The sequence below is a fragment of the Nocardia sp. bgisy134 genome, assembly GCF_057708325.1.
In genome coordinates, this window is the sequence record NZ_JBYIRW010000018.1 from 57,672 (window position 1) to 173,014 (window position 115,343).

The 115,343-nt window shown below is 67.5% G+C and carries 101 protein-coding genes, 1 tRNA gene and 1 other RNA gene (2 of these 103 cut by a window edge); 48 read left to right on the top strand and 55 right to left on the bottom strand.

What is annotated here, in order from left to right:
* The 8 genes in view from AC3ERS_RS27665 to AC3ERS_RS27700 are tightly spaced (at most 53 nt apart) and all read right to left on the bottom strand, a layout consistent with a single transcriptional unit that may run on beyond the window.
* A protein-coding gene (locus AC3ERS_RS27665) for a PLP-dependent aminotransferase family protein (protein WP_431971027.1) crosses the window boundary here: on the bottom strand, window positions 1-146 show its beginning. Its footprint begins 1,147 nt before the window's first position; 146 of the gene's 1,293 nt are visible here — the first part of the coding sequence; the start codon lies at window positions 144-146; the stop codon falls past the left edge of the window.
* Complete coding sequence (locus AC3ERS_RS27670; protein ID WP_431971028.1) at window positions 143-4,717, bottom strand: AMP-binding protein; 4,575 nt, start codon at window positions 4,715-4,717, stop codon at window positions 143-145. The genes AC3ERS_RS27665 and AC3ERS_RS27670 overlap by 4 nt, the downstream gene beginning before the upstream one ends.
* A gap of 53 nt (window positions 4,718-4,770) precedes the next feature.
* The gene (locus tag AC3ERS_RS27675) at window positions 4,771-5,334 is read right to left on the bottom strand and encodes a hypothetical protein (protein WP_431971029.1); all 564 of its coding nucleotides are present in this window, start codon (window positions 5,332-5,334) and stop codon (window positions 4,771-4,773) included.
* Window positions 5,335-5,378: 44 nt separating this feature from the next.
* Complete coding sequence (locus tag AC3ERS_RS27680; RefSeq protein ID WP_431971030.1) at window positions 5,379-6,662, bottom strand: thymidine phosphorylase; 1,284 nt, start codon at window positions 6,660-6,662, stop codon at window positions 5,379-5,381.
* Window positions 6,663-6,669: 7 nt separating this feature from the next.
* Window positions 6,670-7,968 (bottom strand): aminotransferase class III-fold pyridoxal phosphate-dependent enzyme, encoded by a 1,299-nt coding sequence (locus AC3ERS_RS27685; protein ID WP_431971031.1) that lies wholly within the window; start codon window positions 7,966-7,968, stop codon window positions 6,670-6,672.
* Window positions 7,969-9,267, bottom strand: coding sequence for a hypothetical protein (locus tag AC3ERS_RS27690; RefSeq protein WP_431971032.1), 1,299 nt, complete (start codon window positions 9,265-9,267; stop codon window positions 7,969-7,971). It abuts the gene before it with no gap.
* Window positions 9,264-9,962: a hypothetical protein gene (locus AC3ERS_RS27695; RefSeq protein ID WP_431971033.1), complete on the bottom strand. Its 699-nt coding sequence runs from the start codon at window positions 9,960-9,962 to the stop codon at window positions 9,264-9,266. Before AC3ERS_RS27695 ends, AC3ERS_RS27690 begins: the two co-directional genes overlap by 4 nt.
* Window positions 9,963-9,989: 27 nt before the next feature.
* Window positions 9,990-10,784, bottom strand: a complete 795-nt coding sequence (locus AC3ERS_RS27700) for a TauD/TfdA family dioxygenase (RefSeq protein WP_431971034.1) — start codon at window positions 10,782-10,784, stop codon at window positions 9,990-9,992.
* Between the two features lie 890 nt (window positions 10,785-11,674).
* On the opposite strand from AC3ERS_RS27700, the gene AC3ERS_RS27705 reads away from it, so the two are divergent.
* The 11 genes from AC3ERS_RS27705 (at window position 11,675) to AC3ERS_RS27755 (ending at window position 26,238) form a co-directional block, all read left to right on the top strand.
* Window positions 11,675-12,634 (top strand): siderophore-interacting protein, encoded by a 960-nt coding sequence (locus AC3ERS_RS27705; protein WP_431971035.1) that lies wholly within the window; start codon window positions 11,675-11,677, stop codon window positions 12,632-12,634.
* Between the two features lie 136 nt (window positions 12,635-12,770).
* The gene (locus tag AC3ERS_RS27710; RefSeq protein WP_431971036.1) at window positions 12,771-13,592 is read left to right on the top strand and encodes an SDR family oxidoreductase; all 822 of its coding nucleotides are present in this window, start codon (window positions 12,771-12,773) and stop codon (window positions 13,590-13,592) included.
* 159 nt (window positions 13,593-13,751) lie between these two features.
* Window positions 13,752-14,744: an isochorismate synthase gene (locus tag AC3ERS_RS27715; protein ID WP_431971037.1), complete on the top strand. Its 993-nt coding sequence runs from the start codon at window positions 13,752-13,754 to the stop codon at window positions 14,742-14,744.
* A 57-nt stretch (window positions 14,745-14,801) separates the two neighbouring features.
* The gene (locus AC3ERS_RS27720) at window positions 14,802-15,485 is read left to right on the top strand and encodes an isochorismatase family protein (RefSeq protein ID WP_431971038.1); all 684 of its coding nucleotides are present in this window, start codon (window positions 14,802-14,804) and stop codon (window positions 15,483-15,485) included.
* 115 nt (window positions 15,486-15,600) lie between these two features.
* Window positions 15,601-17,121, top strand: coding sequence for an ABC transporter transmembrane domain-containing protein (locus AC3ERS_RS27725; protein WP_431971136.1), 1,521 nt, complete (start codon window positions 15,601-15,603; stop codon window positions 17,119-17,121).
* Window positions 17,118-19,004, top strand: a complete 1,887-nt coding sequence (locus tag AC3ERS_RS27730) for an ABC transporter ATP-binding protein (RefSeq protein ID WP_431971039.1) — start codon at window positions 17,118-17,120, stop codon at window positions 19,002-19,004. The genes AC3ERS_RS27725 and AC3ERS_RS27730 overlap by 4 nt, the downstream gene beginning before the upstream one ends.
* Window positions 19,001-21,073 (top strand): PhoX family protein, encoded by a 2,073-nt coding sequence (locus AC3ERS_RS27735; RefSeq protein ID WP_431971040.1) that lies wholly within the window; start codon window positions 19,001-19,003, stop codon window positions 21,071-21,073. The genes AC3ERS_RS27730 and AC3ERS_RS27735 overlap by 4 nt, the downstream gene beginning before the upstream one ends.
* 178 nt (window positions 21,074-21,251) lie before the next feature.
* Window positions 21,252-22,877 (top strand): (2,3-dihydroxybenzoyl)adenylate synthase, encoded by a 1,626-nt coding sequence (locus AC3ERS_RS27740; RefSeq protein ID WP_431971041.1) that lies wholly within the window; start codon window positions 21,252-21,254, stop codon window positions 22,875-22,877.
* A 79-nt stretch (window positions 22,878-22,956) separates the two neighbouring features.
* Window positions 22,957-23,175, top strand: coding sequence for a phosphopantetheine-binding protein (locus AC3ERS_RS27745; protein ID WP_431971042.1), 219 nt, complete (start codon window positions 22,957-22,959; stop codon window positions 23,173-23,175).
* Window positions 23,176-23,199: 24 nt separating this feature from the next.
* The gene (locus AC3ERS_RS27750) at window positions 23,200-24,708 is read left to right on the top strand and encodes a tryptophan 7-halogenase (RefSeq protein WP_431971043.1); all 1,509 of its coding nucleotides are present in this window, start codon (window positions 23,200-23,202) and stop codon (window positions 24,706-24,708) included.
* Window positions 24,709-24,909: 201 nt separating this feature from the next.
* Window positions 24,910-26,238, top strand: coding sequence for a cation:proton antiporter (locus AC3ERS_RS27755; RefSeq protein ID WP_431971044.1), 1,329 nt, complete (start codon window positions 24,910-24,912; stop codon window positions 26,236-26,238).
* 1,231 nt (window positions 26,239-27,469) lie between these two features.
* Here AC3ERS_RS27755 and AC3ERS_RS27760 read toward each other — a convergent pair.
* Window positions 27,470-27,542: transfer RNA gene (locus AC3ERS_RS27760), tRNA-Ala, on the bottom strand.
* Between the two features lie 122 nt (window positions 27,543-27,664).
* On the opposite strand from AC3ERS_RS27760, the gene AC3ERS_RS27765 reads away from it, so the two are divergent.
* Window positions 27,665-29,137 (top strand): DUF222 domain-containing protein, encoded by a 1,473-nt coding sequence (locus tag AC3ERS_RS27765; RefSeq protein WP_431971045.1) that lies wholly within the window; start codon window positions 27,665-27,667, stop codon window positions 29,135-29,137.
* A 36-nt stretch (window positions 29,138-29,173) separates the two neighbouring features.
* Here the strand turns inward: AC3ERS_RS27765 and AC3ERS_RS27770 are convergent, their stop codons facing one another.
* The 6 genes from AC3ERS_RS27770 to crcB (AC3ERS_RS27795) all read right to left on the bottom strand — a co-directional run bounded on the left by AC3ERS_RS27770 (window position 29,174) and on the right by crcB (AC3ERS_RS27795) (window position 34,302).
* Window positions 29,174-29,911, bottom strand: a complete 738-nt coding sequence (locus AC3ERS_RS27770; RefSeq protein WP_431971046.1) for a DsbA family protein — start codon at window positions 29,909-29,911, stop codon at window positions 29,174-29,176.
* A gap of 107 nt (window positions 29,912-30,018) precedes the next feature.
* A complete protein-coding gene (locus tag AC3ERS_RS27775) occupies window positions 30,019-31,362 on the bottom strand; it encodes an MFS transporter (RefSeq protein ID WP_431971047.1) in 1,344 nt (447 codons plus the stop codon).
* On the bottom strand, window positions 31,352-32,995 hold the full coding sequence (pgm, locus tag AC3ERS_RS27780) for a phosphoglucomutase (alpha-D-glucose-1,6-bisphosphate-dependent) (RefSeq protein ID WP_431971137.1): 1,644 nt from the start codon (window positions 32,993-32,995) through the stop codon (window positions 31,352-31,354). The genes AC3ERS_RS27775 and pgm overlap by 11 nt, the downstream gene beginning before the upstream one ends.
* A 47-nt stretch (window positions 32,996-33,042) precedes the next feature.
* The gene (crcB, locus tag AC3ERS_RS27785; RefSeq protein ID WP_431971048.1) at window positions 33,043-33,405 is read right to left on the bottom strand and encodes a fluoride efflux transporter CrcB; all 363 of its coding nucleotides are present in this window, start codon (window positions 33,403-33,405) and stop codon (window positions 33,043-33,045) included.
* Complete coding sequence (locus AC3ERS_RS27790; protein WP_431971049.1) at window positions 33,402-33,764, bottom strand: DUF190 domain-containing protein; 363 nt, start codon at window positions 33,762-33,764, stop codon at window positions 33,402-33,404. Before AC3ERS_RS27790 ends, crcB (AC3ERS_RS27785) begins: the two co-directional genes overlap by 4 nt.
* 64 nt (window positions 33,765-33,828) lie before the next feature.
* Window positions 33,829-34,302, bottom strand: a complete 474-nt coding sequence (crcB, locus tag AC3ERS_RS27795) for a fluoride efflux transporter CrcB (protein ID WP_431971050.1) — start codon at window positions 34,300-34,302, stop codon at window positions 33,829-33,831.
* Window positions 34,303-34,560: 258 nt separating this feature from the next.
* Here crcB (AC3ERS_RS27795) and AC3ERS_RS27800 point away from each other — a divergent pair, with 258 nt between their 5' ends.
* Window positions 34,561-35,736, top strand: coding sequence for a lipase family protein (locus AC3ERS_RS27800; protein ID WP_431971051.1), 1,176 nt, complete (start codon window positions 34,561-34,563; stop codon window positions 35,734-35,736).
* 96 nt (window positions 35,737-35,832) lie between these two features.
* Here AC3ERS_RS27800 and AC3ERS_RS27805 read toward each other — a convergent pair whose 3' ends face one another.
* On the bottom strand, window positions 35,833-37,326 hold the full coding sequence (locus AC3ERS_RS27805) for an MFS transporter (protein WP_431971052.1): 1,494 nt from the start codon (window positions 37,324-37,326) through the stop codon (window positions 35,833-35,835).
* A 118-nt stretch (window positions 37,327-37,444) separates the two neighbouring features.
* Between AC3ERS_RS27805 and AC3ERS_RS27810 the strand changes: the two genes are divergently transcribed.
* Together AC3ERS_RS27810 and AC3ERS_RS27815 are read left to right on the top strand one after the other, a co-directional pair.
* Window positions 37,445-38,119 carry a TetR/AcrR family transcriptional regulator gene (locus AC3ERS_RS27810; protein ID WP_431971053.1) on the top strand — a complete coding sequence of 225 codons (675 nt, stop codon included), beginning with the start codon at window positions 37,445-37,447 and terminating at the stop codon, window positions 38,117-38,119.
* 53 nt (window positions 38,120-38,172) lie between these two features.
* Entirely contained in the window at window positions 38,173-39,471 is a 1,299-nt protein-coding gene (locus AC3ERS_RS27815) for a D-arabinono-1,4-lactone oxidase (protein WP_431971054.1), read from the top strand.
* A 71-nt stretch (window positions 39,472-39,542) separates the two neighbouring features.
* On the opposite strand, the gene AC3ERS_RS27820 is transcribed toward AC3ERS_RS27815, so the two are convergent.
* Window positions 39,543-40,289 (bottom strand): SIR2 family NAD-dependent protein deacylase, encoded by a 747-nt coding sequence (locus AC3ERS_RS27820; RefSeq protein ID WP_431971055.1) that lies wholly within the window; start codon window positions 40,287-40,289, stop codon window positions 39,543-39,545.
* A 154-nt stretch (window positions 40,290-40,443) separates the two neighbouring features.
* On the opposite strand from AC3ERS_RS27820, the gene AC3ERS_RS27825 reads away from it, so the two are divergent.
* The 3 genes from AC3ERS_RS27825 to AC3ERS_RS27835 all read left to right on the top strand — a co-directional run bounded on the left by AC3ERS_RS27825 (window position 40,444) and on the right by AC3ERS_RS27835 (window position 42,622).
* Window positions 40,444-41,352: an oxygenase MpaB family protein gene (locus tag AC3ERS_RS27825; protein WP_431971056.1), complete on the top strand. Its 909-nt coding sequence runs from the start codon at window positions 40,444-40,446 to the stop codon at window positions 41,350-41,352.
* Window positions 41,353-41,762: 410 nt separating this feature from the next.
* On the top strand, window positions 41,763-42,176 hold the full coding sequence (locus AC3ERS_RS27830) for an arsenate reductase ArsC (RefSeq protein ID WP_431971057.1): 414 nt from the start codon (window positions 41,763-41,765) through the stop codon (window positions 42,174-42,176).
* Window positions 42,177-42,229: 53 nt separating this feature from the next.
* Window positions 42,230-42,622, top strand: a complete 393-nt coding sequence (locus tag AC3ERS_RS27835) for a VOC family protein (RefSeq protein WP_431971058.1) — start codon at window positions 42,230-42,232, stop codon at window positions 42,620-42,622.
* Window positions 42,623-42,644: 22 nt separating this feature from the next.
* On the opposite strand, the gene AC3ERS_RS27840 is transcribed toward AC3ERS_RS27835, so the two are convergent.
* On the bottom strand, window positions 42,645-43,379 hold the full coding sequence (locus AC3ERS_RS27840; protein ID WP_431971059.1) for a DUF6597 domain-containing transcriptional factor: 735 nt from the start codon (window positions 43,377-43,379) through the stop codon (window positions 42,645-42,647).
* A gap of 225 nt (window positions 43,380-43,604) precedes the next feature.
* On the opposite strand from AC3ERS_RS27840, the gene AC3ERS_RS27845 reads away from it, so the two are divergent.
* Window positions 43,605-44,078: a YiiD C-terminal domain-containing protein gene (locus AC3ERS_RS27845; RefSeq protein ID WP_431971060.1), complete on the top strand. Its 474-nt coding sequence runs from the start codon at window positions 43,605-43,607 to the stop codon at window positions 44,076-44,078.
* A gap of 39 nt (window positions 44,079-44,117) precedes the next feature.
* Here AC3ERS_RS27845 and AC3ERS_RS27850 read toward each other — a convergent pair whose 3' ends face one another.
* Window positions 44,118-44,606 carry a hypothetical protein gene (locus tag AC3ERS_RS27850; protein ID WP_431971061.1) on the bottom strand — a complete coding sequence of 163 codons (489 nt, stop codon included), beginning with the start codon at window positions 44,604-44,606 and terminating at the stop codon, window positions 44,118-44,120.
* A gap of 249 nt (window positions 44,607-44,855) precedes the next feature.
* On the opposite strand from AC3ERS_RS27850, the gene AC3ERS_RS27855 reads away from it, so the two are divergent.
* On the top strand, window positions 44,856-45,800 hold the full coding sequence (locus AC3ERS_RS27855; protein ID WP_431971062.1) for a threonine/serine dehydratase: 945 nt from the start codon (window positions 44,856-44,858) through the stop codon (window positions 45,798-45,800).
* Between the two features lie 114 nt (window positions 45,801-45,914).
* Complete coding sequence (locus tag AC3ERS_RS27860; protein ID WP_431971063.1) at window positions 45,915-46,460, top strand: thioredoxin family protein; 546 nt, start codon at window positions 45,915-45,917, stop codon at window positions 46,458-46,460.
* Window positions 46,461-46,478: 18 nt separating this feature from the next.
* On the opposite strand, the gene AC3ERS_RS27865 is transcribed toward AC3ERS_RS27860, so the two are convergent.
* Entirely contained in the window at window positions 46,479-46,766 is a 288-nt protein-coding gene (locus tag AC3ERS_RS27865; RefSeq protein WP_157108003.1) for a hypothetical protein, read from the bottom strand.
* Window positions 46,767-46,947: 181 nt separating this feature from the next.
* Between AC3ERS_RS27865 and AC3ERS_RS27870 the strand changes: the two genes are divergently transcribed.
* Entirely contained in the window at window positions 46,948-47,631 is a 684-nt protein-coding gene (locus AC3ERS_RS27870; RefSeq protein ID WP_431971064.1) for an SGNH/GDSL hydrolase family protein, read from the top strand.
* A gap of 210 nt (window positions 47,632-47,841) precedes the next feature.
* On the opposite strand, the gene AC3ERS_RS27875 is transcribed toward AC3ERS_RS27870, so the two are convergent.
* Complete coding sequence (locus AC3ERS_RS27875) at window positions 47,842-49,008, bottom strand: hypothetical protein (RefSeq protein WP_431971065.1); 1,167 nt, start codon at window positions 49,006-49,008, stop codon at window positions 47,842-47,844.
* A 121-nt stretch (window positions 49,009-49,129) separates the two neighbouring features.
* Between AC3ERS_RS27875 and AC3ERS_RS27880 the strand changes: the two genes are divergently transcribed.
* Window positions 49,130-50,566, top strand: coding sequence for an amidase (locus AC3ERS_RS27880; protein ID WP_431971066.1), 1,437 nt, complete (start codon window positions 49,130-49,132; stop codon window positions 50,564-50,566).
* 273 nt (window positions 50,567-50,839) lie between these two features.
* Here the strand turns inward: AC3ERS_RS27880 and AC3ERS_RS27885 are convergent, their stop codons facing one another.
* Both AC3ERS_RS27885 and AC3ERS_RS27890 read right to left on the bottom strand, forming a co-directional pair.
* Window positions 50,840-52,120: a glycosyltransferase 87 family protein gene (locus tag AC3ERS_RS27885; protein WP_431971067.1), complete on the bottom strand. Its 1,281-nt coding sequence runs from the start codon at window positions 52,118-52,120 to the stop codon at window positions 50,840-50,842.
* 76 nt (window positions 52,121-52,196) lie between these two features.
* Entirely contained in the window at window positions 52,197-53,099 is a 903-nt protein-coding gene (locus AC3ERS_RS27890) for an ADP-ribosylglycohydrolase family protein (RefSeq protein ID WP_431971068.1), read from the bottom strand.
* Between the two features lie 178 nt (window positions 53,100-53,277).
* Here AC3ERS_RS27890 and AC3ERS_RS27895 point away from each other — a divergent pair, with 178 nt between their 5' ends.
* Window positions 53,278-54,093 (top strand): cyclase family protein, encoded by an 816-nt coding sequence (locus AC3ERS_RS27895; RefSeq protein WP_431971069.1) that lies wholly within the window; start codon window positions 53,278-53,280, stop codon window positions 54,091-54,093.
* Window positions 54,094-54,289: 196 nt separating this feature from the next.
* Here AC3ERS_RS27895 and AC3ERS_RS27900 read toward each other — a convergent pair whose 3' ends face one another.
* Entirely contained in the window at window positions 54,290-55,858 is a 1,569-nt protein-coding gene (locus AC3ERS_RS27900) for an FAD-binding oxidoreductase (RefSeq protein ID WP_431971070.1), read from the bottom strand.
* Between the two features lie 154 nt (window positions 55,859-56,012).
* Window positions 56,013-56,180, bottom strand: a complete 168-nt coding sequence (locus AC3ERS_RS27905; RefSeq protein WP_431971071.1) for an SDR family oxidoreductase — start codon at window positions 56,178-56,180, stop codon at window positions 56,013-56,015.
* Window positions 56,181-56,338: 158 nt separating this feature from the next.
* Here AC3ERS_RS27905 and AC3ERS_RS27910 point away from each other — a divergent pair, with 158 nt between their 5' ends.
* The 3 genes from AC3ERS_RS27910 to AC3ERS_RS27920 are packed head-to-tail and all read left to right on the top strand — an operon-like array spanning window position 56,339 to window position 58,851.
* Complete coding sequence (locus tag AC3ERS_RS27910) at window positions 56,339-56,956, top strand: malonic semialdehyde reductase (RefSeq protein WP_431971072.1); 618 nt, start codon at window positions 56,339-56,341, stop codon at window positions 56,954-56,956.
* A gap of 43 nt (window positions 56,957-56,999) precedes the next feature.
* Window positions 57,000-57,944, top strand: coding sequence for an alpha/beta fold hydrolase (locus tag AC3ERS_RS27915; protein ID WP_431971073.1), 945 nt, complete (start codon window positions 57,000-57,002; stop codon window positions 57,942-57,944).
* 40 nt (window positions 57,945-57,984) lie between these two features.
* Window positions 57,985-58,851 (top strand): fumarylacetoacetate hydrolase family protein, encoded by an 867-nt coding sequence (locus AC3ERS_RS27920; RefSeq protein WP_431971074.1) that lies wholly within the window; start codon window positions 57,985-57,987, stop codon window positions 58,849-58,851.
* 53 nt (window positions 58,852-58,904) lie between these two features.
* On the opposite strand, the gene AC3ERS_RS27925 is transcribed toward AC3ERS_RS27920, so the two are convergent.
* The 5 genes from AC3ERS_RS27925 to AC3ERS_RS27945 all read right to left on the bottom strand — a co-directional run bounded on the left by AC3ERS_RS27925 (window position 58,905) and on the right by AC3ERS_RS27945 (window position 65,692).
* Complete coding sequence (locus tag AC3ERS_RS27925; protein WP_431971075.1) at window positions 58,905-59,126, bottom strand: hypothetical protein; 222 nt, start codon at window positions 59,124-59,126, stop codon at window positions 58,905-58,907.
* A gap of 82 nt (window positions 59,127-59,208) precedes the next feature.
* Window positions 59,209-62,724 (bottom strand): indolepyruvate ferredoxin oxidoreductase family protein, encoded by a 3,516-nt coding sequence (locus AC3ERS_RS27930; RefSeq protein WP_431971138.1) that lies wholly within the window; start codon window positions 62,722-62,724, stop codon window positions 59,209-59,211.
* Between the two features lie 28 nt (window positions 62,725-62,752).
* The gene (locus tag AC3ERS_RS27935; protein WP_431971076.1) at window positions 62,753-64,411 is read right to left on the bottom strand and encodes an FAD-dependent monooxygenase; all 1,659 of its coding nucleotides are present in this window, start codon (window positions 64,409-64,411) and stop codon (window positions 62,753-62,755) included.
* Window positions 64,408-64,923: a VOC family protein gene (locus AC3ERS_RS27940; protein WP_431971077.1), complete on the bottom strand. Its 516-nt coding sequence runs from the start codon at window positions 64,921-64,923 to the stop codon at window positions 64,408-64,410. The genes AC3ERS_RS27935 and AC3ERS_RS27940 overlap by 4 nt, the downstream gene beginning before the upstream one ends.
* Before the next feature lie 256 nt (window positions 64,924-65,179).
* The gene (locus AC3ERS_RS27945) at window positions 65,180-65,692 is read right to left on the bottom strand and encodes a TetR/AcrR family transcriptional regulator (RefSeq protein WP_431971139.1); all 513 of its coding nucleotides are present in this window, start codon (window positions 65,690-65,692) and stop codon (window positions 65,180-65,182) included.
* Between the two features lie 171 nt (window positions 65,693-65,863).
* Here AC3ERS_RS27945 and AC3ERS_RS27950 point away from each other — a divergent pair, with 171 nt between their 5' ends.
* Genes AC3ERS_RS27950 through AC3ERS_RS27960 form a run of 3 tightly spaced genes read left to right on the top strand, consistent with a single transcriptional unit; the run spans window position 65,864 to window position 69,371 of the window.
* Complete coding sequence (locus AC3ERS_RS27950; protein ID WP_431971078.1) at window positions 65,864-66,730, top strand: fumarylacetoacetate hydrolase family protein; 867 nt, start codon at window positions 65,864-65,866, stop codon at window positions 66,728-66,730.
* Window positions 66,727-68,592, top strand: coding sequence for an acyl-CoA synthetase (locus AC3ERS_RS27955; RefSeq protein WP_431971079.1), 1,866 nt, complete (start codon window positions 66,727-66,729; stop codon window positions 68,590-68,592). Before AC3ERS_RS27950 ends, AC3ERS_RS27955 begins: the two co-directional genes overlap by 4 nt.
* A complete protein-coding gene (locus tag AC3ERS_RS27960; protein ID WP_431971080.1) occupies window positions 68,589-69,371 on the top strand; it encodes an IclR family transcriptional regulator in 783 nt (260 codons plus the stop codon). The genes AC3ERS_RS27955 and AC3ERS_RS27960 overlap by 4 nt, the downstream gene beginning before the upstream one ends.
* Before the next feature lie 176 nt (window positions 69,372-69,547).
* Here the strand turns inward: AC3ERS_RS27960 and AC3ERS_RS27965 are convergent, their stop codons facing one another.
* Entirely contained in the window at window positions 69,548-69,949 is a 402-nt protein-coding gene (locus tag AC3ERS_RS27965; protein WP_431971081.1) for a hypothetical protein, read from the bottom strand.
* Between the two features lie 417 nt (window positions 69,950-70,366).
* Between AC3ERS_RS27965 and AC3ERS_RS27970 the strand changes: the two genes are divergently transcribed.
* Complete coding sequence (locus tag AC3ERS_RS27970) at window positions 70,367-71,314, top strand: 3-carboxyethylcatechol 2,3-dioxygenase (protein WP_431971082.1); 948 nt, start codon at window positions 70,367-70,369, stop codon at window positions 71,312-71,314.
* A 308-nt stretch (window positions 71,315-71,622) separates the two neighbouring features.
* Here AC3ERS_RS27970 and AC3ERS_RS27975 read toward each other — a convergent pair whose 3' ends face one another.
* From AC3ERS_RS27975 to ssrA, 3 genes are all read right to left on the bottom strand, one after another.
* Window positions 71,623-72,207, bottom strand: coding sequence for an RloB family protein (locus AC3ERS_RS27975; RefSeq protein WP_431971083.1), 585 nt, complete (start codon window positions 72,205-72,207; stop codon window positions 71,623-71,625).
* Window positions 72,191-73,543 (bottom strand): AAA family ATPase, encoded by a 1,353-nt coding sequence (locus AC3ERS_RS27980; protein ID WP_431971084.1) that lies wholly within the window; start codon window positions 73,541-73,543, stop codon window positions 72,191-72,193. The genes AC3ERS_RS27975 and AC3ERS_RS27980 overlap by 17 nt, the downstream gene beginning before the upstream one ends.
* Before the next feature lie 414 nt (window positions 73,544-73,957).
* Window positions 73,958-74,326, bottom strand: a transfer-messenger RNA (tmRNA) gene (ssrA, locus tag AC3ERS_RS27985).
* Between the two features lie 461 nt (window positions 74,327-74,787).
* On the opposite strand from ssrA, the gene AC3ERS_RS27990 reads away from it, so the two are divergent.
* Both AC3ERS_RS27990 and AC3ERS_RS27995 read left to right on the top strand, forming a co-directional pair.
* On the top strand, window positions 74,788-76,092 hold the full coding sequence (locus AC3ERS_RS27990) for an ABC transporter substrate-binding protein (RefSeq protein WP_431971085.1): 1,305 nt from the start codon (window positions 74,788-74,790) through the stop codon (window positions 76,090-76,092).
* A gap of 52 nt (window positions 76,093-76,144) precedes the next feature.
* Window positions 76,145-77,443, top strand: coding sequence for an ABC transporter substrate-binding protein (locus AC3ERS_RS27995; protein ID WP_431971086.1), 1,299 nt, complete (start codon window positions 76,145-76,147; stop codon window positions 77,441-77,443).
* Between the two features lie 74 nt (window positions 77,444-77,517).
* Here AC3ERS_RS27995 and smpB read toward each other — a convergent pair whose 3' ends face one another.
* From smpB to AC3ERS_RS28045, 10 genes are all read right to left on the bottom strand, one after another.
* The gene (gene smpB, locus AC3ERS_RS28000; protein WP_379051876.1) at window positions 77,518-77,991 is read right to left on the bottom strand and encodes an SsrA-binding protein SmpB; all 474 of its coding nucleotides are present in this window, start codon (window positions 77,989-77,991) and stop codon (window positions 77,518-77,520) included.
* A gap of 68 nt (window positions 77,992-78,059) precedes the next feature.
* On the bottom strand, window positions 78,060-78,296 hold the full coding sequence (locus AC3ERS_RS28005) for a WLR motif membrane protein (protein WP_431971087.1): 237 nt from the start codon (window positions 78,294-78,296) through the stop codon (window positions 78,060-78,062).
* 92 nt (window positions 78,297-78,388) lie between these two features.
* Window positions 78,389-79,471 (bottom strand): metallophosphoesterase, encoded by a 1,083-nt coding sequence (locus AC3ERS_RS28010; protein WP_431971088.1) that lies wholly within the window; start codon window positions 79,469-79,471, stop codon window positions 78,389-78,391.
* 110 nt (window positions 79,472-79,581) lie between these two features.
* Window positions 79,582-81,459 (bottom strand): DNA helicase RecQ, encoded by a 1,878-nt coding sequence (gene recQ, locus AC3ERS_RS28015; RefSeq protein ID WP_431971089.1) that lies wholly within the window; start codon window positions 81,457-81,459, stop codon window positions 79,582-79,584.
* A gap of 118 nt (window positions 81,460-81,577) precedes the next feature.
* Window positions 81,578-82,480, bottom strand: coding sequence for a permease-like cell division protein FtsX (gene ftsX / locus AC3ERS_RS28020; protein WP_431971090.1), 903 nt, complete (start codon window positions 82,478-82,480; stop codon window positions 81,578-81,580).
* A complete protein-coding gene (gene ftsE, locus AC3ERS_RS28025) occupies window positions 82,480-83,169 on the bottom strand; it encodes a cell division ATP-binding protein FtsE (RefSeq protein ID WP_431971091.1) in 690 nt (229 codons plus the stop codon). Before ftsE ends, ftsX begins: the two co-directional genes overlap by 1 nt.
* Window positions 83,170-83,219: 50 nt before the next feature.
* Window positions 83,220-83,426 carry an Rv3103c transmembrane domain-containing protein gene (locus tag AC3ERS_RS28030; protein WP_488186296.1) on the bottom strand — a complete coding sequence of 69 codons (207 nt, stop codon included), beginning with the start codon at window positions 83,424-83,426 and terminating at the stop codon, window positions 83,220-83,222.
* Window positions 83,365-84,222 carry a mechanosensitive ion channel family protein gene (locus tag AC3ERS_RS28035; RefSeq protein ID WP_431971092.1) on the bottom strand — a complete coding sequence of 286 codons (858 nt, stop codon included), beginning with the start codon at window positions 84,220-84,222 and terminating at the stop codon, window positions 83,365-83,367. Before AC3ERS_RS28035 ends, AC3ERS_RS28030 begins: the two co-directional genes overlap by 62 nt.
* A 220-nt stretch (window positions 84,223-84,442) precedes the next feature.
* A complete protein-coding gene (gene prfB, locus AC3ERS_RS28040) occupies window positions 84,443-85,561 on the bottom strand; it encodes a peptide chain release factor 2 (protein ID WP_431971093.1) in 1,119 nt (372 codons plus the stop codon).
* Window positions 85,562-85,626: 65 nt separating this feature from the next.
* Window positions 85,627-86,484, bottom strand: coding sequence for a helix-turn-helix transcriptional regulator (locus tag AC3ERS_RS28045; protein WP_431971094.1), 858 nt, complete (start codon window positions 86,482-86,484; stop codon window positions 85,627-85,629).
* A gap of 143 nt (window positions 86,485-86,627) precedes the next feature.
* On the opposite strand from AC3ERS_RS28045, the gene AC3ERS_RS28050 reads away from it, so the two are divergent.
* Both AC3ERS_RS28050 and hisN read left to right on the top strand, forming a co-directional pair.
* Window positions 86,628-87,218, top strand: a complete 591-nt coding sequence (locus AC3ERS_RS28050) for an NADPH-dependent FMN reductase (RefSeq protein ID WP_431971095.1) — start codon at window positions 86,628-86,630, stop codon at window positions 87,216-87,218.
* 298 nt (window positions 87,219-87,516) lie between these two features.
* On the top strand, window positions 87,517-88,302 hold the full coding sequence (hisN, locus tag AC3ERS_RS28055; protein ID WP_431971096.1) for a histidinol-phosphatase: 786 nt from the start codon (window positions 87,517-87,519) through the stop codon (window positions 88,300-88,302).
* Between the two features lie 9 nt (window positions 88,303-88,311).
* Here hisN and AC3ERS_RS28060 read toward each other — a convergent pair whose 3' ends face one another.
* Genes AC3ERS_RS28060 through AC3ERS_RS28070 form a run of 3 tightly spaced genes read right to left on the bottom strand, consistent with a single transcriptional unit; the run spans window position 88,312 to window position 90,269 of the window.
* The gene (locus tag AC3ERS_RS28060; RefSeq protein WP_431971097.1) at window positions 88,312-88,839 is read right to left on the bottom strand and encodes a GNAT family N-acetyltransferase; all 528 of its coding nucleotides are present in this window, start codon (window positions 88,837-88,839) and stop codon (window positions 88,312-88,314) included.
* Between the two features lie 38 nt (window positions 88,840-88,877).
* On the bottom strand, window positions 88,878-89,843 hold the full coding sequence (locus AC3ERS_RS28065; RefSeq protein ID WP_431971098.1) for a Vgb family protein: 966 nt from the start codon (window positions 89,841-89,843) through the stop codon (window positions 88,878-88,880).
* A gap of 60 nt (window positions 89,844-89,903) precedes the next feature.
* Window positions 89,904-90,269 carry a MerR family transcriptional regulator gene (locus AC3ERS_RS28070; RefSeq protein WP_431971099.1) on the bottom strand — a complete coding sequence of 122 codons (366 nt, stop codon included), beginning with the start codon at window positions 90,267-90,269 and terminating at the stop codon, window positions 89,904-89,906.
* A 59-nt stretch (window positions 90,270-90,328) separates the two neighbouring features.
* On the opposite strand from AC3ERS_RS28070, the gene AC3ERS_RS28075 reads away from it, so the two are divergent.
* Window positions 90,329-91,090 (top strand): alpha/beta fold hydrolase, encoded by a 762-nt coding sequence (locus tag AC3ERS_RS28075; protein ID WP_431971100.1) that lies wholly within the window; start codon window positions 90,329-90,331, stop codon window positions 91,088-91,090.
* A 2-nt stretch (window positions 91,091-91,092) separates the two neighbouring features.
* Here the strand turns inward: AC3ERS_RS28075 and AC3ERS_RS28080 are convergent, their stop codons facing one another.
* Both AC3ERS_RS28080 and AC3ERS_RS28085 read right to left on the bottom strand, forming a co-directional pair.
* The gene (locus AC3ERS_RS28080) at window positions 91,093-92,667 is read right to left on the bottom strand and encodes a glycosyltransferase family protein (protein ID WP_431971101.1); all 1,575 of its coding nucleotides are present in this window, start codon (window positions 92,665-92,667) and stop codon (window positions 91,093-91,095) included.
* A 256-nt stretch (window positions 92,668-92,923) separates the two neighbouring features.
* Window positions 92,924-93,214 carry a hypothetical protein gene (locus AC3ERS_RS28085; RefSeq protein WP_431971102.1) on the bottom strand — a complete coding sequence of 97 codons (291 nt, stop codon included), beginning with the start codon at window positions 93,212-93,214 and terminating at the stop codon, window positions 92,924-92,926.
* 289 nt (window positions 93,215-93,503) lie between these two features.
* Here AC3ERS_RS28085 and AC3ERS_RS28090 point away from each other — a divergent pair, with 289 nt between their 5' ends.
* The 3 genes from AC3ERS_RS28090 (at window position 93,504) to AC3ERS_RS28100 (ending at window position 96,978) form a co-directional block, all read left to right on the top strand.
* Window positions 93,504-94,898: an acyl-CoA dehydrogenase family protein gene (locus tag AC3ERS_RS28090; RefSeq protein WP_431971103.1), complete on the top strand. Its 1,395-nt coding sequence runs from the start codon at window positions 93,504-93,506 to the stop codon at window positions 94,896-94,898.
* 34 nt (window positions 94,899-94,932) lie between these two features.
* On the top strand, window positions 94,933-96,156 hold the full coding sequence (locus tag AC3ERS_RS28095) for an acyl-CoA dehydrogenase family protein (RefSeq protein ID WP_431971104.1): 1,224 nt from the start codon (window positions 94,933-94,935) through the stop codon (window positions 96,154-96,156).
* Window positions 96,157-96,336: 180 nt separating this feature from the next.
* A complete protein-coding gene (locus AC3ERS_RS28100) occupies window positions 96,337-96,978 on the top strand; it encodes a hypothetical protein (RefSeq protein WP_431971105.1) in 642 nt (213 codons plus the stop codon).
* A 93-nt stretch (window positions 96,979-97,071) separates the two neighbouring features.
* Here AC3ERS_RS28100 and AC3ERS_RS28105 read toward each other — a convergent pair whose 3' ends face one another.
* A complete protein-coding gene (locus tag AC3ERS_RS28105; RefSeq protein WP_431971106.1) occupies window positions 97,072-98,049 on the bottom strand; it encodes an acyl-ACP desaturase in 978 nt (325 codons plus the stop codon).
* Between the two features lie 239 nt (window positions 98,050-98,288).
* Here AC3ERS_RS28105 and AC3ERS_RS28110 point away from each other — a divergent pair, with 239 nt between their 5' ends.
* From AC3ERS_RS28110 to AC3ERS_RS28135, 6 genes are all read left to right on the top strand, one after another.
* Window positions 98,289-99,914 (top strand): acyl-CoA synthetase, encoded by a 1,626-nt coding sequence (locus AC3ERS_RS28110; RefSeq protein ID WP_431971107.1) that lies wholly within the window; start codon window positions 98,289-98,291, stop codon window positions 99,912-99,914.
* 206 nt (window positions 99,915-100,120) lie between these two features.
* Window positions 100,121-101,776 (top strand): acyl-CoA synthetase, encoded by a 1,656-nt coding sequence (locus AC3ERS_RS28115; protein WP_431971108.1) that lies wholly within the window; start codon window positions 100,121-100,123, stop codon window positions 101,774-101,776.
* A gap of 134 nt (window positions 101,777-101,910) precedes the next feature.
* Window positions 101,911-103,635 (top strand): TerD family protein, encoded by a 1,725-nt coding sequence (locus tag AC3ERS_RS28120; RefSeq protein WP_431971109.1) that lies wholly within the window; start codon window positions 101,911-101,913, stop codon window positions 103,633-103,635.
* Between the two features lie 101 nt (window positions 103,636-103,736).
* Complete coding sequence (locus AC3ERS_RS28125; protein ID WP_431971110.1) at window positions 103,737-104,300, top strand: hypothetical protein; 564 nt, start codon at window positions 103,737-103,739, stop codon at window positions 104,298-104,300.
* Between the two features lie 219 nt (window positions 104,301-104,519).
* Window positions 104,520-105,989 (top strand): PepSY-associated TM helix domain-containing protein, encoded by a 1,470-nt coding sequence (locus AC3ERS_RS28130; RefSeq protein WP_431971111.1) that lies wholly within the window; start codon window positions 104,520-104,522, stop codon window positions 105,987-105,989.
* Between the two features lie 132 nt (window positions 105,990-106,121).
* The gene (locus tag AC3ERS_RS28135; RefSeq protein ID WP_431971112.1) at window positions 106,122-106,832 is read left to right on the top strand and encodes a DUF8020 domain-containing protein; all 711 of its coding nucleotides are present in this window, start codon (window positions 106,122-106,124) and stop codon (window positions 106,830-106,832) included.
* A gap of 116 nt (window positions 106,833-106,948) precedes the next feature.
* Here AC3ERS_RS28135 and AC3ERS_RS28140 read toward each other — a convergent pair whose 3' ends face one another.
* From AC3ERS_RS28140 to galK, 3 genes are all read right to left on the bottom strand, one after another.
* On the bottom strand, window positions 106,949-107,194 hold the full coding sequence (locus tag AC3ERS_RS28140) for a hypothetical protein (RefSeq protein WP_431971113.1): 246 nt from the start codon (window positions 107,192-107,194) through the stop codon (window positions 106,949-106,951).
* 12 nt (window positions 107,195-107,206) lie between these two features.
* Window positions 107,207-108,904 (bottom strand): sodium:solute symporter family protein, encoded by a 1,698-nt coding sequence (locus AC3ERS_RS28145; RefSeq protein WP_431971140.1) that lies wholly within the window; start codon window positions 108,902-108,904, stop codon window positions 107,207-107,209.
* A gap of 259 nt (window positions 108,905-109,163) precedes the next feature.
* The gene (gene galK, locus AC3ERS_RS28150; protein ID WP_431971114.1) at window positions 109,164-110,276 is read right to left on the bottom strand and encodes a galactokinase; all 1,113 of its coding nucleotides are present in this window, start codon (window positions 110,274-110,276) and stop codon (window positions 109,164-109,166) included.
* Window positions 110,277-110,589: 313 nt separating this feature from the next.
* Between galK and AC3ERS_RS28155 the strand changes: the two genes are divergently transcribed.
* Together AC3ERS_RS28155 and AC3ERS_RS28160 are read left to right on the top strand one after the other, a co-directional pair.
* Window positions 110,590-111,039, top strand: a complete 450-nt coding sequence (locus tag AC3ERS_RS28155; RefSeq protein WP_488186868.1) for a pyruvoyl-dependent arginine decarboxylase — start codon at window positions 110,590-110,592, stop codon at window positions 111,037-111,039.
* On the top strand, window positions 111,039-112,586 hold the full coding sequence (locus tag AC3ERS_RS28160; protein ID WP_431971115.1) for a diguanylate cyclase domain-containing protein: 1,548 nt from the start codon (window positions 111,039-111,041) through the stop codon (window positions 112,584-112,586). Before AC3ERS_RS28155 ends, AC3ERS_RS28160 begins: the two co-directional genes overlap by 1 nt.
* Before the next feature lie 131 nt (window positions 112,587-112,717).
* On the opposite strand, the gene AC3ERS_RS28165 is transcribed toward AC3ERS_RS28160, so the two are convergent.
* Window positions 112,718-113,467 (bottom strand): DUF6319 family protein, encoded by a 750-nt coding sequence (locus AC3ERS_RS28165; RefSeq protein ID WP_431971116.1) that lies wholly within the window; start codon window positions 113,465-113,467, stop codon window positions 112,718-112,720.
* Window positions 113,468-113,608: 141 nt separating this feature from the next.
* Window positions 113,609-114,247, bottom strand: a complete 639-nt coding sequence (locus tag AC3ERS_RS28170) for a TetR/AcrR family transcriptional regulator (RefSeq protein ID WP_431971142.1) — start codon at window positions 114,245-114,247, stop codon at window positions 113,609-113,611.
* 181 nt (window positions 114,248-114,428) lie between these two features.
* Between AC3ERS_RS28170 and AC3ERS_RS28175 the strand changes: the two genes are divergently transcribed.
* Window positions 114,429-115,343 carry the 5' portion of a flavin-containing monooxygenase gene (locus AC3ERS_RS28175; RefSeq protein WP_431971117.1) on the top strand. The gene runs 453 nt beyond the window's last position, so the window shows 915 of its 1,368 coding nt (coding positions 1-915); its start codon is at window positions 114,429-114,431; its stop codon lies beyond the right edge, outside the window.

Genomic DNA, 115,343 nt, shown 5'->3' on the forward strand with positions numbered 1-115,343 from the left:
TCACCCAGGCATTGCCCGAGTATCAGAAGTGAGTCATCACTGGGATCAACCAGGCATCGCCCCTGTCCGATTTGGCCGGAGTCGGAATCGACACCGGCTCTCACTTTCTTGTATACGTCAACACATTCGGCATTTACGGTGCTCATAGAGCACACTCGCGATCAAATTGTGAGACCATTTCCGAGAGTTCTGCCAGAGTCTTCTCGATTGCTCCGAGAAGCCAATCGGGGTCGGTTCCGGCGTGGCATTCACACGCGGTGACGTCGACCCGGAACGAGGAACGCTGACCGGCTCTCTCGAACCAACAGTTCAAGGTGATGCATTCGTTTGTCACGCTGTCCTCACCGAGCACGCGGGGCAGCGCCGGTGCGGCCTGGTCGTCCGAGCCTTGCACTCCGAGGAAGTTCAGCAGAACGCGCGGTCTGTGCGGTTCGCCCGTCGTCGTGCCGAGGCGATAGCCCCACTCCACGCTCTTCTCGATGGGTGTGGACGCCCGACGGATCTTGATGGCAGATATCGAGGAATGCCACACGTTCAGGTCCCAGGGCGTGGGAGCCGCTGACATGATCCCGTCGACTGCGACCGGCCACTCGACTGCGTACCAGCCGATTCCGGTCTCGTCGGGAAGCCCCAGACGGGGAATCCCTGTCCGGCCGTGACCTTCGAGCAGGATCTCGCCGGTGGGCAGAAAGTGCTCGGCGCCGGCTGCTCGGCTCTCCAGCGCGCGAACCACAGCAACCACGACGATGTCGAGCAGGTCACCGCCGAGCAGGTCGGCGTACCAACTGTTCGCGACGAACACGAGGCCGTTCTCGAAGTCCAATCGATGGCTGGTGTGCACGAAGCGCCCGTGCCGCTCGCGTTCTGCGCGTGTAGTTGCCCCGCCCCGCCTGCCTCGACCGAACTCCTGGTCCAGCGTCTTCGAACGTGCGTACCAGTCGATCTCGCGCACAGGCGCGCCCGTGCTGGTGGTCGGCCCTTCACCTGCCACAACCGCGCTCTCGACGATTCGCCAGGACACCGGATCCATGACCAGATGCGATACGACGAGGACGACATCTGCTCCGCCGTCCGGGCGCGGCACGACACCCGCGGCGAACACTTCGCGCTCGGAGTTCTCCCGTGCCCAGACTTGCTCGAGGACGTAATCGGTGGCGGTCCCAGCCGGAAACTCCAGTACGCGCAGGGCGGACTCCTCTGCGCGCGAGTCCTCTGCCGTGACCGTGAACGTCAGCGCGGGGGCGGCGTCGCTGTCCGACTCGTCCGGGGACACCACCTTGGCGGCCAAGAGCGGATGTGCATGACGCAGCGCAGCGAGCCGGCGCCTCACCTCGCCGGGGCTGGCCTGAATCGAGTAGACCTGCGAGTAGCAGAACCGAAGGAGCTTCTCGAGGTCTCGCCCGGCCGCTTCCCACGCCGCGATCGCGATCGGTGGAAGCTCGACGGACAGGTCTGCGCCGCCCGCTATCCACTCGGCTTCGCTGACCCGTAGCCCGTGGTCGTGGCGAGCGTTCGGATCTCCTCCGAGATGCGTCACGGTGACGTCGATCAGGCGTGCACTGCCGCGCAGGTCTGCTGCTGCCACCCGCCAGCCCCGGACATGCATCCGGGCGACGACGTCGATGGTCGACAGGCTGTCGCCGCCGAGCTCAAGAAAGCTCGCCGCCAGGAGGGACCCAGTGAAGTGGTCGGCCACAACCTCTCGCACGGTCTCGGCCAGCACCTCGTGGCCGGGGCCGCCGACGAGGTCATCGGACAGTGAATCGTCAAAGGCATCGAGCTGTGCTGCGTGGATCGCCACCTGCGACCAGACCGCATCCCAGTCGACCTTGCCGTTGACGTTATATTCGAGCGAATCCACCGTCGTCAGCCGGGCGGGCACGTGGCTCGCCGGGACGCGTTCGCCGAGTTGCCTCCGTATTTCTGAGACATCAGTGGAGTCATCGACGACCAGGACCACGACGGCTTCGAGCCTGCCGTCGGTGGAGACGCGGGCCGAGCAATGGTGGATACACGAAAGCGCCAACAGTGATTTCTCTACCTCAGCGAGGTCGACTCTGTTCCCGCGGATCTGGACCTGCCGGTCGTTGCGGCTTGCGAACACCAGCCCGTGGGCGTCATCGATCCAGACCAGATCGCCGGTGGCATAGACCGCGAGGGCGCCGACTTCGTTGACGACCTGCCGCAGCGTCGGGTCGATGGTGCGGCCGCCCGAGAGGTAACCCGTCATCAATTGGTCGCCGTAAACAACCAGTTCACCGACGTCGCCCGGCCGAACCGGAATACCGAGCTCATTGACGACCAGTCCGGCGACCCCTGGCAGAAGCCTCCCGATCGGTGCCGACAGCCCAGTGTCCTGGCCCGCTGGTGTCTTCCCGGCCGCGGCTGGGAATTCATAGAAGATTGCGGTGTCGACCGTGTTCTCGGTGGGACCGTAGGTGTTCGCGAGAACGTCGGTATGCCGCCGGAGTCGCTGCCACAGCGACAGGGGCACCGCTTCGCCACCGAGCAGTACTGTGGTTGGGCCAGGCTGGGTGTGTGTCCACAGTCCTGCAGTCAGCAGCGCCTGCGCATGAGACGGCGTCAGATCGATGACCTCGATTTGATCGGCAGCGAGACGGAATGCCAGTTCCTCGGGGTCTCGCCGCTGTGCCTCGGAATAGACGTGGGTGTCGTAGCCCACGAGCAGAAAGCACAGCTGCTCGTAGAAGGCGTCGAATCCGAATGACGCGGTGATGGCGGCGCGGCGCGGAACTGCAGTGCGCCTGGTGTCACAGAATCCGGGGTTGTGGAGCGTGGAAATCTGAGTGCTCAGGAACCGCTCGAGCGCGCTGCGGCCCACGGCTACGCCCTTGGGCACGCCGGTGCTTCCCGAGGTGAAGATGACGTACGCAATGTCAGCCCAGTCGATAGTGTGCTCACTCGGTACAGCCGGCCGCGGATCGGCGTCCTCCACAGTGAACACCTCGACGAAATCATCTGGCCCGTCACCGCCGACGCTGTCTGCGGGCACGGGGAGCTTCGCGTCCGAGTCTGTGCGGACGATGTACTTCGGTCTTGCCAGCTCGAGGATCTGTCGGATCCGGGCCGGCGGATGCTCTTGGTCGATCAGAGTGAACGGACGTCGCGCCTGGAGCATGGCCAGAATGGTGACCAGGGTTTCGAGCCCGCGGCCGGCGACAACGGCTGTCAGCTCGCAGTCTTTGATCGCCAACTCGAGGTACCCGCGCCTGGACTGGACGTGTGCAAACAAGTCGGCGGTCGGTAGCGATCGGACTGCTCTCGATTCCTCATGAAACGTCACTGTCGGTGCGTGCGGCATTCGCTCGATCAGGTAACCTCGCAGAACTCGGTCGAGCGCAACGCGCGCCGTCGTGCGGGGAGCCGCGATGGCCTCCCATTGCGCCGCGGCGTAGAGCGGAACCTCTCGCAAAGCAAGTTCTGGAGACGCCAGCCAGTTTCGGCAGAAGGACACGAAGTCATCCAGGGCCAGGATCGGCTCTCCGGGCTCGTGAGCTGTGGCGCGCGGCAGAGTCAAGGTCAGCTCGCCAGCGGGTCCGAGATCGATCTGCAGTCCTCCGGGCTCCCGAGGACCGGTCGCGATCGACACACGATGGGTGCTCGACGTCGAACCGAAGAAGGTCCTGATGTTGATCCCGATGCCCGCCAGCAGCCGGCCGTCGGCGCCATCGACTCGTGCAACGAGTTCCTCTCCGCGGAACCTCGAGTGCTTGCCGACCTCACGGAGCACTGTGGCGGTCCGGGTTGCGAGGCTATAGAGGGTGTCGGTCCCTTTGCCGGTGGCGATCTGGATCGGTAGAACATTCACCAGCATGCAGGGCACGGCTGCCAGTGTCGGAAACCTGACGCGGTTGCTGAACGGCATCGCGAAGGTGACTTTGTCGACGCCGAGTCGATAGCCGACGAACCCCGCGTAGAGTCCGGTCAGAACCTCGATCCGGTGGCATCCTACGGTCGTCGCTGTCAGTGTCAGCGAATCCATGAGTGACTGGTCGAGGACATGAGAATCCGAAAGTTCATCGAGCTGGACTTCCCGACCGCTCCCATATGGGTATTCGACCTCGACATCGAGCGCGTTCCGCCAGAACTCCCAGTCGTGGTCATAGTTTTCCGAGGACCGATACTTCTCCTCGGCAACGAGCTCGTCGGGAATACTTTGATTCGGATCGTACGGATCGTACGTGCGAACACTATCGGGCGCGCGCTCGCTCGCGAGCTCCCGTTCGATCCGCTCCTGAATCAGACTCGCACCGAAACCATCGATTACAATATGGTTGTACATCTGGACGCAAGCTGCTTTGTCCGCGCCGAGAGGAATCACCGCAATCGAGAACAGTGGAACGTCGATGGTTGCAGCCATAGACGGTGCATTCTGGTCCAGAATTGTTCTCGCTGCGTCGATCGCATCGGATGTCGAGCAAATGTCGACACCAGACACGACAACGACACGATCTGACGGATCGTGTTTTCGCGTCTGAACGATCCGGCCCGCGTGTTCGCCGGCGCCGTAATGGACTCGTGTATACAGGATCGGTACTTGCCCGACCACACGTCTCGCTGCATCGGCGACGTCCGAGGCGCTTGCCTCGTAGATTGACAGTTCGCAAACCACCCATACGCCAGGATCATCGGAAAGCTGTATCGCATTCCAAATTGCTTCCTGCGCCGCGGTCAGTCGAATTACCGGATTGCTCATGAGTCAAACTCCCCCCTTCAAGACACCTTGTCAGCAGATCGACAGTCGATACCTCAGGCTTGTATCAGCTTCGCCACCGAGTCCACCGTCAGGTCGATGCTCTCGATATTGTTGTCGACAATGTTGAAATGACGCGAGATCCAGTCGGCCTGCTGATAGTCGCTGTAGCGGTGCAACCGCCAGCGAAGTGCATCCGGTTCTTCCTGGTCCGCGCGCACCCGCCGGCTGTGCACATCCGGTTCGACGTGCAGGGAAATCGGAAGCAGCCGAACCCTCGGCGAGAGTCCGTTGCTGATTTCCTCCCAGTACTTCTCGACCAGAATGGTCTGAGGGACCACGATCAAGGAGCCGGGAACCTCGGTGGCGATCGAAGCGATGAGCTCCACTGATACGCGCCGCCATGCTTTCCAGTCCTGAAAGTCTCTTCGCGGGCAAGTTTTCTGCAGGGAGGAACGCAGAATGGATCCCACTTCTTCGGGATCAACCGTCACCGAGTCCGCGAACGTGTCGGCAAGCCTGTTGGAAACGGTGGTCTTCCCGGCACCAAACGCGCCGTTCAGCCACACCACGGTGGCGGATTCCGCGGTCGTGGCATCTGGACCAGTTATTTGGTTCATTACTTCCTTTCACTTGTTCGACCAGCCCGTCTCTCGGGCGGCATTCAATAAGCAGCTAGTACGATGGAGTTACTTGACAGCAACTCCAGGTGTTCACTGATGGGATTCCCGGACCACAGCGTAGCGATGACGTCGCCTGCCGACACCACGGACCCCACTTCGACCTTGAGCTCGATTCCAGCCACCGGGTCGATGCAATCGTCAATTGCTTTCTTGGCGGACCCCAGCGTCGCCGCGATCTCGGCTATTCCCACCGGATCGATGCGTGCGACCATTCCAGATTTCTTTGCGCGCACTGGCCGGCGCTCCGGCTGTAGCGATGAGAAGTAGAACTCCGGGTCGTCGACGAATTCTCTGTCCGCACCCTGTTCCGACAGCCACCTGTTGAAAGTTGCGACCGCGTCGCCATTTTCGATTGCCGTCGTGATCTTGCGATCCGCATCTACTGGATCGAGCGACGCCACCTCCAGCAAGGCCCGGCACACCGAATAGACCTCTTCGAGCAGAGTGGGATGCGTCGAGTAGCCGCTGAGAAATCGTCGCGCCTCGAGTACCTCGAGCAGGTTCCCGACACAGTATCCCGCGGGCGAATCTATGGCGGAGTAGACGATCTTCGAGTTGATCCCGTACGCCCGGGACAGAGCGTCGATCAACTCACCCAGTCCCCGCGCGGAGCCTTCGTCACTCACCAGCCCGGCCGCGCCCCATTTGATGTGGTAGACGACTCGGGTGGATCCCGCGGCGACCTTCTTCGACACGATGCTCGCCGCGATCAGAGCGGCAGATTTGACGGCGCCACACAGGTCCCGTACGCGGTAGGTGGCCGAGTCACCGGGACACAGATCCGCCGTCTGGCTGCCGATGACGAGGTTGGTTCGGGCGAGAACGTTCTCAAGCTCGGAATGCCCCAGTTGCACTCTGAATCCTGGAATACTGGCCAGTTTATCGGCGGTACCTCCTGCCAAGCCGAGTGCTCCCCCGCTGAGCTTCAGCACTGGGATGCCCATCGCCGCGATGATGGGCAGCGCTGTCAGCGACACTTTGTCTCCGACGCCGCCGCTGCTGTGCTTGTCGACGGGTACGGGTCCGTCTCCGGCACGACGTGCCGGTTCCACCTGCCGCCCGGACGCGATGTAGGCGTCCGTGAGTGACTTCACCTCATCGAAGTCCACGTCGCGGGCCGCGAAGGCACCCAGCCATGTCGCAATCGTGAGGTCCGACACGGTGCCGTCCATGAATCCGGCAACCGAGCTGCGCACCTCGTCAACGGACAGTCGTCGCTGGTCGAACATCTTCTCGATTGCTGCGACAGCAATTCGATCCTGCACGGCCGCCTCACCGTCTCTCGTCTGCGAAAACTGCACGGCTGCCTGCGATCTCGGCGGCACCGGCCGCGATGACCCCGATCGCCGCGAGCAGGTCGCTGTCGGCCGATGTCAGTGCCGGAATCAACATCACCGAGTTCGACTGCCTTCGAACGATCACGCCCTCGTCGGAACAGAAGCGCGACAGAGTGACGGCATCGGCGTCGGTGTTCAAATGCACCGAGACGCAGGAGCCGAAAGTGTGGTGCCGGACGCCCTGGTCGGTGAACGCCTGACTGGCATCCGCAACGACTTGAGCAGCCCGCCTGACACGGGACCACACACCGTTGTCGTCGAACTCTGCCAGAGAGGCGATTGCGGCCTCGGCGGCGAGTGCGTTGCCCGACATCGTGTGTCCGGCGAACACTCGAGGGAGGCGCGCCAGCTCGTCGGCGATCGGGTGACTCGTCAAGGTGGCGCTCAGCGGCACGGTGCCGTTGGTCAGCCCCTTGCTCAGGGTGATGAAGTCAGGATCGATCCCGTCGACCAACGCGGAGGACAGCGCTCCCCGACGTCCGAATCCGGTGAAGACCTCGTCGGCGATCAGGATCGCACCCTGGTCTCGGCAGCTCTCTTCGGCGGTACTGAGGGTGCCCAGCGGCAGTGTGTACCCACCCGCGACGTTGAGCCACGGCTCGATTATCACGATCCCTGCCGGTTCACCGCCGTGGGAACGGCCACTGATCGCGTCTGCCACTGACCGCCGGAAGGCACGGGCGTAGGTCATGTGGTCGTCAACGGTGTACATCCACGGCGCACAGTCGATGTAGCGGACCTCCACATCCAGCCCGAGTGCTTTGGGCGCGAACTGTCCGCCCATGGACAAGTAGCGAAGCAACGAGGTGCTGCCGTGGTAGCCGTGACTGAGCACCGCGATCGGCACGTGAGCGCGCCCGCGGGCCTCCTGGATCTGAGTCGCCATCCCGATCGCGGCCTCGTTCGCCTCGCTCCCGCTGTTCGCCAGGTAGGCGGCGCCGCCCCAGCTCCCGGTGCGCTCGATCAGCGAGCGCGCCAGACGCTCGGCATTCGGATTGCTGAAGGTGCTCGCATCGTAGGATGCGAGCACATTGAGCTGATCGGTAATGCTTGCGCTTACCCTCGCGTTGTGAGCGCCTAGGACGCTGCTCATTGCCCCCGAGTTGCCGTCAAATTTGGCATTTCCGTCTCCGTGTAACTCAACGGTGTTTCCGAGAGCGCGATGAACGATTGGAGCTGCTTCGCCAGCCTTCGACCATGGGCGGATGAACCGCGGAGCACCCGCGTTGCGCATCTATCCAATTCCTTCCACTGTGTCGTGCACGGCACCGGGAGCGTCTCGGTGTGCGAGCAGATACTCGATCGCGGCAACAAATGCGGTATTGCTATTTCGATAGTTGTACTTCTCCAGGCGCTCGGATTGAATCAACTGTCTACAGGTCCATGCCCGGGTGAGTCCCGCGGCGACAGATTCGGCGGATCGGCGATCGACCGGGATCGCCAAGCCATCGCGGTCAAGCTCGTCGCAGGTAGGGTTTCCGCCGTCGATGATCATCGGAAGCCCGAATGCGCGTGGTTCCCGGACACGAAGGCGGACACAGGTGTCGTTCTCGATACCGTCGCGGCCGATACAGACGTATCCGCGTGGGCGTACGTGCGTGTTGTCGTCGGTGCTGGTAAAGACCTGATCGTCCTTGCCGATCGTTTGATTGCCGGATTCGATGCGGAGGCGGTAGAGCACCACGTTCTGCTCTACACCGATCGTGCGCGCATATTCGAGCACTTCGTTCGACTGCAGGTCTCCGGAGCCCTCGTCATGGTCGGGTTGCACGGATCGAACATCCGGGAAAGCCACCAGGAGCTCCTCGCGTGTTCGAGAATCGACATGCGCTATTGCTTCGAGTACGACTTTCCAATTCATATACGGCCAGAGACCACCGTTCCAGACGATTGCTGGTTTCGTCACGGGTACCGCCGTGCCGTCCTCCGACCAGCGTCGATTCCGGCCTGTTTCGCCGCCGGTGTATCCGATCGGCACCATGCCGATCAGGTCCCGGAACCGTGCCGTGTCACCGTCGATCACGTCAACACGGCCGGCGGACACCAGCACACCCGCCAACACGGCCTTCTCTATATCGGATCGAGCAAGGAAGAAATCTGCTTCACGAACCAGCGTATTGAATATTTGCACGTATTTATGGTGCTGCGCGACACGTTCGCTCGATGTTTTGTCTGCGTCATAGAGAAGGTGCTCGATCGGGGGCGCGATCTCCGCGATAATCGGCGTGTCCAGATTGCGGACGATCTCGATGCTTCTCTGTTGAGCGAAGTCGTACATCACCACAAGATCCGCGGACCGAAGAACGTGCTCGTACAGGACTCTCGATTCAGCGTCCGCAGCATTTCTCAGGCGCGCGATCATTTCATTCCCGGCAGGACTGCAGCCGATCATTCTTCCCAGAGAGTCGATCACGATCGAAACATATTCTCCTGTTAGGGATCGCCCCATTTCCACCGCGCGCCTCGTGATCCCGGAGACGGAACCGAGGTCGTAGTCGCAGACGTCGAAGACTACTAATTTTTGTTCGGTCATCGTACCGCCTGCAGATCGTCAATAGTATTGATGTTCACATAACCCTGGACATGAAGCACCCTCGATGTCCGCCACGGATTGTCGTGTTGGTGGCGAAAACCGTCGACGAGTCGGTCGAGCTGGTTCGCGTTGGCCACGAGCGCCGCCCAGGCATGGTGAAATCGCTCATCGTCCGCAGGTGGTTTCTCCTTGTGCGTGACCACCTGCTCGTTGGCGGCATCGAGCTCAAGGCATCCCTCGGCATGGCGGGCGCTCGGCGGTATACCTGCGGCCAGAATTGCGATCCCGTCGTTCTGGACCTGTTTCACTGAGTCCACGAGGACGGAGCCGTCGGCAGTCAGTATCTGATCTGCGAGCAGATAGACGACCACTCCACGGTCGATCCACCGGCGCGCCGCTGCAAGCACGTTCACGTTCGGGTTCTGCGTGTCGGCCCCCTGGAGGCACAATCCGACCGGCACTATCGGATATCGGCCGGCAACGTGGACGAGAGTAGCAGCCCTGCTTTCATCTCCGATGATTATCACGCGTGCCGAGAATTCCTCCCCGGAAATTGCCTTCAGCCAGGGTTCCAAGACCCGGTCGATCACCGCATGCCCGGTCGGCAGCAGGTGAAGCTCCTTGGGGTACCTGGCACCGAACCGTGTTCCCTTCCCGGCCGCGGCGACGACTATGTTAACTACCGTAGGTGGCATTTTTAGAACGCTGCTGTCCGTCGGGGCTTAGTACTCTTCGGCATACATAGCTCGCACAAGGTGTCGGCCCGCATGGTGGTTGTCGCGGTATTCGGTGCGGCGATGCACGCACGACGAATTTCTCAACACCAGCGTCTGTCCGGCGCTCAGCCGGATCCTCGTGCTCAGCGACGGCATCTCGAGCTTGTCTTCGATAACTTTGAGACCGACCTGGAGCAGCTCGCTCTCCGCGAAATCACGAGGGCACCATACATCGGTTCCTGCCTGGCCATATCGCGTGATCACAGGCCGTTGAAAGCCAGGGCGGTACGCAAAAGCAGGCCCGATGCTCTCCGCGCTGATTCCCTCCAACGTCGCCCGTTTCGCCAGGATGTGATTCGCGGTGAGCAGTTTCGCGGCCTCGGGGTGCTCGTCGGCCAAAGAGAGAAAGATCGAGGAGATATCCGCGACGACTGTTTCGCCGCCTTCCTCGGCCGGGCTGATGCAGTGCAGGAGCGTGGTGTTCACTACGCCGATCGGCTCGAGGAGCGCGTCGACGTGCCACGGCTGGGCAAGAGGTCTGGAGAAGGCCGGGTGAGTGTTTTCTTTCGACTTCTCCGTTTTGATGTCGACGTACTGGTTGTTTCCCGGTGAATCAGGTGCATGGATGCGATACAACTCCGGAATATAGGGACTTCCCAGCTGCAACGCCGTTTCGACTGCATGCAAAGCCTCGGCAGCCGGACGATGATCAGGGTGTTGAAAAACTGTGTAGCAATCGGTCTGGCTGATGATTTCCAACCCACCGAAGTTCGTACTCGCCGGTCGATTAGTACGTGTCATTTCCCCTCCTGTTCGACTGTCGCGCTCTCGCCACATCCGACCCGGTCGCCAGGCGGCAGCCGTGCAGATACCGGCTAAGGGTCCGACTCGTCGGCTAATTCGAAAGATCTCCCCGATGCAAATTCAATACGGTGCTTACTCTCAGGCGCGCCGTACCGGCCTAATCACGACAATGCCGCACTGCGTACCCGAGTTGTTCACCAGAAGTTTCTGCCCACACTTGCGGACACCTCCCCACTCCTTTCCACGACACAACGCCGCGGGTTCGGTTGATGCAGTAAGACTCCCCAGGCCACTTGAATCGCAGCACGCACTTGAACGTTCAAAGTTCGAATGCCTCCGAACGAGAGTATGCCAGATATGCCGGTCACAACACCCTGTGTGATCGCGATCACTTGAGCTGTCGACTAGCCGTTCGGACAGGTTGACAGACAAGAGAGGCGACTCCTAGTATCGTGTCCGTTCGCCCTATCGACTGAACATATTGGGGGGAGGGAGAGAACGATCTCGGATTCTCTCAGCAGTATTAATGCTGATTGAGCCACTTCGCTGATCGACAGAGTGTCGCAGTCGATTTCCAAGATCTGGAAGCATCATTTGGAGCATTCAGTTGTTCCTTGTGTGCTGGGTACGTCAAATTCTGACACCGAACGGGGGATCGGTTCTCCGCCGACGGTGGCCGCTGTGTCTCGAACTGTGTATTTGCTGCTAGCGAACTGCGGGTTCGACCGAAGCCGGCCCGCAAGTTGGCGAAACCGTGCAGCTAGGCGTGTCACCTCGTTGAAGTGTTTGTGCGCCATGTACTGCGATGACCAGGAATCGAGTGGTCGCGGTGCCGTAGCCGGTTCCGACCCGATTTCGTTCGTCCCCGGCGACGGATCACCCGGATCGTGCCGGTCGAACCAGGTACACCACGCGCTGACCGGCGTTCTGTTCGCGCGGTTGCCGTCGGGCCGAGGGAGCAACGCGGCTTCCCGGTCTGGCACGCCGTAATCGAAAGAGGAGAATCCCTGATGGATCGTGCTGCCTATGCCGAGCGTATCGCCGAGGTGCTCTCGGGTACGCACGGTGCGAAGGTCGGCTATCCGATCGGATTGTGCACAGTGGAGGTGCTCCGCACCGCGCCCGTGGGCTCGGGCCTGATACGTATCACCTTCGGTGGCGAGGAACTCGACGGATTCCACAGCTACGTGCCCGATGAGCATGTGCGCCTGGTGTTTCCTGACGAGGAAGGCGTCCTGCACCTACCCCGCAAGGACGGCCTCGTCTTGCACTGGGGCACCCCACGACCGGTGACGCGCGACTACACGGTGCGCCGGTTCGACGCAGTCTCTCGCGAGATGGACATCGATGTCGCAGTTCATCCTGGAGGCCTGGCCTCGGAATGGGCGCTGCGAACCGAACCTGGCGCCCGCGTGCATATCGCCGGCCCCGTCGGCGGTCTCGTGGTGCCCAAGACATACGACAAGTACCTGCTCGCCGGCGATATCACCGCGTTGCCTGCCATCGCCCGCTGGCTGGAGTGGCTGCCGCGAGAGGCTTCTGGCTGGGCATTCATCGAAGTCGCGCATCGTAGTGAACAGGTCCCGCTGGAGGCACCCGACGATCTCGAAGTCCGCTGGGTGCACCGCGGCCACTCGGGGCCAGGGGCCGACGGCACCTTCGAGAAGCTGGTCCGCAGTGTCGAAATAGAGTCCGATCAGCGGGTCTATATCTGGATCGCCGGAGAATCCGGCGCGATCAGGCCCCTCCGTCGATGGGTGCGGATCGAGCTCGGCCTCGACCCGCAGGATTGCCTGATCACCGGCTACTGGCGTCATGGCGTGGCCGGAAACGACCAGGACGAGTGAACTCGATGGCACACCACCAGGCGATGACACCCCGGCCGGGAAAGCTCGGACCCTGCAGCACGCGGACGCGGTCCGTGACGATGTTTCCAGCGACCAACGCGGCAGCCGTGCCCGTCGTCACGTCAGGCAATGACCTATGACCAGCGTCGGCAAGCCGGTCGTTGTCATCACTGGCGCTGCCGCCGGGATCGGAGCGGCCATTGCGTCTGCACTTGCGCCTGACGCACGGGCGGTGGCACTGTGGGATCGATCCGCCGACGTGCATCGCGTAGCCCGCGAACTCGGCGGTACCACAACCACTTCCATCGTCTCGGGCGAGGTGGACGTCACCGATGGTGCGGCGGTCTCGGAGTCGTTCGACCGATTGAGCGTCGAATTCGGACTCGCAGACGTGGTTGTCCACGCCGCTGGAATCATGCTGCCTGGTGCGGCATTGGACACCTCCGCCGAGGACTGGACCCGCAGCCTCGCGGTCAACGCCACCGGCACTATGAACGTTGCCCAGCGCGCGGCCCGGGACATGGTCGCGGCAGGACACGGCTCGATCGTTGTCGTCTCCTCCAACGCCGCCACCACTCCCCGTGTCGGCATGGCTGCATATTCCGCATCGAAGGCCGCCGCGACAGCTTTCACCCGTGCCCTGGCGCTGCAGGTCGCCCCGTACGGCGTTCGCGTCAACCTCGTCTCGCCTGGCTCCACCGACACCGCGATGCTCCGCGGCCTCTACACCACACGCGGGACCGAGAGCTCACATGTCGGGGAACCGCGGCTCCCCGACAGTGCGCTCGCGGCCCTGATCGACGGCGATCCCGACTCCTATCGACTTGGAATTCCCCTGCGGCGCATAGCTGTTCCTGCTGATATCGCCGCGGCTGTCCGTTTCTTGGTCTCCGACGACGCCCGCCACATCACCATGCACGATCTGCGGGTCGACGGCGGGGCAACCCTCGATATGTGATGCGAGAGGATGATCGACATTTCCGACAATCGCGCTGGCCGTGTACGGCCTACCTTCGTCCTGGCTCGGCCGCACCGAACAGTGATCGCGCACGGCCGAGGACAGCGGTTCACCTCCGCAGCCGACGCCGCAGCGCACCTACGCAACGGACAGGTCGACATGATCGTCGGCGCACTGCCGTTCGCGCCCGACGAACCGGCCGCGCTGTGGGCGCCCGATCGAGTGTCTGTCACTGGCGAGAGATACCGACCAGCAACATCGACGACATTGCCACGCTTCGAGTTCGACGATGCCGTCCCGACCCCGGACGAACATCTCCGACGAGTCGCAACAGCTGTAGGGCTGCTGCGCGACGAGATTGATTCGCTGCGAAAGGTGGTGTTGGCCAGGGCAATCCGTGCCCGCGCAGAACAACCGGTCGAAGCCGTCGAGGTTCTGGATCAGTTGGTATCCACCGATCCGGCGGGCAATGGGTTCCTCGTTGACCTGTCTGCGGCGGGTGGCCTCTACCACGGCAAACACCTGGTCGGCGCCAGCCCCGAAATGCTGATCAATCGAGACGGTCCTGCGGTGGTCAGTCACCCTCTCGCCGGTTCAGCCAGCCGCGGAACCGATCCCGATGCTGACCGAGTCGCCGCGGAGGCTCTCCTCGGCTCCGCCAAAGACCTGCAGGAGCACCGGTACGTGGTCGACCAGGTCGGGGATCTGCTGCGAAAGGTCTGTGGCAACGTCGATGTTTCCGGCCCGAGCCTGACCGCCACACCGAATATGTGGCATCTCGGCACGGCGATCACGGCGATGGTCGCGGGCACCGGCCCTTCGGCGTTGGAGCTGGCTGCGGCGTTGCATCCTACCCCCGCTGTCTGTGGAACTCCGACGACACAGGCCGCCCGTCTCATCGCCGCGCTGGAGGGCAACCGCGGGTTCTACGCAGGTGCTGTGGGGTGGTGCGACAGCGACGGAAACGGTGAATGGATGGTCAGCATCCGCTGCACCGAACTGTCCTCCGACCGTCGAGAACTGGTGGCCTACGCCGGCGGCGGAATCGTCGCCGAATCCGATCCGCATGCCGAATTGGCAGAAACCACAGCCAAATTCGCGCGCGTGCTCAGGCCCCTCGGGATCGCCGATGCTCCCGTGGCTGTCACTTGATTGAGCCCTACGTGCCCGCCGACGCCATCGAACTCACCCTCATCCGGAAGGCACACCATGCCAATTCCCCCGATCGCCCCGTACACGCTGCCTACCGCCAAGGAGGTAGTCGCCAACCAAGTCCCCTGGAGGATCGACCCCGCCCGCTGTGCGCTGCTTATCCATGACATGCAGCGCTACTTCATCTCGGCCTACGACAGCACCGCGGATCCGATGCGGACCGTGCTGGTCAACCTCGCCGCACTCCTACAGCGCTGCCGAGAGCTGAGCATTCCCGTCATCTACACGATGCAACCCGGCAACCAGCACCCCTCTCGCCGTGGCATCCTCGCTGACTTCTGGGGCACTGGCATGACCCTCGGACTCGACACCGAAGTGGTCCCCGAACTGGCTCCCTCCACCAGAGACATTCAGGTGACCAAGTGGCGTTACTCCGCCTTCCAACGCACCGACCTCCGGGATCTGCTCGCCTTCTACAACCGCGACCAGCTCGTGGTCACCGGCGTCTACGCCCACATGGGCTGCATGCTCAGCACTGCTGAAGCGTTCATGAGCGACATTCGCCCGTTCATGGTCCTCGACGCCACAGCCGATTTCACGCGCGACGAACACCTGATGGCACTGAACTACACCGCGCGCCGCTGCGGTGCCGTCCTGTCCACGGCCGTGCTGCTCGACCAGCTGACCGCCGATTCGGACACAGCGACCCGTCGCGGCGATACCGGGGCCTACGTCGGCTGACATGAACGAACAGAACCGAAGCCGAGAGAACTCCGTCATCGACCTCCCCCGTGTCGATGCGTCGACCACTCCGCAGCAGCTGCTCTGGCGAACGATGGTCGCACACCCGCAGTACATGCTCCCCGCTGTTACCTTGTCCGCGACACATCAGGTCGGGGTGATGCTGGTACCGGTGGTGGTCGGTATCGCTATCGACCACGGTGTCACCACCGGCGACAGCGGTGCGTTGATGAAATGGATCGCCGTCCTCGCCGCCGTCTTCGCCGGCCTGTCGTTCAGTTTCCGCTACGCCTCCCGGCTCGGTTGGATCGCGATGAACTTCGTCGACCATGGCCTACGCATGCGGATCTGCGACCGCGCACTGGATCCGAACGGGCTGGGCGGCAAACGCCGACTCCCAGGGGAACTTCTCGCGATCTCCTCAGGCGACACACACGCAGTGGCCAGAACGAAAGGGGTGCTGATCTACCCCATCGGCAACCTGGTGGGGATCTTTTTCGCCGCCTCGGTGTTGCTCACGATCTCCCCGCCACTGGGCATGGGAACCCTGACCGGGGCATTCGCGGTGGTCATTCTTTCCGACCGGATCGGAGGTCCGCTCTCGGCGCGGGTCGGACGCCAGCAGCGCGCGGCCGCGCTCGCGGCCGGCACTGCAGCAGACCTGATGCACGGGGTACGTGTGATCAAGGGCCTGGGCGCCGAGGACACGGCCGTTGACCGATACCGGGCCCGCTCGGACCGGGCACTCGAGGCGACCCTGCACGCCAACAGCGCCACCGCGACACTGTCGGGTACGTTGACTGCTCTCGCGGGCGCCTTCGTCGCCGGGATCGCCGTCTTCGCAGGCCTGCAAGCGGTGCACGGCAGTATCGACATCGGCGAGTTGATCACCGTTGTCGGCCTCGCCCAGTTGATCACCGAGCCGATGAAGTCCATCGCCAAACTCGCGAGCGTCATGTGGGCTTCCGGCAAGGCATCAGCATCTCGTGTCCTCTCGGTGCTGCAGGCACCCACCCTCCTCGAAGGTCAAGGTGACCGCCCGTACGTTCCGGGCCCGCTGGTGCTGCGGCTTGGCGACGCCGATATCGAAGTGCGGCCGGGGACACTGACCGTGCTGGATCGGCCCTCGAGTCAAGCCGTTACCGCGACGTCGGCGCTGGCGTTGAGTGTTGCTTGTGCCCACGGGATCGCGAGGATCGGCGACACGGACGTGCGCGACCTGGCACCCGAGCAGCTGCGACAGTCCGTTCTCGTGGCCCCGCACGTCGGCGATCTGTTCGAAGGGACCGTCCTCGAGAACGTCGAATTGGGCGCCCGATCCGAGCGGGGAGTCAGCGCCGAGGCTGCGCTGCTCGCCGCAGGGCTCGATGACCTTGTTGCAGACGATGGGCTCAACACCCAGGTCGGTGACGCCGGAACTGCGCTGTCCGGCGGACAACGTCAGCGTGTCGCACTGGCTCGCGCCTTGTACGCAGATCCCGATGTCCTGGTCCTCGACAACCCCACCACAGCCGTGGACTCGGTCACCGAAGCTGTCGTCGTCGCCCGTGTGGCTAAGCTTCGCGCGGGCCGCACCACACTCGTGTTCACCGGTTCTCCTGCATGGCATGCTGCGGCCGAGAGGGTGGGCTCGTGAGTACGGTCGTCACCGAAACCATTCATGTATCGCAGGCGACCGCCACTACGGCCGAGACCTCGCAACTACAGCTGACTGTCGCTTCCGGGCGCGAGGTCCGCGCTAGCGTCCTCGACGCAGCCCGCCCATATCTGCCGCGGATCGTCCTCGCGGTGATTCTGTTGATCGGTGGTGCGACGGCTGCCCTGGCAACGCCGCGCCTCATGGGCGCGATCGTCGATCTGGTCAGCAACGGTGATCGGCTCATCGTATGGACCAGTACCACCGCGGTCTGGTGGGCGGGCGGACTCATGGTCGCGGCCACTGCCGCTTCTGCACTGCTCACGTCGTTCGGATTCATTCTGATGGCGGGTGCGGTGGACCGTGTCATCGCGCGGTTACGCGAACGTGTCATCGATAGCGGCATGCATCTGCCACTGGCCCGGCTGGAACGGGTCGGGGCCGGTGATCTCATCGCCAGGACCACCGATGACGTCACAATGCTGACCCAGACCGTGTCCGAGGTGCTTCCTGCGGTCACCGGCGCCGGATTCGCCGTGGCCGTCACCCTCGTCGGCATGGCCGCGCTGGATTGGCGATTCCTCCTGGTCGGGGTGGCACTACTGCCGGTCTACGCCTTCGCGCTACACAGATATCGTCGCTCGGCGCCTGCGCAGTATCTCGAGGAACGCCGTCGCCGGGGCCGGCGGGCAGCCGAGTTGCTGGCCTCGTTGCGCGGATTGTCGTCCGTACGTGCGTTCGCGCTACAGCCCGACCGGAGGGCTCGCATCGGCGACCACTCATGGGCTGTGGTCCGGCTGTCCATCACGATCAGGATCCTCAACAACCGGCTGTTCGGGCGGGTCAACTTCGCCGAGTGGCTCGGGATGACGTTACTGCTCGTGATCGGGTTTCACCTCGTGCGTGACGGTGCGGTGTCGGTCGGGACCGTTACTGCGGCGACACTGTATTTCCTTCGGTTATTCGGTCCGATCGGACAGCTCCTGCTGGTCGTGGACCCGATCTCGTCGGCGTCGGCGTCGCTGCGCCGGATGATCGGGGTGATCATCGAGACCACCCAGGTGCCGGTATCGGGCGCACCGGAGCACCATCGGCAATCCGAACCCGGCCCGGCACACGGCCGTCTTCGCGCCACGAATATCGGTTTCTCCTACGGGGATCGTGCGGTGCTCGCCGAGGTGAGCGTCGACGTCGCGGCCGGGCAGACACTGGCGGTCGTGGGCGTGTCCGGTGCCGGGAAGTCGACGCTTGCCGCTGTCCTTGCCGGTCTGCGTCCGCCCGCATCGGGCGATGTCCGCTTGGGCGGTACCGACATCGCAGATCTCGACCCTGCGGTACGAGCGCGGCTGATCTGCATGGTCACCCAGGACGTACATGTCTTCTCCGGCACCCTGCGCGAAGACCTGATGCTGGCCCGACCTGGAGCCACCGACGCAGAGCTCGACACGGCGCTGCGCACGGCCGGTGCCGCGGAGTGGGTCGCCGAACTCGAAGCGGGCCTGGACACCACGGTCGGGGCACAAGGCACCGCACTCACCCCGGTCCAGGCCCAGCAGGTGGCCTTGGCGCGTGTGGCACTGGTCGACCCCGCCGTCGTCGTACTCGACGAGGCGACCGCGGAAGCCGGCTCGTCCGGCGCTGCGGAGCTGGAGTCCGCCGCGTTGCGGATTACCCGTGGCCGCACCGCAATCGTGGTCGCCCATCGCCTCGACCAGGCCGCCCGCGCCGACGAGGTGATCCTCATGCGACACGGTCGGATCATCGAGCGAGGCACCCACGACCAGCTGATCGCCGCGCACGGTGAATACGCCCAGCTGTGGAGCGCGTGGTCGGCCGGACGTAGCCAGCCGGTCCGGGGCAAGGCCGAGGAGGGCGCCCAGTGAGCGCTCCCTTCGACTCGGCCACACACGGGCTCCCGCTGTTCGTGCGCCATCCCGGCCAGGGCTCGCGTCAGGCCTTGACATGCGAATACCGGTGCGGCAACGCGTGCTTCCATGCGCCGCCGAACACCACCACCAACGCCTACTCCGGTGACATGGTGCGCTCGCCGAACCGCCGCGGATTCCTCCGAGCCGGCGCGGCATTGCTCGCCGTCGGGGCAGGGATGACGGTCGCCGCGTGCGGCGACGGTGCGAGTGAGCCGGCGACGCGCCCGGTCGGCGACGGAACAGGCACCCGCTTCCCACCGGTGGCACCCAACTCCGAGGACGCGATCATCATCCCCGCAGGCTATGAGCTGGCGGTCGTCATTCGTTGGGGTGACGCTCTTTTCGACGACGCGCCAGCATTCGACTTCGAGAACCAGAGCGCAGCCGCGCAGGCCCGCCAGTTCGGCTACAACTGCGATTTCGCTGCCCTGTTGCCGATCGAGGGACAGCCGCATTCCTACCTGCTCGTGGTCAACCACGAGTACACCACCGGCCCGAACATGTTCCGCGGCTACGACACCCACGCCATCACCGATGAGCAGATTGCCATCACCAAGGCCGCACACGGACTGTCCATTGTCGAAGTGGCCGGCGAGGCCGACTCCGGACGATTTACTCCGGTGTTCGGCAAGTACAACCGCCGAATCACCGCCGATACCGAGTTCGCATTGATCGGGCCCGCTGCGGCCAGCGAGTACACCACAACCTCCGCCGACCCGACCGGCACCGCGATACTGGGAACCTTCGCCAACTGCCCGGTAGGATTAACCCTTTGGGGCACAGTGCTTTCCGGCGGAGAAAACGTCAACGGGTACTTCGCGAACAGCGACAAGCTCAGCGATCCCACCAGCAGAAGCCGCGCCAACCGCTACGGCTTCCCGCGCGGTGCCACCACCTCCTACGGCTGGGGACGCACAGCAGAACGATTCGACCTGGCACAGGAACCCAACGAGGCCAATCGATTTGGCTATGTCGTCGAGATCGACCCCTGGGATTCCACCTCGACGCCCGTCAAGCACTCGGCCATGGGTCGCATCAAACACGAGGGCGCCAATGTCTACGTCACAGCGGTATGTGATGTCGTTGCTTACACTGGCGACGACCAGATGTTCGACTACATCTACAAATTCGTCTCCGCACGCAGAATCGAAGCCGGGGGCACCGCAGCGAGTCGTCGCAAGAACATAACCATCCTCGATGAAGGCACCCTCTATGTCGCCGAGCTTTCCGGTGACAAGCACGGCACAGTGCACGGCACCGGCGTCGCACCGTCCGAGCGCGGCTTCACCGGTACGGGCCGGTGGATTCCCCTATTGGAATCTTTCCCCGACGGTACGGGCAGGTCGTTCGTCGAGGGCATGTCGGCAGCCGAAGTGGCGGTGTTCACTCGCGTGGCCGCGGACAAGGTCGGTGCCACCAAGATGGACCGCCCCGAGGACATCGAACCCCACCCGCACACCGGCAGGATCTATGTCGCGCTGACCAACAACCCCGCCCGCGGCGCCGACGGCAAACCCGGTGTGGACGCGGCCAATCCGCGCACGCGGAACAAGATCGGCCAGGTCCTCGAAATCGACGACCAGCACACCGGCACGCAGTTCACCTGGTCGTTGCTTTTGGTCTGCGGCGATCCAGCGGCCGCTGACACCTACTACGGCGGGTTTGACAAGTCCCGGGTCAGCCCGATCTCATGTCCGGACAACTTGGCGTTAGACCCGTACGGCAACCTGTGGATCGCCACCGACGGTAACGCTCTCGAGTCCAATGACGGCTTGTTCTCCGTGGTGTTGGAGGGACCGAATCGTGGGGAGACCAGACAGTTCTTGACGGTGCCTCCCGGCGCCGAGACCTGCGGGCCCATCGTGACCGAACAACGCGTCATCGTATGCGTGCAGCATCCGGGCGAGTTCGATGAGGCGACCGTGGAGGTTCCGCGGTCGCATTGGACTGACGGCGGAAACGCCCAGCCGCGCCCTTCGGTCGCCTCGATCTGGAAGACAGGAGGAGGCCGAATCGGGATCTGAGGCGCCGCCGTACCGACGCCCACGGCCCGGCATGTGCCGGGCAGCCCGTGAGCAGGATTCTAAATCTGTTGTCGCAGTAGATAATTTGTTCACCGATCAAAAACAATAATCAACGCTGCCCCAGTGTCGAGACGGTCTCGCCTCACACTTCGATCGGCGGTAATTCATGGGGGAAATCATGACCAACGAAGCGGCGACCGACCACGTCCCGTGGCCCGAGGAAACAGCCGAGCACTACCGTGCGACCGGCTGCTGGGCAGGCCTCACATTCGGGCGGATGTTGAGCATGCGCGCCGCCGAACACCCAGATCGACTCGCTGCGCGCGACCCGGTTCGTGACATCACCTACGGCGCACTCGACGCCGCCGCGTCCTCGCTGGCGGCTGGCCTGGACGCGCTCGGACTGCGGGCCGGCGACCGTGTCGTGTTCCAACTTCCCAACACGGTCGAGTTCGTCGAAGTCCTGTTCGCGCTCTTCCGGCTCGGCGTCGTACCGGTCATGGCGCTCCCGGCACACCGGCACACCGAACTCGCCGCGCTCTCCGACGCAAGTGGCGCGGTCGCCATCATCGTTGCCCACGACACCGCCGGGTATGCCTCGCAAGCCCTCGCCCACAGAATCCGTCGTGAGGTGCCGACGGTCCGACACGTGATCACTGTAGGCTCGGCCGGCGCCCACGCTGCAGCGCAGACCGACCTGTCCGACCTGCGCCGGGCACCGAGGCCCTGCCACCATGAACCGACTGCCGATGCCGTGGCCCTGCTCATGCTGTCCGGTGGCAGCACCGGAACTCCCAAACTGATCCCACGCACCCATGACGACTACCTCTACAGCGTCCGGCGCAGCGCCGAAGTCTGCCAGCTCGGGCCCTTGAGTGTCTATCTGGCCGTGCTGCCTGCAGCGCACAACTTCACATTGAGCTCGCCCGGCATCCTGGGGACCCTGTGGGCAGGCGGCACCGTCGCGCTGACGGCCGATCCATCGCCCAGTGGCGCGCTGTCGTTCGCGAGCCGCACCGCGGCGACCATGACGGCGCTGGTACCGCCACTGGCGCGGCTGTGGGCCGATACCGCCGAACAGACCGGGCAGGTGGAGGGTGCCCTCACCGTAGTCCAGGTCGGCGGCGCGCGATGCTCCACCGAGCTCGCCACCCGAATCCGCAGCGTGCTCGGAGTGCAAATTCAGCAGGTATTCGGGATGGCGGAGGGACTCGTCTGCTACACCGCGCTGGACGGACCGGACGACATCGTGCTCAACACCCAAGGCAGACCGATGTCTCCCCTCGATGAGGTGCGCGTCGTAGACGACCTGGACGTACCCGTCGATCCGGGGACCCCCGGCCACCTCATGACCAGAGGCCCGTACACGATCCGTGGCTACTTCCGAAATCCCGAAGCCAATCGTCGGTCCTTCACAACCGACGGCTGGTACCGCACCGGCGACATCGTTAGCGTCAGCCCGGCGGGGGACCTCACCGTCCACGGTCGCACGAGCGACGTCATCAACCGCGGGGGCGAGAAGGTCTCCCCTGCCGAACTCGAACGTCAACTGCTCCAGCACCCAGCTGTTGGCGATGCCATCGCCGTAGGCCTGCCAGACGACACACTCGGCGAGCGCACCTGCGTCTTTATCGTGCCAGCCGGGCCAGACGAACCCTCCCTTCGGGAGCTGCGAGCCTTCGCACGGCAGACCGGGTTGGCCGATTGGAAACTGCCTGATGAAGTGCGAATAGTCACCGACTTCCCCAAGACGAGCGTCGGTAAAGACAGCAGGGCCGCGCTTCGAAATGCGTTGCGCGGCTAAAGGAAACTCATCCACCACAAATGTCAACCATTACCAAGAACAGGGGGTCCTCATGCCTGCAGTTATTTCCCGTGAACAAGTGACCGCGGATGTCGCATCCGCGCTCGGTGTCCCGCCCGAAGAAATATCCGACGACACGAACCTCGTGGACGCCGGCCTTGATTCGATCCGCTTGATGCAGCTGGTCGAGAAATGGCGGGCGGAAGGATCCGAGAACGCGGACTTCGTGACGCTCGCGGGGACACCGACGCTCGGCGCGTGGATCGCCGCGATCGTCGGACCATGGACAACCGATTAGTTCCAGATGGAGGGGTACACGGCAATGGCAACACACGAAGAACAGGTCGACGTCGTCGTAGTGGGCGGGGGCCCCGGCGGCTCGACAGCGGCCACTCTGCTGGCACGTCGCGGGAGACGAGTAATCCTGCTGGAGAAAGAGAGATTCCCCCGCTATCAAATCGGCGAGTCCTTGCTACCGGCTACCGTGCACGGTGTATGCAAACTCCTCGGCGTGGAGCAGGAGATCGCCGAAGCCGGCTTCATGAACAAACGTGGAGGAAGCTTCCGATGGGGCACCAATCCGGTGCCATGGAATTTCCTGTTCTCCATTTCTCCGGAGTTCTCCGGCCCGACCTCGAACGCCTACCAGGTCGAGCGTGCGAAGTTCGATGAGATCCTACTCAAGAACGCCGCCCGGCACGGTGTGGACGTGCGCGAAGAATGCGAAACAACCGGCGTTCTCGACGACGGTGGCGTCGTGCGTGGCGTTACCTACCGCGACAAGGACGGCACGCAGCACGCGGTATCAGCCACGTATGTGGTCGATGCCTCCGGGAACCGCAGCCGCCTGTGGCAGACCACCGGAGGCGAACGGAAGTACTCCGAACATTTTCAGAACATCGCGCTCTTCGGATACTTCAATGGAGGCGACCGGCTACCCTCGCCCAACAGCGGAAACATCCTCTGCGAGGCGTTCGACGAGGGCTGGATGTGGTACATCCCGCTCACCGATGATCTCACCAGTGTCGGTGCGGTGATCAGCCGCGAGCACGCAGCCAAGCTTCAGGGCGACCAGGAGAAGGCCCTCCACGGCTTCATCGACAAGACCAGCTACGTACGCAACATGTTGACCTCGGCCAAACGCGTCGACGATGACAGCATCTACGGCGAGATCCGCACCCGCAAAGACTATTCGTACGCCAACACGCGCTTCCACGCGCCCGGCATCGTGCTGGTCGGCGACGCTGCATGTTTCATCGACCCGGTGTTCTCCACCGGCGTTCACCTGGCCACCTACTCGGCCGTGCTCGCGGCGCGTTCGATCAACAGCGTGTTCGACGGGACAGCGAGTGCGGAGAGAGCCTTCGCCGAGTTCGAGGGACGATATCGGCGGGAGTACGCCGTGTTCTACGAGTTCCTGTCGTCGTTCTACAACATGCAACAGGCAGAGGATTCGTATTTCTGGCAGGCCAGGAGGGTCAGCAACCTCTCCGAGTCCTCGTTCGAAGCCTTCGTCTCCCTCGTCGCCGGCGGATACTCTCGCGAAGGCGTGCTCGTCGACGGTGCACAAGCAGCGGAACGATTCGCCCGCTCGTCGAAAGACATCGCCGACGCGGCCGCGAAGACCGGCGATATGGATACCGACTCGGGGCAGAGAATGGCTCACCTGTTCGGAGCCCCGGTGGTGCGTGAAGTAATGGAAGAAATGAACGCGATCCAGGCGATCATGGCCGGGCGTGGCGAGGTTCTGGAACCGCCGCTCCTCTCCGACGGTCTCGTACCGACCGCAGACGGGCTCGGGTGGACCGAGCCGACCGCCGCTTCCAGCTGACATCCGCACGTTTCGAGGGAAGGCCGCGGCCGTTGCCGGTGGCGGCCTTCCACCGAACCGCACACCACCACGACAGAGTCCGGCTCCAGCAGCAGACATGGTCCACATCGACACCGGACTCGGTCAGCTAAGAGGGGTGCGGACGATGACATGCCGTCACGTGCTTCCGCACGTCCGTGAGCAGACGACGATTGGCCAACCGTGTTCGTTCCCGTTCCCACCCTTGCCTCACACCAACTGTTGGTCTTCCTGATTCAGGTGGGTTTGCTGCTGGTGACGGCCCTGTGCCTCGGTCGACTAGCGGCCCGGTTCGGCATGCCTGCCATCGTCGGCGAACTTCTGGTCGGTGTTGTCCTGGGTCCCTCCTTGCTCGGCCACCTTGCCCCCGACCTGCAATCGTGGCTGTTTCCTGTCGACAGGGAACAAGCGCACCTGCTCGACGCGGTGGCACAGATCGGCGTCCTGCTGCTCGTCGGCATCACCGGCGCCCACCTCGACCTCGCCATGGTCCGACGACGACGCCGTTCTGCGCTGTCGGTCAGCCTCGCCGGCCTGCTGATTCCCCTGACGATGGGCATAGCGCTGGGGTACTACCTTCCGGCTCCGACCCGCCCGGACTCCGCCGACCGGATCACCTTCGCGCTCTTCCTCGGCGTCGCGATGTGCGTCAGCGCCATCCCGGTGATCGCGAAAACGCTCAGCGACATGAAGCTGCTCCATCGCGATGTCAGCCAACTGACGTTGGCGGCCGGCATGATCGACGACGCAGTGGGCTGGTTACTGCTGTCGGTGGTGGCCGCCATGGCAGCCGATGGCCTGACCCTTCTCGGGGTCGGTCTGCCCGCCCTGAACCTGGTGCTGTTCCTCCTCGCCGCGACGACACTCGGCCGTCCACTCGTCCGTTTCGCGTTCCGTCTGGCCAATCGGTCCGAGGATGCCGGGCCTTCGATTGCACTGGCGACGGCGGTCGTGCTGGGCGGCGCGGCGCTGACCCACGCACTCCAACTTGAGGCGGTGCTCGGCGCGTTCGCCGCGGGCATCCTCGTTGCGCAGTCCGGTGCGGCGGAGCCGACCCGCTTGGCGCCCCTCCGCTCTGTCGTGATGTGGGTTCTGGCACCGCTGTTCCTGGCGACGGCGGGCCTCCGCATGGACTTGACACTGTTGGCACGACCTGAGGTAGCAGTTGGCGCGCTCGCAGTACTGGCGGTGGCGATCGTCGGCAAGTTCGCCGGTGCCTTTCTCGGCGCCAGGTTGTCGAGCCTCACCACCGCAGAAGGGCTGGCGTTGGGTGCGGGGATGAATGCCCGCGGCGTCGTCGAAGTCGTGGTCGCGATGGTGGGGTTCCGGCTCGGTGTCATCGGAACAGAGGCGTACACGATCATTGTGCTCGTCGCCATCGTCACCTCGCTGATGGCTCCGCCGCTGCTGCGTTCGGCGATGAGGCGCATCGAGCACAGCGACGAGGAACATGCCCGGGAGTCCGCCCACGACCAGTGGACGCCGCGGTCCGCGCCGCCCGCCGCGGCCTGATACCGGTCCGCCAGGCGCTGTCCTCGCCTACACCCAACCCTCACCGCTCTGGACCAGCATCAGGAAGCTATTGATTTGGGACCTACCGATGACGGCGGATACTTGCACGGCGAAGAATCCCTCGAATGGGCCCGCACCTTGACCGCAAGGAAAAGCACGGGTCGCGAGATTGTCGACATCGACACTCCAGTGCGAGACTGCAGCGCTCGATGCCGACGAGCGCCCAGAACCAGGACGAGCGGCGAGAGTGGATCGTACCCGTCTCCGGCCACGTTGACATACGACGCCAATATTCACTGGCACAACCAACGAGCCGTTCCACGCGCGCCAGGTACAGCTTTCTAAGATCATCAGGGTGCCTGGTCATTCGGGCGAGGTCTATTCCGGTGGTGTAGCTGCCAAGCCATCGGTGGGTGTCCGCCGCCCCGTAGCGCTGCGGGGTGCCTGCCGCGCTGTGCGCCCAGCGGCGGGGGCGCCGCTGCGTTGTCGCGGGTTCCTACCCATCCCGGTTCCCCGGGTCGTTCTGGGCGGCACCAGAGGCAGAAGGTGCTAGTGCAGCGAGTTTGTTCGATTAGCGATGCCACCCTCAGCGGCAGGTTCGAAGAGCTGCACCAGCTTTGGGCAGGCTCGTCGTTAAACGTAGCGTGCTTTGAAGTCTCCGAGGCGTCTTCTTGGGTGCCTCGCCCAACAGCGCGGACGGGGAAATCCTGTTCTACCGGCCCGCCTGGAGCGTGCGGTTCTACGATTTCTCTACGATTTGCAGACGGGAATCGATGGGAACTCGGGGCAACGAACGAATAGCTTCGGGACTACAGAATGGCCATCTACCTGCGGCAACAAGGAAATCATGGGAAGCGCTGGGCAACGTTGGCACCCTGCGGAAACACTGTGCCGACTTCATGACCAACAAAGCCTTGAACGAAGCGCTGGGCTTCATCCCAGTCACAGGCATACTGCCCGGCAAAGACAACGGCACTGCCTGCCTACAGCGGGTATTCAGCTTCGATCATCAACCGCCTACCCGAAAACCGCAGGTCATCCCCGTTCCCATGTTCGATGTGCCCTGCCGGAGGCACGAACCTGCGACGACGGTAACCACAGCAGGTACACGACCGCCCCCATCGCACCGGCCAAACAGAATCCAGGACCCAAAACGGGGGGTAAGCGCGGGGTCAGACACAAAAAAACAGGTCAGGTCCGGTCTGAGACCGGGCCTGACCTGCTATTTCTGTGGAGCTAAGGGGACTCGAACCCCTGACCCCCACACTGCCAGTGTGGTGCGCTACCAGCTGCGCCATAGCCCCTTGGTGGGTCGCACTCGGTTTCCCTCGTGCCTGATGAAAGTTACACCACCGGCACGTCAGCAACCAAATCGCCTGGGCAAAGGGGTGGCGGGTGGGTGAACTCAACCCGTAGAATCGAACACATGTTCGAACACAATCAGCTCTCTGCGGTGGAGTTCGGGACCATGAGTGACGAGGGGTTGATCGAGGCGCTCAGGGCGGCGCACGGGGCTGCGGCCGCGGCGCAGGCGGCGGAGGTGTTCGCGGTGCGCGAGCTGTATCGGCGACACCGGGCCGCGAGCGCGGAACCCGGGCCGGGCGGGGTGCGGGCCGGGGAGTTCGCGGCGGCCGAGGCGGCGGTGGCGCTGTACGTGGACGAGGGAACGGCGGGGGCGCTGATCGATATAGGGCTCGTGCTGGAGGAGTCGCTGCCGCGGACCAGGGTGGCGTTCGCGGCGGGGCGGATCGACCTGGCGAAGGTGCGGGTAATCGTCGACAGCACGCGGGCGCTGACGAAAGAGGTCGTCGACGCGCTGGAGCCGCGCCTGCTGGAGGCGGCGGCGCGCACGAATCCCGCGCGTTTGCGGCAGGCGGCGCGGCGGTGGGCGATTCGGCTGGATCCCGCCGGTGCGCAGCGGCGCCGTGAGCGGCGGCAGGACGACCGTGACGTGCGAATTCGCGCCGTACAAGACAGCATGGCGGTGTTCGACGGACTCCTGCCCGCACCCGGCGCACAGACGGTGGCGATGCGGTTGCGGGAGATGAGCTTGCAGGTGTGCGCCGCGGATCCGAGGACGATGCCGCAGCGGCGGGCCGATGCGCTGGTCGCGCTCGCGGACGGGTCGGGGCGGCTGCGCTGCCAATGCGGCCGTGGCGAACGGTGTCCGAAGCCCGGTGCGCCCGCGCAGCCGCCGCGACGACCGCTGATCCAGATCGGGATCGCCGCGGAGACGCTGCTGGACATGCGGGAGGCGCCCGCGTTCCTGGCAGGCTACGGGCCGATCGACGCGGCGCTTGCCCGGTTGCTGGCCGAGCACGCGCGGTTCCAGGCGGTTCCCGAACATTCGGACGCCGATGCGGGCGCGACGGAAGAAGCGGCGCGGCAACGCGTCGGTCGCGAGATACGGGCGATGGACGGGATGTGCCGGTTTCCCGGGTGCACGATCCCGGCCGCGGAAGCCGAGGTGGAGCGCAGTGGCAGTGGACTCGCCGTGCTCTGTTCGCGGCATCGCCGACTGAAATCGTTGGCGGACAAGAGGAAACAGGGATGGCGGGTGTGGCGCGCCGATCGCGATCGGATGCAGTGGACCGCGCCGAACGGTGACGTGCACACCACCCTCCGAGAGGGTGCGCGGTACCTGTTCCCGCATACCGATATCGCACTGCTGGCAATAGAAGCCGCTGGCGTCCAAGCCTTTTCGAGCGTGCCGGGAACGGCCACGGTAGCCGACCGCCCGGGAAGCGTCCCGGACGAGCCGAGCCCGTTCACCGCCGATCGCCCGACCGGCGAGGACCTGCTCTACCCGCTCGACGGGCACATACCGCTGCACCGCCAGCTCAGCCGCATCGCGCCAGAGGACGACATCCCGGACGACGTCACGGCACACCAGGTCTGAGCCACGCGCGCCCGGCTCGGAGGGGGAGCCGGGCGGTCAGCGGGTCAGCTCGACCACCCACTCCTCGTTGTTCACGTCGATCTTGTTCTGCCCCTCGAACACCGACGGCGTCGCGGCGCGGCCGTCCAACCGCGCGTTCAGGTCGTCCATGGCCGCCTTCGCGTGCGCCTTGGCGCTCTCGACCTTCGCCCCGGTCGCCACGCACTGCACGACCTGGTCGGGCGCCCCCGCTTCCCGCGCCAGCCCGGGCAGCTGCTCGTTGCTCAGGTCGTCGCCGCCTTCCTTCGGCTGCTTCGACACGAACAGCAGCTCGTGGAACTTCGAGTACACCGGACCGTTGCCCGCCTCGGCGACGCATTCGGTGGCGGCGACCGCGCGCGTCGAGTAGTCCTTGCTGCTCGACTTCGGGTCGAGGAAGTTCACGTAGTGGTACCGCACCGTGAGCTTGCCCTCGTCCAGCTGCTGGGCCAGTTCTTGGCCGTAGACGCGCTCGAGTGCGCCACAGGCCGGGCACAGCGGGTCCTCGTAGACGTCGATCGCCGTGGGCACACCCGGCTTGCCGAGGACGACGATGCCATCGGGTTGCAGCACCGCGTGCACTCCGGGGTCGCGCACGGGACCGTAGCCGTCGTTGCGCACGTCCGGTTCGTCCCGGCTCCAGCGGAACGCCAGGAACACGATCAGCACGATCAGAGCGAGCGCGACGCCGCCGAGGGCGTAACTGGTCGCGCTGGACATCGGGCGCGGGGTGTAGTTCGAACGCGATTGACTCACGTCAACACTCTGCCGCAACCCCCGCGACCGATGTGCGCCGGGCGGGGCGAGTCGCGCACATCGGCGCTGCTCGCGCCATAGCTCAGAACAACGACTGCGCGTCCCGGCTAGCGACGGGAACCGGTGGGCGAGGCGTGCCGTTCGTCGTGGGTCAGGTCGCGCGGTTCCTCGCACTCGTCGGCGACGCGATGGGCGAGTTGATACTCCGCGTCGTCGCACGGCACGGCGGTGACCTGCTCGGCGGTGTGCCGTTGCAGCGGCTCGGGGACGACCGCCCACGCGGCGGCCGCGATGGCCAGCAGCGTGCCGGTCACGGCGAGGGCCAGTCCGTAGGAGGTGTGCTGGGCGAGCGCGCCGACGGCGATCGGGCCGACGACGGTGCCGAGGTCGGCGGCCATCTGGAACCCCGCGAGCACCGGGCCGCCGCGCGCCTTGGGCCCGATGATGTCGGCGAGCGCGGCCTGCTGAGTCGGCGTCAGCATTCCCGAGCCGAGCCCGGCGACGACGGAGGTCGCCAGGAGCCAGCCGAGGTCGGGGGCGTAGCCGAGCCCCGCGGTGCCGAGCGCGCACACCAGCGAGCCGATGACGAGGAACGGCTTGCGCCCCCACCGGTCCGACAACCGGCCGGAGAGGAACAGCACAGCGACATTGCCCGCGGCGAACGCGGTGAGCGCGACGCCCGCCATGCCGGTGGGCTGCCGCAGCACCTCCACCACGAGCAGCGGCACGAGCGCCATGCGGACACCGAATATCGCGGCGCCGTTGGCGAAGTTGGACCACAGCACCGCGCGGTAGGCAGGGCGGGTCAGCGCCTGACGGAAGGTCATGACGCGCAATTCGCCGCTGACCTCGGGCGCGGCCAGATGCGAATCGCGCAGGCTCAGGTAGACCGCGACGCTCACCGCGAGCAGCGCCGCGGCGTAGATGAGGAACGGCGCGCGCAACCCGAGCCCGGCCAGGGCGCCGCCCACCAGCGGCCCGCTCACCGAGCCGATCAGGAAGCTCGTCGACCACAGGCCCGACACCCGCCCGCGCTGTTCGGGCGGCGAGATGCGGATCACCAGCGCCAGCGACGACACGGTGAACATCGTCGAGCCGATGCCGCCCACCGAGCGCAAAACCAGGAGTTGCCAATAACTCTGGGCCAGCGCGCTCGCTCCGGTGGACACCGCGACGATCACCAGGCCGGACAGGTACACCCAGCGCTCCCCCAGCCGCTGCACCAGCCGACCGCTGACCGGCGCGAACAACAGCCGCATCAACGCGAACGCGCTGACGATCGCGGACGCGGCCGCCACTCCGACGCCGAAGCTGCGCGCGAACTGCGGCAGCACCGGAGCCACCAACCCGAATCCGATGGCGATGACGAACGCGGCTCCGATCAGCACCCAGATCTCGCTGGGCAGGCCTCCGGCTCTCGTGCTCGCCAGCGCCCTGGCTCTACAGCTCACCCGTCAGCGCCTTGCCCACCATCTCCTCCGCGGCCGCCTGCACCTGGGCCAGGTGCTCACTGCCGTGGAACGACTCCGCGTAGATCTTGTACTTGTCCTCGGTGCCGGACGGACGCGCCGCGAACCAGGCGTTCTCCGTGGTGACTTTGAGCCCGCCCAGCGGTGCGCCGTTGCCCCTCGCGCGGGTGAGCACGGCGGTAATCGGCTCGCCCGCGATCTCCTTGGTGGTGATCACATCCGGTGTCAACCTCGCCAGCCGTGCTTTCTGTTCCGGGGTGGCCGCGGCGTCGATGCGGGCGTAGGCGGGGCTGCCGTAGCGGCGCTCGAGCTCGACGTAGCGCGCGGACGGCGTCTGGCCGGTGCACGCGGCGATCTCGGCGGCGAGCAGCGCGAGCAGGATGCCGTCCTTGTCGGTGGTCCACACCGTGCCGTCCATCCGCAGGAACGAGGCGCCCGCGCTCTCCTCGCCGCCGAAAGCGAGGCTGCCGCTGAACAATCCGGGCACGAACCACTTGAACCCGACCGGCACCTCGTGCACGTCGCGGCCGAGTACGCCGACCACCCGGTCGATCATGGACGAGGTGACCACCGTCTTGCCGATCTTGGTGAGCGCGTCCCAGCCGATACGGTTCGCCACCAGGTATTCGATCGCGACGGCGAGGAAGTGGTTGGGGTTCATCAGCCCGCCGTCGGGGGTGACGATGCCGTGCCGGTCGGCGTCGGCGTCGTTGCCGGTGGAGATGTCGTAGTCGTCCTTGATCGCCACCAGCGCCGCCATGGCGTAGCGCGAGGACGGGTCCATCCGGATCTTGCCGTCGCTGTCCAGCGTCATGAATCGCCAGGTCGGGTCGACGAACGGGTTGACGACCTCGAGTTCCAGGTCGTAGCGCTGGCCGATCTCCTCCCAGTAGTCGACGCTGGCGCCGCCCATCGGGTCGGCGCCGAGGCGGATGCCCGCGCCGCGAATCGCGTCCAGGTTCAACACGTTCGGCAGGTCGGCGATGTAGTGGTCGAGGTAGTCGTAGCGCTGGACGCTGGTGGCCAGCGCGTGCTGCAGGGTGGTGCGCTTGACCTCGGACAGCCCGGTACGCAACAGCTCGTTCGCCCGCGCGGCGATGGCGTCGGTAGCGACGGTGTCGGCCGGGCCGCCGTGCGGCGGGTTGTATTTGAAGCCGCCGTCGCGCGGGGGATTGTGCGAGGGCGTGACCACGATGCCGTCGGCCTGGTGCTTGGTGCCGTTGGTGTTGTGCCGCAACACCGCGTGGCTCAGCGCCGGGGTCGGGGTGTAGCGGTCGCGGGCGTCGATCACCGCGGTGACGTCGTTGGCGGCGAGCACCTCCAGTGCGGTGGTCCACGCGGGCTCGGACAGCGCGTGCGTGTCCCTGGCCAGATACACCGGACCCGTGATGCCCCTGGTGGCGCGGTATTCGACGATCGCCTGGGTGATCGCGAGGATGTGCGCCTCGTTGAACGCGCAGTCCAGGCTGGACCCGCGATGTCCCGAGGTGCCGAACTCCACCTGCTGGGCCGGATCCGACGGGTCGGGGATGTGGCTGTAGTAGGCGGTCACCAGGTGGGCGATGTCCTCCAGGTCGGTCGCCCGCGCGGGTCGCCCGGCTCGATCATGGGCCATGCTCGGGTCTCCCTTCCAGGTCGGCTGCGCCCGGCTCGTCATCAAGATCATGCCCACAACCACTGGGTCGCGGACGCGGCGGCGTACACCGCGGCCAGGCTGGCCGCCACGCTGATCACGACATTGCCCACCGCGTAGGTGTAGGCGCCGTCCGCGACCAGTCGGATGGTCTCGTATCCGAATGTGCTGAACGTCGTCAACGCGCCGCAGAAGCCGGTTCCCGCCAAAGAGAGGAGCCAGCTGTCCGCGCTCGCGCCGTACAAACCGCCCAGCACCGCCGAACCGACAATGTTAACCGTCAAAGTTCCCAAAGGCAGCAGGGATTCGAAACGGGCGGCAACGGCGCGGTCGATCAGATAGCGCAGCGGCGCGCCGACCATGCCGCCGATCACGACGAGGACCGTGGTCATCGGGCCACCCCGAGGGCGGACTGCCAGGTCTCCACCGGCGACAGCGAGACGGTCACGCCGCCGAGCAATTCGGCGTTCTGCTCGACGAACGACCGCAGGCGCTCCGGCTCGTCGACGATCATCACTTGCACGGGAAGGTGTTCGGCCAAGTCGAGGATGCGGCTGGTGTGGATGCGCGAGGACGCGCCGTAGCCCTCCACGCCGCGCCACACGCTGGCGCCCGCCAGGCCCGCGTCGCGCGCGCGGCGCACGATCTCGTGGAACAGGGGGCCGTGCCGCCACTTGTCGTCCTCGTCGAGCAGCACCGTCAACCGCGCGGCCTGCCGCCACTGCCCCGCGTTCGCAGGTGAACCACTCATCGCATGACCCCCTTCCGTAGTACGTACCAGTCGTCCACCGCACCGCCCGCTGGCGATGCGCCGTTCACCGTCGTCCGCCGCGCTGTCGCGGTCCTGCCGTGCCTGCCGCGAGCCGCGCCACCCCCATGCCGAGCCAGACCGCGCCGAGCGTCGCCGCCAGCGTCCCCCCGAGATAGCCGAGCGCCTCGGTCGTGGCGCCCGATTCGAGCAGTCTACGAATCTCGAGACTATAGGTCGAAAAGGTCGTGAAACCGCCCAGCAACCCGACGCCGACGAAGGGGCGCAGCAGTCTGTGGGCTACCCAGACCTCGGTGATCAGAACCATCAGAATTCCGATCGCGAAACAACCGATGACATTCACGGCGAAGGTAGCCCACGGCACCTGGCCCGGCTGCGGCGGCCACCATAGTCCGACCGCGTAGCGCAGTACGGCGCCCAGCCCGCCGCCCAACGAGATCACCAGGAGCACCGCCGGCTCGACGGCCGGGATGCGGGCTTGCGAGCCCATCTGCTGACCTCCTGCCGCGCCGAACGTCATCGGCGTCATGCTATCGGTAGGACCACCCGGTCGGTTCGCCCAGGGGACGCGCATGACGAACAGCCACGTTCGTTGACATGGATCGCGCCGCCGACTACGAATGCCCCGAAGGTTTCGCCACGGTTCCCCCTCACCCACCCCTTCGGCAATGGAGCGACGATGGCGGTACGACGGGCAGTACCCGACGCGCGTCCGACGGCGGCGGCAGCGCGCCGCACCGTGCGGCAGCAAACTTCGAGCGGCAGGCGTTCACGTCCGATGCGACGCGTCGCCCTCGCGGCGCTCGCGGTCGCGGCGACCTGCCTCGGGCATACCGCGCCCGCGGCGGCGCTGCCGATCTATCCGATCCCCGACGCCGACGGCTTCTACGCCGCGCCGTCCGATCTGGCCGCGTTCCAGCTCGGAGATGTGCTGCGCAGCAGGGTCGTTCCCGCGGCGATCTTTCCCGGTTCCACGGTGTGGCAGCTGCTGTTCCGCTCCATCGACTCCGCGAACGAACCGATCGCGGCGATGACCACGGTGCTGGTGCCGCCGGGCGGCGGGCTCGACCGTCCGCTGGTGTCGTACCAGCCGTTCGTCAACTCGCTCGGCATGCAGTGCGCGCCCTCGCACAGCCTCTTCGACGGCGGCATGCAGGAGGCTCCCGCGTTGAATCTGCTGCTCGCCAGGGGCTGGGCCGTGGCGGTGCCCGATCACCTCGGGCCGACCGGCGCGTACGGCGCGGCACAGCTGGGCGGCCACATCACCCTCGACGGCCTCCGCGCGGCAAAGCGTTTCGCCCCCGCGGGCCTCGCCGGCAGCCCGGTGGGCCTGGCCGGGTACTCGGGCGGCGGCACGGCCACCGGATTCGCGGCCGCGCTCGCTCCCGAGTACGCACCCGAACTGCCGATCGCCGGCGTGGCCATGGGCGGGGTTCCGGTGAACATCGGCACGCTGGCCCGCGATCTCGGCGCGAACCCCAACCCGCTGTTCGGGCTCGGCTTCGCGGCCGCGATGGGCCTCGAACGCGAATACCCGGGCCGGATGGACATGTCGCCCAGGCTCAATCCAGCCGGGCGGACGCTGCGCGATCAGATCGCCAACGCCTGCACCGACGAGATCATCAGCGCGGGCGCGAACCGTAGTTTCTCCGACGTGTTGAACGGACCGCTGGAGGCCGACTCGTCCACCGTCCAGGTCCTGGAGGAGAACAGCCTGGAGACCTTCCCCGGCGTCCCACGCGCCCCGGTGTACCAATGGCACGGCGAGGCCGACGACGTCGATCCCGGCCTCGTCCGCACGGTCACCGCTCGCTACTGCCGGGCGGGCACACCGGTGCAGCTCGACATCATCCCCGGCGCCGACCACAACGCGGCGGGCACGCAGGGCGCGCCGCGGGCCTTCGGCTACCTGTCCGATCGATTCGCCGGCGTCCCGGCTCCGAGCAATTGTTGAGAGGTCGCCGCACAGCACAGCGCCCGCGTCCGGTCGAAACCGGCGCGGGCGCTGTGTTTTTCGAATTGCCTTCGTGGTTTTCGAGTTGCCTTCGGGTCAGTGCGCGAGCACCGGCTCACCCTCCGCGGGCGCGGGCTGGGTGTTCGGCATCAGCACCGCCGAGAGCAGGGCGCCGAGGACGAAGATCGCGGTGGCCCACCAGAAGCTGGTGGTGTAGCTCTCGATCTGGGCCTGGGCGACGGCCAGCGGGCCGGGCTGCGCGGTGGACAGGTAGTCCGTGGCGGCCGAGGCGGCGATGGTGCTCAACAGCGCGGTGCCGATGGAGCCGCCGACCTGCTGGCTGGTGTTGATCATGGCCGAGGCCACGCCCGCGTCCTCGTGGTGCACGCCCGAGGTCGCGCCCTGGAAGGCGGTCGCCATGGCGCCACCGAGGCCGAGACCCATCAGGACCAGGGCGGGCAGGATGTGCGTGCCGTAGCCGGTGTCCAGGCCGATCCGGGTCAGCCAGGCCATGCCCGCGGCGGCGATCAGGAACCCGGCGGACACCACGATCTTCGGACCGAACTTCGGCAGCAGCACCGAGGGCGTGGTGGTCGAGGAGACGATCATTGCGGCCACCATCGGCAGGAACGCCACGCCGGTCTTGATCGGCGAGTAGCCCAGGCTCAGCTGCATGTAGTAGGTCAGGAACAGGAAGATCGCGAACATGCCGATGCCCATCACGAACACGGTCATGTAGGAGCCGGCGCGGGTGCGGTCCAACAGGATTCGCAGCGGCAGCAGCGGGTGCGCGACCCGGGACTCCAGCCAGACGAACACCGCGAGCAGCGCCGCGCCGCCGATCAGGAAGGCCAGGGTGGCGCCGTTGGTCCAGCCGTCGGTCTCCGCGTGCGCGAAGCCGTAGACGATGCCGAACAACGCCGCGGTCACCACGACGGTCCCGGGGATGTCGAGCTTGGGTCGCTCGGCGCTGACGTGCTTGGCGAGCAGCAGCACCGCGCCGACCAGCGCGACGGCCGCGAAGGCCAGATTGACGAACATCACCCAGCGCCAGTTGGCCCACTCGGTGAGCGCGCCGCCGAGCAGCAGGCCGATCGCGCCGCCGGTACCGGCGACCGCGCCGAAGATGCCGAAGGCCTTGGCCCGCTCGGACGGTTCGGTGAAAGTGACGGTCAGCAGCGACAGAGCGGCGGGCGCGAGCAGCGCGCCGAACACGCCCTGGCCGACGCGAGCCGCGACGAGCACCTCGAAGTTGGGCGCGGCGCCACCGATGGCCGAGGCGACGGCGAAGCCGACCAGGCCGATGATGAAGGTGTTGCGGCGGCCGAACAGGTCGCTCAGGCGTCCGCCGAGCAGCAGCAGGCTGCCGAACGCCAGCGCGTAGCCGGTGATCACCCACTGGCGGTCGGCGTCACTGAAGCCGAGGTCCTGCTGGGCGGCGGGAAGTGCGATGTTCACCACGGTGGCGTCGAGCACCACCATCAGCTGTGCCACGCCGAGCACGGCGAGCACCCACCAGCGCAGCGCGTGTGAGCCGCGGCGCTGGGATTTCTCGGGGGCAGGCGCCCCACGATCGATCACGGTAGTCATAGGTCCCCTCGAGACTCGGGTATCGATGCGGAGATATCACCTCCGCTTACCGGTAGAAGCTATCACGTTAACGGAGACAATGCCTCCGCTTAATCCCGATCGTTGCTAACATGGGGATGTGAATCACGCCACGGCCCCCGCCCCACCTCGGCGCCTGCGTGCCGACGCCGCGCGCAATCAGCAGCGCATCGTCGCCGCGGCGCGCGAGTTGTTCGCCGAGCACGGACTCGAGATCACCCTCGACGACGTCGCGGAGAAAGCGGGCGTCGGCGTAGGGACCGTGTACCGGCGGTTCGCCAACAAGAAGGAGCTCATCGCCGAGGTCTTCGAGCAGCATATCGGCGAGTTCGCCGTGGCAGCCGAGGAGGCCGCGCAGCACCCCGACCCATGGCTGGGGGTCGTCCAGTTCTTCGAGTACGCCTGCAGGCACCTGGCGAACAACCGCGGCTTCAGCGAGGTCATGCTCGAGCTCGAGGAGGACCCCGGACGGTTCGCCGCGCTGCGCGATCGCATCAAGCCGACCGTCGCGGCCGTCATCGACCGCGCCCGCGACGCGGGGACGCTGCAGCCCGATATCGAACCGAGTGATTTCTTCGCGCTGATCCACATGGTCGACGCGCTGGCCGAGTTCGCCAAGCCCGTCAATCCCGATGTCTGGCAGCGTTATGCGGCCATCATGCTGAACGGCGTGCGCGCCGACTCCATCCCGCGCATGCCGCTGCTGGTCGCGCCGCTGAACGACGATGAAGTCGAAACGGCCAAAGCGCACACCTGCCTGGGACGCCGCCGGTAATCGAAAACCGAGCGCGGGTAGCGCGCGTCACACGCATGCCTTAAATTGGACGCATGACCAACTCGTGGGTGAACTGGGCCGGGGATCAAGACTGCACACCGGCGACCCTCGCCTCCCCGCGCAACCACGAGGAACTCGCCGAACTGCTCGCCGGCGCGGCGGACCGCGGGCAGAACGTCCGGGTCGCGGGCGCCGGGCACTCCTTCACCGACACTGTTCTCACCGACGGCACGCTGCTCGACCTGTCGCGGATGAACCGCGTCCTCGAACTCGACGCCGCGACCGGGCGAGCACGGGTCGAGGCGGGCATCACCCTCAACGCGGCCAGCGCGGCGCTGCACGCCGCCGGGCTGGCCTTCCCCAACCTCGGCGACATCGACGTGCAGACCATCGCGGGCGCCACCGCGACCGGCACGCACGGCACGGGCGCGACGCTACAGAACATCTCCGCCGCGCTGCATTCGGTCGAGCTGACGCTCGCCGACGGCAGCCGGGTCGAACTCGACGCCGAGAACGACCCTGACGGCTGGCGGGCGGTGCGGGTCAGCGTGGGCGCGCTCGGCGTGGTCACGGCGGTCACCCTGCAACTGGTGCCCTCGTTCGTGCTCGAAGGCGTGGAACGGCCGGTGCCGGTGGACGAGGTGCTCGCCGACCTGGATTCCTACGTCGACGGCAACGAGCACTTCGAGTTCTACATGTTCGCGCACAGCCCGCTGGCGATGACCAAGCGCAACAACCGCGTCGACCTGCCGGAACAGCCGCGCGGCAAGATGCTGGACTGGCTCGCCGACATCCTCATGTCCAACTACACCTTCGACGCGCTGTGCCGCGTCGCCAAGCGTCAGCCCGCGGTCATCCCGTGGATCCACCGCGGCGCCGCCTACGCGGGCAGCTACCGCCGCCAGGTAGACCGGTCCTACCGGGTGTTCGCCTCCCCCAGACTGTTTCGCTTCACCGAGATGGAATACGCCATCCCGCGGGAACATTCGGTCGCGGCGATCAGGGAGATCAAAGAGGTGTCGGCGCGCTTCCAGACGCCCATGCCGATCGAGGTGCGCTGGGTCGCGCCCGACGACGCCTTCCTCTCCCCCGCGAGCGGCCGCGACACCTGCTACATCGCCGTGCACCAGTATCGCGGCATGGAGTGGGAGCCGTACTTCCGCGCCTGCGAAGAGGTCTTCGACCGCTACCAGGGCCGCCCGCACTGGGGCAAGCGCCACTTCCAGACCGCCGACACCCTGCGCGAGCGCTACCCGGACTGGGACCGCTTCACCGAAGTCCGCCGCCGCTTCGACCCCAAGGCCCGCTTCGCCAATCCGTACCTGGACCGCGTCCTCGGCCCGATCGGCTGATCGGACCGCAGGGGTCGGTCGGCTGACGGCCGCCGCCACCCCGGCCGCTCACTTCGGAACGCCGAAGGTGGTCAGGCGTCGAGGATTTCGGCGACGAGGCGGGGGACGGCGGCGCCGATGGGTTCGCGGATCACTTCGGTGGCGATGTCGTCGTAGGGGGTCGGTTCGGCGTTGACGATGACGAGGTCGGCGCCCGCGCGGACGGCGACGGCGCACATCGAAGCAGCCGGTTCGACCTGCAGCGAGGTACCGATGGCGAGGAAGATGTCGCTGGTCTCGGCGGTGATCGCGGCCTTGGCGAGAGTGCGCTGATCCATCTGCTGGCCGAACATGATCGTCGCGGCCTTGAGGATGCCGCCGCACGCGGGGCAGGGCGGATCGGGTTCGCCCGCGGCTACCCGCTCCAGGGTGGCGGCCATGCTGGTCTCGAAATCGCATTCCACGCAGACGACCTCGAACATGTTGCCGTGAATCTCGATGACCCGCTCCGGCGGCGAGCCTGCGCGCTGGTGCAGCCGGTCGATGTTCTGGGTGATGATCGTGACCGCGCGACCCGCCCGCGCCAGCTCGACGAGCGCCTCGTGCGCGGTGTTCGGCGTCGCCTGCCAGGCCGGGTTGTCGCGGCGCGCCAGCCACGCGCGTTCCCGCAGGCCAGGGTCGGCCAGGTAGTTGTCGTAGGTCGAGAGCAGTTCGGCGATGGGGTCTTTCGTCCACACCCCGCGCGGCCCGCGGAAATCGGGGATGCCCGAGTCGGTGGAGATGCCCGCACCGGTGAGCACGCCGATCCGGCCTGCGCGCTCGCGCCACTGCCCTGTCATACCCACTCCGTCCGCTCCGTCGCCATGGCAGCCAGCGTAGGTCGCGCGCCACAGAACGGGCCACCGGCGGATCTTGCACACGACAAGAGAATGAGAGATTGGTATGATAATCATCTCATCGTTCTAAGTTGGGTCGATCAAAGGAGATCGCACAATGACCGCGTCCGCCGCACTCGAGACCACCGCGCGGGAACTGCCCCCGCGCCGTCCCTTCGCGCCCGGCACCCGGATGTGGGACGAGACCGGCCTGATCACGTTCTCGCTGACCGCGGGCTCCGCCTTCCTCCTGCAGACCATGGAGCCGACCATCTCCGCCGTCGTCGACGAGCACTCCAGCTTCCGCACCGACCCCATGGGCCGCGCCGTGCGCAGCCTCTCCTCGGTGATGATGTGGGTCTACGGCGGCGAGGAGGCGCTCGCCGAGGCCGACCGGCTTCGCTCGATGCACGCCTCGCTGAACACCACCGACGCCGCGGGCATGCGACACAAGGCGCTCGCGTCCGGGCCGTGGGCCTGGGTGCTGCACACCGGAACCTTCGCCTTCACCGAGAGCGCCGAGTACTTCGCCCGCCGCCCGCTCACCTACGCCGAGAAGGAGGCGTACTACCAGGAGACGTTGCAGCTGATGCGCAACTTCTCGGTGGCGCCCAAGGAGATTCCGGAGAACTACGCCGCCTTCGAGAAGTTCTTCGACGACATGGTCGAGAACCACCTGCGCGAGACGAGCACCGCGCACGACTACCTGCGGGTGATCCGCTCGGTCGCGCCGCCGAAGCAGCTGCCGCGAGTCCTGACGCCGCTCTGGCGCGCGGCGGTCGCGCCGATCGGACGGATGCAGTACTTCGTCACCGTGGGCACCACGCCGGAGGCCGCGCGGCGCAAGCTCGGTCTCACCTGGACCGCCGCGGACGAGCGCAAGCTGCGAGCGCTGGGCTGGTTCATCGCGCGCGGCGTTCCGCTCCTTCCCGAACGGGTGCGCTACTTCCCCATCGCTTATGAGGCGCGGCGGCTCGAACGCGACCGGGCGCGGCTGCGCAAGGTGATCGACCTGCGCCCGATCTGACCCCGCACCACGACCCGCCGCCGCGACATCCTCGGATGTCGCAGCGGTTTCGCGTTCCCGCACCCCAACGGCGGGCCAGTCGTCAAGCGCGGCAAGAGTTCTCGTCCCCGCTGGCTGCCGCGCACGAATTTTGCGACCGACTGGTCTTTTCTGCCCGAGTGTAGACCTTCGTCACAGCAACGACTTTCGCGTCTCGATGCCTCTAGCAGCGCAAACGTCACGGCGCCGCGGATCGAGCGGGCGGGTACGGCCGCGAGAGGTCCCCCATCCTCGGCGCCCGACCGCCCGTATCCCTTACGCTACGACAGCGTTTCGGCCCAATCCTTCCGGACGGTACGCACCGGAACCACACCGCACCGTCGGACCGGTCCGGCCACCACCTAGCATCGCACCACCCGAAAGGCGGCCCGATGGCCCACAAGCCCAGTGTGCTGTTCGTCTGCGTGCACAACGCGGGCAGATCCCAGATGGCCGCCGGGTTTCTCACCGCTCTCGCCGGTGACCGCATCGAGGCACGGTCCGCGGGCAGCGCACCCGCGGCGACCCTGAATCCGGTAGCGGTGGCGGCCATGGCGGAGGTCGGCATCGATATCTCGGACAAGACGCCGCGCAAGCTGACCGACGAGGCCGTCGGCGTCTCCGATGTGGTGATCACCATGGGCTGCGGCGACGCCTGCCCGTTCTTCCCCGGCATCAGCTATCGCGACTGGGTGCTGCCCGACCCGACCGATCAGACCATCGAGGTGGTCCGCACCATCCGCGACCGGATCCGCATCCTGGTGGAGAACCTCATCGCCGAACTGGTGCCTGCGCCGACCCACTGACGACGTCCGATTCGTTCAAGACCGGACCGGCGCACCGTCCTTACGCTGCCGATATGACTCCGCAACTGGATTTCCTCGGCATCGTCACCTCGAACATGGCCGCCTCGCTGGCCTTCTACCGCCGTCTCGGCCTGGAATTCCCGGCCGACGCGGACGCCCAGCCGCACGTCGAAACCCAGCTCGCCGGCGGGATGCGGCTCGCACTCGACACCGAGGACGTCGTTCGCTCCTTCCACGACGAATGGGAGCCGCCGAGCAGCGCGGGCCGTATCGGTCTCGCCTTCCGCTGCGCCGACGCCGCCGAGGTCGATGCGATCTACGCCGATCTGACCTCGGCGGGCTACCGGGGCGAGCTGAAGCCGTGGGACGCGCCATGGGGCCAGCGCTACGCCGTGATCAACGATCCCGACGGCAACGGCATCGACCTCTACGCGCCGCTGAGCTGATGCCTCGACCGGGTGCGTCGGACTACGCGCCGCTCGGCCGGTCTCGCCCGCGGCGGGCCAACCATTCGCCGAGCGGCATTCCCGCCAGCTCCCGCATATCGCGCGCGAGATGCGCTTGATCCGCGTAACCCGTGGCGATCGCGGTGTCGGCGGGCGATGTGCCCGCATGGGCCGAGGCCAACGCCCGCTGTAGGCGCAGGATGCGGGCGAGCATTTTGGGTCCGTAACCGAAGGCGGCCAGCGATCGGCGATGCAGCAGCCGGGCGCCGAGTCCCGCGGCGTCGGCCGTCGCGGCCACCGACCGGCCCGCGTGCAGTGCCGCGACGATCTGGCGCAGCAGCGGGTCGGGCGGTCCGGCCTCGGCAGCCCGGCCCAGCGCGATGGCCTCCAGCGCGGCTGCCCGGTCGGGCGCGTCTTCGACTCGGCCCGCCAGCTCGCGCACGGTCGCCGCGGGCCACAGGTCCGCCAATTCGACTCGCCGGTCCCGCAATTCGTGTGCGGGCACGCCGAGCAGCGCGGGGGCGGTACCAGGAAAGAACCGCACGCCCGTGTATTGCGTCGCCGTCGGAGCGCCCGCGGGATGCGCGGTGGTGTCCGGGCCAGCGACCAGCAGCGTGCCGTCCCGCCACAGCAGGTCCATGCAGCCGTCCGGCAGGACCGGCAGCGGTTCTTCGACGCGCGTCATGGTCCGCGTCCACACCACGGCACCGCTCAATCGTGAGGGGCGCTCGCGATAGTCGATCAGGTCGTCACCCACGGTTCCGAGGCTACTCAGGCACACCGACAACGATTGCCGCAGAATCTCGCTCGCCATCGCCCCCGCCGATTGCGCAGCGCAGCTCCCGTTTCCTAATCTGAGGGCACCCGCCCTCGCCGAGGACGGGACCGGTGAATCAAGGACGACGAGGTCCGCGGGCACAGGGCGCGGACGCCGCGCGGACGATGGTGCGCCGGACCGCACGCGCGAAAGGACTCGGTCCCCATGACCGACAACAGCACCGACGACGCCCCTCCGTTCGTCGACATCATCAACGGCGCCCTGGAGTTCACCATCCCCGCGGCCGCCAAGATGGGCGTCCAGGCGGTCGAGGTGCGCCGCGGATTCGCCGCGACCACGGTGCCGCTGGAGGGCAACGGCAATCACTTCGGGGTGATCTACGCCGGCGTGCAGTTCACCGTCGCCGAGGTGCTCGGCGGCGCCATCGCCGTGGCGACCTTCGACAATTCCGCCTACTACCCGCTGGTCAAGGGCTTCGAGATCAAGTTCGTCGGCATGGCGAAATCCCAGCTGCGCGCGGAGGCCACGCTGCCGGAGGAGGAGATCGCGCGGATCGAGGCGGAGGCGGCCGAGCGCGGCAAGTCGGACTTCACGCTGGAGGCCGTCGTCACCGACGCCGAAGGCAACACCGTCGCGGTGACCAAGGGCCTCTACCAGCTGCGCGCCCACGGCAAGTAGCGCGAGCGCTGCCGCCGCGGCCCACGCCGCGGCGGTGGCTCAGCTCGGCTTCAGCCCGCGCGGGACGACGCGGATGTAGCGCAGCTGCGCGTCGGCGACCAGGTTGCCCACGTCCTGGCAGCCGACCGTGACCTCGGTGGCGGGCGGCGAGGAGAAGGACCACAGCGTGACCCACTTCCTGCCCGCGATGTGCTCTTGTTTCTTCGGCTCCGAGGAACGCAGATCCTCGTTCCTTCCGTTGCTGTCGGCTACCGTGCAGCGCACAGTGTTGACGGCCGCGCCCCATTCGGCGGGAACCGTGATTTCCATGATCGCGGCGGCGGGAATAGGAACTTTTCGCTCCTCGCCGAGCGGAATGCGAAAACCGCCCGCGGGATCGGCGTCCTTCGACGCGGCGGTCGTTGTCGCACCCGCCGAATTCGCCGGAGCGGCGGACGAGGTAGCAGCGGTATCGGCCGACGTGTCAGCGGAACAGCCCGAGACCGCGACAGCCGACAGCGCGAGCGCCGCCATCCAACTCGATTTCACAGATCGACCTCTCGTCATCCCGTGCGCGAGGCAGCGGGCCGGATCAGCGAACGAACAAGAGCATGACAGCTCCTCCTGCGCCTACCCGGTAATCCGCGCCGTATTTGCGCAACTGGTTGGCAAATCGAATGTCAGGCGGCCGGAATTCGAGTCGGACACCGCCGCGAGCGCGGCTGGCTATGATCGCGTTCGGCGGCGCGCGCACTCGACCGCCCCCGAAGGACGTGCGAGGGAGCCGAGCGGAGCCGGATGGACCTGAGTTACGCAGACATCAAGGCCGCCGCCGAGCGCATCTCGGGGCGCGTGCGACCCGTCACGATCGCCCCCGCCGACCCGCCCGACAAGGGCTCGGCCCGGCTCTGGCTGGCCCTCGAATTTCTCCAGCACACCGGGACCTTCAAAGCGCGGGGCGCGCAGAATTTCCTCCAGGCGCACCGCGAGGCGGGCAGTCTGCCCGACCGGGGCGTCACCATAGCCTCCGGCGGCAATGCGGGCATGGCCTGCGCCTGGGCGGCGCGTAATCAGAACGTGCCCGCCACGGTGTTCGTGCCCGCCACCGCGCCACCGGTGAAGATCGACAAGCTGCGCGGCTACGGCGCCGACGTCCGGCTGGTCGGCGAGCAGTACGCCGACGCGCTCGCGGCCTGCCACGCCTTCGCCGAGTCCAGCGGCGCGCTGCTCTCGCACGCCTACGACCACCCACTGATCGCCGCGGGCGCGGGCACCCTGTTGACCGAAATCCATCGGCAACTGCCCCGCCTCGACACCGTCGTCGTCGCGGTCGGCGGCGGCGGCTTGTTCGCCGGAATCGCAACCGCCGCAGCACATTACGGCGTCCGCGTGGTGGCCGCGGAACCGCGGAACTGTCGGGCGCTGCACGCCGCGCTCGCGGCGGGCGCACCCGTCGACGTCGCGGTCGACTCGGTGGCCGCCGACGCTCTGGGCGCGCGCCGCGTCAGCGAGCTGGCCCTCGCCGCGGCGCACGCGGCGGACTCGGTGTCGGTGCTCGTCCCGGACGAGGAGATCGTCGCCACCCGCCGTGCGCTCTGGGCGGAGCACCGGTTGGCGGTCGAACACGCCGCCGCGACCGCCATGGCCGCGCTGACCGGTGGCGGCTACCGTCCCGCGCCCGGCGAGCGGGTGTGCGTCGTGCTGTGCGGTGCGAACACCGATCCGGGCGATCTCACGAAGTAGGCGCACCTCCGGCTGTCGCTCCGGCCGCGCGGAACCTGTCCACGAACTCTCTCCGACAGGGTCCACAGGCCCTCGTCGCCCGTTACCCTCGAAGTGAACCGGACGGAGGCAGATATGGCTCTCGAATCCCTGATGGTCCCGCTTGGCACGCCCGCCCCGGAGTTCGCCCTGCCCGATCTGGACGGCCGGATCCACCGGCGGTCCGATTTCGCGAACGGTCCGGGACTGCTGGTCGTCTTCGCGTGCAATCACTGCCCGTATGTGCGGCACATCGAGGACCAGCTCGGCGCGGTGATCGACGCTTCGAACGTGCCCGCGGTGGCGATCTGCACCAACGACGCCGACGCGTACCCGGACGACAGGCCGGAAGGGCTTCGCGCACAAGCGAAACGGGCGCGATGGTCCTTCCCGTACCTCATCGACGAGTCGCAGTCGGTGGGGCGCGTGTTCGGCGCGGCCTGCACCCCGGACTTCTTTCTCTACGACGCCCGTCTCGCCTTGGCGTACCGCGGCGCGTTCGACGAATCCACTCCGGGCAACGGCAAACCCGTCACCGGCCGCGAACTGCGCGCCGCGCTCGCGGCGGTGCTCGCGGGCGAAACGGTACCGGAACCGCAGCGTCCGAGTATGGGCTGCTCCATCAAGTGGCGCGCCGTCTGAAGCACGCCGGGCGCGGACTCAGCCGACGACCGCGTTCATGATGGTGCCCGCGCTGGTGGCGACGGCGCCGCCGAGCATGGCTCCGGCCACCATCTTCGGCGACTGGAGGCCGCCGCCGGTCCACTTCTCCCAGGCGAACCGGCCGCCCGCGTAGGTGATGGCCGCGATTCCGGAGAGCAGCACGAACCAGGTGAGGTAGCGAACCATTTGGAGGATCTTGTCCGAGATGGGCGGGGCCTCCGGGGTCGGATTGCCGACCTGGGCCAGAACTGTGCCGTACATGTCATGTGCCGTAGCGAGAATCATGCTCACAGCCGTACCCCTCTTCGAATGTCAGCGACGGTTCGAGAACGCCGAAGAGGATCGTACCCCGTTCCGGCCGGAAACATTGCGGTGCAGTGTATTTCACGAATCGAAACGGTCTGGAATCGAGAATTCCGGCCAGCGCACCTTGATTCAAACATACGACCGGACGTATGTTTGAATCGTGAGTATCGCGCAGCATTTCACGTCCGAAGAGACAGACCCGCACTGCGTGCCCGCGCTGGAGGCCGCGGCACTGTTGTTCGACGCGCCGTGGCGGCGCTTCGGCGTGGTCGGCGACAGCCTTTCGGCGGGCACCGGCGACCCGCGCCCCGGCTACGCCAGCCAGCCATGGGCCGATCGCGTGGCCGATGCCCTGCGACGGGTGGCGCCCGACCTGACCTACCGCAACGTCGCGGTCGGCGGGGCGACGACCGAACACGCACTGGACCAGCTGGATCGCCTCACCGACTTCGCCCCCGACCTGTTGCACCTACCGAGCGGCGCCAACGACATCGTGCGCCGCGCCCCGGACTACGCGCGGATCGAGAAGGACCTGCGCGAGCTGTACCGCCGCGCGGCCGCGACGGGCGCCCAGCTGACGACCTTCACGCTGGGCCGCGCGTACCGAATTCCCGAGTTCGACGACTGGACCGAACGGGTTCGCACGGTCAACGCGATCACCCGCATGCTGGCTGCCGAGTATCGGGCCGTGCTCGTCGACATGTGGGACCACCCGGTCAACGACCGCGCCGATCTGCTCAGCGCCGACCGAATTCACTTCGCCGCCAACGGCCAAGCGGTACTCGCCGCCGAAATGGTCAAGCAGCTCGCCCATCGCCTCGGCCAGCGGGTCCGGTCGTCGTGAGCACCGAACGGCTCTGCCGAGTCGACGGCCGCGCCGGTGCCGACGCTCGCATTGTCCGGGGCGAGGCCACACTGTCGAACAGCCGCGCGCGCTCTGCCACGTGCGACGAATACGGCTCTGCGCCGGGGCATTTCGGACGATCCGGCAGCTACCGCCCGCTCGTTTCTCCATGACCGGCGGCGAGCCCGGACCTGGCGCGCGGCCGACGTCTCAGCGTGCGCAGCCGGTCGCCTCGAACTCCGCGGTCGTCATGAGGTCGGTGCGCGGGTAGTAGGGCCCCATCCCCGCAGCAGGGTCGTCTTCCGGCGCGCGCTGAATGGAGTGCGCGAAATCCTTGTCGGGCAACATGTTCCGCATCAGCAGCGTGGTGTCGAATCCGGCGGTCGGCAGCCAGGCGACGCCGCAGTCGCGGGTGGCGTTCGCGGGTCGGTCGGCCGGGTCGGAGACCACGACGGTGAACCAGCCCCGCTCGTCGACGGGCGTCTCGTCGTCGACTACGCAGGCCGAAACACGGGTGCTGGCAAGCTCGTTCGCGCACAGGGACCAGTAGCGCAGCTGCGCCGGAGCCATGGTCGCCTGGCCGCCGTAAGTCGCGGGGGTGCTCGGCAGCTGGGCGCCGACGACCGCGACCTGTCCAGCTCGCGGCGCGACGCGCGAGGCGAGATAGGTGTTGTCCGGATTCGCGAACACGCCGTTGCCACTCGTCTTGGACCAGGCGCGGTGATCGGGGCCTGGCACGCTCGCGGGCAGCCGGGGCCCGCCGGGCAGGTGCGCGGCGGACGGATCGGGCGCACCCTGATCCGCCGTGCAGGCAGGGAGCGCGTGCGGCCCGTCGGCTCGGTGCACGGTGAGCTCCGGCGGCGGTTCCCCGCCGAGCGGATCGAGACCCTCGTCGGTGCGGTAGACCCGGTAGATGATCAGTGCCAGACCGGAATCCGCGTAGAGGGTGTTCGGAGCCGGCTGTGCGGGACGGGGGCCGGGCAGCACCCGCACGGTGAAGGACCGTTCGGTCGCGGTTCGGTCCGCGCCGGGCCGAAACGGATTGGCGCTGCCCGGATCCGGTTCGATGCGCAGATCGTCCAGGCCGTCCATGGTCCGCGAACCCTGGTAGCTGGTGAACGAGATGTACCGGCCGTGCGGATAACGGCCGCGCAGCGTCAGGCCATCGGCGGGCAGCGCGGGCAGGGCGGCCATCCAGTAGTTGGCGAAAGTGTCGGGCAACGCGACGTTCAGCGTGTCGGCCCCGATCCGCCTGCTCCATCCGCAGTCCGTCAGCGGCCCGGCCTGCGCGGGCGGCGTCAGCGCCAGCGGCGCCGCGACGGAGCAGACGACAGCAGCCATCGCGAGCAGACGGCGCAGCACGGCGATCATGTTCACGCGGGCCAGTATCACCCGCGCCGTCCGGCACCGCCCTTGACACGTCCCACCGTGCGGCATGTAATTCGGACAACTGAACGCGCGTCCACGTGAACGCGTTCGCGCCACGAGAGGGAGTCCGATGAACGAGCAGCCCGGCGACCGACCCCGGTACACCGGCGTGCTCGGCCAGGCCGAAGCCGTCCGCACCGGCCTGATCTCGGCGGTCGAGCTCACCGAACAGACCCTCGCGCGCATCGATCGCCTGCAACCGCGGCTCAACGCCTTCACCTCGGTGCTCGCCGACGAGGCGCTGGCGCAGGCCCGAGCCCACGACGAGACGCGAGCGGCAGGGCGTCCGCTCGGCCCGCTGCACGGCGTGCCGATCGCGATCAAGGACGAGGTCGACGTCGCGGGCGTCCGCACCACTTACGGCGGCGCGGCGACGACCACTCCGGCAGAGGCCGATTCGGAGATCGTGCGGCGGCTGCGCGCGGCGGGCGCGATCATCGTGGGCAAGACCGCGATGCCGGAATTCGGCACCTGGCCGTTCACCGAGTCCGCGGCACACGGCTACACGCGCAATCCCTGGGACGTCACGCGCAGCACGGGCGGCTCCAGCGGCGGATCGGCGGCGGCGGTCGCGGCGGGCATCGTCGCGGCGGCCACCGGCGGCGACGGCGGCGGTTCGATCCGGATCCCGGCGGCCTGCTGCGGATTGTTCGGCCTGAAACCGCAGCGGGGCCGGGTCAGCACCGTGCCGCACGGCGATCTGTGGCGGGCGCTCGGCACTCTCGGCGTACTGACCCGTTCGGTCGCTGACAGCGCGCTGCTCTACGACGTCATCAGCGGCAGCTGCGCCGCGGACCGCTGGCACGCGCCCGCGCCGACGACCCCGTTCACGTCGCTCGAGCCGGTGCGGCCGCTGCGGATCGCGGTGTCGTCGCGCCCCGCCGTGCCGCTGACCCGATTGGCGCCCGAGTGCGCGGCGGCGCTGCGCTCGATGGCCGACACCCTGACCGAACTCGGCCACGAGGTCGAGGAGTTCGAGGTCGACCACCCCGAGGCCACCCCCGCGTTCTTCCCGCAGTTCCTCGGCGGCATCAGGGAGGAAGCCGAGCGCGTCGATCGCCCGGACCTGCTCGAGCAGCGCACCAGGACGCTCTCGGCCGCCGCGCGCCTGCTCGCGCCGGAACCGCTCCGGCGGTGGGCCGAGCGCTACGGCGAACGGATCGCGGCGCGGGTCAACCGCGTCTTCGAGCGCTACGACCTGGTGCTCACCCCGACCCTGCCGCACCTGCCGCCGCCGATCGGCAGGCTCGACGGCACGGGCGCGGTGCACGCGATCCTGCGCAGCATGCCGATGACCGCCTACACCGCGCTGTGGAACGTGTGCGGCAATCCGGCGGCCGCGATCCCCGCGGGCTGGTCGGACTCCGGACTGCCGCTCAGCGTCCAGCTGATCGGACGACCCGACGACGAACTCGGAATCCTGCGCGTCGCGGCCCAGCTCGAGCAGGCCAGGCCGTGGGCGCAGCACTGGCCGGAAGAAGCCGACGCCGTCGCGGGAATCCGCTGATAGCGGCATCGGCGCTGTCCTGGACGCACGATTGGCCGGCCGCACTGGCCTGAGCAGCCGATTCTCAGCGGAATCACAGAGAACCGGGTGCTCTGGGCTCAGGAACGCACCGTTGAATCAATCGCGGCTGCCCCGCCCGGTTCCTCTACACCGGGCGGTAGGCAGCGCCAAACTTCGTTCGCCCCACCACCGCACCGGTGATCGGCATCCTTCCGGTCCCGTCGAGCAGTGGGAGATCGGGCGGGCGCCTCGGGATCGAACGGTGCCGACCGCTCACGAAACCGGCTGCGGCGCTTCCGCACGGACGGGCTCCGGATCGGCGGCGGCCGCCGGACGCCGAGACGTCGCCAGGAACAAAAGCACCAGCAGCACGCTGAGCCAGACGTAGGTATTGCCGATCACGTGCTGCCACGGCGTCCACAACGACTCGCGCTGTTCACCGTTCGGTAGCCAGTTCTGCGGCCCGTAGACGAACACCGCGCCGGTGCCCGCGGCCACCGCGTACCAGCCGAGCGCCCGCCGCAACGGCAGCCGGATCGCGTAGCCGAACATGGCGAACAGCGCAGGCGCGATCCAGACCCAGTGGTGCGACCACGAAATCGGCGAGACGAGCAGGGTGAAGACCGCGTTGATGGACAGCGCGAGCGCGGGCGCGTCGGACGCCCGCCGCATCGCGAGCACGACCAGCGCAAGCAGGGCCGCGCCGACCAGCAGCCAGACGATCGTGAACGCGGGTTCGGGCACGCGCAGCCGGGCGAGCACCGCCTGGATCGACTGGTTGGTGTGGAAGGCCGAACCGCTCAAGCCGTCCACGTTGCCGAGCCCGCCGAACCAATACTTCACCGAGGTGCTCGGCAGCGCGAGGAAGCTGAGCGCGGTCGCGGCGGCGCCGGTGGCCGCGGCGGTGATCGCCGACTTGTAATCGCGGCGAACCAGGAAGAACAGGACGAACGCGGCGGGCGTCAGCTTGATCGCCGCGGCGATACCGATCAGCATGCCGCGCCGCCACTTCGGCTTCTCGGTCAGGCAGTCGGCCGCGACCAGCGCCATCAGCAGCAGGTTGACCTGCCCGAAATCCAGCGTCGATCTGGTCGGTTCCAGCAGCATGGCGAGCGGAGCCGCGCACGCGGTGGCGAACAGCGCGACCCGGCGCGCGTTCTCGCCCGGCCAGACCCGCCTGGCGACCAGGTACAGCGTCAGGGTCAGCGCAGCCACCGAGGTGACGAAGAAGGCGAACGCCGCGACGTCCCACGGCAGCAGTGCGAACGGCGCGAGCACCAGGGCGGCGAACGGCGGATAGATGAAGGGCAGTCCGATGCCGATGGTGGTCTGCGGAAGTTGCCCGTACATGTCGCCGCCGTGGCGCAGCGTCTCGACGCCGAGGCGATAGACCTGCAGATCGATGAAACCGCCGGTAATCTCCTTGAACGGCCAGAGCGGCTCCGTCAGACACAGTGTCGTGAACGCGACGAGCAGCGCAGGCACAAGCCAGACCACACGCCCGAACCGGCGGGTCGACGACATCGGCACATCACAGGCGGCGGAACTACTCATCCGCGGCGACTATACCGACCTACGCGCCGGTGTTCGACGGGTGGCGCGTGATCACCCCCGCCCGATGGATTGCCGGTCAGTAACTACTGTCCCGCCGCGGCACGGTCCCGCTCAGCGTGATATCCGCCCAGCCGGGCAGTTCTTCGCACCGCCGCAGCCATTCGTCCGGGATCGCGGCGTCGCGCGCACCGAGAATGCCGCCGACGATGGCGCACGTGGTGTCCACGTCGCCGCCCGCGCTCGCGGTGGCCCAGCACGCCTCGGCGAAGTCGTCGAACCGAGCGGCGATCCACAGGCAGAACGGCACGGTGTCGGGCGCCGAGACCTCGCGTCCGTTGCCGAGCGCTCGGGCCGCGGCGTCGGGATCGGCGTCGAGCAGGCCACGCGCCGCGGTGATTCCGTCGCGCACCGCGCCCGCCGGGGTGCGCGCGACGATCGCGTCGAGCAGTTCGGCGCCGCGCAACGTCGTGAGCGCCGCGCCGAGCGCCACCGCGATCGCGCCCGCGACACCCTCGGGATGGGCATGGGTGATCTCGGCGGACGCGGCGGACTCGTCGATCACCCGGTCCAGATCCTCCGCGAAGTAGGCGCCGAGCGGAGCCACCCGCATGGCCGCGCCGTTGCCCCAGGAACCCTTGCCGCCGAACGCCTCCGTCGCCAGCTCGCGCCAGTCCCCGCCCTCCTGCCGGATGAGCCGGAGCATCCGATTGGCGCTCGGACCGTAGCCGCGGTCGAAGTCGTGGTGCTCGGCGAAGGACGCGGCGAGCGCGTCCTGGTCGACGCGCCCGTGGCGGTGCAGGACGGCCACGACCGAGCACGCCATCTCGGTGTCGTCGGTCCACCACCACGGGTCGGGCGGCAGCGCACGCGCCCGCAGTGCGGGCAGGTTGTCGGGGACGAAGAAGCAGCCGCCGAACGCGTCGCCGACGGTGAGCCCGCGCAGCGACGCGACGGCGCGGGAACGGCGGTCGGCGATCACTCCCGCGATTCTGCCCAGCCACAGTGATATTCGCCAGGTGTCGAGATCGCGGCGACCGGCACCGGTTATCTTCGCTCGGGGTCGTCGGGCTCGCGGAGCACTGCCGCAGCGCGCCGCGCCCGGACTCGCCCGCGCCGACCATGAGGACCCACCGTGCCGCAGTACCGGAATCGCTGACATGTGCGCGCCCCGAATCGTCCGGCTCGCCCACGAGAACGCCGCCCGCCCCAGCCGCCGCGCGCTCTTCGCCGCCGCGGGCCTCGCCGCTCTCGCCTCCGCCGCGCCGCCTGCGCGCGCCGTCCCGGCGGCACGCGGCGTCATCGACCTCACGCACACCCTCAGCCCACTGCTGCCGACCTGGCCGGGCACCCCGCCGTTCACGACGGTCCCGGTCGCCTGGCACGCCCTCGGCGGATTCGGCCAGAACGCACTCGCCTTCTGGGAACACTCCGGCACGCACCTCGACGCGCCCGCGCATCGCGTGCCCGGCGGCGCCACCACCGACGCGCTCGCCGTCGCGGATCTCGTTGCGCCACTGGTGGTCATCGACATCAGCGCGCGAGCCGAACGCGACCCCGACGCGGCGCTCACCATCGACGACATCGAGAACTGGCAGACCGAACACGGCCGCATCCCCGAACGCGCCTTCGTCGCCGTGCATTCCGGATGGGAGCGCCACATCCACGACACCGCGGCCTTCCTCAATCTCGACTCCGAGGGCGTGCCGCACGCGCCGGGCATCTCTCCCGATGCCGCCTCGTATCTGGTGCAGCGGTGCGGAGTCGTCGGCGTCGGGGTGGACACGCTGAGCCTGGACCACGCGCTCAGCCTCGATCACGGCGCGCACACGGCGATCCTCGGCGCCGGTCGCTACGGGGTGGAGATGCTGGCGAATCTCGGTGCGGCGCCTGCTGCGGGGGCGACCGTGGTGATCGGTGCGCCCAAGCATCTCGGCGGGACCGGCGGGCCGTGCCGGGTACTCGCGCTCACCTGAAGCCTGCCGGGTTCGGGTGCCCGGCGATCCGCAGCGCGTGGTGCGCCATCGGGTGCTGATCGTCGCAATCGGCCACCGGCAGTCGAATTGCCAAGGGTCGCCGAGCGTGATGCCGGCGGCAGCGGCGGCGCCCTGGTCGGCTGCGCTGACGGCAGTCGAACGCTCGAGGGCGCCGAGCACGATGTGGGGCTGGGTGCTACCAGTCCGGCCGACCGATCGACAGGGCGTGCTGGAAGACGCCGCGCGGATCCCACTGCTGCTTGACGCGCAACAGTTTCGGGTAGTTGTCGCCGTAATACAGGCGGTGCCATGGCACGCCGGAGGTGTTCCAGCGCGCGTCCGCCGAATCGGGGTCGGGGTAGTTGACGTAGCTGCCGCCGTTGTCCGCGTTGGGAACCGGGACGCCGCCGGTCGCCGCGTACACCTCGCGGAACAGCTCGCGCGACCAGCGCAGGTGTTGCTCGTCGCCGTCGGGTAGTCGCCACGCGGCGTGAATGAGCATCTGGGCGAAGGAATTTCGTGCGGGAATAGCCGCGGCATCGGGGGCGACGGCATTGATGGCCCCACCGAAGGGCAGGAACTCGACCTCCGTCTCGCCGAGCACCGCGAGATCGGTCAGATACCGATAGAAGACCCGCAGCTGATCCTCGGAGTACGCGCGCCGCAGATAACCGGCCTTCACCTTGACCCGAGGCGTCAGCGGGCCTTTCGGGTAGTACACCTGCGCCACCGTGTCCGCATACGACAGCTGCGCGACCGGCTGCACCACCGGAACGGCGTCCACGCCGTCCAGCACCGTGCCGAGGAATTCGTCGAATTGCGCTCGGGCATCAGCGGAATCGGCATCCAGCAGGACGAGCAGCTGCGCGAACGCGGTGCCGACCGTCCGAAAACTCAACGGCGCGTATAGCCCTGCGAACCGGTTGTCGGGCGTGCTGTACCGCTCGAAGAACGCCAGATAGTTACTCAGCAGCCGCACGAACGCGGCTTCGCTCATCAGCGGGAGGATCACTCGCGAATTCAGCATCGCGCCAGGCGGTTTCGGCAGCGCCGTTGTCGGGTCCGCACCGTCCGACCGCGGCGAGCGCAGCAGAAACCGCGTCACCACACCGAAATTGCCGCCGCCACCGCCGGTGTGCGCCCACCACAGGTCCGCGTCGGGCCCGTCCTTGGTCGCGAGCACGACCTTGGCGGCACCATCGGCGTCGACCGTGACGACCTCGACCCCGTACAGGTAATCGGCGACCAACCCGAGCCGCCGCGACAGCGGTCCGTATCCGCCGCCGCTGACATGCCCGCCCATGCCGACCCCGAGGCAGATCCCCGCCGGAACCGTGACGCCCCAACGCTGGTGCAGCGCCTCGTACACCGCGCCCAGTTCCGCACCGGCGTCCACCGAGAACGCCCGGTGCTCCTCGTCCCAGCGCACCTGGTTCATCCGACCCAGATCGACGATCGTCCGGGTCTGCGCCGAGTCGACGAAATCCTCGAAACAGTGCCCGCCCGACCGCACCGCGAGCCGCGACCCCGCCGCAACCGCCCGCGTCACCGCGACCCGCACCTCCTCGGCCGACGTCGGCACATAGATCTGCTCCGGCCGCGCCGTGAACCGCCGGTTGTACCCGCGCATCACCAACGACAGATACTCCGGATCCCCAGCCCCCACCACCCGCACGTCCGCCGCCCCCGCCTCCGGCGCTCCCACCACGGCCGCGGCCCCACCGACCGCCGACGCCGCCAAGAACCGTCGCCGCGACAGTGCCATGAACTCTTCCCCCTAGCCGTGAACATCGAAACGCAATCCGATCTTGCACGGACTCTATTTCAGACTCACGGCCGATCGAAACTTGCCCGGGCTGTGGACGACACGAGCGAGTGAGGCCCACGCCCCGCGTGGACAAGGGCCTCTAGCTACGGGTTCAGTACAGCGTGTAGCCGCCGTCGACGGGCAGGGTCACGCCGGTGACGAAGGACGACGCGTCGGACAGCAGCCACATGGCGGCCTCGGCGTCGCCGATGCCACTTGCGCCGCCCGTCACGATGATCGAGCGTCCTTCGATTCCAGCCACGCCGCGCCCTTCTGTCATGCCGCGCCTTTCTGTCATGCCAGCGAAGCCAAGCCGTATCGACGGCGCCGAGTGTCCAGAAACTTGGACACTCGGCCTGCGTGGCTAGCTCTTGACCGACAGTCATGAGATGCTCTTAACTGTTGTTCAAGAATGGCTCGATGGAGAGGCGCCGACTCATGACCGAACTCGTCACCGAAGTGACCGCACCCGCACTCGACCCCGTCGCCCGCGCGGCGTTGTTCACCACGGCGCGGACCGCGAACACCTTCGCCGACACCCCCGTCACCGACGCCGAGCTGACGGAGATCTGGGAACTCGCCCGCTGGGCGCCGACCGCGGCGAACACCCAGCCGCTGCGCGTGCTCTTCGTCGGCAAGGGCGAGGGCCGCGCGCGACTGGTCGAGCACATGGACGAGGCCAACAAGGCCAAGACCGAGGCCGCCCCGGCCGTCGCCGTCCTCGCGGTGGACACCCGTTTCCACGAATACGTGCCGACGCTGCTGCCGTTCAAACCCGAACTGGCCGGGCTTTTCGAAGCCGACGCGGATCTGCGCTCCGGCACCGCCCAGTTCAACTCGGCGCTACAGGCGGGCTACTTCGTTCTGGCTGTGCGCAGCGTCGGTCTCGCCGCAGGCCCGATGGGCGGATTCGACCGCGCCGGAGTGGATTCGGCGTTCTTCTCCGACGGCCGCTGGCGATCGATCCTCGTCGTGAACATCGGACATCCCGGCGAGAACGCGTGGCGCGAGCGGCTGCCTCGTCTCACCCACGAGGACGTCGTCCGCTGGGCGTGAGGCCCGCTGTCGAGACTGCCGAATCCTTCACGAGGAGAACACAATGACCGACCTGCGCCATCACTATGTCGAGGTCAATCGCATCCGACTGCACTACGTCGAGGCCGGCGAAGGCCCGGCCGTCATCCTGTGTCACGGGTTTCCGGAACTCTGGTACAGCTGGCGCCATCAGCTTCCCGCGCTGGCGCAGGCAGGTTACCGGGCCATCGCCCTGGACATGCGCGGTCACGGCGAGTCCGACGCACCGGCGAACATCGAGGATTACGACGTATGCCGCACGGTCGGTGACGTCATCGGCCTGATGGACGAACTCGGCATCGGCAGAGCGGCTTTCGTCGGCCACGACGCGGGCACGTCGACGGCCTACACCGCCGCCCTGATGCGGCCCGATCGAGTACGCGGCGTGATGGGGCTTTCCGTTCCCTACATCCCCAGGGGGCCGCTCAGCATTCTCGAATCCTTCGACGGCGCAGTGCCGCCCGGCTTCTACATGGTCTACTTCCAGGAACCCGGCCGCGCCGAACAGGATCTCGAACGCGACGTCACCGAAAGCCTGCGGCGCATCGTCTACGCCAACTCCGGCGAGAATCCGCACACCCCCTTCCTCATGACCGTGCCGGAAGGCGGCACCCTGATCGACGGACTGCCCGCACCCGTGGGCGCGATCGGCTTCCTGTCCGACGCCGACCTCGACGTCTACGCGACCGCCTACTCCCGCAGCGGATTCCGCGGCGGCCTCAACGGCTACCGGGTGTTCCATCGCAACTGGGAGCTCACCGCCCCTTGGCACGCCGCCGCACTGCCCGTGCCCTGCGGCTATATCGGCGGCACCGCCGACACGGTGTTGCACTTCCCCGGCTTCCGTGCCGCGGCGGAGGCAATGGGGACGGCCACCTTCCTCGACGGGGCCGGTCATTGGATTCAGGCGGAGCGACCGGACGAGGTCAACACCGCACTGCTGTCGTTCCTCCAATCGCTCCCGAGCTGACCGACCCGCACTCACCGCAAAGCTTCGCCGAGGAGACATCATGCGTCTTTACACCACAGACCAGGGCATCGCCCGAGAGGACAGCACCGGTGTACTCACCGTGCTCGACCTCCCGTTCGCGGATGTGGGCGAACTTGTGCGCGGACCGGGGATCGAGCTCGCCGCGGCGGCACGGCCGAGACAGGTCGTGCCGCTGCACCGAGCGAACCTCCGCCCCGTTCTGCCGCGCCCAGGCAAGATTCTGGCGGTCGGCCTCAACTACCCCAGTCACGCCGAGGAAGCGCTGGAGAAGTTCGCCGAAGCCGGACGCCACGACGTGACGCTGCCGACCGAGCCCAATGTCCAAGTCACGGCCGGATCCGCGGCGGCCGCGCACGACGGGCCGATCGTTCTGCCCGCGGTGGCGCCCGGCCACGTCGACTACGAGGGCGAGGTCGGCGTGGTGATCGGCCACCGTGCCACCGATGTCGGCGCACACGAAGCATGGCGATACGTCGCCGGGCTGACCGTGGTCAACGACATCACCGCCCGCGACATCCAGCGCCGCGCGTACGCGGGCGACCCCATCGCCTCGATCGCGATCGCCAAGAGCTTCGATACGTTCAAGCCCATCGGCCCCTGCCTGGCAACGACCGACGAGTTCACCGAACCCCTCGACCTGCGTATCCGCACCTGGGTGAACAGTGAACTGCGCCAGGACGATCGGACGAGCAACTTCCTCCATCGGATCCCGGAGCTGGTCGCGTACCTGTCGCGCTATCAGACATTGGAAGCTGGAGACGTCATCGCCACCGGGAGCCCGCGCGGCGCGGGTCAGTTCACCGAGCGATTCCTCCGGAACGGAGATGTCGTGGACGTGGAAGTCGAAGGCGTCGGGATGCTCAGCAATCGCGTCCTGACAGCTTGACCGCGCCAACCAGACGGCCCGCCCGGCGTTTTGCCGTGGCGGGCCGCAGCCGATCAGGGCCCGAGAAACAACCGTTCACACGGCAGGCGCGGCAAGAGCCGACAGTCGTCGATAGCGTGCTGGATCAATTCGATCGTGCACCAACGCTTTTTCCGCCAATCACGGACCAAGTTGGGTATCGCCGCGACATCGGCCCAATAGTCGAATGCGATGTCGGCCAGCCAAATCCGCAGGTACACATCACTCTCGGATCGGAATCGCACTTCGGCGGTCATGCCTCACCGGCCATTCCGCCACTTCCACCGGCAACACCGGTGGAAGTGGCGCAACACCGCCAGGTCGACTCCGGACGAGGCACTACGCCACACCAACCACCGGTTGGGCGGCGCGGTAGGTGTCCAACAGTTCAGCCACTCGGGCGCGATAGCGATCGACATTCGCCAGCTTGATGGATTCGTATCCGCGAATCATGTCCGGCAGATCGGCGATTTCGACAGCCAGAGCATGGTTTTCGGGTCGCAGCTCCGCCAGCAGTTCCTCGACCAGCGCACGGTACTCGGCGATCAGCGCGCGTTCCTGCTTGCGCACTTCGGCCATTCCGAACGGATCGAACCTGGTGCCCCGGACCCGGCGCATGGCCGTCAGCAGCCGGTACACCGGCCGGAACCACGGACCGAGTTCGATCTTGTTCCGCAGGCCCATCGCCCGCAGGATCGGCGGGTGCAGGCGGTACGACATGCGGGCGCCGGGCCCGAACTCCGCTTCGATGGCCGCACGCAGGGCGGGGTCGACCGACAGCCGGGCGACCTCGTACTCGTCCTTGTAGGCCATGAGCTTGTAGAGGTACCTGGCAACCGACTCGGTGAGCGCGGTCGAACCGGGAATCCGCTCGTCTTCACGCCGCCGCACGTGCTCGATGAACCGACTGTATTCCCTTGCGTACGAAAGGCTCTGGTAACCGACGAGGTCGGGGATACGGACGGTGACCAATCGCGTCAACTCGGTCTCCCGACCGGACGTCACCTGGGCGATCACCTGCCGAACTCCGTGCGACAGTGCATGATTCGTGCGATCGACGGGTGACTTCTCCGCCACCGCGGCCTCGAAAGCCGCGGCATCCGCGACGGACAGACGGCCGTAACGGAACGCTTGAACGTTGGCCTCGACCTGCACGCCATTGAGGGTGATGGCGTGCTCGACATCCGAGGGTGACAGTGGCAACGAACCGGATTGCACTGCCGCGCCGACAAGCAGGAAGTTGGCGTACTGGTCCTCGCCGACCAAGGCGTGTGCCGCGTGACGGGCGTCGAGGAAGATCGCCTCGCGCGTCGTCGCACGCAAGGCGTCCCGGATGGGTCCGACGTCGGGGAAACCCACGGCGGTGTCGATGACCATCTGCCCGGTCGGCACCTCGCTGGTGGAGATCACCGCGGTGGTCCGTTCGGCGCTCGCCGCCGCCAGATGCCGTTCCTCGGCGGCGACCAGGATGTCGCATCCGAGATACAGATCGCACTCCTCGGCCGCCGCCTTCCCGGCCTGGTCGGTCGGGTCGGCGGAGATCTTGAGGTCCGAGACGACGGCTCCGCCCTTCTGCGCGAGGCCGGTCTGGTCCAAGGTGCGGACATGGCGACCGGCCAGCGACGCGGCGGTGCTGAGCACCTGCGCCAGCGTGACCACACCGGTCCCGCCCACGCCTGTGATGCGCGTGGTGTGGGTTCCGACGAGCGCGTATACCGGCTCCGGCAGGGCGTCGGCGTCGAGCAGCGGCGCCCCGGTCCGACCGGCGCGCTTCCCCGCGGGCGCCACGGTGATGAACGACGGGCAATCGCCCGACAAGCACGAGAGGTCCTTGTTGCACGAGGACTGGTCGATTCGCGTCTTGCGCCCGAACTCGGTGGCGACCGGTTGCACCGACAGGCAGTTCGACTTCTCGCCGCAGTCTCCGCAGCCCTCGCACACTCGTTCGTTGATCACGACTCGCTGCGCCGGCTCTGGCGCGAGCCCGCGCTTGCGTTTGCGCCGCAGTTCGGTCGCGCATTCCTGGTCGTGGACGAGCAAGGTGACACCGGGCGTGCCCGCGAGGACCTCTTGGGCTTCGATCAGCCGGTCACGATGCCAGACTTCCACTCTGCTTGGGAGTTTCGTTCTGCGATAGCTCTTGACATCGTCGGTGGTGACGATGATGCGGGCGACTCCTTCGGCGACCATGGCCTCGCAGATGGCCGGTACCGTCATCAGCCCGACGGCCTGCTGCCCACCGGTCATGGCCACGGCCGAGTTGTAGAGCAGCTTGTAGGTGATGTCGACTCCGGCCGCGATCGCGGCCCGGATCGCCAGGCTGCCGGAGTGGTGGAAGGTGCCGTCGCCGAGGTTCTGGATGAGGTGGTCGCGCTCCAGAAACGGCGCCATGCCGATCCATTGGGCGCCCTCGCCGCCCATCTGGGTCATCCCGGCCACCTCGCCCACCTGTTTGGCATCCATCAGCGTCACCATGGCGTGGCAGCCGATTCCCGCGCCGACGGTGGCCCCGGCGGGGACCTTCGTCGAGATATTGTGCGGGCAGCCCGAGCAGAAGTACGGTGTCCGGGTGACGAGCGGCAGCGCGATCGGACCACGACGGCGGCGCGACTTCCCCAGCCAGTCGTCGACCGTGGGAAAGCCACCGATTTCGGAGAGCCGCGCGGCCACATGGGTCGCGACGATGTCGGGATCGAATTCTCCGTCGGCCGGGAAAAGCGCTGCGCCACCGGGCATCTGCTTGCCCGAGATCGCGGGCGCGTCGGGCCTGCCGTAGAGCAGACTCTTCACCGCCGTCTCGATGAGTGCGCGCTTCTCCTCGACGACGATGATCTCGGACAGTCCGTCGGCGAACTCGTCGACGACGGTCGGCTCGAGCGGGTGGATCATGCCGAGCTGGAGCAGTCGCACGCCTCGCAGCGCCAGCTCGTCGTCGTCGAATCCCAAGGCGCGCAGGGCCTGCCGGACATCCAGGAAGGTCTTTCCGGCGGCGACGATGCCGACCCGGTCCGATGGACCGGACTGCGTGATGCGATTGAGCCCGTTCGCCGCGGCGTATCGGCGGGCGATCTCCAGGCGCGCGCCGTCCCGGCTCCGTTCCAGCACACCCAGCGCCGGTTGCAGGACCTGGCCGGTCACCTCGTGCCGGTACTCGGCGCCGTCCACGGTCAGGTCGGGAACGATCGGACGGACCCGGTCCGGGTCCACATCCACCGTTCCCGAACCGTCCGCGACGTTGGTCACCACCTTCATGGCCACCCACAACCCGCAGGCGCGTGACATGGCGATGCCGTGCAGGCCGAAGTCGAGCGCCTCCTGCGGATCGGCCGGATAGAGCACCGGCAGTCCGAGATCGGCCAGGAGCAGTTCGGAGGCTCCCGGCACGGACGACGACTTCGCCGCCGGATCGTCGCCGACCAGGGCAAGCACCCCGCCCTCGGGATGGGTGCCCATGAGGTTGCCGTGCCGAACGGCATCGGCCGCGCGGTCCAGCCCGGGGGATTTTCCGTACCAGATCGCGCTGACGCCGTCGACGCGCTTGTCGGATTGCATGGCGGCGAGCTGAGTTCCTTGCACGGCGGTCGCCGCGAGTTCCTCGTTCACGCCCGGTCGGAACACGATGTCGTGCCGGTCGAGCAACGCGGCATGGCGTTCGAGTTCGGTGTCGTATCCGGCGAGCGGTGAGCCCTCGTATCCGGAGATGAAACAGGCGGTGCGGCGCCCTGCTCGTTCGTCCGCACGGCGCAGATCCACGGGAATCCTTGCCAGCGCTTGGATTCCGGTGAGATGAACTCGCCCGTGTTGCACGGTATATCGGTCACGGGGTGACGCCACCGGCGCTGATTGATTCGTCACGACAGAGGAATTCCTAACGGAGAGACGGTCAAGAGACGGAGTGGGTCGCCCCGCACGCGGCGTCGAGCGCGACCACCAGGTCCCGGACGGGCGTGGCGGACATGCGATCCGCCCGCCAGGCGATGTGCCCGTCGGGGCGAACCAGGATCGCGCCGTCGTCGGGGATCCCACACAGGCCGGGTCCGGCGATCTCGAAGTCACGACGCGGAACGCATGCCTGGACAGGGACGTTCGTGTCGATTTCGCCGAGAGCGTCGCCCCAGGCAGCGCCGTCACGCCCGGTGATGAGCGTGAACCCCGGCACCAGGAGATCGTGCGTCGAGATCGTGACGCCGTCCTTGTTGATCCACGCGTGCGGGAGCCTGCCACCCTGAACCGCCACGGTGAGCGGGTCCGCCTGCGCCTCCGAGGGACAGCCGACGCCGTACACGTAGCCGATCTCGAGCTCGAGATAGTCGAAGTGGGGACGCTGCGCAGGGACGGACTCCGCCAATCGCTTTCGCTCGGCCGCGGCCACCGCCGGATCCCAGCTCTCGAGCCGGGCGGCGACGTCGATGGTGTTGGGCCCGATACCGGCATCGGCCATTTTCACCGCGTTGGCGATGCTGCTTTCCGCGTTGGCCACCGCGATGGGCCTGCGCTCGGATTCATAGGTGTCGAGCAAGGTTTCGGACGCCCAGCCGTTGAGCACCGCGGCCAGCTTCCACCCGAGGTTGTCCGCGTCGACCAGTCCCGTGTTCATGCCGAGACCGCCGGTCGGCGGAAATCGGTGCGCCGCATCGCCCGCGAGGAATATTCGCCCCTTGCGGTACTGCCGCGCCGTGCTCGCACCGAGGGTCCAGGTGCCGACCGAGCGGACCTCGACGTCGAGGTCGGGCGCGCCGATCCCGCCCCGGATCAGGTCGGCACAGCGCTCCGCGGTGTAGTCGGCCACCGACTCCCGAGCCGGGTCGTATCCGAGGTGGAACGTCCAGCGATCGCCGCCCATGCGGATGAACACGCCCGGGGAGGCGGTGTTCAGCACCCAGAACAGCAGGGCGGGATCTTTGTCCGTCCAGCGCGACAGATCGGCGTGAAAGTACACGTTGATCAGATGCCCGAACTCGGGAACGCCCTCGATCTCGATGCCGAGGCCGCGCCGGATCTTTCCGGACGCTCCTTCGGCGGCCACGACGTAGTCGACGCCGAATCGCTCTTCCCCCTCGCGGGTTTCGACGCGTACATCGACCGACTCGCCGAGATCGTGCACGGATGTGACGCGCGCGCCGTAGCGGACGTCGGCCATGCCCTGCCGGTGCACCGCTTCGAGCAGCCGCCGCTGCACCCGATCCTGCGCGCACGAGCCGACGGTGACCGGTGACGACCCGAGCCGTCTCGCGAGATGCTCCTCGGGTGCGTCCGCGAGGTCGATCCGCCCGAACTCCTCACCGGCGACGGTGTGCTTCCAGACGAAGCTGAGCCCGCAGTTCAGATCGACCGCGTCCTCGATGATCTCGTCGTAGATGCCCCAAAGGCGCAGCAGCTCCATCGATCTCGTGTTCACCACATGCGCGCGCGGGTGCGGATTGATGTCGTCGAACTGGTCGCAGACGATGCTGCGCACGCCGTGCCTGCCGAGCACGTACGCGGTCGCGAGCCCGACCGGGCCCGCGCCGACGATCAGGACCGGAATGTGTTCGTCGCTCACGGCCGGCTCACCAGCTCCGCGAACGGTTCGCCGGCCTCGAATCGGGCGATCAGCTCTTCCGGAACGAAGTCGACGCCGATCGGATTGGTGACGAAGGCGTCGGACTCGAAGAACGCCTGCGTCTCCTCGTCGGTGGCGAAACTGTCGATCTGCAACTCGATCTGGTTGCCGTCCGGGTCCTGGTAGTACATCGACATCGTCGGACCGTGGTTGACGGTCCAGAACGGCTGCACGCCATCGGCTTTCAGCCGCTTGTAGTTGTCGAGCAGGTCCCCGAGGGAGGCGTAGGTGAAGGCCATGTGGTGCATGCCGGTGTGCGCGTCGGTGGGCTGCTCCGACGCACCGGTCGCGATGAAGGCGACCCGATGGTGTTCGTCGTCGTAGGTCATGAACGCCAACATGTCGTTGGCGAAGGCCACGCGGCCTTCGAGCACGTGCAGGTACCAGTCGGTCATCTCCTGCAGCCGATTGGTTCGCAGCACGATGTGGGCGAGTTTGACGGGTGACGCCATCGTTGGCACCTCCGGACGGTGTGGCGAGAAGAGCTCTCTTGAATGTGACTCGAGACACGCTAGCGTGCTCATGAATGGCAGTCAAGAGCTGTCGCGGACCGATGCCCGCGCAGGACGGACACACCTAGGCGAACAGCCGGACGAACAAGTGCGGTCGACAAGATCGACGCCCCGGACAGCGGCGTCACACAGGCCCGGAACGCCTCGCGCCCGGGTGAATCACCGAACTAGATGGCCGCGACCAGCGGCGACAACATCAGCGAGCGGCTTTGGCGGTCGCGGAAGCGACCAGCGCGTCGGTCACCAGGTCGATCAGATCGCCGACCGGTCGATCCAGGCGGCGCGTGCTGACCAGGACCCCCTCGAACAACACGTGCCCCGCATCGGCGATCAGCGCCACGTCGGCGCCCTTGGGCAGCCGGTTCGTGATCGCGGCGAACAGGCGTTCCTCGAGCCATCGCTGGATCTGCTCGTAGGCGACCCGAACCGACTCCGAGTCCGCCATCCGCTCGTACGCCTCGCGATGCAGCGCCCGGTACGGCTGCACCGCGGCCAGCAGCCCGACGAGCTCGTTGCGCGGATCGCCGCCGAGCTCCGAATCGGCCTCCACGCTCTCCCTTGCGCTGGCGAAGATCGAGGTCAGCGCCGCGGCGAACAGGTCGTCCTTGGTCGGGAAGTACCAATGCACCGCCGCGGGCGCGATACCGGCGGCGCGGCCGACCGCGGCCACGCTCGTCCCCCGGTAACCGTTGGCGGCGAACAGTTCCACAGCGTGTTCGACGACCGCCGCTTCACGCTCGGCCTTCGGGATCTGCTGTCGATTCCTGGGCATGACGTGAGCTTACTGCCCCGCGAACACCTCTTGACTGCGCGTCATGACTGCTCTTAACTGTCAGACAAGAGCGGTGAGGTTGCCGCCATCGATCGCGGAGGTACCGAGATGCGTCTGTACACAACCAACGATGGAATCGCGCGCGAGGACCGGGCGGGCGTGCTCTCCCTGCTCGACCTGCCGCAACGCGATCTCGGCGAGTTGCTCGACGGCCCCGGCCTGGACGCCGCGCGAGCGGCCGGAACACTCCGCGACATCCCCTTGGACACCGCGACGCTCCATGCTCCGGTGCGCAGACCGGGCAAGGTCGTGATCGTCGGACTCAACTACCCCAGCCACGCCGAGGAAGCCTTGGCGGCGTTCGCCGCCATCGGCCGCACCGACATCGAGATGCCCACCGAACCCAACCTCCAGATCACCGCGGGGTCGGCCGTGACCGGACCGATGAACCCCATCGTCCTGCCCGGGGTCGCCGCCGCCGAAGTGGACTACGAGGGCGAGCTCGCCGTCGTCATCGGACGCGCGGCCACCGCTGTGCCGGTCGAGGACGCCTGGGATCACGTGGCGGGACTGACCGTCGCGAACGACGTCTCGGCGCGCGACATCCAGCGCCGCGCCATGACCGGCGACGCGGTCGCGTCGATCGGCGTCGCCAAGAGCTTCGACACCTTCAAACCGCTCGGCCCGTGCCTGGTCACCGCGGACGAGTTCACCGACCGGATCGACCTGCGTATCCAGACCCGAGTGAACGGCGAACTGCGCCAAGACGATCGAACGAGCAGTTTCATCCACTCGATTCCCGAGATCGTCTCGCATCTGTCGAAGTACCAGACGCTGCTGCCCGGCGACGTGATCTGCACCGGGACCCCGCGCGGCGCCGGACTGTTCTCCGGGAGTTTCCTGCGACATGGCGACATCGTCGAGGTCGAGGTCGAGCGGATCGGCGTCCTGACCAACTCGGTGGTCTCCGCGTGAACGCCGTAACCAACGACCTCGCGCAGGCCGGCCCCGGCATCGATCGACTCGGCGATGTGCCGCTCGCCGACCGCGATCTGCCCGCCACCACCTACGACTTGCTGGAACGATCCGCGCGACGGCACGGCGAGAAGCCCGCTCTCCATCTGCTACCCGGCGGAAACCGCTGGGACGAACCGGAGACCTGGAGCTACACCGAACTGCTTCGACGGACGACTCGGGCCGCGAATCTGTATGCCGCACTGGGACTCGAGCCCGGCGGCGTCGTCGGCCTCATGCTCCCGAACACCGGGACGACCTACGCGGCGCTGCTCGGGGCACAGGCCATCGGCATCGCCAACCCGGTGAATCCGATGCTCGCCACCGAACACATCATCGAGATCCTGCGTCTCACCGAGGCACACATACTCGTCGCGCCCGCGCCCGCGCTCGATCCCGTGAGCTGGGACAAGGCGTGCGCGGTGGCCGAGGCGCTGCCCTCGCTGCGAGCGCTGGTCTCCGTCGGCGGGCCGGTGCGCACCGCGCCGGGCAACTGGGTCGGCGATTTCGAACAACTGGCCGCCTCCCGGCCCGCGGACGCCCTCACCTTCGAGTACCGGCCGGGCGCATCCGACATCGCCGCCTACTTCCATACCGGCGGCACGACCGGAGTGCCCAAAGTGGCCCCGCACACCCACGCGAGCGAGGTCTACATCGCCTGGGCGCTCGGGCAGCACGGCGCATTCGGCGGTGACACCGTCGTGCTGACGGGTCTGCCGCTGTTCCACGTCAACGCCATCCTCATCTCCACCCTCGCACCCTTCCTGAAGGGCGGCACCGTGGTATCGCTCGGCAGCCTCGGGTTCCGGGATCGCGCGGCAGTGGCGGATTTCTGGCGAATCGTGGACCGCTACCGGGTCACGACCTTCTCGGCGGTTCCGACGGTGTACGCCTCCCTGCCCCCGGTCCCCAACGATGTCGACGTCTCCAGCTTGCGCGCCGGAATCGTCGGTGCGGCTCCGCTGCCGGGCCGGGTCCGGGCCGAATTCGAGTCCGCCACCGGTGTTTCGATGATCGAAGGCTACGGGCTCACCGAGGCGACCTGCGCGAACACCATCGGCCCGATGGTCGGCGGCAAACCGGGGTCCATCGGGCTTCCCCTGCCCTACCAGCAGGTCAAGGCCGTCCGAATCGGGACGGACGGACTTCCGTCCGGCGACTGCGGTCCCGGTGAGGTCGGCGTACTGGCGATCGAGGGCCCCAGCGTCTTTCCCGGATATCTCCGGCCGGGGCCGGACGGTCCCGCCCCGGATCCCACGGGTGTGATCGTCGACGGTTGGTTGATCACCGGCGATCTCGGCAGGGTCGACGCGGACGGCTTCGTCTATCTCACGGGGCGCGCCAAGGACATCATCATCCGCGGCGGCCACAACATCGACCCGCGCCTGGTCGAGGACGCGATGCTGGCTCATCCGGATGTCGTTGCGGCCGCAGTGGTTCCGTGTCCCGACGCGCATTCGGGCGAAGTCCCGGCCGCCTACCTCGTGCTTCGATCGGGCGCCGATCCGGATCACCGCGAGCTCAGCGACTGGGCCGCGCAGCACGCACCCGAACCGGCCGCCGTCCCGAAGTTCATCCACACCATCCCGGCCATACCGGTCACCGCGGTCGGCAAGGTGAACAAAGTCGCCCTTGCGCACGACTCGGTCAATCATGTTGTGCTGCGGGAACTCCGGGACGCGCGCCTGTCCGGCGAGGTGACGGTGACCGATCGCGGCGGCCGCGCACACGCACTGATCGACCTGAACGATGCCGTCCCGGACCGCCTCGGCGAACTCCGCGAACGCTTGAACGCCTACTCCTTCACGCACGAGATCGTATGACGACGAAGCCGCTCACCCACGCCGTCCGCGACGATCGAGCCGCGATCGACAAGGCGATCAGCCTGCTGGTCTCGTTTCGCGACCAGGCGAACACCGGGGTCGGCGTCAGCGAACTCGCTCGACGCGCCGACCTCAACAAGTCGACCGCGTTCCGGGTGCTGAGCATCCTCGAGCGCAACGGCGTGGTGGAGCGGGTCGGGACGAGCTACCGACTGGGGCCGCGGCTGCACGAACTCGGTCGCGGCGCCTACACGCCCGATCACGAAGCACTGCGAGATCGGTTGATCCCGTTCGTCACCGACGTCTACGAACGCACCCACGAAACCACGCATCTCGCGGTGCTCGTCGGCGCCGACGTGCTGTATCTGGCGAAACTGTACGGATACCGCCAGATACGGTCCCCCTCCCGGATCGGCGGCCGCGCGCCCGCCTACTGCACGGCGGTCGGCAAGGTCCTGCTGGCCTACGACAGCGACGCGGCAGCGACCGCGGCCGCCACGCTGCGTCCCTTCACCTCACACACCGTGACCGACGAGGCCGCGCTGTCATTGCAACTCGCACGCGTGCGTCGCGACGGAATCGCGTTCGACGACGAGGAAATTCAACGCGGGCTCAGCTGTGTGGCGGTGCCGATGTTCGGTTCCGCAGGCCGTCCAGTCGCCGCGCTGTCGATTGCGGGGGCTACCGGGCGCATCGATACCCGCCGGCATGTTCCGACCCTGCGCCGCGTCGCCGCCGCCGCGGGACAGATGTTCGCGAAGTCGAGCGGCGAGCTCTGAGTATCCTCCGTGACCGCCGCCGGAGCGCTCGCCCTGCCGGTAGCGCCACTGCGCCGAATCGGGGGCGGCGAGCAGCTCGCCGAGGCAGCCATGGAGCTTGCGCAGTAGGGCGCGCTCGGCGGCGGTGAGGGTCGGGTCAGGCAACCCCCGCGACGCCGCCACGGGCCGCTCGACGATCATGTGCCCGGAACGTGCTCGTTGTCGATATCGGCCGCGGTGACCCACGCCGGTTCCACCACGAGCAAGCCCAGCGACTGCCCTGGTACGTCGACGTCGACCACGTGCCGGTAACCGGCGAGCTCGGCGGCGGCCAGGCCGGCTTCGTCGCCCTTCGGAACCGCGAAAACCACACGCCGACAGTGCGGGTCGGCATCGAGGATCGCCGACGTCGCCGCGGCGAGCGCGTCGGTGAGAACCTGCGCGCTCGGCGCCCCGGTGATCCGAACCTCCACATCATGGGCGCCGACCGGGTACGCGACCCGCAGCCTGCCGTCGGCGCAACGCGCGACATCGACGGTCACCGGTGTGTTCGCCGGACCGGCCCACAATTCGTATGTCCCCCGTTGTTCCTGCGTCACCCTCGGCCCCTCCGGTCAGGGGTGGTCACCATCTGCGGATCCGGACGGGTCAACGAACCCCTGGGCGGACCGAGGGCGGTGCGCGGGGATTCGCCCGCTGCGCCGCAGGCATCGGAGGCGGCGGGTCGCATGGTGGTGGTCATGGTGTCAGACAACCGCCTGCGAGCGTGCTCATCCACAGCACGTTCCGCTGTAGGGAACGCGCGCTGTGGTCCGGCTGGGCTATCAGGGCAGGGTTGCGACCATGCTCGCTGCCACCGCAATTTCGCAGAGCGCCGACGACCCGCCGTCCGGTCTAGTGCTCGGCGAGATACCTGGAACGCCCGGATGGTTCGCGGTGATTCTTAAGGGTTTCATGATCGACGGCGCGAGGACCGGAAAATTCGTCGTCCATCCGGACCGGGAAGGAGCATGCTCATGACCGCCGCTCTCGTGGGACTCTCGCATTCACCCCTCATCGGGAAGAACGATCCGGCCCCGGACATTCTGCAACGTGTCTATGCGGAGATCTCCGCCACGCGCGCTTTCGTCGCCGAGTTCGCGCCGGATCTGGTCGTCCTGTACGCACCGGATCACTACAACGGCTTCTTCTACCGTCAGATGCCGCCGTTCTGCCTCGGGACCGAGGCGTATTCGATCGGCGACTTCGGTTCCCGAGTCGGCTCGCTCTCGGTCGACTCGGCCGCGGCGAAACAACTGGCCCGCGGTGCACTGGAGCGCGGCATCGATCTGCCCGTCTCCGCGCGTATGGCGGTGGACCACGGATTCGTCCAGCCGCTGGAGATACTGTTCGGCGGGATGGACCGCATTCCGGTCGTCCCGGTCTTCGTCAACGGAGTCGCCGCGCCGTTCGGTCCCCTTCATCGCATCCGCTCTCTCGGAACAGCTCTCGGTGCGGCCGCGCGGGAACTCGGCATGCGGGTCATGTTCGTGGCATCCGGTGGACTGTCCCACGACCCGCCGGTTCCCGTTCTCGAGAACGCACCGCGCCGCGTCGCGGACGCCCTCATCGATGGCCACCCGCCGACTCCCGAACAGCGGGCTCGCAGCGAGCATCGAATGTTGCAGGCCGGCCACTCCTACGCGGCGGGATCGACCACGATGATGCCGATCAACCCACGCTGGGACAACCTTGTCCTCGACACCTTCGAAGACGGCAGGCTCGCCGATATCGACGAGTGGACCCCCGAGTGGATGGGCGCCGAGGGCGGCGGCTCCGCGCACGAGGTGCGCACCTGGATCGCGGCATACGCCTCGCTGGCCGCGACCGGCCCTTACCGGATGACGTCACGCTTCTACGTGCCCATTCCCGAGTGGATCGCAGGCTTCGCCATCACCACCGCGATGACCCACGGATCGCGCTGAGAGCGACCTCCACCGTCGTCCGATCGGCAATCGGACATCCGAAAGACTCTGCACCACCACTCTCGCTTGGCCCGTGCGCGGTCTGGATATAGGCCGGACACCCACCCGGGCCCGTGGAACCCTGCAGCCAACCTGCTGACCGGCCACCCCAATTTGCCCGAAATCCGCTGATCAACGGCCAACAACCAATCCGAACCCGATCGCAGGGGCCGAAGGCCCGACGAAATATCGAGGCTGAATCCTTCCGCCCCGCCGTGAGACGAAGCCTCTCCCTCCGCGCCCGTCGAATCCGGCTCCGCCCGAGGTCGCTACCGCTCCGACGATTCAGGCAGCATAAGTTCCACCAGCTTCCACACACCCGTCGACGGATTGGCGCGATGCTCATCGCCGGCGTCCACGCTCCGCGACTTCGCGCGGCGCACGGCTTCCTCGACACCCTCGATGTAGTCCGCGAAACGGAGCGCAGACTTGTCATAGGCCGGGAGGTGCTTTTTGAGCCGCTTCTCGACGTCTCGAAAACCTGTCAGGGTGGCATCGCAATTCTCGAAATGAAGTAGCAGCCAGTACTCGAAACACGGATTCGACACCGCCAGATCAATTTTCGACGTCCGTGCCATTCGGATCGTTTCGGAGTAGTCGAACTCGTCGACGTCGAGAACGCACCAGATCTGGTCGTAGTCTGCGCGTTGCCTGGCCGCGAAGGCAACGACGCGCTTGGGATCCTCGGGGCGCACCGTCACCGCGGACTTGGTTGCCGGATTGCGCAGGTGTCGACGTAGACCGTGGAAGTACGCGGGCTCGGTGACTTCGCCGCCACACACGATCAGAATCAGCGTCACCGGATCGCGGAACGGCGCTCGTCGACGGCGCGAGTTCTCACGCCGGGTGGGCATGCCGCAAAGCCTCTGCGAGTCGATGGAAGTCGACCCGCGGGATCGCACCGAAACTTCCTCCGAGATAGCGACGTTCGAGATTGTGCTCGCTGCGCGGCTTGTAATCGGTCAACGGATACAGTGAGCTGGCCCCGTTCGCGTCCTTCTCGACGAACCACACCTGGTCGCGGCGCAGCAATCCATCGGGACGAACGACCGTACCGAGAAGGGAGGAGTCGTGCGTCGTCAGGATCAATTGCGCGCCATGAGGATTGGTCTCATCCGACTGGAACAGTTCGATCAGCGACGCGGTGAGCAGCGGATGAAGACTGGTGTCGATCTCATCGATGACCAGAACCCGCCCGTGATCGAGCGCGTCCAGAACTCCGGGCAGGATCTCGAGCCAGGCGATGGTGCCCGCGGACTCTTGCTCCAGCGGCAGCACGGCCCCTTCGCTGCCGTGATGAACGAATACCAGCGGAGGCAACGCGCGAGCAACTCTATCCCCGTACACGTCGTGCACCGCAGGAATCCTATCCGTCGAGTCATCGACTTGCGCTTCACTTCTCGAAGCGAACTCATCGAACATTTTCAGCCCTGTGATGTCGAGCCGTTGCCCGGGCGGGATGGAATCGAGCAGAGCCTCCGGAACAACAGGTGTATCGATGGCGGCAATTCCGAAGTCTGCTTCTTGAACCAGCTCCACCAGACGAGCCCCCTCCGCCGCCGTCCCACGAAGTAGAACGCCACGCAGGCGACGTGCGATCGCATCTGTCGAAGCACGTTGCCCGTCCGGAAGAATCAGCGTTTCACGGAACCAGCGGTGTACCGGCTGGAACATATCCGGCCTGGCCTGGGCAACAGCACTCAGGAACAGGGAATTCGGTCGGGTGAGCTCCTGCATGATTTTGAGCTGAGCCCGATGCTCGGCCATCACCGACCCCGAGCTGTACTCGTCCCCGGTCCGCTGGAACAGCACCCGCCTACGCTTCTCCGGATAGCTGAAAAGCCATTCCTCGAGCACCCGCTCGTTATCGACCGTGAACCCATACGTCCACGGAATTCCGTCGGCCACGATCTCGACGACGTAAGTCGACGCGACAGAGAATATGTGACTCGTCCGAAAGCTGTAAGGAGCGCGCGGAACACCTGCGAAGGGCTCCCACCGGGAGAACGACTGGGTCACCGCCCGCTGCATGAACCGGAGCCCATCCAACAGGTTGGACTTCCCAGAGGCGTTCGCCCCGTACACCGCGGCAACCGGAACCGCAGGCCGATCGTCAGCGGCAGGCATCAGCAGCAGCTCGTTCTCGTCCGCGAACGAACGATGGTTGCCGACCCTGAAGCTACGAAGCATCTGCCACCTCCCGACACCGAGTTGAAAGGCATTTTGGACAGTATACCTGCAAGATCTGCCCCGAAATGCCTCAGATATCATACTCAAGGCGATCCGATCGGCGGGGGAACGGCATCGACTAGGCAGCCCTGGAGTAGAGGCCCGCAGGGCGCGCAGCATTTGGATCGGCAGCCCTGGGGGTCATGGCGCGACATGCCAGTGGGTAGGCGGCCATGAGCTGGGGATCCGAGGCGGCATGGCACTGGGTAGGCAGCCCATCGGGTGGGGGCCCGGGGGTGGCGCGCCATTGGGTAGGCAGCCATGGGACGGGGGTCCGGGGGCGAAGCCCGCCGGGCGGGGTGTGGGGGTTGCACCCCCACAAACACTCAGCGGAACGAGCAAGGCCCATGCCCTCCATGGGCATGGGCCTTGCACTCGTGGAGCTGCCGGGAATCGAACCCGGGTCCTCCGCCGTGTCTTCAGGACTTCTCCGTGTGCAGTTCGCTGTGTCTCTGCTCGGATCTCTCGGTCACGCGAACAAGCCGAGATGACGATCCCAGTCGCTGTTAGATGTCCCGTCCGGCTCCGCGACCGAGTCGGACGGTGAGCCCTCTAGCTGATGCCGGCACCGGGACCGAGGGCATATCCCGGGCCGACAGAGACGCTATCGCTTAGGCAGCGAGAGCGTACTCGCGCTGATGAGAATCGGCGCTTAATTGGTTGCAACGACGCTTACGGTGGTCTCTTGCCTGCACCGACACGCTTCCCCTGAATCAACGTACGCAGTCGAAACCGTTCAGCCCCGTACGCGCCCGCACCTTGCGGGCTAGTAATGCTAACACTCACCAGACGTCGGATCATCCCGATTATTTGCGCGCCTAGCGGCTCATATCGATCAGGTGCGATCACGCTCGAGCCTGACCGGCCGGTTCGCGGCACGCTGTCGGGCAGGTGTCAACAAGTCCAACGGCCGCATCGACGGAACAGTTCCAAGAGATCGGCGCACCGCAGCGAGAGCCCCACCGCAGGAGGATGCACCGCTGGTGGACACCACCTCCGACCAGCCACGATTTGCCCCCCCACCTACCGAAACGGGCACCCGATCCACCCCGCCTCATACTGGTCAGTCGTCCGATTTGTTCACCCCGCGCCAGACGACGCCACGGCAACTGCGAAACCGCCTTCTTGCCGACCCCCTGACCGGTACTGTTCCTGTTCGGCCGTACCGGAATCGAGAGCGTCCGGTGGCTGCGACAGGAGCAATAATGGGCAACACCAGCAGGCGGCGTCGTCGTCTGTTCCACGCCGCGGCGGTTCCGATGATCGTCGGGCTCGTCTTGGCCGCGGCGTGTTCCACGCCGAGCGAAACCATTGGACCCGGCGTCACCAGCGCGCCGTGCCCGAACGCAATCGACAGAGACAAAGGCTGCATCTACCTCGGCGTGCTGTCCGATCTCGGCGGCGGGCCGTTCGCCGTGATCGGCAGGGCGATGCAGGACGGGCAGACCGCATTCTGGACCGAGGTCAACAAGGCAGGCGGCATCGGCGGCTACGAGGTCGACATCTCGACCTACGCCAGGGACACCGCCTACGATCCGCACCGACATCTGGAGGCGTTCCGCGAGATCCGGCCGAACGTGCTGGCGCTGGCCATGAGCCTCGGCACCGCGCAGACCCTCGCCCTACTGCAGGAGATGGACGCGGCCGACATCGTGACCTCGGCGGGCACACTGTGGTCGGGCTGGGAGTACCCCGAAGCCGACCTGAATCTGGTTCTGGACACCGGGTATTCGTACTGCACCGAGGCGATCATGGGTCTGGACTGGTTCGCCGAGCACCAGTACCGGCCGCACAATCTGGCCGTCATCGGGTTCCGGGGCAACTACGGCGGTGACTACTCGAACGGCGCGCTGCGCTGGGCGGCGCACAACAACGTGCTGGTCACGTCGCGGATCGACACCGGACCGAACGCCGAGGTCGGCAACCAGGACCGGCCGGTCGCCGAAATCCTCGCCAACCCACCGGACCTCGTGCTGCTGGCCACCGGGCCCGCCGAAAACGCCGAGATCGTAGGCAAACTCGTCGCGGCGGGATACAAGGGACGATTCCTCGGCTCGGCGCCGACCTGGAGCGGCGCGCTGCTGAAAACACCCGCCGGGCCGGCGCTCTCGGCGCTCTACAACTTCACTTCGCCGGTCGACGGCTGGGGCGGGGACAGCACGGGTGCGCGCAGGGCCCGCGCCGCCGCGCCACAGGAGCCGTCGAACTGGGGCTACAGCCTCGGTTGGGCGGTCTCCTACACGATGCGGGCGCTGCTCACGAAGGCGGCGGCGAACGGCCCGCTGAACCGGGTCGGCGTGCGCGCGGCGCAGACCGCGCTGACGGTCGATTTCGAGGGAATGGCGGCGCCGCACACCTACAACACAGGCGCACCGGATTACACCGCCCAGCGTGCCGTGATCGGCGCCCCCGATCCGTCCGCGCCGCTAGGCTCGCGCACGGTGGCCACCGACTACCGCGGACCGACCCTGCCGCAACTGCCGATGCACGGGCCGTGCGTCCGGCTGTGAACCGACCGACCACCGGGCAACGCATTTCCGTCTCCATCGAAGGAAGAGAACTTTGGGACCAATCCGCCGTCGCCGCAGGCTGTTCCGCGCCGCTGCGGCCGCGATCGCCTTCGGCTTCGCACTGGCGGCCTGTTCGACGGAGTCGACCGAGACGGGGCAAGGCGTCACCAGCGCGCCCTGCCCGCAGGCGGTCGACAAGAGCAAGGGCTGTATCTATCTCGGCGTGCTGTCCGACCTGGAGGCCGGACCGTTCGCCCCGCTCGGCAAGGCGCTCAACGACGGTCAGCTGGCCTTCTGGCGTGAGGTCAACAAATCGGGCGGCATCGGCAACTACGAGGTCGACATCACGACCTACGCCAGGGACACCGCCTACGATCCGCACCGGCACCGTGAGCAGTTCCGTCAGATCGAACCGCACGTTCTGGCATTGGCGATGAGTTTCGGTACGGCGCAGACGCTTTCGGTGCTGCCGGAGATGGACGCGGTGGACCTGCTGACCGGCGCGGGCACCCTCTGGTCGGGCTGGCAGTATCGCGAGACCGACCGGAATCTGGTGCTGGACACGGGATATTCGTACTGCACCGAGGCGATCATGGGCCTGGACTGGTTCGCCCAGTTCCAGTCCAGGCCGCGCACGCTCGCCGTCGTCGCCTTCCGCGGCAACTACGGCGGCGACTACGCCAACGGCGCACTGCGGTGGGCGTCGGAGAACAACGCGATCGTCACCGCCCGCGTGGACACCGGCCCGAATGCCGAGGTGGGCAACCAGGACGGGCCGGTCGCCGAGATCCTGGCCAACCCGCCGGATGTCGTGCTGCTGGCCACCGGTCCCGCCGAAACCGCCGAGATCATCGGCAAACTCGTCGCCGGCGGCTACGACGGCCGATTCCTCGGTTCCACCCCGACCTGGAACGGGGCCCTGCTGAAGACGCCCGTCGCGGCGGCGATCACCTCGCTGTACAACTACACCTCGCCCTACGACGGCTGGGACGGACGCAGCGTCGGCGCCCAGCATGCCCGCGCGGCGGCACTACAGCCGCCGACGAACTGGGGTTACAACCTCGGCTGGGCGATCTCCTACCCGATGAAGGCGGTGCTGAGCCGCGCCGAGGCGGAGGGCGATCTCACCCGCGCCGGTGTGCGCGGCGCGCTGGACGGGCTCTCGGTGGATTCGGAGGGCATGGCCGCCGTGCACAACTACGGCTCCGGCGAACCGGACCTCACCGCGCAGCGGGCGGTCATCGGCGTGCCCGACGCGAACGCGCCGATGGGGTCGCGGACTCTGTTGCCCGACTTCCGCGGGCCGACGCTGCAACGCGTGACGCTGCACGGACCGTGCGCGCGATTGTGAGACCGAACTGACGGAACCCCCGGCGCGATCCGCTCGATCGCACCCGGGGGTTCCCGTGTTCCAGGTCTACGATCTCAGCTCATGCCCTTGACGCGGCGGCCGAGCTCGCGAGTCACTTCGCGTTCGGCGGTCCGCCGAGCCAGATCCTGGCGCTTGTCGTAGTCCTGCTTACCCTTGGCCAGCGCGAGCTCGACTTTGACCTTGCCGTCGGAGAAGTACATCGACAGCGGCACCAGCGTCTGGTTGCCCTCGCGCGACTTGCCCACCAAGCGCTCGATCTCTCGCTTGTGCAGCAGCAGCTTGCGCACCCGGCGTGGTGCGTGGTTGGTCCAAGTGCCGTGGCTGAACTCCGGAATGTGCAGCCCGCGCAGCCACACCTCGCCGTTGTCGACCGTCGCGAAGGCGTCCACCAGCGAGGCCTTGCCCTCGCGCAGGCTCTTGACTTCGGTACCGACCAGCGCGATCCCGGCCTCGTAGACGTCCAGGATCGTGTAGTTGTGCCGCGCCCGGCGGTTGGTCGCGATGACCTTGCGCCCTTTTTCCTTCATAACGGTCAACTCTAAGTGACGCGGCAATCGTTTTATTCCAGCGCTGTGGCCGGTGCAACGCTGTGCGCTCAGCCGCCGGGCCGCAGCGCGATGTAGATCACGAGGACCGCGACGAAGGCGGCGAGCATGAGCAGGGTGGACACGCGCGGACGGCCGAGGTGCACGGGTGTGCGCCGACGACCCAGCCACACCGATTCCACCGCGGGATCCATCGGGCCGTGCGGCGCGGGGGCGGGAGTGTCGGGTGGCGGCGATCCACCGGACGTGTCGGAGCCGCCCTCGGGCGGGTCATCACCGGGTGCCATGCCTGCACGGTAACCGCCGGGGCGGAAATTTACCGGCGCAGCCCTCGGGGTGTTGTGATTCGGTGATGTGGGCTGTGCCGTCGGGCGGCGGTCTACGCCAGGCGACGGCCGAAGACCTCGGAGCCCACGCCCGTCGCCGGGTCCACAGCGACCACCCGCAGATCCACCGCGCTCGGGCTGAGGTCCATGACCATGAAGCCCAGTTGGTGGTAGTTCTCGTAGAGGGCGGGCGTCCCGGCGCCGCCTGGCGTCCGGCGCGGCTCGGCGCCAACGGTTTTCGCTGCCGCGCCGGACACCAGCTGGCGCGTGCCCTTGGCCGCCGCGGTGGGCTCGAGCACCTGGAGCGAGTGGTCGTGGCCGGAGAGGATGAAATGGCACTTGCCCACCACGTGGTCCTCGAAGAACCGCTTCACGTGCACGCCGTTGAGGGGTTCTATGGACAGGCCCTCGTAGTTGCCCGCGTCGCCGTGCGGGCCGTTGTTCAGGTACGGGTGGTGCGTGCAGGCGATCTTCCACGGTGCGGGTGATTCGGCGATCGCCCGGTCCAGCCAGGCGCGCTGCGCGTTCATGAATTCGCCGTCGACCGCCCAGTACGGCGCGAACAGCGGCGGCAGGTAGGCGGCCAGCGGGTTGAGGTCGAGCACGAAGAACTCGACCACCGGCCGTTCCTCCGGCACCCGGACGGAGTAGTAGCGGCTCGGCATCCACCAGCGTGGCGAGTTCGCGTGGTACTCGACCTCGTGATTTCCGCGCAGCAGCCAGCCGCCGTCGCCGCCGATGACCGAGCTGGTGTCGTGGTTGCCGAGCACCATCGCCCACGGGAAGTCCAGCCCGGTGTTCGGGTTCTCGAATTTCGTCGCGAACTGGACGTCGTCGCCGCTGTTCGGGCCGCTCTCGTAGATGTTGTCACCGAGGCCGAGCGCCAGCGAGAACGGTTCACGGGCGTGGAACGCCCGGGCGGCGTCCGCGACCGCCCACTGGGTGCGCGTGCCAGTGCCCGCGTCGCCGGTGACGAGCGCGCGCACGGCGCGATCGGCCGGGAGCCCGAACTTGGCGATCCCAGCGGCGACCGGAACCGCCTGGGCCGGCGTGAGACCGACCAGGGTGGCTCCCGCCGCGATCCCCGCGGCCCCCGCCAGCAATTCCCGACGACCGATCCCCTGCGCACCACTCATGCCGACCTCCGCGACTCCGATTTCCCGGACCATCCTGGCCCACGGCGGCGCGACAGTCGATCTGAGGGGTCAATATTTCACAGTCCGTGCACCCGGACGTGCGCATCAGGTCACTCGGCGGCGAGCACCTCGAGCACCTGCTCGCCGTACTTGGCGAGCTTGTTCTCACCGATGCCGCCGATCGCGCCCAGCTGCGCGAGGCTCGCCGGCTTGCGGGTGGCGATCTCGCGCAGCGTCGCGTCGTGGAACACGACGTAGGCGGGCACGCCCTGCTCCTTGGCCGTGGCGCCGCGCCACTCGCGCAACTTCTCGAACAGTGGCACATCGGCGGCGGCGAGGTCGGCCGCGGCGGCCGCCTTGCCCGGCTTGGCGGACCTCGACGGTTTGGTGACCCGCTCCGGCTCGCGACGCAACCGCACCTGGCGGCCGTCGAACAGCACCTCCTGGCTGGCCTCGGTCAGGGTCAGCACGCCGTAGTCACCGTGCACCGTGAGCAGCCCCTGCGCGAGCAGCTGCCGGACCACGCCGCGCCACTCGGTATCGCGCAGATCGGTGCCGATGCCGAAGACCTTCAGCTCGTGGTGGTCGTACTGAACGACCTTGGGGTTCGTCTTGCCGAGCAGAATGTCGACGACATGGCCCGCGCCGAAGCTCTGACCGCGCTCACGCTTGAGGCGCAAGACGGCCGACAGCAGCTTCTGCGCGGCGACGGTGCCGTCCCAGGATTCGGGCGGGGTGAGGCAGGTGTCGCAGTTGCCGCACGGCAGACCGGCCTGCCCGAAGTAGGCGAGCAGCTGGGTGCGACGGCAGGCCACGGTCTCGCACAGGGCCAGCATGGCGTCGAGGTGCAGTTGCAGCTGCCGACGGTGCGCGGCGTCCCCCTCGGAGGAGTCGATCAGCCTGCGCTGCTGCACCACGTCGTTGAGTCCGTAGACCATCCACGCGGTGGACGGCTGTCCGTCGCGTCCCGCGCGACCGGTCTCCTGGTAGTAACCCTCCACCGACTTCGGCAGATCCAGGTGGGCGACGAATCGGACGTCGGGCTTGTCGATGCCCATGCCGAAGGCGATGGTGGCGACCACGACCAATCCGTCCTCGCGCAGGAACCGAGCCTGGTTCGCGGCGCGGGTGCGGTGGTCGAGTCCGGCGTGGTACGGCACCGCGCCGACGCCGTTCTCGTTGAGGAAGGCCGCCGTCTTCTCCACCGAATTGCGCGACAAGCAGTAGACGATGCCCGCGTCACCGGCGTGCTCGGCGCGGATGAACTCCAGCAGCTGCCGGTCCGGGCGGTTCTTCGGCTCGATCCGGTATTGGATGTTGGGCCGGTCGAAACTGGCCACGAACCGGCGCGCCCCGCCCAGATCGAGGCGCTCGATGATCTCGTCACGGGTCTTCTCGGTGGCGGTCGCGGTCAACGCGATGCGCGGCACGTCGGGCCAGCGCTCGTGCAGCATCGACAGCCCCAGATAGTCGGGCCGGAAGTCGTGGCCCCACTGCGATACGCAGTGCGCCTCGTCGATGGCGAACAGCGCGACCTTGCCGCGATCGAGCAACTCGGCCGTCGACTCCAGCCGCAGCCGCTCCGGCGCCAGATACAGCAGGTCGAGCTCACCCGCGAGGAACTGGGCCTCCACCGTGCGCCGCTCGTCCGGGAACTGCGTCGAGTTGAGGAAGCCCGCGCGCACACCGAGCGCGCTGAGCGCGTCCACCTGGTCCTGCATCAACGCGATCAGCGGCGAGACCACCACGCCGACGCCGGGCCGCACCAGGGCGGGCACCTGATAGCACAGCGACTTGCCGCCGCCGGTCGGCATCAGCACCAGCGCGTCCCCGCCGGAGATCACGTGCCCGACGATCTCGGCCTGGTCGCCGCGGAAACTGTCGTACCCGAAGACCCTGCGTAGAACCTCTTGCGCCGCAGCGCTTTCGGCGCCCGCGGGGGCGACGGAGACGGTCACGTCGGCAGGGAGGGGTTCGGGGGGATTCACGGGGCCCATCCTACGAGCGACCCCCGACCACCACGCCGCTACATCGCGGTGGATCGGGCCGTATCGGCCGAGTTCTCCCCATGGGGATGAACGACTTTCCGCCTCACTCGTGGACCCGTCACTCGCGGACGTAGTACCGCAGGGTGCCGTAGGCCGCGACGGCCGCGACCAGGATGCCGACCGGCGCGATGGTCAACGCGACCGTGGCGATGTCGTCACCGGTGATCCGCGGGAACACATTGCTGTCGAACAGCGGTCCGAGCGCCCGGTCGATGACAAGCGGCCGGGCGAGGAGCAGCCCGAGGATCGCCAACACCGAACCCGCCAAGGCCGCGACCACGGCCTCCAGCAGGAACGGCAGCTGGGTGTACCAGCGCGTCGCACCGACCAACCGCATGATGCCCACTTCGGTGCGCCTGGTGAACGCCGCGATCTGCATCATGTTGGCGATCAGCAGCAGCGCCGCGAGCGCCATCACCACGGCCAGACCGAACGCCGCGTTGCGCAGGCCGTCGAACAGCCGAAGCAGCCGGTCGACGAACTCGCGGTCGTTGGCGACGGTGCGCACGCCGTTGCGGGCGTGGTAGGTGTCGTAGATGCGCTCGTACTGGTCGCCGTCGGTCATCTTGACCCGCATCGAGGCGGGCAGCGGCGTCTCCGAGATGTACTGCACCATCTCCGGCTGATCGGCGAAGAGCTTCTTCGCCTCGTCCAGCGCGGCGGCGCGATTGAGGAACTGGACGCTGACCACGCCCGAGGTGTTCTTCATGTCGGCCAGCAGCGAGCGGCACGGATCGGTAGCACAGTCCGGGTCGTTGGCGGAGATGTTCTCGTCGAGGTAGAAGCGCACCTCGAGGCGGCCGGTGAAGTACTGCTCGGTCTTGTCGGCCATCCGGACCGAGAGCAGGCCGCCGCCGAGCATGGCGAGCGACACCGCGGTGGTCAGGATCATCGCGACGGTCATCGTCACATTGCGACGCAGACCGGTGGCCACCTCGCTGAAAAGGAAACTCGCGCGCATTACCGATCTACTCCGTACACGCCGATCGCGTCGTCGCGCACCAGGCGGCCGTGGTCGAGCTCGACCACCCTCCTGCGCATCGAGTCGACGATGTGGTTGTCGTGGGTGGCCATCACCACCGTGGTTCCGGTGCGGTTGATGCGCTCGAGCAGCACCATGATGTCGAAGCTGGTGTCGGGGTCGAGATTGCCGGTGGGCTCGTCGGCCAGCAGCACCAGCGGCCGGTTCACGAACGCGCGGGCGATGGCCACCCGCTGCTGCTCGCCGCCGGACAACTCGCTGGGCAACCGGTCACCCTTGCCGCCGAGACCGACCATGTCCAGCACCTCGGGCACCGTGCGGTCGATGACCTGGCGACGCTTGCCGATCACCTCCAGGGCGAACGCGACGTTCTCCTGGACCGTCTTCTGCTGCAACAGCCGGAAGTCCTGGAAGACGCAGCCGATGCGCTGGCGCAGCTTCGGCACCTTGCGCCCGGGGAGCCGATCGACGCGGAAGTCCGCGACGCGGATCTCCCCGGCGGTCGGCGCCTCCTCTTTCAAGAGCAGACGCATGAAGGTCGACTTGCCGGAGCCGGACGGTCCGATGATGAAGACGAACTCGCCCTTGCTCACATCGACCGTGATGTTGTCCAGCGCGGGTCGCGTCGACGTCTTGTACGACTTGGTGACGTTCCGCATGGTGATCACGGGGAGCCAGTCTAACCAGCTAAACCCGCGCATCCACCCCAGAGTTGCAGCTACTGTCCGGCCTGCTCCGTATTCACCAGCGCCGGTATGGTGTTCACGACCTGAGTGATCCCGGTCGCAGCCGGTTGATCGGGCTTGACGAACAGGTACAACACGAATGTCGCGACCCAGGTCGCCCCCAGGATCGCGGTCGACTTACGTGGTTTCACTGATACCTTCCCGGCGCAAGGCCGCGGCCACTCGGACCCGCAGCTCACGTCCGACCTCGAACTGCTTACCCGGCAATGTTCGAGCAACCATTCGGATGTTCATCTGATCCATCGTGAGGTCGTCCACGCCCATCACGGTGGGTTCGTCGAGCAGCAGCGGCTCGAGCCTGCGGTCGCGGAACGCTTCGGCTCCTACCTTGTGCAAAATCTCGTTCACCCTGGTGATGTCGGCGCTGGCCGCCACCGGAACGTCGATCGCGGCGCGAGCCCAATCCTTGGACAGATTGGTCACTTTCACGATCTGCCCGTTCGGCACGGTGATCACCTCGCCGTCGGCGTTGCGCAGCGTGGTGATCCGCAACGTGACGTCCTCGACCGTACCCTCGGCCATCTCCGCGGATCCAGCCACGGCGATGCGAACTACGTCACCGAATCCGTATTGGCGCTCGGTGATCAGGAAGAATCCGGCCAGAATGTCCTGCACGATGCGCTGCGCGCCGAAACCGAGCGCGGCGCCGAGCACCGCGGCGGGCGCCACGAGCCCGGTCACCTGGAAGCCGAGCCGCTGCAACACCTCCATGCCGACCAGCACGTAGACGACGGTCAGCACGACCCAGGTGAGCACCTGGGCCAGCGCGTGCCGATGTTTGGCCGCCTCGGTCCGCACCAGCGCGTCGCTGCTGCGGAAACCCGCGTCGATCTTGCTGGTGACCCGGTCGCGCACGAACGTGGCGAACCGGCTGAACAGCATCACGCCCAGGATCAGCAGCACGATCTCCAGGCCGCTGGATCGCAGCCAGGCCGTGGAGTCCGCGGCGGACGCCGCCGCGATCACCTCGCCCATCCCGGTTGCCGTTTCACACCATCCGCAACACGCACGCCAGACAGGCTACAACGGAGTAACGACCGGGGCCGCGCGTCGCACCGGAATGCCACGCACCGCAAACTGATTCGCCTGCTCCCGTGTGCGCCAGCGGATGCCGCAACTTCTGAGCGGGTTCCGAGAACCAATTCGGCTCAGCCTTCGCGCATCCGCCGGCGGATGCTGCGACTTCTGAAACAGCTCACTGGTTCTGGCTTTCTCGCATGCGCCACCTGATGCCGGACTCGATGAAACCGTCGATGTCGCCGTCCAGCACCGCGGTCGGGTTGTTGACCTCGTAGCTGGTGCGCAGGTCCTTGACCATCTGGTACGGGTGCAGCACGTAGGAGCGCATCTGGTTGCCCCAGGACGCGCCCTCGTTGGTCTTCAGCGCGTCCATCTCGGCGCGCTCCTCCTGCCGCTTGCGCTCCAGCAGCTTGGCCTGCAGCACGCGCATGGCCGAGATCTTGTTCTGCAGCTGGGATTTCTCGTTCTGGCAGGTCACGACGATGCCGGTCGGGATGTGCGTGATGCGCACCGCGGAGTCGGTGGTGTTGACGCTCTGGCCACCGGGACCCGAGGAGCGGTACACGTCGACGCGGATCTCGGTCTCGGGCACCTCGATGTGGTCGGTGGTCTCGACCACGGGAAGCACCTCGACCTCGGCGAAGGAGGTCTGGCGGCGGCCCTGGTTGTCGAACGGGCTGATCCGCACCAGGCGGTGGGTGCCCATCTCGACCGACAGGGTGCCGTACGCGTAAGGCGTCTTCACGGCGAAGGTGGCGCTCTTGATGCCCTGGCCTTCGGCGTAGGACGTGTCGTACACCTCGACGGCGTACTTGTGCCGGTCCGCCCAGCGGATGTACATGCGCATCAGCATCTCGGCCCAGTCGGCGGCGTCGTCGCCACCGGCGCCGGAGCGGATGTTGACCAGCGCCTCGCGCTTGTCGTACTCGCCCGAGAGCAGGGTGCGGACCTCCATCGCCTCCACGTCGGCGTGTAGCGCGGCGCGTTCGGTGTCGGCCTCGGTGAGCGCCTGGGTGCGGGCCTCGCCCTCCTCGCCCTCGGCGAGTTCGTAGAGCACCGGCAGATCCTCGAGCCGCTGGCGCAGCTCCTCGACCCGGCGCAGCTCGCCCTGCGCGTGGGACAGCTGGCTGGTCACCTGCTGCGCGTGATCCTGGTTGTTCCACAGGTCGGGATCGGCCGCCTGGTGCTCGAGCTCATCGATGCGGCGGCGCAGTTCCTCGATGTCGAGGACCGACTCGACCGTCTTCAGCGTGGCGTCGAGTTCGGCGAGATCAGCGGAAACGTCAGGATGCACGATGTATTAGACTACCGGCCCCGCCGAGGCGGGAAAAAGCGCGCCCGCCGTTTGCGGGGGATGTCTCAGCCGGAGACCGCGCGCAGCTGCCTGGGGCGGCGGCCCGCCAGCGCGTCCAGCGCCGCGGCCGTGGCGTCGTCGGCGGGCAGGTGGACGATGAGCTGCTGGTCGTCGTCGGCGAACAGGTCGAGGGTTTCGTAGGCCAGGCGCAGCGAGCCCGCCACCGGGTGGGCGAGCCGGGTGATGCCGGTGGCGGCGGGCAGGCTGGGCACGTTCTCCACGCGCCGGGTGAACTCGTCGCCCGCGATCACCGTGAGTTCGTCGGCGAGCGCCGCGATGGCCGGGTCGGCGCGGAACGGACCCTGCTTGAGGGCCGCGACCCGCTGGTCGGCCACGTCGTCCCAGTCGGGGTAGACGAGACGGGCGCGCGGGTCGGCGAAGACGAAACGCGCCAGGTTGGCCAGCGGGTCGTCGTCGAGCAGGCCGGTCGGGCCCATCAACCTGCGGTAGCCCTCGGTGCACGCGAGCACCTCGCCGAGCCGGTTGACCACGACCGCGGCCGCCGGGTCCAGGTGATCGAGAACGGCGCGCACGGTCGGGCGCACCTGCCGCGTCGGCTGCGCGCCGCCCGTGCAGCTGAACCCGGGGTCGGCGGATTTGGTCAGGCGATGCAGGTGGACGCGTTCGCTCGGTGTGAGCTGGAGCGCGTCGGCCAGCGCCGAGAGCACCGGCGGCGAGGGATGACGGTCGCGCCCCTGCTCCAGCCGGGTGATGTATTCGACGCTCACCCCGGCCACGGTGGCCAGTTCGGCGCGGCGGAGTCCGGGGGTACGCCTGCGCGGACCCGCGGGCAGGCCGACCCGCGCCGGACTTACTGCCTCGCGCCTGCTCCGGAGAAACAAGCCAAGCTCGTTGTCGCTCACCCTCCGAACGGTACAAGCACGGCCCGCCGCAAGGGTGGCCCTGCCACTACCACTCTCCGCGCGGTCTACCAGTCCCACGCGGTCCGGCAGCAGATTGAGACGCGGCGGTCGCACCGACCGCACTCGATCGAAGGAGAGCAAACATGTCCGCTCTGAAGCTCGCGGTGATCATCGGCAGCGTCCGCGAGGGCCGGTTCGGTTCGACGGTGGCCGCCTGGTTCGCCGAACAGGCTGCCAGCCACGGCGGCTTCGAGGTCGACGTGATCGACCTCGCCGACGCCGACCTGCCGCTCGCGCTGCCCGCGGTCCCGCCCGCCATGGAACCGAACCCGCCGCGCCCCGAGGGCATGGTCGACCTCAGCGCCCGGCTGGCCGCCGCCGACGCGTTCGTCATCGTCACCCCCGACTACAACCGCAGCTACCCGGCCGCGCTGAAAGCCGCCATCGACTGGCACTTCACCCAGTGGGACGCCAAGACGATCGGATTCGTCGGCTACAGCGGAGCCAGCGGCGGCCTGCTCGCGATCGAGCACCTGCGGCAGGTCTTCAACGAACTGAACGCGCACACCGTCCGCGAGTACGTCTCGTTCCCGCGCTACTACCTGCTCTTCGACGAGGAAGGCCGGCTGCGCGAACCGAACGAACCCGCCGCCGCGGCGCAGACGATGCTCGACCGGCTGCACTGGTGGGCCGCCGCGCTCGCCGCCGCCCGGACGGCGTCGGTCGCCGCCTGAGGCGCTCGATCGAGTGCAGTGGGCGTGCAGGGTCTCCGGTCCGGTCGTGCGCATGCTGCCGACGGCGTCCGTCCGACAGTTCTCAGTAGGCGTACTTCCGCCTCCGGCCCGGCTGTGCGCGAGCCGACGACGCGCTCCGTCCGGCCGCGTCCGGCAGGCGCGCCCCGCCTCAGCCCGGCCATACGCGAGCCTGCGACGAACTCCGCGGCACAGTCCGTCGGGCGTGCCACGCTTCGGTCCGGCCGGACGCGGGCTGTCGACGGCCCGCGTCCGGCCGCGTCCATTAGGGTTTGCTGACGTGGCTGCTCACTCCTCTGACCTCGAACTCGCGTTGCGGCTGGCCGACGCGGCCGACACGATCACCAGGGCGCGGTTCGGCGCGCTGGATCTGAAGGTGGACGCGAAGCCGGATCTGACGCCGGTCTCGGACGCCGACCTCGCGGTGGAGCGGGCGATCCGCCAGATGCTGACGCACGAGCGGCCGGAGGACTCGGTGCTCGGCGAGGAGTTCGGCGGCGACGCGGAATTCCGCGGGCGCCAGTGGGTGGTCGACCCGATCGACGGCACCAAGAACTTCGTGCGGGGCGTGCCGATCTGGGCCAGCCTGATCGCTCTGCTGGAGGACGGCGTGCCGGTGGTGGGCGTGGTGAGCGCGCCCGCGCTGGCGCGGCGCTGGTGGGCGGCGGCGGGTTCGGGCGCTTGGACCACCTTCCATCCCGGTGCGCCCCACCCGATTTCGGTGTCGGCCGTCGCCGGGCTCGACTCGGCGAGCCTGGCCTTCTCCAGCCTGTCCGGCTGGCGCGAGCGCGGGATGCGCGAGGACTTCCTCGCACTCACCGACGACGTGTGGCGGGTGCGAGGATACGGCGATTTCTTCAGCTACTGCCTGCTCGCCGAGGGCGCGGTCGACATCGCGACCGAACCCGAAGTGTCGCTGTGGGATCTGGCCGCCCTCGACATCCTGGTCCGCGAGGCGGGCGGCGTCTTCACGTCGCTGTCCGGCACGCCGGGCCCGCACGGCGGCGACGCCGTCGCGACCAACGGACTCCTGCACGAGGCGGTGCTGTCCCGCTTCGCGCGCTAGACAGGGCGCCTAGGTCAGCAGCTTCTCCATCAACACGACGCGGTCGGTGCCGTGGAACTGCGGCGGCAGCGTCGTCTCCCGCAGCTCGGTGAAACCCTGTGCGGCGTAATACTTCCGCAGCCCGGGGTTGTCCGCGGCGGTATCCAGGCGCTGCCGGTCGAGCCCGCGCGCACGGGTGCGTTCGGCGCAGAACGCGAGCACCCGCGCGCCCATTCCGCGGCCGCGGTGGCCGGGCGCGACCATGAGTCCGTGCACGTACCCGGCCTCGAGCTCGCCTGCGCCCCAGAAGTCGGGGTCGTGCCAGACCAGCCGCACGGCCGCCACCACCTCACCGGTCGGCTCGCGCCGCACGTACCACTCGCCGCGGGTCGCCTCCCGCGCGAGGATCGCGACGGGGTATTCACCGGGTAGCCACTGCCTGATGCCGTTGGCGACCATCCAGCGCGCCAGGCGGTCGCGGAGGGCGATGAGCGGGGCGGCGTCGGCCGTGGTCGCCGGAACCATGTCGAGGGGTTCGAGCGTGTGGGAATCCACCATGCCAGCCAACCTACTGGCTGCGCGGGCGTCCGTTCCGGCTATCGCCGCCGTTCGTCGGCTGGAGTGAGGTCGAGCCCGGCCGGTGGACGCAATCGGCGCAGGGCGCCGTCCATGCTCGTCACGTACAGCGCCCAGCCGTCGCCCTCGCGCACGATGCGCACCGATGTCGCACCGTCCGGCGGATTGCGGAGCGGGCCAGGCTTGATCAGTCCGGTGATGATGGCGCAGGCCGCGCCGGTCGCGGTGTCGATCTTGTAGACGGCGCCCAGCGCGTGATCGGCGACGAACAGCTGACCGTCGCGGGTGGCCTCCATGTCGTCGGGCAGCGCGAGCAGCTGCGGAATGCCCGAGACGACGGTCGAGGTGCCCGGGGCGTCCAGCGGAATGCGGAAGATCTTCAGCTCCAAGCTGTCCGTGAACACGGATCGGCCGTCGGGCGCGAGCGCGAGTCCGTTGGTCAGCGGCAGCGGGGACCAGGTTTTGGTGTACTCGCCGGTGGACGGGCGATAGCGCGAGATGCCGGTCGGGGCGGACTTGATGCCGAGGGTGGTGAACAGCAGGTCCCCGTCGGGAAGCACCAGCAGGCCGTTCGGTCCGTTCAAGTCGGTCAGCAACACCTCGACCGCGCCTGTGTCGAGGTCGTAGCGCTGCAACGTGCCCGGCGGGGCGTCCAGGCCGTCGCCGGTCAGGTAGTACACCGAGCGTCCGACCACCCGCACGCCCGCGGGGTGATCGAGTCCGGTGAGCAGCGGTTCGAAGCGGCCGGAGGCGTCGACGTGGGCGAGGAATCCATCGAGGATGCCGGTGACGTAGAACCCGCCCGCGCCGTCGCTGTCGAGATTCTCCAGATTGCCCACGCCCGCGACCACGGTCTCCGCGATCCACCCCTGCGCGCACGACGCGGGCACGAAATCCGCTCGCACCGTGGGTGATCCGATCGTCAGTCCAGCCACGATCGTCAAGACCGCGGCGCCGAAGCGCTTACTCCCCATCCGTGATGGCATGCGGCATACGCTAACACCGCCGCACACCGAACGACCTGGTCGAAGACTCCTGCGCTGGAGTCACTCTCGGTCGAGCCAGTCCCGGATGGCGTCGCGCTGCACCTCGAGCAGGGCGCGCTGCCTGGTGAGTTCGGCGATCTTGCTGCCGAGCTCGGCGTAGCGCTGTTCGACGATGTCGAGCGACTCGTCACAGGGCAGCACCCACCGCGTCGGATCCGACATACAGGGCAGCAGACCGCGGCTGTCCTCGGTCGACATTCCGGCCGCGAGCAATTCGCGAATGCGGGCGACCCGCGCGGGCGCGTCCGCGCCGTAGGTGCGGTAGCCCTTCGCGTCCCGGCCGGGCACCAGCAACTCTTGTTCCTCGTAGTAGCGCAGCAGTCGCGGGGCCACGCCGCTGACGCGCGAGAGGTCTCCGATCAGCATGTGACTCCGCTCACTCCGGGTTGGCCTTCACATCCATGTGAATACCTAACTTCGGCGGCATGACAGCGATTCCCCTGACCACCACCGTCTCCGGCGCCGGGTCCGGCATCGTTCTCGCGCACGGGGCGAGCGGCTCGATCGCGAGCAATTTCGGCGGCATCATCCCGGCGCTGGCCGCGACGCACACCGTGGTGGCCTCCGATTACCCCGGCGACGACACCCGGCTCGACCTCGACGCACTCGCCGACGCACTGGTCGCGGCCGCGGTGGACGCGCGCGTCGAGACCTTCACCGTCCTCGGGTTCTCGCTCGGCACCGCGGTGGCGGTGCGGGCCGCCGTCCGGCATCCCGACCGGGTCCGCGGATTACTGCTGGCCGCGGGCTTCGCGAAGCCGGACAACCGCGCCAGGATTGCCGTCCAGGCGTGGCAGGATCTGCTGGATCTCGGCGACACCGAGACGTTCGCGCGGCTGTCGGCCCTGGTCGGTTTCTCGGCGGACCATCTCGGCTCGCTGCCCACCGCCGCTGTCGACGCGCTGATCCGGCAGACCGCCGCCGCCGTGCCCGGCGGGACGAGGCAGCAAGCAGCCCTCGTCGAAAACGTGGACACCACAGCCGATCTGGCGCGCATCACGGTGCCGACGCTGGTACTGAACGCCACCGCCGACCTGCTGATCGACCCGGCCAATTCGCGCATGCTCGCCGCGGCCATTCCGGGCGCGGAGTACGTCGAGATCGACGCCGGGCATGCGCTCATGGTCGAGCGGCCCGCGCAATGGTGGAAGGTCATCGACGAGTTCCTGCGCAGGCATCGGCTCTAGATTCAGCCGAGATGCTTTGCGCGCGGCCAGAGTTCGTGCCACGGCGCGCGCGGCTCGCGGCAGACGAACAGCGGCTCGCCCTGTTCGTCGTTGTCGATGCCGAGGCCGTTGTCGATGCGGCCCGCCGGTTCGACGACGGCGCACAGTTCGGCGAGTCGATCACGCTCGATGCCGACCATGAGCACCTCCGTGGCGGTGCCGGGCGGTGGGCCCCACCACCAGTAGGCGTTGTGGCCGGAGTGCGGTGCCGGCAGGTCATAGGGCGCGCCGAAGCGCTCGATCGCGCCCGCCTCGCCGTAGTTGGCGGTGAGCACGGCGACGTCACCACCCAAACCGGCACGGACAGCGCCGATTCGACGGACGAACTCCGGCCATCCGATGGTCTCCCCCGCGTCGTAGTTCACCGCGAGCACCGGCGACCCGGGCAGCGCCGAGACCGGGAGGATCGGAAGGAACAACACGGCCGAGCCGATCGCATTCACCGTCACGACCGAGCAGGCCGCCGCCCAACGCCAACGCCGCAGGCCGAGCATGCCTGCCAACGGCACCGCGCCCGCGGCGAGCAGGATCGGATACATCCCGCCCAGGTAATACGCCTTCCCGCCGGTCAGCAGGAAGACGACGAACAGCAGACCGTAGGCGACCGGGATAGCGCGATAGCGCGGCTCCCGCCAGAGCCGCCACAGTCCGTAGATCCACAGCGGCGTCAGCAGCGGACCCATCAGCCCGAATTGCAACAGTACGAACATGATCGGCGAATCGGACGTGCCGGACGAACCGCCCGCGATCGCCCGCCCGACGTCCCACTGCGGCCACCCGTCGCGCGCCTGCCACCACAGATACGGCAGCCAGAGCAGGGCCGCCAGCCCGACAGCCACGGGAAAGTACCTGGTCGCCAAGACCTTTCGCGGGCCGACTACGAGCAGCGCGACCACCAGCGCCGCGCCGGGAAAGATCAGCAGCGACTTGTTCAGCAGGCCAGCCCCCGCCACCAGCCCGATCGCAAGCCACCAACGGGGATCGGCGCGAAGGACAGCCGCGCCGTCGACGGCCGATTTCGCGGCTATGACCGCATCGGCGGATTCCACGACGGCAGGGTCCGCCGCGGCGACTGGGACCGAATATTGTGCGACCGTCACCGATTTCGCGCCTGGGCCGGGCCGAGCGGGGTAACGCAGCAACCGCAAAAGCAACAACCCCAGCACCGACCACGCCGCCAGATCGAACACCGCCGTGCTCAGCAGATGTCCCGCACCCTGCACCAGCGCGGCGCTCGCGACCGCCGCCGCGGCCAGCGCCCGCGCCGCGCGACCACCGCCGAATTCCCGGGCCATCAGCCCGGCGCAGACCACCACGAGGGTCGCCGCGAGCACGGCGGGTGCCCGCAGCAGCGGTAACGATTCGGGATCGATGGCCGCCATCGCCCTGGCCACCAGCGGCGTGAACGGCGGCTGATCCGCATAGCCCCACGCGGGATGCCTGCCCGCCGCGAGAAAGTAGAGCTCATCGCGGTGGTAGCCGTACCGATTCGAGAACGCGACCAACACGGCGGCGAAAACCCCCGCTACCCAGTACATCCGGCCACGATGACACAGCGCCGCGCATCCGGCCACATCACACGAACCCCGCGTCTCCGGCGACCGACGCACTGCGTACCGCAGAAATACAGCATCGCGAGGAAACACAGCGTCCCACACAGAGTCGCGAGAAACACAGTGTCTCGAGAGCACAGCGGCCCAAGAAACACAACACTCCGAACGGACGGCACCACCGCGGCCAGCCCCGCGGGACCCTCACATCATCCGACACGACGGTCCCACGGAGCCGTTTCCGTCAGGGCCGCGCCGAGCCGGTACCCGACCCCGACGCGGATCCGGATCCGCCGGAGCCCGAGCCCGCCGAGCCGGACGGGAAACCGACTTCGCCCGAACCGAGGTCGATACCCGTCCCCGCTTCACCGGAGCCGAAGTCCACCACCGGTGCGCCGGAACCGAAATCGACCCGCGGCGGCCCGCCGGGATCCACATCGATGGGCACCAACGGCAGACCCGGCGCGGCGATCGCCGCCGGTGCGCCCAACCCGACCGCCACCGCGAACCCGGCCACTACCACAAGCCGCTTCATGAACAAGACCTCCATCTCGGGGGCAGACAAACGTGCCGACACCGTAGCCGAATCCAGCGCATTGTGAAGTACATTCGTTTCACTACGTGGCAATCGTGAGCCGTCACGAAGAATCGGGCCCACACCTGGGATCGAGACGCGATTCGCGCACCGGAGCGTCGGCCACGGCCAACCTCCGGCAGCATCGGATCGACGGCCGCTCGACGGCCTTCTTACTCTGGAGTAAGATAGCCTTACTCAGGAGTAAGATAGCTGGGGCAAGACCTCACCCACCCACCCGAGAAAACAGGTGATGATGAGCACTCGAGACAGCGCAACGACGCGACGTCCAGACACGTCCGCCGTCGGCCTCAATCAGCCCAAGCGGGACTGGATGGGTGCCGCCATGCGGGCCATGACGACTCTCACCGGGTCGGAACTCGCCGAGAAGTACAACTTGCGCAAGCCGATCGAGCGGGTCACCTACGAAGGCACCAAGACCGGCTTCCGCACTCTGGGTGCGGCCACCCGCGCGTTCAACAAGATCGCGGGCGGCGGTGCGCCGAAACGGCTCGCGGACAACGAGTCGAAGAAGAAGGACCTCTTCGACATCACCCCGTCCGACGAGCAGCAGATGATCGTCGAGACGGTGCGCGAATTCGCCGCCGAGATCCTGCGCCCCGCGGCCTACGAGGCCGACCACGCCGCCAAGGCGCCGCGCGACCTGCTCGAGCGCGCGGCCGAACTCGGCATCACCCTGATCAACGTGCCCGAGGAGCTCGAGGGTGCGGCCTCCGAACGCGGCGCGGTCACCAACTCGATGGTCGCCGAGGCGCTCGCGCACGGCGACATGGGTCTGGCGCTGCCGATCCTGGCGCCGAGCGGCGTCGCTGTCGCGCTCTCCCAGTGGGGCACCGACTCGCAGCAGAAGACCTACCTGCCCGCCTTCACCGGCGAGAACGTCCCGCAGGCCTCGGTCGTGATCAACGAGCCGCGCGCGCTGTTCGACCCGTTCGCCTTGCAGACCAAGGCCACCCGTTCGCCGAGCGGCTACCGCCTCAACGGCGTCAAGAGCCTGGTGCCCGCCGCCGCGGACGCCGAGCTGTTCCTGATCGCCGCCGACCTCGACGGCCGCCCCGCCCTGTTCATCGTCGAGTCCGACGCGCCGGGCCTTGTCGTCGAGGCCGATCCGAGCATGGGTCTGCGCGCCGCGGGCATCGGCCGTCTGCTGCTCAACGACGTGGCGGTCGGCGCCGACGCCGTCCTCGGTGACGGCGACGCCAAGACCCGCGCGGAGGAGTACGCCGACGCGGTGCGCCTGGCGCGTCTCGGCTGGGCTTCGCTCGCCGCGGGCACCGGCCAGGCCGTGCTCGACTACGTGATCCCCTACGTCAACGAGCGCGAGGCGTTCGGCGAGCCGATCTCGCACCGCCAGGCGGTCGCGTTCATGGTCGCCAACATCGCCATCGAACTCGACGGCCTGCGACTGGTGACCCTGCGGGGCGCGTCGCGCGCCGAGCAGGGCCTGTCCTTCGGCCGCGAGGCGGCGCTGGCCCGCAAGCTGGCCACCGACAAGGGCATGCAGATCGGCCTGGACGGTGTGCAGCTGCTCGGCGGCCACGGCTTCACCAAGGAACACCCGGTCGAGCGCTGGTACCGCGATCTGCGGGCCATCGGCGTCGCCGAGGGTGTCGTGCTCATCTGACCGGCTTGTTCGTTCCTTCAGGAGACCTTCCACAATGATCAATCTCGAACTCCCCAAGAAGCTGCGGGCCAGCGCCAACCAGGCCCACCAGGTCGCCTCGGAGATCTTCCGGCCGATCTCGCGCAAGTACGACCTCGCCGAGCACCAGTACCCGGTCGAGCTGGACACCATGGCCGCCATGGTCGAGGGCCTGGCCGACTCCGGCACCCAGAAGATCGGCGGCGCCGCGGGCGGCCGCTCCGAGGCGTCCGATACACACGCCACCGAGCTGCTCGGAAACACCAACGGCGGCAACATGTCCGCGCTGCTGAACGCGCTGGAGACCTCGTGGGGCGATGTCGGCCTGATGCTGTCCATCCCCTACCAGGGTCTGGGCAACGCGGCCATCGCGGCGGTCGCCACCGACGAGCAGCTGAAGCGGTTCGGCAAGGTGTGGGCCGCGATGGCCATCACCGAGCCGTCCTTCGGGTCCGACTCCGCCGCCGTCACCACCACCGCGGTGCGCGACGGTGACGAATGGGTGCTCAACGGCGAGAAGATCTTCGTCACCGCCGGTCAGCGCGCCACCCACATCGTGGTGTGGGCGTCGGTCGACAAGAGCCTTGGCCGCGCGGCGATCAAGTCGTTCGTCGTGCCGCGGGACGCTCCGGGTCTCTCGGTGGCGCGGCTCGAGCACAAGCTCGGCATCAAGGCCTCCGACACCGCCGTGCTGCTGTTGCAGGACTGCCGGATTCCCGCCGACAACATCCTCGGCAGCCCGGAAGTCAACGTGGAGAAGGGTTTTGCCGGGGTCATGCAGACCTTCGACAACACCCGTCCGCTGGTGGCCGCGATGGCGGTCGGCGTGGCCCGTGCCGCGCTCGAGGAGCTGCGCGCCATCCTGACCGGCGCGGGTATCGAGATCTCCTACGACACCCCGGCGATCAACCAGCACGCCGCGGCGGCCGAATTCCTGCGCATGGAAGCCGATTACGAGTCCGCCTACCTGCTGTCGCTGCGCGCGGCGTGGATGGCCGACAACAAGAAGCCCAACTCGCTGGAAGCCTCCATGTCGAAGGCCAAGGCGGGTCGCACCGGCACCGACGTCACCCTCAAGGCCGTCGAACTGGCGGGCACCATCGGCTACTCCCAGCGCACCCTGCTGGAGAAGTGGGGCCGCGACTCGAAGATCCTCGACATCTTCGAAGGCACCCAGCAGATCCAGCAACTCATCGTCGCACGCCGGGTGCTCGGCAAGACCAGCGCCGAACTGAAGTGACGCGCTAGCGGCAGACACGGCGAAACCGGTGCGGGGTTGGGTGGCCCCGCACCGGTTTTCCGGTTTCGGGGTGGGGTTGTGGAGGGGGGTCGGGGATCGGCTAGGGTCTCGAGGGTTACCGCGATCTGCGGGCTGATTTCAGTAAGGGCTGTACCAAGGACTCTGGCAAGGAGATTGGTTATGCGTCGACTGAGTTTCAAGCGTCATCTCACTGCGGCAGCGGTCGTTTCGGCCGTTCTCGCGACGGTGTTCAGCGGAAGTGCAGCGGCGGAGCCCGAGCTTCCGACCGTGGATTGGGGCATCGCGGTGCAGAAACTGCGCGAGGCCGCGGAGGGCAATCCGATGGCGGAGGAGGCCATCGATCGCCTGCTCGCCATGCCGGGCATGATGCCCGCGAACAGCCGGGTCGCGCTGCCCGCCCAGCCGTTCCAGGTTCCGGCCCAGTCCGACATCGGGCGCGGTGAAGGGCCAGGCATGTACGGGTCGGGCATCGCGCTCGGCATCGACGGCTTCCGCCTCGGCTTCTTCGGCGGCCCCGGCACCATCTCGCCGAACCAGGGCGGCGCCAAGCTGGAAGCGCTGTGGGTCAATCTGTCCAACGGCCGCAGCGGCACCGAGGTGCTCTACGAGCACGAGGACGTTCCGGTGGACACCACCATTCGCTCCAGGGCGCTCGCCCTCGGCCCCGGCATGATCGTCTCGGCCGTGTACGGAACCCTGTGGCACCGTTGGTCGGTCCCGGTCAGCGACACCAACCCGGACGGCTTCCAGTACCAGCGCGGCACCATCTCCATCCCCTCGATGGGCGCCATCTACAACTGATCCCGCCGTGCGTCGCGGCGGCGACCGCCACGCCTCCGCGACGCACACCCGAGCCCCCGCCGCGCACAGCCGCGCCCCGCACACCAGTACTTCTCATGCCCGCCCCGAATCGCCTGTCTCGGCCTCGAATCGGCGGGCGGCCTCCGCCATCAGAATGCGATCGCGCCGTTCCTCGAACCGCGCGGCATCGCGCTCCAGCTTCTCCAGAAACGCGCCCAGCTCCCCCCGGAAACGTTCACCACGATCGCCGAAATCATTGCGGCCGAACACATTCCATTGGCGCAGCACCGGCATCAGCACGTCCTCCAGATGCTGACGCAGATCGTAGATGCCGTGTTTGGCGATGAGCACGGCGTTGCGCCGGAAGTCGGGCATGCCGATGCCGGGCATCTGGAACTTCCGCACGATCGTCGCGATCGCCTCCAGCGTCTGATCCGGCGCGAGATCCAATGCGGCACCGCACATGTTCCGGTAGAAGACCATGTGCAGGTTCTCGTCGGCGGCGATGCGTTGCAGCATCTTGTCCGCGATCGAGTCGTCACACACCTTGCCGGTGTTGCGATGGCTGACCCGCGTGGCGAGCTCCTGGAACGTCACGTACGCCAGGCCGTAGAGCACGTTGGTGTCGTCCCAGGTGGCGGGAGTATCGGCGCCTTTGGTCATGTGCACCATGCGCGCGCGTTCCAGCGCGACCGGGTCGACTCCCCTGGTGACCACCAAGTAGTCGCGCATCGTGATGCCGTGCCGGTTCTCCTCGGCGGTCCACCGGCCGACCCAGCTGCCCCACGCACCGTCCCTGGAGAAGTTCTCCGCGATCTCGCGGTGGTAGGAGGGCAGATTGTCCTCGGTGAGCAGGTTGACCACCATGGCCGCCTTGGCCACCTCGGACAGCCGTGACTGTCCCGGTGCCCAGTCGGCGCCGCCCATCGTCGCGAAATTGCGTCCCTCGCTCCACGGCACGTACTCGTGCGGGTGCCAGTCCCTGGCCGTCGCCAGATGCCGGTTCAGCTCGCGCTCGGCGACCGGCTCCAGCTCGATCAGCAATTCCAATTGGGTCAGATTCCTCGACACGCTTCTTGTCTCCTCCGGGCGGCAGCGTCTTCCAGCAGGTCGGTCAGGTGGCGAGGTCGCAGGTGCAGGACAACGGCGCCGCCCGGAGAGACCCGCGCCGGCTGAGCCCCGTCAGATGCCATTGTCCGCTTTGTCGGCTTTAAATGTGACCCATCACACGTTCGCTGCTACGGTAGGCATCCACATAGCCGAGTTCGCGTGGTCGAGTGCCCACGCGAAGTTCAGTGGAGGTGTTCGGATTGAGCGTGGCGCGTGCGCTGGAAACTGTGAAAGCTTTGGGGGTGCTCCGGTCTCGCGGAGTCAGCGATCCCAAGGCACCGCTGGAAACCCTGCGCACCATGAAGGAGACCAGGATCTACGGCCCGCAGGCCGCCCTGGTCCGGCATTCCGCCCGCATCGCGCCGGACCGGATCGCCCTCGCGGACGAACGCGGTGAGCTGACCTATCGCGAGCTGGACGAGCAGTCCACCGCCGTCGCCCGCGGCCTGCACGACGCGGGCATCACCGAGGGCACCGTGATCGCCGTGCTGGCACGCGACCACCGCGGCCTGATCATGTCGATGATCGCCGCGGGCAAGCTGGGCGCCCGAATCGCGCTGATGAACACCGGCTTCGCCAAGCCGCAGTTCGCCGAGGTGTGCGTCCGCGAGAAGGTCAAGGCGGTGCTGCACGACAGCGAGTTCCTGGGCCTGCTCGACGCGCTGCCCGAGGACCTGCCGCGCTACCTGACCTGGGTGGACGAGGGCGCCCAGCTACCGGAGGGCGCAAAGACCTTCGACGACCTGATCGCCGCCAACTCCAGCGAGCCGCTGCCCGCGCCGGCCAAGCCCGGCGGCTTCATCATCCTCACCAGCGGCACCACCGGCCTGCCCAAGGGCGCGCCGCGCACCAAGGTGACGCCGATGGCCACCGCGCAGTTCGTCGACCGCATCCCGTTCCAGAAGTTCGGCACGATGGTGATCGTCTCGCCGATCTTCCACAGCACCGGCCTCGGCACCTGGCTGGTGGGCACGGTGCTGTCCAACAAGATCGTGATGCGCCGCCGCTTCGATGCCGAGGCCACCCTGAAGATGGTGTCCGACCACAAGGCCGACATGCTGGTCGCGGTGCCGACGATGCTGCACCGCATGGTCGAGCTGCCCGAGGAGGTGCGCGCCAAGTACGACACCTCCTCGCTGAAGGCCATCGTGCTCGCCGGTTCCGCGCTGGCGCCCGAGCTGTGCATCCGCGCCGCCGAGGTGTTCGGCCCCGTGCTGCACAACCTGTACGGCTCGACCGAGGTCGCGATCGCCACCATCGCCAAGCCGGAGGAACTGGCGCAGGCGCCGGGCACGGTCGGCCGCCCGCCGATCACCTGCGACGTGCGGCTCTACGACGACAACGACCAGCTGGTCACCGACCGCAATGTCACCGCGCGCATCTTCGTGCGCAGCGGCGCCCCGTTCGAGGGCTACACCGACGGCAGGAACAAGCAGATCATCGACGGCTACATGTCGAGCGGCGACGTGGGCCACTTCGACGCCAACGGCCTGCTGATGGTGGACGGCCGCGACGACGACATGATCGTCTCCGGCGGCGAGAACGTCTTCCCGCAGGAGGTGGAGAACCTGCTGCTGGAACGTCCCGACGTGTTCGACGCGGCGGTGATCGGCGTGGACGACGTGGAATTCGGCAAGCGGCTGCGCGCCTTCGTCGTTCCCGAGCCCGGCCACACGCCCGACAGCGAGGAGCTCAAGGCCTACGTCAAGGACAACCTGGCTAGGTACAAGGTGCCGCGCGAGGTCGTTTTCCTGGACGATCTGCCGCGCAACCCCACCGGGAAGCTGCTGCGCCGGGTGCTCGTGGAGTACAAGATCGACGCCTGACCCGATCCGGGTCGCGAATCGGAGCCGTTGCGGCGCAACCCGATTCGCGACCCGATGGGTATCCGAAAGGCAAGACCGCCACGCGGTGAGATGGATGACACACTCGGTAACAGTTGCTTGCTATTGTTAGCACCAGCACTGGATCTCGAAGTTGCGGTCCACACCACCCCGAGTCCCGGTGGATGGGCCGCGGAAGGTTGTCCTCTATGTCTTTGTCCTTTCCCGCGCTCGGCGGATCCGTTCGCAAGGCCGGTGACCTCGCGCTAGGCGTGAACATCATGGTCAAGCGGGGCCTGTTCAACCCGCTGCGCCCTGACCACGCCGCCCGTTCGGCGTTCAACGTGCTGAAGTTCGGTCCGTTCGCCGGCGTCGTCATGCACGCCGCGCAGACCAGGCCGCACGCCGCCGCCATCGTGGACGAGCGCGGCGAGGTGACCTTCGGACGGCTCAACGAGCAGTCCAACGCCTTCGCGCGCGGGCTCGAAGCGCAGGGCATCCGGGCAGGCGACGTGGTCGCCGTGCTGGCGCGCGATCACCGCGGCATGGTGCTGAGCCTGCTGGCCGCGGGCAAGCTGGGCGTGCGCGCGGTGCTGATGAACACCGGCTTCGCCAAGCCGCAGTTCGCCGATGTCGCCACGCGCGAGAAGGTCAAGGCCGTGCTGCACGACAGCGAGTTCCTCGACCTGATGAGCGCCATTCCCGCCGAGATCCCGCGCATCCTCACCTGGGTCGACGAGAAGGACAACGCCGACCCGGCGATTCCGACCGTCGAATCGCTGTCCGCCGGCCGCTCCACCGCGCCGCTGCCCGCCCCGGACAAGCCCGGCGGCATGGTCATCCTGACCAGCGGCACCACCGGCACCCCGAAGGGCGCGCCGCGCGACCGGGTCAGCCCGTTCGCCTCGGCGCAGTTCATCGATCGGGTGCCGCTGCCCGCCAACGGCACCATGATCATGGCCGCGCCGATCTTCCACGGCACCGGTCTCTCCCAGTTCACCCTCGGCCTGGCGCTGGGCAATCGGGTCATCTTCCAGCAGCGCCGCTTCAACCCCGAGCAGACGCTGGCCAATATCGAGAAGTACCGGGCCGATTCGCTGGTGGTCGTGCCGACCATGCTGCAGCGCATCCTCGATCTCGACGACGACGTGCTCGCCAAGTACGACGTGCGCAGCATCAAGGTGATCTTCGCGGCGGGCTCGGCCATCGCGCCCGACGTGGTCACCCGCACGCTCGACCACTTCAACGACAGCCTCTACAACCTGTACGGCTCCACCGAGTGCGCGGTGATGACCGTCGCCACCCCGGCCGACATGCGCAAGGCGCCGACCACCGCGGGCCGCGCGCCCGTCGGCATCCGCATCGTGCTGCTCGACGAGAACCGCAAGCCGATCACCCAGCCGAACGTCACCGGAACCATCTTCGTGGACAACGGTTTCGCGTTTACCGGCTACACCGACGGACGCACCAAGGAGATCGTCGACGGCATGATGTCCAGCGGCGACGTCGGGCACTTCGACGCCGACGGCCTGCTCTACATCGACGGCCGCGACGACGACATGATCGTCTCCGGCGGCGAGAACGTCTTCCCGCTCGAGGTGGAGAACCTGATCGCCGGGCGCGACGACATCTTCGAGGCCGCGGTGGTCGGCGTCGACGACCGCGAATACGGAAAGCGGTTGCGCGCGTTCGTCGTACCAGGCCCGGAGTCCAAGCGCGATGCCCAGGAGATCAAGGAATACGTCAAGGCGAACCTGGCCCGCTACAAGGTGCCGCGCGAGGTGATCTTCCTCGACGAACTGCCGCGCAACGCTACCGGCAAGCTGTTGCGCAAGCCGCTGATCGACATGGAGATCGAGGGCTGAGAGGCACGAATACACGCTGATCGCCTGTGCGGCGCCCGTGTTCGACGAGCACGGGCGCCGCGCAGGCCGTCGACCGGCACCGTCGGCCCGTATTAGGCTTGCGCGCGAGGGCAATTCGAGGACAGGGGCGCGCGATGTCCAGTGTGATCGGTAAAGGTGGGAACGTCGCGCTGGGTGGCGGGCGATTGCACGTCACTGTGGCGCCCGCGGGCATCGATCTCTCGGTACTGTGCGTGCGCGACCACGGCAGGGTCGGCGACGACAGCGAATTCGTCTTCTACAACCAGCCCGTCTCGCCGGACGGGGCGGTGCGCCTGACCGACGGCGCGATCTGCATCGACCTACCGAGCGTCGGCGCGGTGACCGACCGACTGGTGGTCGCGGCGTCGGTGGACAATGGCGTGTTCGGCGGCATCTCGCTCGCGGTCCGCATCACCGAGGACGGCGGGCTCGCCCACGATCTGCCCATCACTGGACTGAGTTCGGAGACCACGGTCATCCTCGGCGAGGTGTATCGCAGGGCGAGCGGCTGGAAGCTACGCAACGTGGCGCAGGGTTACGCCAGCGGGTTGGCGGGGCTGGCAACCGATTTCGGGATCACCGTCGACGACGAGCCCGCAGCGCAGGCGACTCCGCCTGCCGCGCAGACCTTTCCGCCACCTGCCGCACAGCCCTTCCCACCGCCCGCCGGGCAATCCTTCTCGCAACCCGCCGCACAGCCCTTCCCACCATCCGCCGGACCGTCCGCGGGTGCGACCTCCCCGCCGCCCGCCGCACATCCTTTCCTGCCACCTGCCGCACATCCTTTCCCGCCGCCCGCCGGACAGTCCTTCTCGCCGCCCGCCGCCCCACCCGGCGGACCGTCCGCGGGTACGACCTCCCCGCCGCCCTCGTCACCGGCGGGTACGCCTCCCGCCCCGGTTTTCGGCCAGCCGATCGGCTCGTATCATCCTGCTGCGCAACCGCTTCCACCGCCGCCCGCCGCACCGCCGCCGATCCCGCCCGCACCGCCGCACGGGACGATGCCGCCGCCCCCGATGATGCCGCCTCAGCCAACAGCGCCGCCCCAACCGACAGCGCTGCCTCAGCAAACAGCGCCGCCCCAGCCGATGACGCCGCACCAACCGATGGCGCAGCCTCAACCGACAGCGCCGCACCAACCGATGCCGCCGCACCAACCGATGCCGCCTCAACCAACGGCGCCACCCCAGCCGATTGCGCCGCCGCCACCCGGCGTGAACTTCACCAAGGGCGCGGTCACGCTGACGAAGGACGCCCCGCCGGTGCTGCTGGAGAAGGCCCCGGTGATCCGACTACGGGTGGCCTGGGCCAGCGGCACCGACTACGAGGCCTACGCGCTGGTCGTGCTGAACACCGGCGAGGTGGTGCACGTGGCCACGTTCGACGCCATGAACACCCCGGCCACTCCGCAATATCGCGATCTGGTTCGTCATCTGGGCGACCGCGGCCGGGGCCACGTCCGCCGCGGCGGCGGGCATACCGAGGAGATCATCGAGGTCCGCTTCGCACCCGAGATCGTCGCGATCGTGCCGGTGGCGTACTCCGCGATCAACAACGGCACCGGATCGTTCTTCAAATACCGGGTCTCGCTCGCCATCGAGAACGGCGCCGACCAGGTGGTGATACCCGCCGATCAGGCGAAGAAGTCCAGCTGGATCTTCACCTGTGTGCCTGGCGTCGTCTACAACCGCCCCGAGGGCGTGCTCATCGAACGGCTGGAGCTCTACAGCAAACGGTTCTCCGAATCCCGGCCCGCGGTGTTCCTGCAACCCGACGGCCGGGTCGCGGTGCGGATGGACAAGGGCCCGATCAACCAGTTCAAGGCCGACCGGACCTGAGCCTCCCGAAAGCTTCCGGACGGAAATGCCTGGTCGAGACCGGTTTCCGGGAACTGGCCGACGTGGTCGGAGACCAGTAACACGTCCGTTATCATCAGCGGGTGAGTATCGAGTTCGACCGGTCGGCTGCGGGACGTCGCAGCGCCGTCGCGCGGCTGCGCGGCGGGTCGGCCGGGGCGATCTCGGGCACCGTCTCCATCGCGGCCCACGGCTGGGCCTCGGGCGGCATGGCCCCCGACAGCACCACCCTCGCGCTGCTCGCCGCGGCCTCGGCGGTCGTCGGCGCGCTCGTCGCCGGGCTCGCACCGTTGCGCGACACCGGGGCGGGTCTGATCACGGCGCTCGTCGGCGGTCAGCTGCTCGGCCACGTCGCCATGGGCTTCAGCTCCGGGCATCTGCATCACGGCGACACCCAGCTGACCCCGCAGATGCTGACCGCGCACATCGTCGCCGCCTGCATGGCTGCGGTCGTCATCCGCGGCGCCGAGGCTGCCTATCGGATCGGCACCGCCGTCCTGGCCCGGGTGCTGCCGGTGCGCCACCGCGTACTCGTCATCCCGGACGCGGCTCCGCTGCGCACCACCTACCGCGATCGCGTCATCCTGCGGATTCTCGCCGCCGAGACGCTGCGCACCCGGGGCCCGCCGCTCCTCGTTCACGTCTGATTTCACCCACACCCGGTGCACGAACGCGCTGTTCGTGTGCTGCCGCTGTTCCGCGTTCCGATGCGGGGCCGCCGCGCGCGTCCGGGCTCTCGCCCGCGGCGATGTCACACATTCCGTACGCCGAGCACTCCTCGGTGCTGCCGGCATGCGTCGCGCGCCGTCACAGCGCTGTTCTCGAGCGCACGCACCGGGTTCCAGAACCTCAGAAACGAAACGACCGTGAGCACAACAGAAACCATCACCCCCGACGCCGAATCCTCGGCGCCGCCACCCGAATCCGCCGGGCGCAAACCCGCGGCCCGCAACGGGCTGCAGGCGCTGGCCATGCGGCTGCACTTCTACGCGGGCGTCTTCGTGGCGCCCTTCATCCTGATCGCGGCCGTCACCGGCGCGCTCTACGCCATCTCCCCGACACTGGAGGCGTTCGTCTCCCGCGACCTGCTGACGGTCGAAGCGGGCGAAGCGGCCAAGCCGCTGTCGGAGCAGGTCACCGCCGCGGTGGCGACCCGGCCGGACCTGGCGCTCGCCGCGGTCTCGCCCGCGCCGGGACCCGAGGACACCACCCGGGTCATCTTCACCGATCCGTCGCTGGGCGAATCCGAGCGCCGCGCGGTGTTCGTCAACCCCTACACCGCGCAGCCGGTCGGCGAGTCCGTCGTCTACGGCAGCTCGGGAGCGCTGCCCCTGCGCACCTGGATCGACAGGCTGCACCGCGATCTGCACCTCGGCGAACCGGGCCGGATCTACAGCGAGCTCGCCGCCTCGTGGCTGTGGGTCATCGCGCTGGCCGGTCTGGTGCTGTGGTTCCGCCGCGTCCGCGCGCGCAGGCAGCGCAACTCGGCCGCCTGGCTGTTCGCCCCCGACCGCTCGAAGGGCGGCCGCGGCCGGACGATGAACTGGCACGGGGCCATCGGCGTCTGGATCCTGCCGGTGATCCTGCTGCTCTCGGCCACCGGCATGACCTGGTCCACTTATGCGGGCGACAACATCACCGAGCTGCGCAAACAGCTCAGCTGGACGACTCCCGCCGTCAGCACCGCCATGCCCGGTGCGTCCGCGCCCGACCACTCCTCGGGCGGCGACCACCACGGCGGCGGGCACGCACCGGCGCCGCAGCCCGCCGACCCGCAGACCCGCATCGCGCAGCTGGATCGGGTGTACGAGTCCGCCCGTGCCGCGGGCGTGACCCAGGCGGTGGAGATCGCGATTCCGGCGAAGCCGGACAAGGCGTTCGCCGTCAAGGAACGGCGCATGCCTGGCATCTACACCGTCGACGCGGTCGCGGTGGACGGTGCGACCGGCAGCATCACCGACCGGCTGGCCTTCGCCGACTGGCCGCTGATGGCCAAGCTCACCAACTGGGGCATCGCATTCCACATGGGATTGCTGTTCGGTCTGCCGAATCAGCTGCTGCTGCTCGCGGCGATGATCGGCCTGATCGTGGTGATCGTGTTCGGCTACCTGATGTGGTGGCGCCGCAGGCCCACTCGCGGTTCCCGTTTCGCACTCGGCCGGGCTCCGCGCCGCGGCGCGTTGCGCGCCAGCTCGCCGTGGCTCGCGCTGCCCGTGCTGGCCGCCGCGGTGGTCGTCGGCTGGTTCGTGCCGCTGGTCGGTCTGAGCCTGCTCGCGTTCCTGGCCGTGGATGTCGCGGCCGGGCTCGTCGGACGGCTGCGCGCCACCGCGTCCTGATCCCTTATTGAACACCGCGCCGGGCGGACCACCCCGGCGCGTCACTCAACGGCCTGCTGGTTCGTCATAGGTATGGCCGTCGTCCTGTCGCGCTCGCGACACCCCAGACAACACAAAGGAATTCACAGCACCATGAAGATCACGAAGTTCGCCGTGGCCGCCGCGTTCATGACCGGCGCGGTCGGTATCGCCGCTGGCACGAGCTCGGCCGCCCCGCTCGCCGACGCCGCCCCCGCCGCGATCAACTTCACGACGAACACCACGGAGACCTCCTCGATCGTCTCTATCGACGCGGGCTCGCTCATGGTCGAGGACAACGTCCTGAAGATCAAGGCCGCCGACGGCACCGTCGTCGCGGGAACCCCGCTCACCCTGCGCATCGACGAGTTCGAATTCCCCATCGCCGCAGACATTTCCGGCCGCACCGTCACGATGACCCCGCAGGTGTCCATGGACAAGGCCGTCTACAAGCCGGTCGCGCTGCCCTTCGAGGACAAGGCTCCGTGGAAGAGCGAATACGACAGGGAGAAGGACGCCTGGTCCCGCATGACCAGCACCATCAGCATGGGCGCGAGCATCGCCACGCTGGCAGGCGCCCTCGGTGGCGCGGCCGTCGGCTGCGTGCTCGGCGGCATCGTCGGCGGCGTCGCGATCGGCGGCACCATCGTCGGACTCCTCGGACCCTTCCTGCCCGCCGCCGCCGTCGGCTGCCTCGCGGGCGCGGTGGTGATGGGCCCGATCGGCGCCCTCGCGGGCCAGATCTTCATCACCGCACCGGTGGCGATCGGCGCGGCCATCCAGTACTTCACCACCATCAACTCGCCGTTCAACGCGGCCAAGTGAGCTGCTGAGAACACCCCCTTTCACCTGCGCGAACCCCGTTCGGCCGACGGCCGGGCGGGGTTCGCCGCGTCCTGGCCGCCCTGTTTGTCGGCCGCGGCCCTGGTTCCTGACCCGATTCACTCCGGCGGGGTCGGCTGGTCTTCGGTGCGGGCGGGTTCCGTGGGCTTGACCGGACGCAGCAGGACCCAGGTGAGGAAGGCCAGGGCGACGGCGATCATGCCTATGCCTGCCCAGAGGTTGACGTTGATGCCGCCGGTCTTGGCCTCCTCGGCGGCGGTGTCGTGGACCAGACCGGTGATCACCAGGACCACGCCGTAGCAGCCGAGCAGGGCCCCGACGATGGTGCGGATATCGAACAGCATGAGCGGTCTTCCTTATCCGACGAGGAGATTCAGGGCGATGACGAGCACCAGGGCGATCCCCGCGAGCAGGACGGGGCGCTGGTACCAGGGCAGCGTGTCGGCCTCCGGGTCGGTGCGCATGGACGCGGGGGTCTCCGAGTAGACCAAGCCGACGAGGTCGGCCGCGGGTTTCGGCTGGGTCACCTGGGTGACCGCGACGCTGACCAGGATGTCGACTACGAACGCCGTGCCCGCGGCCACGAAACTCGCTCCCTGACCGGACAATTCGAAGACTCCGGCCTCGTGCATGAGGAAAATGACGATGGCCGAACCGGTTCCGGCGACCAACCCCATCCAGCCCGCGGTGGGCGTCATGCGCTTCCAGAACATGCCGAGGATGAATGTGGCGAACAGCGGCGCGTTGAAGAAGCTGAACAGCGTCTGCAGGTAGTCCATCATGTTGCTGAAACTGCTCGCGATGAACGCCGTGAAGATGGCCGCGACCGTGGCGCCGACGGTGGCGACACGGCCTACGGTCAGGTAGTACCCGTCGGAGCGGTCCCTGATCACGTACTGCTGCCACAGGTCGAAGCTGAAGACGGTGTTGAACGCCGAGACATTGGCGGCCATGCCCGCCATGAACGCCGCGAGCAGACCCGCGAGCCCGACGCCCAACAGGCCGTTGGGCAGCACGTCTTTCATCAGATAGAGCAGCGCTTGGTTGTAGGTGACGTCGTCGGTGTAGTCCGGATCGGCCGTCACCGCCTGCTTGTACTCGGCCATCTGCGGCACCAGCACCGCGCTGATCATGCCGGGGATGACGACGATCAACGGAATGAACATCTTCGGGTAGGCGCCGATGATCGGGGTGCGCCGGGCCGCGGAGATGGAGTGCGTCGCCAGAGCCCTTTGAACCTCGACAAAATTGGTCGTCCAGTATCCGAAGGAGAGCACGAAGCCGAGGCCGAACACGATGCCGAGCACCGAGAGGAAGTCGTTGCCGAACCCGCTCAGCGCGTTGCCCGGCCACGACTCCAGTTGTTCCGCGCCGCCGGGTGACGCGGCCACCTTGTCCTGCAACCCATCCCAGCCGCCGACCTTGTGCAGGCCGACCAGGGTGAGCGGCAGCAGCGCCGCCACGATGACGAAGAACTGCAGCACCTCGTTGTAGATGGCGGCCGACAGCCCGCCGAGGGTGATATAGGACAGCACGATCACCGCCGCCACGATCACCGACACCCAGAGCGGCCAGCCGAGCAGCACGTTGACGATGGAGCCGAGTAGATAGAGGTTCACCCCGGCGATGAGGATCTGGGCTGTCGCGAAGCTGAGCGCGTTCACCAGGTGCGCGCCGGTGCCGAAACGCCTGCGCATGAACTCCGGCACGCTGCGCACCTTGGAGCCGTAGTAGAACGGCATCATCACCACGCCGAGGAACAGCATGGCGGGCACCGCGCCGATCCAGAAGTAGTGGAAGGTCGGGAAGCCGTACTCGGCGCCGTTGGCCGACATGCCCATGATCTCGACCGCGCCGAGGTTGGCCGAGATGAACGCGAGACCGGTGACCCACGCGGGCAGCGAACGTCCGGACAGGAAGAAGTCGATGCTGGACGACACCCGCTGCCTGGCCAGCAGACCGATGCCGAGCACGAACACGAAATACAGGGCTACCAGGGCATAGTCGACGGGTTCCGCGTCCAGCCGCAGGGTCGTGGCCGCGTCGAGACGCAGCGACGTCGCGCCGAAAGGGTCACCAGCGTGCGGCCGAACGGCGCTGAGGAAAGATGGATCGGCAAGCGGCACAGCGTCGTCCCTCCTGGCGTGAAACCGGGCGTCGAGCTAGGTCCTGCGTCGTGCGGTGTCCGTGACATCCACTGTGCGTGATTGTGCAGCACCGGTGGGGCACATTCGCGCACAAAATCTGGACGGTTGCTCAGCGAGTCCATCGGTCCGAGGATTCGCCGGAGCTCGAATCTCCCGAGCGCGGCGCTCAGGATTCCCGGCGCGCTCCGTCGGCCGGAACCACGGCGAACGTGCGCGGCTCGGGAAAGCCCGAGCGGGCGAACCGGTCGCCGACCGCGGCGGCCACCGCTTCGGTCCGCTCGCGGTCGACGAGCGCGATGGCGCTGCCGCCGAAGCCGCCGCCGACCATCCGCGCCCCGTGCGCGCCCGCGTCGAGAGCGGCCGCCACCGCCGTGTCGAGCGCGGCCGTCGAGACCTCGAAATCGTCGCGCAGCGAGGCGTGACCCGCGACCAGGATCGGCGCGATCTCGCGCGGATCCGCACCTCGCCGCAATTTCTCGGCAACCGCGACGACGCGGGCGTTCTCGGTGACCACGTGTCGCGCCCTGCGCCGGGTGACCGGGTCCGCGATCCGCACCAGGTCCGCCTCCGCGTCGACGTCGCGCAGCGCGCGGACACCGAGTTCGGCCGCCGCCGCCTCACACTGCGCACGCCGCAGCGCATAGCCGCCGTCCACCAGTTCGTGCGGCTGCCCGGTATCGATGACAAGGAGCTCGAGACCGAATGCGGCCAGGTCGAACGGGATCTGCTCGTAGCCTGCGGCGCCCGCGATGAAGCGGCGCACGTCGAGGAACAGCGCGTGCCCGGCGGTGCACAGCACGGCGGCCGACTGGTCGAGCACGCCCGTCGGGGCGCCCGCGTAGTCGTTCTCGGCAGCGCGGGCGATGTCGATCAGTTCGCGGTCGACGACGCTGGGCGCGCACAGATCACGCAGCGCGATCGCCACCGAACACGACAGCGCCGCCGAGCTCGACAGGCCTGCGCCGATCGGCACCGCGCCGTCGAGTTCCAGCACCAGACCGGGAACGGAATGCCCGCGCCGCACGAACTCGGCGACCACGCCCACCGGATATCGCGCCCAGCCCGGCAGCCGATCCCGCGCCGCGGCGAGCTCGCCGGTCCCGACCCGCACCGCTTCCCCCGGCCGCTGCCGTGACTCGACGCGGACGAGTCCGTCGGCGGTCGTCTCGGCCGCGCACCGTGTCACCAGGGGCAGCGCGATGGGCAGCACGAAACCGTCGTTGTAGTCGGTGTGCTCGCCGATGATGTTCACCCGGCCGGGCGCCACCCATGTCCGCACTGTTGCCTCGCTCTGTCGACTCGGAGCTCGCCCGTCGCGCCACACGTTACGAGACGTACCGCCCCAGCATCGCTTCCGGCCGGTGCGGGTGCGCGATTCGCAATCGTGCCGCACAGTCGAATTCGAAGCCACTATCAGGATGCAAAAGAGGCCGATAGTTTCGGGAGGGACACTATGATTCACAACACCCCACGCGGCGGCCTGCTCGGGCCGCAGTGGATCGATCGACTACTCCCGCCCTGGGCAGGCCGGAGCGTGACAACCGGCAGACCCCCGGGCGCCACTGACGATCGAGATCGGCGCGGCGACAGGGGTGAGCCCGACAGCGATGTCGGCCTTCGATGCGGCCCTGCGCGAGTTGGGAGTGGGTGATGCGAACTTGATTCGCCTGTCGTCGGTGATACCGCCGCGCGCCGTGCTCGAGCGCACCGCCCGAGTCCGCAAGCCGATCGCATGGGGTGATCGGCTCTCCGGTGTCGACGCCGCGCGGCACAGCTATTACGCGGGCTTCACCCTCGTTGTGCCAAGTGCACGACAAGGGGCTGTCTTCCATGCCATGATCAAATCAGTTGTCCAGATTTTGGTGGCCGAGCGCGCCGCGGTCGGCTGGGACATCTGCTCGTACAACAACACTCAGCTCTCGTTCGCCGACAGTATCCGCGCGGTGCTCGATGAGCAGACCGACGTCGAAGTCGCGGTGGAGGATTCACAGACGCACTACGCCGCACAGTTCACCAGGGACGGAGCGACCAAGGGGGGCTGATGGCATCCAGCGAAGAGCAGGCGAGCGACCGCGGCTACTGTACTGGAAACATCTGGTGCGTAGCGCTTCTAGGGGGTTGGACGGCGCTGATCTCGGTGCCGCTGGTGTTCGAGTCCCGTGTCCTCACCCTGTTGACGATGCTGGCGGTGGTCGCGGGGGCGCTCACCATGGTCGGCATCGGGCTGCGGCGCCATCGCCCCGCCCAGCCGCTGCCCTGGTACCTGCTGTCACTGTCGGCGGTGCTCTTCGCGCTCGGTACCACGCTGCGCGATTTCACCGACGACTCGATCAGCCCGCTCGACGACATCTGCACGCTGGCCGGGTATCTGGCCATCGGGGTGGCCGCCACGGTATGGCTGCGGCCCCGGCAGGTGCGCGGCAACTACGACCTGCTGCTGGACTCGGCGCTGATCGGGCTCGGCGCGCTGCTGGCCTCGTGGACCTTTCTCATCTCCCCGATCCTGCAATCGCGCGCGGCCACCACGACCACGCTGGTCGCGGCCGCCTATCCGATCCTCGACGCCCTGCTGCTGACCCTGGTCGCTCATTCGGTCGCCACGGCCACCCGCTCGGAGACGTCTCTGCGACTGCTGCACCTGGCCATGGTCGCCGTGCTGGTCGGCAATCTCGGCTACAGCCTGGAGACCGCGGGCACCGCGACGATAGGGCACGAAGTGCTGCTCACGCCGCTGCTGATCGCCTACGCCACGGTCGGTATCGCCGCGCTGCACCCCACCATGGCGAGCCTGGGCGCACCGCGCCAGATCCATCCGCACCATTCCCGGCAGCGCGCCTGCGCCATCGCGGTGGCGCTGATCGTGGCCTCGCTGGTGCCGGTGGTCGGCTCCAGCCTCGGCACGGTGGACAGGGTGGCGGTGTCCTCGCTGCTCGCGCTGCTGCTCATCGGCGTGCTGGTGCGCAGCGAACGGGCCATCCAGCGCAGCGCGCGCAGCGAGCGACGGGCTCAGTACCAGGCCGACCACGACGTGCTCACCGGCCTGCTCAACCGGTCGGCCCTGCTCCGGGTGCTCAACCGCAACAGCGCGCACTGGCGCGATCAGCCGTTGTGCCTGCTGTTCATCGACCTGGACGGCTTCAAGATGGTCAACGACAGCTACGGTCACGCCGTCGGCGACGAGTTGATCGCCAACGCCGCCTCCCGGATCCGGCGGGTGGTGCGCCGCGACGACGCGGTCGCCCGATACGGCGGCGACGAGTTCGTGGTGCTTGCTCCGCTGAACAAGCAAGGCGCGGCCGTGCTCGCCGAACGACTACTCGGGGCCTTCGTCCGCCCCTTCGAACTCAGCGCTGGCGAAGTGCCGATCACCGCGAGCGTCGGCATCGCGTGCGACAGTCCACGCGGCCCCGAGGCCACCGTCTACGACCTGATCCGAGACGCGGATTCGGCGATGTACCACGCCAAGGAGTACTCGCTCGGCTACGCCTTCCACGACGATCTGCGACACCCGCACCTGCCCGCGGGCCGCCCCGCCGCCGACAACCGATCCCGGACCTGGCGCTCCAACGCCGAGAGCACCGCGGTCTGACACGGGCACCACGCCTGACACAGCACCCTGGTCCGACAGAGCACCCCGATCCGATGCCGCGACCGTCGAGCAACCGCGCACCGCAGCACGATCCGGCACCGCCGAGCGACCCGCGCCGGGACGAGCCGGGCTCAGTCGGTCAGTTCCTCCAGCAGCCGCTTGGCCTCCTCGAGCTCGGCCCGCAACTGCTCGACCTTCGCCAGCTGCGCGCCCCGCGCCGCCTCGAGCACTCCGGAGACCACCTCGGCCACCTCCGGGTGCAGGATCTTGGCCGCCTGCGCGACCGCCGAACTGTTCACCGGGAGTCCACGCACCGAGCGCTTCTTGCCGTTGACCACCTCGACCGTCCACTCGCCGTCGGCCGTTCCGGACAGCGTCACAGTGACCTCGGCCGCCTTCGGCTTGCGCGGGGTCGCCTTGGCGGCCTTCGCCGCGGCAGCAGGCTTGGGCGCCGCGGCCGGACCGCTCGATTCCGCCACTGGCACAACGGGTTTCGGGGCGGGGGCGGCCGGAGCGGGGCTGACGGTCGGCGCCGGAGCGCTCGTCGTGGTCGACGGCTGGGTCACAGTGGAGTCCTTCCTGGTTGTCGACTTCGGCTGGCTGGATGGTGCGGTCGCCGCCTTGTCCCGCAGCGGCTTGGTCAACGTCACTTCGGCCGGAGAGAAGGACAGTACATCCTTCGAACCGGTCGGCCGCACCTGCAGGAAGTCGCCGTCGGACGGATCTCCGAGGGCGACCACCTTTCCCGAACGCCCCTCCGGCACACCGACGGCAGCGGCGGTGAACCAGACCATGGGCGGGCGACCACTCGCTATCTCCGCGGCGATCTGCTCGATCTCGGTGTCGGACAACGGCTTGAGCTTGGTTCTTGGCGACGGCATTGGGGCACTCCGAGCGGTCTTCGTTGGTGTCTGCGTGCACAGATGATGCCGCACGCCACCGACAGATTCACACGGCGTCGCGAATTCGCGCCGCCCGACCCCGGCTCACGGATCACAGCAAACGCGGGGCTACAGATGGTGCTACGTTGTGCGGCGCGCCGATTCGGGCGCTTGGAGGGCGGGGAACCAGATGTCGGTGAGCACCTCGGCGGCTTGGTCGGCGTCGACATCGATGGTGCCCTGCATCGCCCATCGGGTGAAGAACCGTTCCAGTTGCGCGACAAGCAGTTCCACGCGCAGCCGCGCCTCGTCCTTGCGCTCGGCGGGCCAGCGGGCCAGGTACGAGGTCATCGCGTTGGGCAGAGCCGCGATGCCCTGCCTGGCGATCTCGCGGAACTCCGGTTCCAGCGTGGTCGCCTCGTCCCAGGCGGGCAGCAGGTCCTTGTACTCGTGGAACCAGGCGATGGCCCTGGTCATCCAGCCGACGAAGGCCTCGCGCGTGCCGACATCGAGCACCCGGTCCAGATCCTCGTAGAAGTGCAGCGCGGTGGGCGCGGTGGCTTGCGCGGCGATCGCGCGCAGGATGTCCAGCTTGCCGGTGAAGTGCAGGTAGAAGGTGGCGCGGCTGCACCCGACGGCGGCGGCGATCTCCTCGACCCGCACCGCCGCGTACCCGTTGGCGCCGAACAGCGTCTTGGCGGCCTCCAGCAGTTTGGCCCTGGTCTGCAGCTTCTGTTCATCGCGCAGGCTCAGCCCTGCTGGGTTCGACTTGGTCGGCATGGTGAACGGTAACTCCGTCTCGTCGGGGCTTCCAGTAGACATACTGTCACTTACTAGACAGCCAGTCTAGCGAGTGTTAATTTGTTGCCTACGTCACTGCGGTGACGAACGGCTCCCGCGGTGTTCGCGGCCACCTCCCCGCGCCCACCGACGCCGGCAGCTCGAGACGAGGACATCGACTTTGACTCCACAACAACTCCCCCGGGTATGCGTCATCGGCGCAGGGCCGTCGGGGATCACTGCCGCCAAACGCCTGCAAGATCACGGCATTCCGTTCGACTGTTTCGAGGCGAGCGACGAGGTCGGCGGCAACTGGTATTTCAAGAACCCGAACGGAATGTCGGCCTGCTACCAGAGCCTGCACATCGATACATCCAAGTGGCGCTTGGCTTTCGAGGACTATCCGGTTCCCGCGGAGTGGCCCGATTTCCCGCACCACTCGCAGCTGTTCGAGTACTTCAAGAACTACGTCGACCACTTCGGCCTGCGTGACAAGATCCTTTTCGACACCTTGGTCACCGCGGCCGAACGACAGCCCGACGGGCGCTGGCTGGTGACCGCCTCCGACGGCCGCACCCGCGCCTACGACGCACTACTGGTGTGCAACGGCCACCACTGGGATCCCCGGTTGCCGGACTACCCGGGCGAATTCGACGGCGTGCTCATGCACAGCCACGCCTACAACGATCCGTTCGACCCGGTCGACATGCGCGGCAAACGCGTGATCGTCATCGGGATGGGCAATTCCGGGCTCGACATCGCCTCCGAGCTGTCCCAGCGCTTCCTCGCGGCGCGGCTGACGGTCTCGGCCAGGCGCGGCGTGTGGGTGCTGCCGAAGTACGTGCACGGCAAAGTGGGCGACAAACAGAGTGCGCCGCCGTGGATTCCACGCAAGCTCGCGCTGAAGCTGAAGCAGCGCTTCGTCCGCAAGTTCCGCGGCGACATGGAGTTCTACGGCCTGCCAGCGCCCGATCACAAACCCTTCGAGGCGCATCCCTCGGCCAGCGAGGAATTCCTGCACCGCGCGGGCTGCGGCGACATCGCGTTCAAGCCGGCGATCACCGCGCTGGAGGGGCCGCGCGTGCGCTTCGCCGAC

Coding starts and splice junctions, on each gene's coding strand:
- AC3ERS_RS27670 (WP_431971028.1), bottom strand. CDS start 4,717: ATGAGCAATCCGGTAATTCGACTGACCGCGGCGCAGGAAGCAATTTGG.
- AC3ERS_RS27855 (WP_431971062.1), top strand. CDS start 44,856: ATGGACCTGAGTTACGCAGACATCAAGGCCGCCGCCGAGCGCATCTCG.
- AC3ERS_RS27910 (WP_431971072.1), top strand. CDS start 56,339: ATGACCGAACTCGTCACCGAAGTGACCGCACCCGCACTCGACCCCGTC.
- AC3ERS_RS28120 (WP_431971109.1), top strand. CDS start 101,911: ATGTCCAGTGTGATCGGTAAAGGTGGGAACGTCGCGCTGGGTGGCGGG.
- AC3ERS_RS28115 (WP_431971108.1), top strand. CDS start 100,121: ATGTCTTTGTCCTTTCCCGCGCTCGGCGGATCCGTTCGCAAGGCCGGT.
- AC3ERS_RS27725 (WP_431971136.1), top strand. CDS start 15,601: ATGCTCCCCGCTGTTACCTTGTCCGCGACACATCAGGTCGGGGTGATG.
- AC3ERS_RS27700 (WP_431971034.1), bottom strand. CDS start 10,784: ATGACACGTACTAATCGACCGGCGAGTACGAACTTCGGTGGGTTGGAA.
- ftsX (WP_431971090.1), bottom strand. CDS start 82,480: ATGCGCGCGAGTTTCCTTTTCAGCGAGGTGGCCACCGGTCTGCGTCGC.
- AC3ERS_RS27950 (WP_431971078.1), top strand. CDS start 65,864: ATGCGTCTGTACACAACCAACGATGGAATCGCGCGCGAGGACCGGGCG.
- AC3ERS_RS27845 (WP_431971060.1), top strand. CDS start 43,605: ATGACCGACAACAGCACCGACGACGCCCCTCCGTTCGTCGACATCATC.
- AC3ERS_RS27885 (WP_431971067.1), bottom strand. CDS start 52,120: ATGAGTAGTTCCGCCGCCTGTGATGTGCCGATGTCGTCGACCCGCCGG.
- AC3ERS_RS28050 (WP_431971095.1), top strand. CDS start 86,628: ATGTCCGCTCTGAAGCTCGCGGTGATCATCGGCAGCGTCCGCGAGGGC.
- AC3ERS_RS27720 (WP_431971038.1), top strand. CDS start 14,802: ATGCCAATTCCCCCGATCGCCCCGTACACGCTGCCTACCGCCAAGGAG.
- AC3ERS_RS27920 (WP_431971074.1), top strand. CDS start 57,985: ATGCGTCTTTACACCACAGACCAGGGCATCGCCCGAGAGGACAGCACC.
- AC3ERS_RS28095 (WP_431971104.1), top strand. CDS start 94,933: ATGATCAATCTCGAACTCCCCAAGAAGCTGCGGGCCAGCGCCAACCAG.
- AC3ERS_RS27710 (WP_431971036.1), top strand. CDS start 12,771: ATGACCAGCGTCGGCAAGCCGGTCGTTGTCATCACTGGCGCTGCCGCC.
- AC3ERS_RS27880 (WP_431971066.1), top strand. CDS start 49,130: ATGAACGAGCAGCCCGGCGACCGACCCCGGTACACCGGCGTGCTCGGC.
- AC3ERS_RS27970 (WP_431971082.1), top strand. CDS start 70,367: ATGACCGCCGCTCTCGTGGGACTCTCGCATTCACCCCTCATCGGGAAG.
- AC3ERS_RS27990 (WP_431971085.1), top strand. CDS start 74,788: ATGGGCAACACCAGCAGGCGGCGTCGTCGTCTGTTCCACGCCGCGGCG.
- AC3ERS_RS28075 (WP_431971100.1), top strand. CDS start 90,329: ATGACAGCGATTCCCCTGACCACCACCGTCTCCGGCGCCGGGTCCGGC.
- AC3ERS_RS27765 (WP_431971045.1), top strand. CDS start 27,665: ATGTTCGAACACAATCAGCTCTCTGCGGTGGAGTTCGGGACCATGAGT.
- AC3ERS_RS27925 (WP_431971075.1), bottom strand. CDS start 59,126: ATGACCGCCGAAGTGCGATTCCGATCCGAGAGTGATGTGTACCTGCGG.
- AC3ERS_RS27740 (WP_431971041.1), top strand. CDS start 21,252: ATGACCAACGAAGCGGCGACCGACCACGTCCCGTGGCCCGAGGAAACA.
- AC3ERS_RS28060 (WP_431971097.1), bottom strand. CDS start 88,839: ATGGTGGATTCCCACACGCTCGAACCCCTCGACATGGTTCCGGCGACC.
- AC3ERS_RS27895 (WP_431971069.1), top strand. CDS start 53,278: ATGTGCGCGCCCCGAATCGTCCGGCTCGCCCACGAGAACGCCGCCCGC.
- AC3ERS_RS27675 (WP_431971029.1), bottom strand. CDS start 5,334: ATGAACCAAATAACTGGTCCAGATGCCACGACCGCGGAATCCGCCACC.
- crcB (WP_431971048.1), bottom strand. CDS start 33,405: ATGACCACGGTCCTCGTCGTGATCGGCGGCATGGTCGGCGCGCCGCTG.
- AC3ERS_RS27825 (WP_431971056.1), top strand. CDS start 40,444: ATGACCGCGTCCGCCGCACTCGAGACCACCGCGCGGGAACTGCCCCCG.
- AC3ERS_RS28160 (WP_431971115.1), top strand. CDS start 111,039: ATGGCATCCAGCGAAGAGCAGGCGAGCGACCGCGGCTACTGTACTGGA.
- AC3ERS_RS28035 (WP_431971092.1), bottom strand. CDS start 84,222: ATGGGCGAGGTGATCGCGGCGGCGTCCGCCGCGGACTCCACGGCCTGG.
- AC3ERS_RS27715 (WP_431971037.1), top strand. CDS start 13,752: ATGATCGTCGGCGCACTGCCGTTCGCGCCCGACGAACCGGCCGCGCTG.
- AC3ERS_RS27800 (WP_431971051.1), top strand. CDS start 34,561: ATGCGACGCGTCGCCCTCGCGGCGCTCGCGGTCGCGGCGACCTGCCTC.
- AC3ERS_RS27820 (WP_431971055.1), bottom strand. CDS start 40,289: ATGACAGGGCAGTGGCGCGAGCGCGCAGGCCGGATCGGCGTGCTCACC.
- AC3ERS_RS27975 (WP_431971083.1), bottom strand. CDS start 72,207: ATGCCCACCCGGCGTGAGAACTCGCGCCGTCGACGAGCGCCGTTCCGC.
- AC3ERS_RS27860 (WP_431971063.1), top strand. CDS start 45,915: ATGGCTCTCGAATCCCTGATGGTCCCGCTTGGCACGCCCGCCCCGGAG.
- AC3ERS_RS27835 (WP_431971058.1), top strand. CDS start 42,230: ATGACTCCGCAACTGGATTTCCTCGGCATCGTCACCTCGAACATGGCC.
- AC3ERS_RS28165 (WP_431971116.1), bottom strand. CDS start 113,467: ATGCCGTCGCCAAGAACCAAGCTCAAGCCGTTGTCCGACACCGAGATC.
- AC3ERS_RS28010 (WP_431971088.1), bottom strand. CDS start 79,471: ATGAGTGGTGCGCAGGGGATCGGTCGTCGGGAATTGCTGGCGGGGGCC.
- AC3ERS_RS28140 (WP_431971113.1), bottom strand. CDS start 107,194: ATGCTGTTCGATATCCGCACCATCGTCGGGGCCCTGCTCGGCTGCTAC.
- AC3ERS_RS28135 (WP_431971112.1), top strand. CDS start 106,122: ATGAAGATCACGAAGTTCGCCGTGGCCGCCGCGTTCATGACCGGCGCG.
- AC3ERS_RS27685 (WP_431971031.1), bottom strand. CDS start 7,968: ATGCGCAACGCGGGTGCTCCGCGGTTCATCCGCCCATGGTCGAAGGCT.
- AC3ERS_RS27695 (WP_431971033.1), bottom strand. CDS start 9,962: ATGCCACCTACGGTAGTTAACATAGTCGTCGCCGCGGCCGGGAAGGGA.
- AC3ERS_RS27900 (WP_431971070.1), bottom strand. CDS start 55,858: ATGGCACTGTCGCGGCGACGGTTCTTGGCGGCGTCGGCGGTCGGTGGG.
- AC3ERS_RS28005 (WP_431971087.1), bottom strand. CDS start 78,296: ATGGCACCCGGTGATGACCCGCCCGAGGGCGGCTCCGACACGTCCGGT.
- smpB (WP_379051876.1), bottom strand. CDS start 77,991: ATGAAGGAAAAAGGGCGCAAGGTCATCGCGACCAACCGCCGGGCGCGG.
- AC3ERS_RS27905 (WP_431971071.1), bottom strand. CDS start 56,180: ATGACAGAAGGGCGCGGCGTGGCTGGAATCGAAGGACGCTCGATCATC.
- AC3ERS_RS27805 (WP_431971052.1), bottom strand. CDS start 37,326: ATGACTACCGTGATCGATCGTGGGGCGCCTGCCCCCGAGAAATCCCAG.
- AC3ERS_RS27960 (WP_431971080.1), top strand. CDS start 68,589: ATGACGACGAAGCCGCTCACCCACGCCGTCCGCGACGATCGAGCCGCG.
- AC3ERS_RS27915 (WP_431971073.1), top strand. CDS start 57,000: ATGACCGACCTGCGCCATCACTATGTCGAGGTCAATCGCATCCGACTG.
- AC3ERS_RS28065 (WP_431971098.1), bottom strand. CDS start 89,843: ATGCCATCACGGATGGGGAGTAAGCGCTTCGGCGCCGCGGTCTTGACG.
- AC3ERS_RS27830 (WP_431971057.1), top strand. CDS start 41,763: ATGGCCCACAAGCCCAGTGTGCTGTTCGTCTGCGTGCACAACGCGGGC.
- AC3ERS_RS28085 (WP_431971102.1), bottom strand. CDS start 93,214: ATGAAGCGGCTTGTGGTAGTGGCCGGGTTCGCGGTGGCGGTCGGGTTG.
- AC3ERS_RS27690 (WP_431971032.1), bottom strand. CDS start 9,267: ATGACCGAACAAAAATTAGTAGTCTTCGACGTCTGCGACTACGACCTC.
- AC3ERS_RS27815 (WP_431971054.1), top strand. CDS start 38,173: ATGACCAACTCGTGGGTGAACTGGGCCGGGGATCAAGACTGCACACCG.
- AC3ERS_RS27865 (WP_157108003.1), bottom strand. CDS start 46,766: ATGATTCTCGCTACGGCACATGACATGTACGGCACAGTTCTGGCCCAG.
- AC3ERS_RS28100 (WP_431971105.1), top strand. CDS start 96,337: ATGCGTCGACTGAGTTTCAAGCGTCATCTCACTGCGGCAGCGGTCGTT.
- AC3ERS_RS28070 (WP_431971099.1), bottom strand. CDS start 90,269: ATGCTGATCGGAGACCTCTCGCGCGTCAGCGGCGTGGCCCCGCGACTG.
- AC3ERS_RS27750 (WP_431971043.1), top strand. CDS start 23,200: ATGGCAACACACGAAGAACAGGTCGACGTCGTCGTAGTGGGCGGGGGC.
- AC3ERS_RS27980 (WP_431971084.1), bottom strand. CDS start 73,543: ATGCTTCGTAGCTTCAGGGTCGGCAACCATCGTTCGTTCGCGGACGAG.
- AC3ERS_RS27790 (WP_431971049.1), bottom strand. CDS start 33,764: ATGAGTGGTTCACCTGCGAACGCGGGGCAGTGGCGGCAGGCCGCGCGG.
- AC3ERS_RS28170 (WP_431971142.1), bottom strand. CDS start 114,247: ATGCCGACCAAGTCGAACCCAGCAGGGCTGAGCCTGCGCGATGAACAG.
- pgm (WP_431971137.1), bottom strand. CDS start 32,995: ATGGCCCATGATCGAGCCGGGCGACCCGCGCGGGCGACCGACCTGGAG.
- AC3ERS_RS28080 (WP_431971101.1), bottom strand. CDS start 92,667: ATGTACTGGGTAGCGGGGGTTTTCGCCGCCGTGTTGGTCGCGTTCTCG.
- crcB (WP_431971050.1), bottom strand. CDS start 34,302: ATGACGTTCGGCGCGGCAGGAGGTCAGCAGATGGGCTCGCAAGCCCGC.
- AC3ERS_RS27940 (WP_431971077.1), bottom strand. CDS start 64,923: ATGGCGTCACCCGTCAAACTCGCCCACATCGTGCTGCGAACCAATCGG.